The organism is Streptomyces sp. NPDC048483, from assembly GCF_040651455.1.
Classification (GTDB): domain Bacteria; phylum Actinomycetota; class Actinomycetes; order Streptomycetales; family Streptomycetaceae; genus Streptomyces.
Genome location: NZ_JBEZJZ010000015.1, coordinates 1 through 115343 on the forward strand (window position 1 = coordinate 1; position 115343 = coordinate 115343).

Here is a 115343-nt window from a genome sequence, read left to right on the forward strand (position 1 = left end):
CCGCCTTGCGATCGCACGCACCAGACGCCGCGAGGCCCGCCCTCCGGGCGAACGACGGGAGTTTGACGACAGGGCCTAGGCCAGCGGCGGGGTACGCACCGCCAGGATGGCGATGTCGTCGTGGCCGTCGCCGGGGTGGTGGTCGGCCAGGGTCTGGCACAGCTCGTCCAGGGGCAGCTCGGCGTGCGCGATGGCGGTGGCGGCGAGGGTGCTGAGGCTGGTGTCGATGGGGTGGTCGGGGTGTTCCACCAGCCCGTCGGTGAAGAAGATCACGGTGGCGCCGACGGGCACGGAATGGGTGTGGTCGGGCCGGGGCTGGGCGGCGTCGACGCCGAGGGGGAGGCCGGGCTCGGCGTCGAGATACTCCGTCCGGCCGTCCGGTGTGATCAACAGCGGGGGGAGGTGGCCCGCGCTGCTCCAGCGCAGCGTCCAGGCGTCTTCGCCGGGTTCGATGCGAGCCAGGCAGGCGGTGGCGACGGGGTCGTCGGTGATCGCGTGCAGGGTGCGGTCCAGCTGGGTGAGGACGGCGCTGGGCGGGGAGCAGCGGTCGTACAGCAGGGCGCGCAGCATGTTGCGGGTCTGGGCCATGGCGGCTGCCGCCTGCATGTCGTGGCCGACGACGTCGCCGACGACGATGGCGCAGGCGTGGTCGGGCAGCAGCACGGCGTCGTACCAGTCCCCGCCGAGGAGCCCGGGGGTGGTGGCCGGCCGGTAGATCGCGGCCGCGGTGAACGGCCGCAGGTCGGGCAGGTGGGGCAGCAGCAGGCGTTGGAACTGTTCGGCTCCGGCACGGACCTGGTCGAAGAGCCGGGCCTTGTCGATGGCCACACCCGCGGCGCCGGCCAGGGCGAGGACCACGGCCTCGTCCTCGGTGTCGAAGGGCTGCCCGTCGCGCCGGTCGGCCAGATAGAGGTCCCCGTAGATCTCACCGCGCACGCTGATTGCCACCCCGAGCAGCGTGCGCATCGGCGGATGTCCGGGCGGGAAACCGACGGCGTGGGGGTGCGAGGGGATGTCGTCGGCCCGCAGCGGTTCGGGGTGGTGGATCAGATGCCCCAGGAGACCCCGGCCCCGTGGCTGCCCGACACCGGCCATATTGGCCAGCTCCCGCTCGGTCATTCCGACCGTGATGAACGCCGACAGGCCCGTGCGCTCCTCGTCCAGTACGCCCAGGGCGCCGTAGCGGGCGCCGACCAGGTCCATCGCGGTGGCGACGATCTTGCGCAGCACCACGGGAAGCTCCAGCTCGCGGCTGATGGCCAGCACGGCATCCAGCAGCTCCTGCAGCCGTTCGTGGGCCTCGGCCAGGCTGTGGAGCTGCTCGGTGACGCGGTCCCACTCGGCGTCCAGACGCAGCCGCACGTCGGGCGGCAGCGGGTCCTCTGGCTCCATGTGCGGCTCTTTCCTGCCGGCGACGGGCCCGCCGGTGGTCCGGACCGGCCCGGTACGGACACCGCCGGTGCCGGTGACGCAGGTGTCCGCTTCCACCATAAAGAAGGCGATCGCCCGCCGCCGCCCCGGAGAGCGGCACGCGTGGCGGTATCCACGCCGGGCGGTCACGGGACCCGCTCACCGAAGACGACCAGGACCCGCCCAGGTGATCTCGTACTGCCCAGTACCGGCGGATCTTGCACAGGCCGGACCAGGCCGCGCCACAGGTCTCCGAGAAAAATGGAGCCACGCCACAGGTCTGTGAGGAAACCGACTGCGGCTCCTGGAGGACCTCCTGCGGGACCTCGACCTGCGCCCGGGAATGCGCGTGCTCGATCTTGGCCCGGGCAAGGGGGCAACCTCGGTGTTCCTGGCCCGCGAGTACGGCGTGCAGGTGGTCGCGGCGGACTGGTGGATCAGCGCTGAAGAGGCGTCGGACGTCTTCGCCAAGGCCGGCGTCGGCGACACAGTGGAGGCGGTGCGGGCGCAAGCGCATGCCCTGCCGTTCGAGGAGGAGAGCTTCGACGCGCCATCGTGAGCATCGATGCGTTCGACGGCCGGTCGGCCAACCAGCCTCTCCTCGGCATGCTCACCGCGGACGGCGGTGAATCCCTCACCTTCGCGCTGGTGACCGCACACAAAACCGGAGCGCTGCCGGGTGATCCCGCCGGCCAAAGACCCCGGAGGTCCACGGTGAGCGGTCCAAGAGATCAGGCATGCGCTTATTCGCTGGAAGCACCCAGCAGCTGTTGTTAGGTTGAGCCCGCACGCGAGGTGCGTGACGACTGCTGCGACAAGGGAGGTTGATGAATATGGCCCGCCAGACTCTTCATCAGCCTGCCTGTGTCCGGGTCGCGCGAGGACAGTTCCTGCGGCCCGGTCGTCCGAAACGACCAGGAGTGTCGCGTGTCCTCTTTCTCTCTCACCGGTACGGATCTGACCACTGACCGCCTCGTGCTGCGGCCGTGGTCCGTCGACGAACTCGCCGCCGTGGTCAGTGATGCCCGGCGGGCGCACTGGGCGGAGGACTTCCCCGCCGAAGGCGACCGAGTCATCGCCGGAATTCTCACCGAACAGCCCGACGGGCTGAACGAGTACGGCCACCGTCAGATCATCGAGCGGTTCAGCGGTTTGGTGGTCGGCTCCATCGGCCTGTTCTGGCCGCCCACCGACGGCTCCCTCGAGTTCGGATACGGCATTGTCGCGTCCCGACGCGGCCGCGGCTACGCCCCCGAGGCCGGCCGGGCCATCGTGGACTTCGCCCTGACCGCACCGGGCGTGCACACGGTGCGCGCGGAGGTGGAGCTGTCGAACCCGGCCTCGGTCCGCGTCCTCGAAAAGGCCGGACTGGAGCGCTGGAGCGCCGACGCCACCACGGCCCGATTCCGCGCCACGGCACCGAGCCGGCTCTAGCGGTCATTCCAAGGGCCGGTGGCGGGAGCGCATAGGCGCCGCCTCGGCGCCGGTCTCGACGGTGACGGTTCATCCGGCCACCGCCGAGGCCGGCGGCAGGGTGAAGGCGAGCACCAGTCAGCCGGCCGTGCCGCCGGGGCCAGGGCGGCGAAGACACCCGCCCCGATCATCGAGCCGAGCCCGATCGTGACCGCATCGCGCAGGCCCAGGTGCCGCCGTAGTTCCCCGGAGCCGGCGAGCCCGCCGGTCCCCTCACCCCGGCCACCTCACGTCGGCCCCGTCACGTCGCCCAGGACGGCACGTTCGATGCGCTGCCGCACCTGTCCGGTCAGGGCGGCAAGCGGTTCCGAGACGGTGGCGCGCACCGGAACCGGCGACCGGATCTCACGCGCCGTGGCCGGCAGCTCCGCCACGTCCTTCGCCAGACGTTCCCGGGCGTCCTGCAGCCGGCCGGCCGGTGTGCAGCGCACCCCCGCCCGCATCAGCGTCTTCAACAGCGGCATGCTGCCCGCCGGAGGCGGCTCGTCGGCCATGCCGATCACATCGACGCAACCGGGCCGCCGGAACACCTGCTGACGGCCCGGCGCGGTCACTTTCGCCGACGACAGCTTCATCACCGGCCGGCCGTCGTACTCGACCAGCTTGTAGGCCGAGTCCAGATACGGCGCGTCGGCGCTCACCCCGACCCGGGTCCCCACGGCGTAGACATCGATCGGCGCGCCCGCGGACACCAGGTCGGCCACGGCGAATTCGTCCAGGCCGCCGCTCGCGACAATGCGTACCTGGGGAAGTCCCGCGGCATCCAGGATCGCTCGGGTGTGGAAGGCCAGTGCCTTGATGTCGCCGCTGTCCAGGCGGACGGCCGCGCCGTCACCGCGGTCCAGCGCATGCAGCACACGGGCGGCGGCCGCGACGCCGGACTCGGTGTCGTAGGTGTCCACCAGGAACGTGACCGGGTCCGGATGGCACCGGGCGAACGCCAGGAACGCCGCCTCCTCGTTCTCGAACGCCTCGATGTACGAGTGCGCCATGGTGCCGACGGCCGGCACCTGTTCCGCATCGGCGGCGGCGACATTGCTGGTGCCCGCGAAACCGGCCATCGCGGCCAGCCGGGCCGCCTGATATCCCGCGGCCGTCCCGTGGGTGCGGCGCAGCGAGAAGTCCACGACCGGATGCCCCTGCGCGGCGAGGACGCACCGGACGCACTTGGAGGCCACGGCGGTCTGATGGCTGAGGTGGTTGAGCACGACGGTCTCCACGAGCTGCGCCTGCGGCAGCGGTGCGGTGACCTCGAACAGCGGTTCACCGGCCAGCACGACATGGCCCTCGGGTATCGCCCGGACCGTGCCGGTGAACCGGGTGCCCAGAAGCGGCATGAGGTCGTGTACGGGCCGCCCCAGGACCTCGGCGAAGGCGCGCACATCGTCGCGTTCGACGCGGTACCGGGACAGGTAGGCGAGAGCCGACTCCGCGCCGGCCGCCACCAAGAAGCCGCGATGGGGCGGCAGGTCGCGCACGAAACAGCTGAAGGTGGCCTGCTCGGTCATCCGCTCGCGCAGGTAGGAGAGCGCCATCGTCACTTCGTACAGGTCGGTGGTCGTCACATCGGACATGGACCGCTCCTTCCAGGCAGCCGGCCTCCTGCCGCCGTGCTGACCAGCGGCCGGCGGCGGCGCGTGTGCGGCCCCCCTCTCAGGACATCAGGCGTGGATGCGTTGGTCCAGGCGGCCGACCGGCCGGCCGGGTGTTGCGGCTTCGCGGCGGCCCGTACGCATGCCGTAGCTCCGCCCGCCCGGGTGAGCCGTGTCTCACCTGGGCGGTGCCGCTTGTCTATGCAACAAGTTGCATAGAAGGATCGGGGGTATGGCGCTCGACCACGCAATTCTTGTCTCCCTGCTGGAGAAGCCGGGCTCCGGCTACGAGCTGTCCCGGCGGTTCGAGCGGTCCATCGGCTACTTCTGGACCGCCACCCACCAGCAGATCTACCGCGTCCTCAAGCGCATGGAGAGCGACGGCTGGATCGACGTCCGCGACGTGCCGCAGCAGGGCCGCCCGGACAAGAAGGAGTACTCCGTCGCCGCCCCCGGCCGGGCAGCCCTCTCGCAGTGGCTGCACGAGCCGATCGAGCCCGAGAGCGTCCGGCACGACCTCGCGGTGAAGATCCGCGGCGCGGCCTTCGACGATCCGGCCGCGCTGATCCGCGAGGTCGAGCGGCACCGCCAGGCGCACACCGACCGGCTCGCGCACTATCTCGCGGGGGAGCGGCGTGACTTCACCGGTCCCGAGGCCCCCGCAACGCCCGACGCCGGGCGGGAGCTCCAGCACGTCGTGCTGCGCGGCGGCATCGCGTACGAGCGGATGACGCTCGCCTGGCTCGACGACGTACTCGCCACCCTTCACCGGCTCGACCCCGAGCGCTGAAGCCCACTCACCCAACCCCATCCCCACCCGGAAGGCGACTCTCCATGGCCGACCCGCTGCTGTTCAACCCGCGCACCTACGACCCGGCGCACTTCGACCCCGAGACCCGCAGGCTGCTGCGCGCCACCGTCGACTGGTTCGAGGACCGCGGCAAGCGCAAGCTGATCGAGGACTACCGCTCCCGCGCCTGGCTGGCGGACTTCCTCGCGTTCTCCGCCAAGGAAGGGCTGTTCGCGACCTTCCTCACCCCGGCCTCCGCCGCCGACGGGAACGAGGACAAGCGCTGGGACACCGCCCGGATCGCCGCCCTCAACGAGATCTTCGGCTTCTACGGGCTCGACTACTGGTACGCGTGGCAGGTCACCGTCCTCGGCCTCGGCCCGGTCTGGCAGAGCGACAACGCCGCCGCCCGCACCCGCGCGGCCGAACTCCTCTCCCAGGGCGAGGTGTTCGCCTTCGGCCTGTCCGAGAAGGCCCACGGCGCCGACATCTACTCCACCGACATGCTGCTGGAGCCCGACGGCAACGGCGGCTTCCGGGCCAGTGGCTCCAAGTACTACATCGGCAACGGCAACGCCGCCGGGCTGGTCTCCGTCTTCGGCCGCCGCACCGACATCGAAGGCCCGGACGGCTATGTCTTCTTCGCCGCCGAAAGCCGCCACCCGGCGTACCACCTCGTGAAGAACGTCGTCGATTCGTCGAAGTACGTCAGCGAGTTCCGCCTCGACAACTACCCGGTCGGCCCGGACGACGTCCTGCACACCGGCCGCGCCGCCTTCGACGCCGCCCTCAACACCGTCAACGTCGGCAAGTTCAACCTCTGCACCGGCGCGATCGGCATCTGCGAGCACGCGATGTACGAGGCCGTCACCCACGCGCAGAACCGCATCCTCTACGGCCGCCCGGTCACCGCGTTCCCGCATGTGCGCCGCGAGCTGACCGACGCCTACGTCCGCCTCGTCGGAATGAAGGCATTCAGCGACCGCGCCGTCGACTACTTCCGCTCCGCCGGCCCCGACGACCGTCGCTACCTGCTCTTCAACCCGATGACGAAGATGAAGGTGACCACCGAGGGCGAGAAGGTCATCGACCTGATGTGGGACGTGATCGCCGCCAAGGGCTTCGAGAAGGACACCTACTTCGCCCAGGCCGCCACCGAGATCCGCGGGCTGCCGAAGCTGGAGGGCACGGTCCACGTCAACCTCGCCCTGATCCTCAAGTTCATGGGCAACCACCTGCTCAACCCGGCCGAGTACGCGCCCGTCCCCACCCGCCTCGACGCGGCCGACGACGCGTTCCTCTTCCGGCAGGGACCGGCCCGGGGCCTGGGCTCCGTACGCTTCCACGACTGGCGCGCCGCCTACGACGCCTACGCCGAGGTGCCCAACGTCGGCCGCTTCCGGGAGCAGGCGGACGCCCTGTGCGAGCTCGTCACCACCGCCGCACCTGACGAGGAACAGAGCCGCGACCTCGACCTTCTCCTCGCCATCGGCCAGCTGTTCGCGCTGGTCGTCCACGGTCAGCTGATCCTGGAGCAGGCCCGCCTGACCGGCCTGGACGAGGATGTGCTCGACGAGCTCTTCGCCGTCCTCGTGCGCGACTTCTCCGCGCACGCCGTCGAGCTGCACGGCAAGGACTCCGCCACCGAGGATCAGCAGCGCTGGGCGCTGGGCGCGGTCCGCCGCCCGGTCGTCGACGATGCCCGCTCCGCGCGCGTCTGGCAGCGTGTCGAGGCACTGGCCGGGGCGTACGAGATGGCCCCGTGACGACGGGACGACCGGGCCGTCCGTAGACCGGACCGGCAGGCGCAGCCGACCCCTCGGGCGTCGGCTGCGCCTGCACTGGTTTCCCCAGCTCAGAGCGCATCCCACGGCCCCTCGGGCGCCGTCTCGCATCAGCACCGCGCAACGCCACACCGGCCACCGCCCGCCCCGTCCGGAGCCCCCGCCGGGCCGAAGTGTCCGCACCTGCGGGAAAGCGCAGAATGAAGAGAGCCGCTCTGCCGACCGGCGGGCGGCCGAGCCGCTGTGCGCGGTGGGCGGAGGGAAAGCCGGTGCCACCAGATCGGCCGAGCGACGCGGGGGATCGCGGTCCGCTCCGGTCCGAGCCCGGGTCGCTGCTGGAGCATGTGGCCGTTGCCGTGTTCGGCATCGATGGCGACAACCGGATCTGCTACTGGGGCCCCGGCGCACGGAACCTCTTCGGCTACCACGCCACAGAGGCGCTGTCGAAGCCGGGCGCTCTCCTCTTCCCCGCGTCCTGCGGTGACGGCCTTGACACCTGCTCCCGCATGGCCGAGCGAGGCCGGACCCAGGGGTACTGGCGCGGTCGCCTGCACGCCAGGCATCGGGACGGAACGGTTCTCGACTGCGGGTTCCGGGTCTTCCCGGTGACCGGCGTCGGGGGGCACTCGGTGGTCATGGCCCTGTCGAGCCGTGGCGACGAGCTGGACCGGGTGAAGACCAACCTCGCCTTCCTCGACGCCCTCTTCCAGACCTGTCCCATCGGCCTGGTCATGCTCGACGAGGAGCTGCGCTACCTCCACCTCAACCAGGCGCTCGCCGACATGAACGGGCTCCCCATCGAGGACCACATCGGGCGGCGCATCGCGGACATCATGGTCACCTCGGAAGGCGGCGAGTACGAGCGCATGCTGCGCGCCGTCGCCCGGGAGGGCAGGCCCGTCGCCGGGGTGCTGGTGGGGATGCGCACCCGGGGTCATCCGGACCGGGACCGGGTGCTGTCCGTGAGCTTCTTCCCGCTCACCCAGGCAGTCGGCACCCTCCCCGGAGTGGGCGGGCTGGTGGTGGACGTGACCGACCGGGAACAGGCCATCGTCGAGGCAACCGCCAGCCGTCAGCGGTTGGCGCTGCTGGACCGGGCCTCCGGCCTGATCGGCACCACCTTGGACGTGGAGGTCACGGCGCGGGAGCTGGTAGCAGCCGCGGTTCCGGATTTCGCCGACGGGGCCACCGTGGAGCTCGTGGACTGGATGGACGAGCGCGAGGCATTCGACCCTGCGCTGCCGGTGATCACCCGCCGGATCGCCGCCGGCACTGTTCTGCCCCCTCCCGCGACGGAGCTGGTGAGCGGGCTGGACGTCGTGCACTACCCGCCGGGCTCCGCCATCCACCAGATGCTGGGCACCGGCCGTCCGGTCTGCGTGCCGGTGAACCAGGAATTCCTGGCCCGGACCGTGCTGCACGAAAACCGTGCCCGGCTCCTGGCCGACAGCGGTCTGACCCATCTCCTCATCGCCCCGCTCATCGCCCGGGGCACCGTCCAGGGAATCGCCCTCTTCGGCCGGTCCGCGGCCAGAGCATCCTTCACCGAGCAGGACCTCAGCCTGGGCGGCGAGCTCGCCTCCCGTGCCGCGCTGTGCCTGGACAATGCGCGTCTGTACAGCCGCGAGAGAGACATCGGGCTCACGCTCCAACGGGCCCTGCTCCCCAGCTCCCTGGCGACCAGCCCGTACCTGCACATCGCCCACCGCTACCTGCCCGGCAGCCGGGGCACGGAGGTCGGCGGCGACTGGTACGACGTGATTGCCCTGCCCGACCACCAAGTCGGCCTGGTCGTCGGCGACGTCATGGGACACGGCGTAGCGGCCGCTGCGTCAATGGGCAGGCTGCGCATCACCGCCAAGGCGCTGGCCCGCCACTACAAGGAACCGGACGAGCTGCTCACCGAACTCGACCACTGCGCCCAGGACGCCGGCATCGAGTTCGCGACCTGCCTCTACATCCACTACGACCCCACCACCGGACGCACCCGGATCGCCAGCGCCGGCCACCCGCCGCCCCTCGTCCGCCACCCGGACGGCCGGATCGACGTCATCGACGAGGTCCTGGGGGTCCCCCTCGGCGTCGGCGGCTGCCCCTTCCGCACGACGGAGATCCGTCTGCCCGATGGCGCCACCCTCGCCCTGTACACCGACGGCCTCATCGAGGCCCGAGGCCACGACATCGACGAGGGCCTGAACGCCCTCCGCACGGAACTGGGCCGGATCCCGGACTCGTTGGAAGCCGCGGCGGACGGCATCCTCGCCCACCTCGTACCGAGCTCCCTGGCGGACGACACCGTGCTGCTCCTCGCCCGAGTAGGCCGTCGCCAGCCACCGCAACCTTGTCGTTCGCTCCATGGCGACCCTGCTGGTCAGCGCCCTCAACGAGCGGAAAATCACTGGCCGCGCCGCGCACCCGGTCGCTAACCTCGGCACCCGTGAACCACCGGAAGCAAAAGAAGTTCTCCCGTCGTCTCTTCGCGGCAATTCCGGAGGGCGACACCACGTGCGTGAAGGCGCTTCTGCGGGCCGGAGCCGACCCGGAGCGAGCGGACAGCGAGGGCACCACCCCTCTCTATGAGGCATCAGTGAACGGCGAAGCCGCGATTGCCCGCCTGCTCCTGGCGGCCGGGGCCGCTCCGGACACCGAGAGCAGCGGACTCGGCGCGGAAGGCACGCCCCTGTGCGCAGCCGCATGCTGGGGGCACACCGAAGCGGTGCGCGAACTGTTGGCGCACGGCGCCGATCCGAACCTTCGTGAAGATCACGGCACGGGCTGGTCCCCCCTGAGATGGGCGAACCAAGGCCCCCATCCCGAAACCGTCGCTCTGCTCCTCGCAGCGGGAGCCATCCCCCACGACGGAACCACGTAATTCGCCGTTCCCAGGGCCACGCCCGCGAAGTGCTGCCCCGTCACAGGCCGGAGAGCAGATCCGTCGGACGGGAGTCCGGCACACGGGCGGGCTCCCCAGGATCTCCATGGTCCCCACCGTTCCCACGGGGCTCGGAAGCCGTCGCCCGGCGGCGGGCCGGGGCGCCGAGGACGTAGAAGGCCGCTCCTATGGCGAGGAACAGGAGCAGCGGGACGACCTGGCTCAGCGTGTACTGCAGGCGCTGGCCCGCGAAGCTTTCCGGGAGGGAGTCGGCGGCGGAGCCCGCGCTGCCGAACCAGCCGACGCCGAAGCCGGGCCAGATCAGGACGATCACGGTGAAGGCGACCAGGCCGGTTGCGAGGACCGTCACCGCCCAGGCTCCGGCCGCGCCGCCCGGAACGCGGTACGGGCGGGGCGTGCGGGGGTACTTGCGGCGCAGGACGAGCAGCGCCGGGAAGGTGATCACGTAGGAGATGAACGTGGTGCTGATGGCGAGGCCGAGCCCGGCGGCGAAGTACTTCTCGCCGTTGCCGCCGGTGAGGTTGAGGGCGACCACGAGGAGGACGGAGGCGAGCGCCGCGGAGAGGAGGTTGACCCGGACCGGGGTGCCGCAGCGCTCGGAGATCTTGCCCAGCCAGGCCGGTCCGGCACCGTCGGCGCAGGCGACGGCCTGGGCCCGGTGGGCGCCCATGGCCCAGGTGACGCCGCTGGTCAGGACGCCGATGATGAGTCCGGCCGCGGCGATCCCGCCGAGTACGGCGCCGGCGCCGGCGAGGGTGACCGTGCCGTCGGCGGCGATATGCCCGCCGTAGACCGTGAAGACGGCCTTGCAGGCGTCGATGAAGCCGCCGAGGCTGCCGATTTCCTTCGACGGGAGGACGAAGAGGATGCCGAGGATCGGGCCGCCGTAGAGGACGAGGGAGGCGAGTCCGGAGCGGAGGATGGAGAGCGGGATGTCGCGCCGCGGGTTCTTCATCTCCTCGGCGGCGGAGCTGGGGAGTTCGAAGCCGACATAGTTGAAGATGAGGACGGGGACGAGGGCGACGAAGCCGGCGTAGGTGGGGGAGAAGTCGCCGGCGGGGAGCGGGTGCACGCCGTGCTCGATCGCGAAAACGACGACCGAGACGAGGAAGAAGCCCAGCAGGACGATGCGGGCGAGGGCGCCGGCTATGGGTACCCACTTTCCGACCTTCACGGACTGCACGACCGCCAGGGCGCCGACCCAGATGAAGGCGAGCCCGGCGGCGTACTTCCACAGGCCCGGCAGCGGGGTGAAGAACTGCTCCCAGGTGGTCAGGGCGATGATGCAGAGGCTGCCGCCGAGCCACACCGGGTTGGAGAGCCAGTACAGGACCTGGTTCATCCCGGCGGTCAGCCGTCCGAAGGCGAGCCGGGTCCAGACGTACGGCCCGCCCTGTACGGGAAAGGTCGAGCCGAGTTCGGCGACCAGCAGTCCGTAGGGGAGGAAGAAGACCAGGGCCAGGACGGCCATCCAGGTCAGTCCCTGCGGTCCGGCCGCTGCCACCGAACCGATGGTGTCGAGACCGACGAGGGTGCAGATGAGGAAGAACAGCACATCCAGGCGGCGAAGGTCCTTGTGCAGCCGGGAGCGTTGCTCGCCCCATCCTTCGGAGAGGTCCGGGGTGTCGGGGGCGGGGGACGGAAGCGCTTGGGTCATGGATTCGACTCCTCGCAACTGACTGAACGTGCAGTTAGTGGGCGCTACTGTGGGCGTGCCGCCCAGTGGTGTCAAGGGGGCTGCAGGAGTGCCGTGTAGGGTAACGGCGTGGCGAGAGTGCGCTTGAGCGTGGAGGAACGGCGCGAGGAGCTCCTGCGTGCCGCGGTCGGCCAGATCGAGCAGCGCGGCGTCGCGGCGCTCCGGGTCGCCGATGTCGCGGCCGCGCTCGGTGTCAGCAATGCGCTCGTCATCTATCACTTCGCTACGAAAGAGAAGCTTGTCGCGGCGGCCTTCGCGCACGCGGCGGCAGCGGACCTCGCCCATCTGCGCAAGCTCCTCGACCGGCGCGGCAGCGCGGTGAAGCGGCTGCGCGCCGCCATCCGCTGGTACGCCCCCACGGGGCAGGCCAAGGGCTGGAAGCTGTGGATCGAGGGCTGGGCGGCATCGCTGCGGGAGCCGGCGCTGCGCGATGTCGCGCAGGACCTGGACCAGCAGTGGAAGGCGGCACTCACCGAAGTGATCGCCCAGGGCGCGGACGCGGGCGAGTACGTCTGCGAGGACCCGCCGGGCGCCGCATGGCGGCTGACCGCCCTGCTGGACGGGCTGGCCGTGCAGATGACCTCTTACGCGGGGGCGCTGCCGCGTAAGTCGATGCTGGAGTGGGTCGACGACGCCCTCGCCCGCGAACTTGGCCTGGAACGGGCCGAGTTGTCGCGTTGACCTGCGCGGATACGGCGCTGGGCGGTCGTCATCGGCCGTAGACCTGCTTGCCCAGCCACTGGCCGCCGTCCAGGGTGAGACATGCGCCGGTCAGATACGAGGCGCGGTCACCCAGGAGGAAGAGCGAGGCGTCGGCCACCTCTGCGGGGTCGGCGAAGCGGCCCGCCGGGACGGTCGAGAGGACCTGCGCGCGGGCCGCGTCGTCGGCCCACAGGGCGGCGCCGGCGCCCTCGGTCTCCGTCGGGCCGGGGGCGATGCAGTTCAACCGGATGCCGAGCGGGGCGAGTTCGACGGCCAGGGTGCGGGTCATGGCCAGTACGCCCGCCTTCGCGGCGGCCGAGTGCACCGTGCCGGGGTGCCCGTGCCAGGCGTAGGTCGCGATGACGGAGAGGATCGACCCTCCGGTGCCCTGTTCGCGGAGCTGCCGGGCGACGGCACGGGTGCAGTAGAAGGAGCCGTTGAGGACGATGTCGACGACGGCCTTCCAGCCGTTCGGGCTGAGGTCGATACCGGGTGTGACGAAGTTTCCGGCCGCGTTGTTGACGAGGCCGTGGACGGCGCCGAAGCGGGTGACGGCGGCGGCCACGAGCGCGTCGACGGCCGCCGGGTCGCGGACGTCGGTGGGGACGGCGAGGCTCTCGACTGCCTGCTCGCCGAGGAGCGCGACGGTCTTGTTGAGCTTCTCCGGGGTGCGGCCCGCGACGACGACGCGGGCGCCGGCGGCGCCGAGCGCGAGGGCGGTGGCGCGGCCGATGCCGCTGCCGCCACCGGTGATGAGGAAGGTGCGATCGGTGAACAAAGCGATGTCCCTTCGGAGGGCTTGCAGGGCTCGCAGTGGGCCTGCATCGGGGCTGGATCGGGCAGATGGACGGACCGGGCACATGGACGGGCCGGAGGCGGCTTCAGGAGATCCTCGGCGGCCTTCAGGTGCCGAGGACGCCGTGCGCATCGAGTGCGACGGCGCCGCCGGGATGGACGAGCAGCGGATTGACCTCCAGCTCGGACAGTTCGGGGTGCTCGACGGCGGCGCGGACGAGCGCCGTGAGCGCCGCGGTCGCCGCGTCGAGGTCGATGGCGGGAGCACCGCGCCAGCCGGTCAGCAGCGGGGCATGGCGTAGCGACAGCAGGAGTGCGCGGGCGGCGTCGTGGGTGAGCGGGGCCAGGGCGAGGGCGGTGTCGCCGAGGAGCTCGGCGGTGACGCCTCCGATGCCGGCCATGGCGACGGGACCGAACGCCGGGTCGCGCCGTACGCCCGCGATGAGTTCGACCGCATGGGGCGGCCGGGTCATGGACTCGACGGCGTATCCGGCGGCGCCGGTGGCCGACCGCATCCGGGCGAACGCCGTCCGCAGTGCGCCCTCCTCCCGCAGGTCCAGGGCGACACCGCCCGCCTCGGTCTTGTGGGCGAGGCCCATCGCCTTGAGGACCAGGGGATAGCCGATCCGCCGGGCGGACCGGGCCGCCTCGTCGGCGGTGGTGACGAAGGCCGCCTCGGGGAACGCCAGGCCGTACGCACGCAGCAGCGCCCGCGTCGCCTCGTAGCCGCCGTCCAAGACGACGTCCCCGGCCGGATCGGGGAGTTCGACGGCAGGGCGGGATGCCAGTTTCGTCCACCGCAGGGCGTTGGCCAGGGCGGCGGAGGCGTGCTCGATGTGCTCGTGGACGGGGATTCCGTGCTTGCGCAGGACCGTCAGGGCCGGGGTGTCGCGGGCCATGGTGTGGACGACGAGCGGCCGGCCGGAAATGCGGACGGCGTCGGCCATCTCGCGGGCCACGGCGCATTCGCGTTCTGTTTGCGCGGGGTTGGCGGTGGCGTAGTCACCGAAGTAGCCGGTGAGGACGACGGCGTCGGTGCCGCCGCCGAGGAGCAGGGCGCCGGCGACACGGGCGTAGTTGCCGAGGTCGCTCTCGCCCGCACCGGCCAGGTCCACCGGGTTGGCGGGGACGGCGCCGGGTGGCAGATGCGCGGCCAGGGCGTCGGACACCATGGGCGGCAGGGGCGGGACGGTGAGGCCGCGTACGGCGAGTGCGTCGGCGGCGAGCGCGCCTTGGCCGCCGCTGTCGCCCGCGACGGCCACCCGGGGACCCGCGGGCAGGGCGGGGGAGAGCAGGGCGAGGGCGGTGTCGACGAGTTCGCCCGCGCTCTCCAGGAGGAGGGCGCCGGCTTCCCCGCAGGCGGCGGCAACGGTCGCGCGGGCGCTGACCAGAGCGCCGGTGTGGGACGCGGCGGCGCGCCCGGACGCTTCGCTGCGCCCGACGGTCAGCAGCAGCACCGGTTTGCCCGCCTGCCGGGCGGCGGTGAGGGCGCGGAGGAGACGCCTGCCGTCCCGGAAGTCCTCGATGTAGGCGGCGATGATGTGCGTCGGCTCGTGTGTGATGAGCGCTTCGACGGCGTCGGCGGCGTCGATGTCGCGCTGGTTGCCGAGCGAGACGAAGCGCGAGAAGCCCTGCCCTGCGCGGGACAGCAGCCGTCCGATCTCCAGGGCGAGGTTGCCGCTCTGGGAGACCAGGCCGACGCCGCCGGTGGGGAAGTCACCCCAGGACAGCAGCAGTTCACCGCGTGTGTCGACCACACCCATGCAGTTCGGGCCGAGCAGCCGGGCGCCGTGGCCGGTGATCAGGCCGGCGAGTTCGCGTTCCTCGTCCGCCGTGGCGCCGCCGGAGGTGATGACCGTGAAGCAGCGGGCGCCGGCCGCCAGCCCTTCGACGACGATGCGGCGGACCTGGCCGGGCGGGACGGCCACCACCACATGCTCGGCCGGGCCGGGTATCTCCGCGAGACTCGGCAGGAACGGAACACCCCGCAGGCCGCCGCCCCGCCGGTTGACCAAGTGCACGGAGCGGCGGTCACGGCCGGCCAGAGCGCCCGAGGCCAGCCAGTATCCCCACTTCTCCGGATTCTCGGAGGCGCCGATGACGGCGACGGAGCGCGGAGCGAAGAGCGTCTCGAGCGCGCCGCACGGGTCGAGTGCGGCCGGTGCCGACGAGGCCGGTGTCATCTGTGCCATCCGAAACGGTTGGCGATCTCGGGCAGCCGGTCGGCGACGATGGCGTGTGCGGCGGCGCGCGGAGTGCTGCCGTCGGCCTCGGCACGGGCGAGCATCTGGTCGATGAGGGAGCGCATCGAGCGGCGGATATGGGCGAATGCCTCGCCGGCGTCCGGACCGATGTCGCCGAACAGCGTCCACCACCACCAGGCGTTCGTACCGGAGTTGACGACCACGTCGGGCAGCACGGTGACCCCGCGCGCCGCCAGCAGCTCCTCGGCCTCGGGCAGCACCGGCATATTGGCCGCCTCCACGATCCAACGGGCGGTGATGCGTTGCTGATTGGCGGTGTCCACGCAGTACGAGACGGCCGCGGGTACCAGCACCTCGGCGTCGGCCTCCAGCCAGGCCTCACCCGGCAGTTCGGCGTCCCCGGGGCGCAGGGCCGTACGGTCCACCGCCCCGAAGGCGTCGCGGGCGGTGAGCAGCGCCTCGACGTCGAGGCCGTCCGGGTTGGCGACGGTGCCCTTGACGTCGGCGACGGCGACGATCCGCAGTCCCGCGCGGGCGAGGAAACGCGCGGTGGCCCCGCCCATGGTGCCCAGGCCCTGCACGGACACCCGCGTACCGGCGTACGGCACGCCCGCCCGGTCGAGGGCCGCCAGTACGGCTTCCGCGACACCACACCCGCCGGCCAGTTCGTCGAGCCCGATCCCGCCCACCTCGACGGCGAAGGCGTCCGCCAGCCGCTGCCGGGCGGCCTGTTCGTCGTCGAGCAGGGGGTAGACGGCCTGGATGGAGGAGACCAGGCCCGCCTCGGCGGCGGCCCGGTCGACGAGGTCCTGGCTGAGGCCGAGGTCCTCGCCCGTGGTCCAGAAGTTCTCGATGCAGGGGCGCATGGCACGCAGATAGCGGACCAGGACGCCGTACGCTTCGGGGTCGTGCGGATCGCAGTCGATGCCGCCCTTGGCGCCGCCGAGCGGGATATAGCGCGCCTCCGGGTGGTAGTGGAGCGCCTCCTTCATCGTCATCCCCCGGGCGAGCCCGGTGACCTCCTCCAGCGTGCAGCCGGCGCGCATGCGCAGCCCGCCGCTGGACACCCCGCGCACAAGGCGGTCGATGACGAGATAGCCGCGGCGGCCGGTGACGTGATCGGTCCAGGTGGTGGACATCAGGGGAGTTCCGGTCACTGGTCTGCCTCCTCGGGCACGGTGATGACGGTCGGGCCGGGGGTGGTCAGCGCCTTGCGCAGTGCACTGCTGAGCCCGGCCGGTGTGGTGGCCCGGGTGCCGTGGCCGCCGTAGGCACGGGCGAGGGCCGGGAGGTCCACGGACGGCAGGTCGACGCCGGTCGGCCGGTCGCCACGGGCGGCCATCTCGTCGCGGATCTCGCCGTAACCGCCGTTGTCGAAGACGACGACGGGCAGCGGGAGCCGCAACTGGGCCGCCGTGGCGAGCTCCTGGATGCTGAACTGGAGCCCGCCGTCGCCGCTGAGCGCGACGACCTGACGGTCGGGGCAGGCGGCCTTGGCCCCGATGGCGGCCGGGAGCGCGTAGCCGAGGGTGCCGAAGCCGGTGGGGTGGAGGTAGCGGCCGGGCGGGTCGACGGTCAGGTGGGGCAGCGCGCCGTAGTAGCAGCACTGCGCGCTGTCGGAGGTGATCACCGCGTCGGGGGCGAGGACGGCACGGATGGCGGCGAGGAAGGGCAGCCAGCGGGCGTCACGACGGGCGGTCTCCGCGTTGCGGGCCGCGCGGAGGTCCGCGGTGGTCGATGGGCCGTCTTCCGGGGCGGACGACGGGCTGTCCTGCCTTTGTTGCCCGACGGCCGCCAGCAGCCCGCCCAGTACCTCCCGCGCATCCCCGACGAGGGCGATGCCGGCCGGCAGACCCGCGTACATCTGCGCCGGGTCGAGGTCCACCCGGATCAGCGTCCCGTTCAGCCGCGGCGGACCGGACCACAGGTCGGACTCGGCGAGTTCGGTGCCCACGGCCAGGACCACATCGCAGTCCGCCAGCCACTTCTGGACCGACGGGCTGTGCAGTGCCACGCCGAGCGACAGCGGGTGCGATTCGGCCACGACGCCCTTGCCGTTGGCGGAGGTCGTGACCGGTGCCCCCAGCCGTTCGGCCAGCGCCAGGCATGCGGCGGCGGCCTGGCGGGCGCCGCCGCCCAGGACGAGTGCCGGGCGGCGCGCCGCGCTCAGGGCGGCGGCCGCTTCCCGTACGGCGTCCGGCGCGGGCCGGGCGGGCGCGGCGGCCGGGGCGAGGCGCACCGCGCCGACCGGTTCGGCGGTCTCCAACAGGTCCAGCGGGATCTCGATGTGCACCGGCCGGGGCCGCTCCGTACGGAAGAGCGTGAAAGCCCTGGCCACGGCCGATTCGACCTCCGCCACCGACGAGACCCGGTGGCTGACCGCGGCGATATGCCGGAACGCCTCCGTCTGGCTGGGCATTTCGTGCAGCAGACCGATGGCCTGCCGGGGGTGGCGCAGGGGCATGCCGGGGGAGATCACGATCAGCGGCACGCTGTCGGAGTACGCCTGGCCGACGGCGGCGGCGATGTTGAGCAGCGCCGGGCCGGTCGTGGTGATCGCGACGCCGGGGCGGCCGGTCGTGCGGGCGTAACCGTCGGCCGCGTAGCCCGCGCCCTGCTCGTGGCGCGGGGTGATATGCCGCATCCCGTACCGGCCGAGGTGCCGGTAGATCTCCAGGTTGTGGGTGCCGGGGATGCCGAAGGCGAGGTCGGCGCCGTGCGCGGCCAGTGCCCGGACGACGGCCTCGCCCCCTGTGAGGGGCGTCGTCACATGGCCCGTCCTCACTTCGCCCGTCATCACATGCTCCGGGAGATGATCAGGCGCATGATGTCGGAGGTCCCCTCTTCGATCTCCTCCAGTTTCGCGTCGCGCATCCACTGCTCGACCGGGTACTCGCGCGAATAGCCCCAGCCGCCAAGGGTCTGTACGGCGGCCCAGGTGCAGTACGCGGCGGTCTCCGAGGCGGTGAGCTTGGCCATGGCGGCCTCGGCCGTCGCGTCGAGCCCCGCGTCCAGGCGCTTCGCGGCGCGCCAGGTCATCAGCCGGGCCTGCTCGATCCGCGTACGCATGTCCGCCAGCCGGAACGCGACCGCCTGGTGCTCGATGATCGGCTTGCCGAACTGCACGCGGGTCCTGGCGTAATCGCGTGCGTACGCGTACGCGGCCCGCGCCACGCCGGTGGCGGCGGCGCCCAGTACCGCGCGGGAGATGTCGAAGGTCCGCATCAGGCCCCGGAAGCCCTGGCCCTCGTCGCCGAGACGGTTCTCCTCGGGGACGAAGGCGCCGTCGAAGAAGACCTCACGGCAGACGATGGCGCGCTGGCCCATCTTGCGCATCGGCGCGCCGAAGGTCATGCCGTCGGTGTCCTTGTGGAGCAGGAAGGCGCTGACGCCGCGTGACCGCTGACCGGGGTCGGTCTTGGCGAAGACCACATAGAGGTCGGCCTCGCCGGCGTTCGAGATCCAGGCCTTCTGGCCGTTCAGCAGATAGCCGGTGGTGGTTCGGGTGGCGGTGGTCGTGATGGCGGCGGCGTCGGACCCGGCACCGGGTTCGGTGGTGGCCAGCGACGTCATCGGGGTGTCGGGCCCGGCGAGCGGTGTGAGCCAGGTGCGCTTCTGCTCCTCGGTGCCGAGCGCCAGCACGGGGTCGGCGAAGAACCCGTTGGAGCAGAGCAGATTCCCGATCCCGAGGTCCCCGACGCACAGCTCCTCCTGCACCAGGACCTGTGTGAAGACGTCGGTGAACCCGCCCCCGCCGTACTCCTCGGGCAGCATGAACCCGGTGATCCCGACCTTCGCGGCGGCGCGCCAGAGGTCCCAGGGGGTCTCGGTGTCCGCCTCGTCGACCGCGCGGGCCCGCGGCCGGATCTCGTCCCGGGCGAAGGCCCGGGTGAGCTCGACGATGTCGCTCTGCTCGGCGCTGAGCGCGCACAACTCGGTGGGGAGCACGGGCATGGTGCCTCCAGGTGCGGCAGGGGTGCTTGAAACTGAACGCTCATTCAGTATCGAGACCCCTCGCCGAACCTGTCAACGGATCCGAAGACTGAATATTCAGTCAGTAGGGACGGGGGAGGGCTGCGGTCTCCATGACCGCTGGTCTCCGGGCCAAGGGCGGTGAGCAGGCGGCGCCGACCGCTTGATCCGCCACTGCTCGCCACCGAGCAGCGCCACAGCGGCGTGGACGTCCCCGGTGAGTTTGCGGTCGGCGGTGGACGGGGCGAGGGCGGCCTCGGCGGCTCGTCGAAGGCCCGTCAGTTCCGGGGCCCCGAAGGGCGGCAGCCCGCGCATCCGCAGCGCCCGTACGGCAGCCAACAGTTCGCAGGCCAGGACGTAGCGGAAGGCCTCGATGGCCTCCTGGAGCCGCCGGACCGCAGTCGAGGCGAAGCTGGCGTGCTCCTCCACGCCGCGGGAGAGCACCGCGTGGCCGAGCATGCTGGGCTGGGCGGCGCCTCGGAGGTCCGCGAGGGCGGACTGGGCCGCGTACTCGGTGATCATGATTCCGCTGCTGCCGTCCCGGTCCTGGGCGAGGAAGGGTGGCAGACCGGTGAAGTCCGGTTCGGCCAGGACGCCGAGGCGGGCGGTGGAGAGTCCGGCGGTGCCGAGCAGGGCGAGCCGCAGTTGGTCCAGTGCCAGCGCCAAGGAGGCCTGGTGGAATCCGCCGTGGTGGTGGTAGTCCGCCGCGTCAAGGTTGAGCAGCGGGTTCTCGCAGGCGGCGTTGAGTTCTACGTCCAGTACGCGGTCCAGTGCCGCCATGGCGTCGAGGGCGGCGCCGTGGACCTGGGGCAGACAGCGGAAGCCGAAGGGGCCCTGGATCAGTGGGGGTTCCCAGGCCGGCCGGCCCAGGAGTGTGCGCATCTGTGCAGCGGTGCGCAGGGCTCCCCAGTGCGGTCGGCGGGCGTGGACGTCCTCGGCGTAGGGCTCGGCCGACCCTTGGACCGCCGCCAGTGAGAGTGCGGCCACCATCGGCACGCGATCGAGCAGATCACGCAACTCCTGTGCAGCCAGGGCAACTTGACCTATCGTCAGTGCGCCGCTGGACATCAGCGGAAGGGCGTCCCAGTGGGTCAGCTGCAGCGGCTCGGGGGCCGGGCCGGTGCCCTCCTGCCAGGGCAGGTCACCGGCGAGGGCGAGGCCGAGCTCGGCCAGGGCCGAGAGGTCGCCGGTGCCGACCGAGCCGTAGGTGTGCACCGGCGGGACGTGCCCCGAGGTCAGCGCCTGCTCGAGACGGTCGACGACGCCGACGCTGATCGCGGTGCCGGCCCCGAGGAGTTGGTTCAGCCGTACCGCGAGCATGGCCCGCACCTGCTCCGTCGGCACCCGCGGTCCGATCCCGCCGCTGTGGCTGCGCAGCAGCCGCAGACCGTGCCGGCCGGCAAAGTCGTCGGGGACGACGGTGGTGCGGTTGGCGCCGACGCCGGTGTTGTGGCCGTACACCGGACGCAACGCCACTACCTGCTCCGCCACTTGACGGGCTTTCAGCAGCCGGTCGCGGGCCTGCGGGGCGACCACGGCGCGCGCCGTTCCCTTGGCCAGGGCGGTCACCTGGGCTGCCGTCAGTGCGGTGCCGTCGAGGCGTACCGAGTCCCTGGGGCCCATCAGTGGTGCCAGCCTTCCGTCGTCACCGAGTCCTTGGTCTCCGGTGCCCAGACGATGCTGGCCACCGTGCCGAGCAGCAGTACACCTGCCAGCCAGGCCATCGACCAGGTGACGCCGAGGTGGTCCAGGCTGAGGGGGAGGACGAAGGTGCCGATGGCGGAGGCCACCCGGCTGGCGCCGTTGAGGAAGCCCACGCCGGAGGCGCGCAGCGCGGTGGGGTAGAGCTCGGGCGGGTACACCTGCGTGATGTTGGAGGCCCCGGCCATGACGAAGGTGTAGATCACGAAGGGGATCATCATCGCGACGGGCGATGCGTTCGCGAGCACGGCCAGTGCGGCGAGGGAGAGGGTGAGGATGCCGAAGCTGATGATGGTGAACGGACGGCGTCCCATCCGCTGCGTGGGCCACAGGCCGACCACGCCGCCGAGCAGCAGGAACAGATTGAGCAGCAGGTTCTGGGTGTCCGCGTCGGAGACCTGCATCGCGGACAGGATGGTGCCCATGAAGGTGTAGATGGCGAAGTAGGGGAGCACCTGCGCGCTGTAGAAGACCACGCCGAACCAGGTGTTGCGGCGCTGGCCCTTGGCGAACAGCTGCCCGTACCCGGCCGGCTTCCCTTCCCCGCCCGCACCCGTGGGGGCGTCCGCGTCGAGTTCCAGATCGGTGCCGAGGAACTTGCGGGCGATGGCGCGGGCCTCGTCGATCCGTCCCCGGCTGACCAGCCAGCTGGGCGACTCCGGGGTGCCGATGCGCAGCAGGAGGACCAGCGCGGCCGGGAGTGCGGCGCTGGCCAGCAGCCAGTGCGAGGAGGCGTCGCCGAGCGACAGGTAGCTGCCGAGGACGTTCGCGAGGACGTACCCGACGGTCCACAGCACGGTGAGCGAGCCGAGCAGCAGGCCGCGCAGCCGCCGCGGGGCGAACTCGGCCAGCAGCGTCGGGCCGACGGCGTAGTCCGCGCCGAGCCCGAAGCCGATCAGCAGCCGCAGCACGAACAGGGTGAGCGGGTCGTCCGCCCACAGCTGCAGCGCCGAAGCGACGGTGATCAGGGCGAAGTTGTAGATGTAGAGCTTCTGGCGGCCGACGAGATCGCCGACCCAGCCCAGCACGACGCTGCCGAAGAACAGGCCGATCAACGCCGATGCCCCGAGCAGGCCCTGCCACCAGCCGGAGAGGTGCATCGAGACGGTAAGGGCGGGCAGGACCGCCCCGATGATGCCGAGGGCGTAGCCGTCGGAGAAGTTGGCTCCGAACGTGGTCGCCGTGATCCGGAGATGGAAGCCCTTCAGGGGTTCCTTGGTCCGGGGTTCGGCGGTGAGCGTGGCCATGCATGACCTCCCAGAGTGGGGATGCGGCACAGGGGGATGAAGGGAATATTGAATGGATAGTTACAGCCAGGCAATGACTGAATAGCTATTTCTCGCATGCGAGACGCGGGAGCCGGAGGGCGGAGGGGGAGGCCGGTGACGTCACCAAGCAGCGGCTCGAGGCCCGTCCGCGGTGACGCCCCGGCCCGTCGTCGGCACCTGTGCTTCCCGCTAGGCCTCGTGGGCCGTCGTCCTCGCGGACGTCACGATGCGGTGAACCAGGCGGGCACCGGCCCGCGCCGTGCGGTGGTCGATGTCGAGGTGCGGGTTCAGCTCGGCGACGTCGCACACGGCGAGCTTCCGGCTTGCCGCCACCTTGGCGCAGACGCGCTCGATGATCTCCATCGGCACTCCGTAGGCGGCGGGGGCGCTGACACCGGGAGCCGCACCGGCAGGCAGCACATCGAGGTCGATGCTGAGATGGACGACATCACAGCTCGCGAGAAACTCGTCGATGAAGGCGTCGACGCGTTCCAGGCCGAGCAGGCCGCACTCGGTGTCGGGCACATAGCGCACGCCCAGCCGGTCCGCGGTGTGGAACAGCCGCTCCGTGTTGCTCGGCTGACTCACGCCGAGCACCCAGTAGTTCAGCCGCTGTCCGCGGCGCTCCTCGCTCTGCGCCATCTGGAGGAAGGGGGTACCGGAGCTGGGCCGGGCATCGTCACGGAGGTCGAAGTGGGCGTCGAGGTTCAGCACTCCGAGACGGCCGCCGTCGCGCAGTGCGCGGCTTTCGGCCAGCCCGAGATAGCTGCCGTAGGCGACCTCGTGGCCGCCGCCCAGTACCACCACGGGGTGGCCACGGTCGATGAGTGAGGCGATCACCTGGCCCAGCCGGCGATGCCCGTCCTCCAGGTCCCCGTTGCCCACCTCGACGTCGCCGACGTCCAGCGCTCGTACCGCCGCGGGCAGCGCCATCGACGCGAGCGCGGCACGCAGGGCACGCGGCCCGTCCGCCGCGCCCTGACGGCCCTTGTTGCGCCGGACTCCCTCATCGCTGCGGAAGCCGACGAACGCGACATCGCACGGGCCGGCGCTCTCGGCGTCGAGGCCGACCACATGGTGCCAGCGCAGATTGCCCGGCCCGGCTCCGTCGTCCCGGCCCGTCCAGGGCTCAGGCACCCTGTCCACCGCCGTCGTTACGGTCGTCACTTGCCCTCGTCCTCGTTCATCGGGATGCGCACTCCGCGCTCCTGTGCCACGGAGGCGGCGTACTCGTAGCCGGCGTCCACATGGCGGATGACGCCCATACCGGGGTCGTTGGTCAGCACGCGGGACAGCTTCTGCGCGGCAAGTTCGGTGCCATCGGCGATACAGACCTGTCCGGCGTGGATCGAGCGGCCCATCCCCACGCCGCCTCCGTGGTGCAGGGAGACCCAGGACGCACCGGAGGAGGTGTTCACCAGGGCGTTGAGCAGCGGCCAGTCGGCGATGGCGTCGGACCCGTCGAGCATCGACTCCGTCTCGCGGTACGGCGAGGCGACGGAGCCCGAGTCCAGGTGGTCGCGGCCGATGGCGAGCGGCGCGGACAACTCCCCGGACGCGACCATCTCGTTGAACCGCAGACCGGCGCGGTGCCGCTCGCCGTAGCCGAGCCAGCAGATGCGGGCCGGCAGGCCCTCGAAGGCCACCCGCTCGCCGGCCATCGTGATCCAGCGGTGCAGATGCTCGTTCTCCGGGAACAGCTCCAGGATGGCCTTGTCGGTGGCCTCGATGTCCTTGGGGTCGCCGGACAGCGCGGCCCAGCGGAACGGGCCGAGGCCCTCCTCGAACAGCGGGCGGATATGGGCCGGGACAAAGCCGGGGAAGTCGAATGCGCGCTGGTAGCCGGCCTTACGGGCCTCGTCGCGGATGGAATTGCCGTAGTCGAAGACCTCGGCGCCGGCGTCGAGGAAGCCGACCATGGCCTCGACGTGTTGGGCCATGGACGCGCGGGAGCGTTCGGTGAAGTCGGCCGGGTCCTTACGGGCCTGCTCGTGCCACTCCTCCATGCTCACGCCGACGGGGAGGTAGGACAGCGGGTCGTGCGCCGAGGTCTGGTCGGTCACGATATCGATGGGCGCGCCGCGCTCCAGCAGCTTCGGGAACACCTCCGCGGCATTGCCGGTGAGCCCGATGGAGAGGGGCTTGCGGGCGTCCCTGGCCTCGATGGCGAGCTGGAGCGCGTGGTCCAGGTCGTCCGCGGCGACGTCCAGGTAGCGGTGGGCGATACGGCGCTCGATACGGGTCGGGTCGCAGTCGACACAGATCGCCACGCCGTCGTTCATCGTCACGGCGAGCGGCTGGGCGCCGCCCATGCCGCCGAGCCCGGCGGTGAGGGTGATGGTGCCGGCCAGGGTCCCGTTGAACTTCTTGCGGGCGACCGCGCCGAAGGTCTCGTAGGTGCCCTGCAGGATGCCCTGGCTGCCGATGTAGATCCACGAACCGGCGGTCATCTGGCCGTACATGGTCAGCCCCTGGGCCTCCAGGGACCGGAACTCCTCCCAATTGGCCCAGTCGCCCACCAGGTTGGAGTTGGCGAGGAGCACCCGCGGCGCCCACTCGTTGGTGCGCATGACGCCGACCGGCTTACCCGACTGCACGAGCAGGGTCTCGTCGTCCTTGAGCGTCTTGAGCGTGCGGACGATGGCGTCGTAGGCGGCCCAGTTACGGGCGGCTTTGCCGGTGCCGCCGTAGACGACCAGGTCCTGCGGGTGCTCGGCGACCTCGGGGTCGAGATTGTTCATGAGCATCCGCAGAGCGCCCTCCTGCTGCCAGCCGAGGCAGTTCAGTGCGGAGCCGCGGGGGGCGCGGATGCTGCGGGCATCCGGGAAAGTGCTGGTCATGCTGCCTCCTGGGGAATCGGGTCTGCTCGCGTCCCATGACAGGCGACGGAAGGGGCGGCAGCCAGGCGCACCGGCTCGGTTTCTCGGATCCGAGAACGCATTCGGACGGGGCGTGGGGAGAGGGCGTGGGGAGACGGGGAGACGGGGAGACGGGGAGCGCCCGGCCCGGCCGTACCGACGTGGGCGGGGAGCGGGCGTCTGGTGGTCCGCGGTCTCCGTCAGCCGGCCGCTCGCCGGGCGGGGGCACGGCCGGACACCGCGGCCGTCAGCCGCGCCGCGCCCTGTTGCAGCACCTCACGGACATGGTCCGGGTCGTGCCGGCAGTGGTGCCGGTGCCAAGTGCTGCTGAGCGCCGCCACCGGCCGCTCGTTGTGGTCGAAAGCTGCCACGCCGATCGAGCGCAGCCCCTCGGATACCAGCTCGATCTCCTCCGACCAGCCGCGCTCACGGTCCTGCGTCAGCTGGCTCCGCAGCTCGGCCAGCGAGCGCGGGCCCTTGCCGGTACGGGTGATGAGGTCGCCCGGTCGCGGAAACAGCGCCCGTAGCTGCGCCTCCGTGGAATGGGCGAGGATCGCGCAGCCGTTGGCCGTCAGGTGCGCCGGCAGCCGGACACCGATGTCGGTGATGAGAGCAACGTCGGCGTCACCGGACCGCGCCTTGGACGGTCGCTCCTTCAGCAGGTACACCGTCTCCGCGCCGTGCAGGATGCCCAGGTGAACCGTCTGGCCGAGCCGGTTCGCGAGATTGCGCAGGATGGGGCGGGCGCGCCGCTCCAGGGGCTCGTGCCGTAGATAGGCGGAGCCGATCTCGAAGGACGCGACGCCCAGCCCGTACGCCTGCTCCTTCGGGACGTACGTAACGAAGCCGCGATCCACCAGCACAGAGAGGATGTGATAGACGGAGGACCGCGGGATGCCCAGGTCCCGGGCCAGCGCCGCGGCCTGCACCAGACCGGAACGGCCGGCGAGGTGCAGCAGGATGTCCAGCGCCCGGCCGACAGCCGGCGAGGTGCTCGAGATCGTCTCGCGTTCACTCATGGGTCATCCCTGGCAGAGCCGTATATGCAGGAATATACAAGTCGACATTTGATATCCGGCATCCGACATCCGGGGACCGGGATCGGGGATCGGGATCGGGATCGGGGACCGGGATCGGGGATCGGGATCGTCTCAGTCCGTCCCGCAGGGCAGCGCCCGGCACCTGTGCGGCGGCGGGAACGATGGACATGGCGCGAGCGTAGGTCTCGGCCCGGAACCCCGATGCACCCCATCGCCGACGTCTGGGATACGAGACGGATTACCGCCCCCGGGCCTAGCACAAGCGCTCCGACCTGGTGCTTCATGGACCCATGGCAGACATCGCGGCGGGCCCGGCCCGACCGCCGTCATCCCGCAGCGCCGCAGGGACGGGTTCCCACAGCCGTCGCGACGCATCCGCACCACGCCCCGGAGAACCACGCATGGCACCGCAAGATCACAGCGCCGGACCGCAAGATCACAGCGCCGGACCGAACGATGACAGCGCCGGACGGAACGGTGGCACCGCCGGCCCGAATGACGGAATCGCCGGCCCGAACGACGGCACCGGCACCCCGGCGACCGGGACAACCCTCATCACCAACATCGCCACTCTGGTGACCAACGATCCTTCCCTCGGCAACGGCGCCCTCGGACTGATCACCGACGCCGCGCTGGTCATCGACGGCGACGACATCGCCTGGGCCGGCCCCGCCGACCAGGCACCCGCAGCCGACCACCGCTACGACGCACAAGGCCGGGCCGTCATACCGGGCTTCGTCGACTCCCACTCCCACCTGGTCTTCGCCGGTGACCGCACCGAGGAGTTCAACGCCCGTATGTCGGGCCATCCGTACCACGCGGGCGGCATCCGCACCACCGTCGCCGCCACCCGGGCCGCAACCGACGCCGAGTTGCACGCTCGTGTGGACCGCCATCTTCACGAGGCGCTCCGGCAGGGCACCACGACCATGGAAACCAAGTCGGGGTACGGCCTGACCCTCGACGAGGAGGTCCGCGCCCTCGCCATCGCGGCCGACCACACCGACGAGGTGACCTTCCTCGGGGCGCACGTCGTCCCCGAAGAGTTCGCCGACGATCCCGCCGGTTACGTCGACCTCGTCACCGGCCCGATGCTGGAAGCCTGCGCCCCCTACGCCCGCTGGGTGGATGTCTTCTGCGAGCAGGGCGCCTTCGACGGCGACCAGGCCCGCGCCATCCTCGAGGCCGGAGCCGGCCACGGGCTCCTGCCCAGAATCCACGCCAACCAGCTCTCCTACGGCCCCGGCATCCAGCTCGCCGTGGAACTCGGAGCGGCCTCCGCCGACCACTGCACCTACCTCACCGATGCCGACGTCGACGCCCTCGCGCAAGGACGTACCGTCGCCACCCTCCTCCCCGGGGCGGAGTTCTCCACGCGCAGCCCGTATCCCGACGCGCGACGCCTGCTCGACGCGGGCGTCACCGTCGCGCTGTCCCCGGATTGCAACCCCGGATCCTCGTTCACCAGCTCCATGGCGTTCTGCGTGGCGCTGGCCGTACGGGAGATGGGCATGACCCCCGACGAGGCCCTCTGGTCGGCCACGGCCGGCGGCGCGCAGGCGCTGCGCCGCACGGACGTCGGCCGTCTGGCACCCGGGACACGAGCCGATCTCTTCCTCCTGGACGCGCCGTCTCCCGTTCACCTTGCCTATCGCCCCGGGGTGCCGTTGGCCTCTGCCGTCTGGCGGGCGGGCCGACGGGTTGCCGTACGCGCGTGAGCAGCGGGAACCGAGGCGCGACCCCCGTCCCGTACCGCATACCGGCGGACGAGACAGCCGCAGGACGGCTAGCGACCGAAGCCGTAGAAGCCATGGAAGCCGTGGAAGAAGCCGTGGAAGAAGCCGTGGAAGCCAGAGAAAAGGAAGATGCTCAGATGGGTGACAGGGCCGCCAAGGCGGCAACCCGAGCCGCCGACCCGCTGACCACCAGCGTGTACAACAGCGTCCGGCAGCTGCGCGCCGACGCATGGAGCTCGCTGGCGGAACTGACCCGCAGGTCGGCCCTCGCCCCGGGCGCCGACGCGCAACCACAGGCGACGGCCGACCGGCTGGCGGAACTGTTCCGGCTGCTGACACCGATCGAGAACTGCTGGGCCTTTCCCGGCAAGGCCCGTCTCAGCGAGCTCCGCCGGCTCCACCAGGCCGGCGACCGGCACCGGCTGGCGCGGTACACGGACAACCTCAACCGGGCACTGGGCACGGACTCCTACCGAACGGACTCCTCCTACAGAGCAGACTCCTACAGAGCAGACTCCTACAGAGCGGACTCGTACAGAGGGGACTTGTACAGAGCGGACTCCTTCAGAACGGGCTCCTGTGCCGGGAACTCCTCCACCAACGCCTCGCCCCCGTCGGCCAACCCTCAGTACACGGCCGCCGAAGAGCTCCCCGTGAGCGATGCCGCGTCCAAGCCGTACTTCGAGGTCCTGATCGTCGGAGATTTCGAGGAAACCGAAGAGGAAGCGCTGCGCGCACAGTTGCGCAATCAGCGTCGCGCCGATGACGAGTTCCGGTACGACCTCGTCATGGCCCCGAGTTTCGAGGACGCGGTGGTCGCCGCGCTGGTGAACTCCGACGTACAGGCGGTCGTGATCCGCCACCGATTCGGCAACCGCTCACCCCACGACCTGCAGGTGGCGCGGAAATTCTTCGAAGGCACCGCCGCGGAAACCGTCCCCGAAGGGCACCAATTCGAGGAGCGGGCCCAGGCGCTCGGCTCCCGGCTGCTCGAACTACGGCCGGAGCTCGATCTCTATCTGATGACGGAAGGATCGGTGGAGCGGACCGCCGGCGCCCTTGGCCCCGGCTTCACAAGGGTATTCCACGCCCGGGAAGGACTGCTCGACCTTCACCTGTCCATTCTGCACGGTATCGGCGAGCGCTACCGGACGCCGTTCTTCACCGCTCTGCGCGCGCACAGTCAACGGCCGACAGGGGTCTTCCACGCCCTCCCCATTTCCCGCGGCACCTCGGTGGTCACCTCTCACTGGATACCGGAAATGGCCCGCTTCTACGGGCTGAACATCTTCCTCGCCGAGACGTCCGCCACCTCTGGCGGCCTGGATTCGCTACTGGAACCCACCGGCCCGCTACGAGAGGCCCAGGACCTTGCGGCACGGACATTCGGCGCCCGGCAGACGTACTTCGTCACCAATGGCACCTCCACCGCCAACAAGGTCGTCGTCCAGGCCCTTGTCCGTCCGGGCGACATCGTCCTCGTGGATCGCAACTGCCACAAGTCGCACCACTACGGGCTGATGCTCGCCGGCGCCCACGTGGTCTACCTCGACGCCTATCCACTGGATCAGTACGGCATGTACGGCGCCGTGCCGCTGGAGGAAATCAAGCGCAAGCTGCTGATGCTGCGCCGAGAAGGGCTCCTGGACCGCGTCAAGCTTCTCCTCCTCACCAATTGCACCTTCGACGGAATCGTCTATCACCCTGCCCACGTCATGCAGGAATGCCTGGCGCTCAAGCCGGATCTGGCGTTCCTATGGGACGAGGCATGGTTTGCCTTCGCACGCTTCCACCCCGTCTACCGCAGCCGCACCGCGATGGCCGCAGCGCGCGAACTGACCGACCGCTATCGTGATCCGCTCTACGCCGACCGGTACGCCGCACACCGGCAGCAACTCGGGGCGGATCCGGACGACGAGACGCTGCTCAGCCACCAACTGATGCCGGATCCGGAGAAGGTCCGCATCCGCGTGTACGCCACCCAGTCCACGCACAAGACCCTGACGTCGCTGCGCCAGGGCTCGATGATCCACGTCTTCGATCAGGATTTCCGGCACAAGGCGGCGGAGACATTCCGCGAGGCGTATATGACCCATACGTCGACGTCCCCCAATTACCAGATACTCGCTTCCCTCGACCTCGGTCGCCGCCAGGGTGCGCTGGAAGGATTCGAGCTGGTGCAGAAACAGCTCGAACAGGCCGGCGTTCTGCGGGATGCCATCGACCAACACCCGCTTCTGAGCCGTTACTTGCGCTTCCTGACGACCCCCGAGCTGATACCGCCACAGTTCCGTTCCTCCGGAGTGGACCAACCGCTGCGCACCGGGCTGTCGGGAATGGCGGCCGCCTGGGAGGAGGACGAGTTCGTCCTCGACCCGAGTCGGGCGACACTGCACATCGGCCTCACAGGAATCGACGGAGACACCTTCAAGCACGAGTACCTCATGGACCGTTACGGCGTTCAGGTCAACAAGACCACGCGCAATACGCTGCTGTTCATGACCACCATCGGAACCACGCGCAGCGCGGTCGCCTACCTCATCGAGGTGCTGGTCAAAATCGTCGAGGGCGTGGCGGAAAGCGCCGAGGAGATGAGTCTCCCCGAACGCGCCCTGCACCATCGGCGTACCGCCGCCCTCAATGGCAGATCCGCCGCGCTGCCGGACTTCAGCGCGTTCCACGCCGGATTCCGTCCGAGCGCTCATACGCCCGAGGGAGATCTGCGCAAGGCATTCTTCCTGGCGTATGACGACACCCAGTGCGAGTATCTGCCCGCGGAGGAAGTCATCGAACTCATCGCAGACGGCCGCGAAGTCGTCTCGGCCACGTTCGTCACGCCGTACCCTCCCGGCTTTCCCGTACTCGTGCCGGGCCAGGTCATCAACGAAGCGGTGCTGCATTACATGGGGGCACTCGACACCCGCGAGATTCACGGATACCGGCCGGAAACCGGCTATCGGGTCTTCACCGAATCCGCGTTGAAGGAGCTGGCCGGGTAGCCGCTCGCGGGTGGATCCGGTCGCGGTGCCGGCCCGCGCTCCGTACGACGCCGGAGCGCTGTACCAACTAGTATGTACAATCGTGGCCCTTGGGGCGGCGGCTCGACGTCCGCCGTCAATCCAACCGCCCGGAAAGGGAACCGCTGACATGCCTTTCGTCCGCATAGACGCGTGGGGGACCGACAGCGATCGCCTCGACGCACTGGGCCGAGCCGTGCACGACGCCATGGTGGAGACGATCGGCATCCCGCCCGACGACCGGTTCCAGGTCCTGGTCGGTCACGACGGCACCAGCAGCACGCTGCGCTATGACGACTACCTCGGTGTGCACCGCGACAGCGGCATCGTGTACGTCGCGATCACGATGCGCTCCGGGCGCACGCCCGCACAGAAGCAGGCCCTGTACCGGCGGATCGCAGAGCTCGCCCACGAGTACGCGAGCACCGAGCCGCGGAACATGTTCGTCACCCTGACCGAAAACGAGTCGATCGACTGGTCACTGGGCGACGGGGTGGCGCAGTACGCCCTTCCTCCCGACGCGGCCGACCAGCGGCGCGGCGATCGTCGCCGCCGTGTGTGAGGGGGCGTCAGGCGGCGGGAGCGTAGCCGCGCGCGCGGACGAGGTGCTGGGTGAGGCGGGTGAAGGCGCGGGCGGCGGCGCTCTGGTAGGCGCTTTCGCGCCGTAGGAGGGCGACGGTGCGCTGCGGGAGGGGCGGTTCGAGGGGGATGGGGCGGAGGTGGGGGTGGTCGTGGGTGACGGCGTCGGGCAGGACGGTGGCCAGCGGGGTGCGCTGGACGATTTCGGTGAGGGCCTGAAGGGAGTTGGCTTCCACCGCGATGCGGGGGCTGACGCGCTCCTGGGCGAGATAGGCGTCAATGTGACTACGGGTGGCGAAGTCGCCGCTGAGTAGGGCGAGTTGGCGCTGTGCGAGGGCTTGGACGGGCAGCGGCTGGTCGCGGTCGGCGCCCTGTTGGTGGTCGTGGTCGTGGTCGTGGTCGGCGTTGTGTCGCCGGGTGCCGGTGACGAGGCCGAGGGTTTCGGTGAACAGGGCGGTCGCGGCGATGCCGGGCAGGTGGGGGCCGTGGAACGCGATGCCGAGGTCGAGGTCGTCGGCCAGCAGGGCCGACTCGATGCGGTCCTGTGCCATCTCCCGGACGTCCAGGGTGACGCCGGGGTGCCGACTGTGCAGTTCGGCGATCAAGGGGCCGACCAGGTAGGCGGTGAAGGTCGGGGTCACCGCCAGGCGCAGGCTGCCCCGTGAGAGGTCCTGGACATCGGCGACGGCCCGTTCGGCGGCGGCCAGGTCACGCAGAGCGCGGCGGGCGTAGTGCACATAGGTCTCGCCGGCGTCCGTGAGCCGTACGGCGCGGCCGGTACGGTCCAGCAGCTGCACCCCCACACCGCGCTCCAGCTGCTTGATCTGCTGGGACAGCGTGGGCTGGGAGATCCGCAGGTCTTCGGCGGCACGGGTGAAGCTGCCGTGTTCGGCGACGGCAAGCAGATAGCGCAGATGACGCAGTTCCAGAGCGGCCATGGGTCCAACTATAGATGCCATCGATAGGAATCATGGATATTACGTCTTGGACGCTATAGGTACAGGTCATGCATGGTGGAGCCAGTCAACCCGTCCACACGGTTGCTGGTCGGCTTCACGGGCCGACCCCCATCGAAGGGAGTGGTGAGAGTGGTGGCCATGAAAGACCTCGCTGAAGGTGTCCAGCGCTTTCAGCGGGAGGTCTTCCCCGCCAAGGCGGAACTCTTCGTTCACCTCGCCGACAACCACCGGCCGACGACACTGTTCATCGGCTGCTCCGACGCCCGCGTAGTGCCGGAGCTGATCTGCGGCAGCGAACCGGGTGAGCTGTTCGTCGTCCGTACCGCCGGGAACCTCGTCCCCGCCCACACCCCCGGCGCCGACGGGATCGCGGCGAGCATCGAGTACGCCGTCGCCGTACTGGGCGTATCCGACATCGTGGTCTGCGGGCACTCCGCCTGTGGCGCGATGTCCGCCCTGGCCGAGGGCCACGACCTGACGGCCGCACCCGCGGTGGCCGACTGGCTGCGGCACGCGGACGCCTCCCAGGCCCGCGCCGGCAGCACCCACCCCGGCGAGGTGGCGGCGCTCGTCCGCCAGAACGTGCTCGCGCAGCTGGCAAACCTGGTCACTCACCCCTCGGTCGCCCGCGCCCTCGCGACGCACACCCTCACGCTGCACGGCTGGGTCTACGACATCGCCACCGGCACCGTCGAAGAACTCGACCCCGCAACCGGCCGCGGTACCCCTCTCACGGCCTGACCTGCACCCCAAAGAACCTGCCGCTCCCGCCCCTGGCAGTGGACCGGCACACACGAGACAAGGAAGCCCCCATGATGCACGCCCAGTTCGACCCCGCCGCCCGCCAGGCCCTGGCCATCGCCGCCGTCGAGGCCAAGACCCGCAAGGACGTTTCCTGGCAGCAGATCGCCGATGCCGCCGGACTGTCGGTCGCGTTCGTCACCGCCGCCGTCCTCGGCCAGCACGCCCTGCCGGATGAGGCCGCGAAGGCCGTCGCCGCACTCCTGGGCCTGGACGACGACGCGGTGATGCTGCTGCAGACCATTCCGACCCGCGGCTCGATCCCGGGCGGTATCCCGACCGACCCGACGATCTACCGCTTCCACGAGATGCTTCAGGTCTACGGGACCACGCTCAAGGCGCTGGTCCACGAGCAGTTCGGCGACGGCATCATCAGCGCGATCAACTTCAAGCTGGACGTAAAGAAGGTCGCCGACCCGGAGGGCGGCGAGCGCGCCGTCATCACCCTGGACGGCAAGTACCTGCCCACCAAGCCCTTCTGACCCGACCGGCCCCGAAGCCCGGGGCGGGCCGGCGGCCCGGCGCACTACCGGCGACGGCGCCAGAACGGTGTGTCCCAGCGTTGTTCGCGTCGGTACTGAGCGGCCTTGGCACGCAGATACTCGGCGTGGACCGCCGCGATGCGCCGAGCGTAGGCAGGGAGGGCTCCGGTGTCACCGGCCCGGTCGGCGAGGATCGCACGCGCGGCGGCCAGGCCGGTGGCCAGGGCGGTGACGATCCCCCGGGCGGCCAGGGGATCGGTCGCGGTGGCCGCGTCGCCGACTGCTGCCCAGCCCGGTCCGGCCGCAGGACCGGTACGGGCGGAGCCGGCGGCCAGCACCCGCAGCCGCTGGGGTGGGTCCTCCCAATCGGAGATGCGGTCCTGGAGGTGACCGGTGCGCCGCGCCTGGGCCCACCACACGCCCGGATGGAGCAGGTGCAAGCCCGTAAGGAGGTCGGCGTCGGTCATGGCCATCACCACCCGTCCACCGCCGGGCAGCGGGGCGGTGTACCACCACCCCCAGCGAGTGGACTCCACCAGTGACACGCGTTCCGGCGCGGCCGTCCCCGTCCCCGGCGGCGGCAACTGCCCGGCGACCGCGATCAGATGGTCCGAGCGGATCGATGCCGCTCCGACCAGGCGGGCCGGCCGCGCCGACCGGCCCGTGGCGTCGACGAGATAGCCGGCCCGCAGCACGCTGCCGTCACTTGTGGTGATCTGCCAGTGGTCCTGCTGCCACCGGGCGCCGCGGACGCGCCCGGTGTGCCGGCAGACGCCTCCGGCCAGGGCCGCCTCCAGGAGGGCGGCGTCGAACCGGGCCCTGTCCAGGTGCCGGCCCTCGCCGTACGGCCCGAACGGAAAGTCCGCCGCGGTGAGCGCATCCCGGCCCCAGGCGGCGTGGTTGCCGTAGCAGGGAGCGTGCTCATCGGCGGCGAGACGGTCGAGCACTCCGAGTCGTTCGAGCAGGGGGCGGGCGGCGGGAGAAAGGCTCTCGCCGATCCGCCAGCCGGGAGAGCCCACCGGGGCAACGAGGGCGACCTGTGCCCCGGCCCGGACGAGGGGCAGCGCGGCCGCGCACCCGGCGGGGCCGCCACCGGCGATGAGAACGTCGCAGCGCTCGCCCCTTGCGCCGCCGCTCGACCCGTCGCTGCGCACGGCGCCGTTCCTGGCCACGGTCTGCCTACCCGGGTTCGGGAGCGGTCCGCTCCGTCTCCACCAGGACCTCATGGCCGTCCGGACCCGGCCGGGCGACGACGAACCCGAGAGTGCTCCACTTCTCGACCATCTCGTTCATCCCCGCATGCGGGTGCTCACCCTCGCCGACACCGCGGTCCCATTCCCGGAATGCCTCGGTCGCGACCTGAAGGAGCGCGTCGTGCTCCGGTTCGGGAAGGACCTCATCGGGCCGGGCCGCCGGCCACCAGTGGTTCTTGCACGCGTAGAAGTCGGCCTGCCAGGGCAGGGCCATGTACTTGGTGATGTCTCCGGCGACCAGATCCTCGCGCAGCCGGAAGGGCGCGGCCCAGGTGGCCGGGTTATCGGCGATGTATGTCATCTCGATGCCCGGGAAGAATCCCCCGCCATTGCCCGTCTCCAGCGCAGCCCGTACGAGGGCGTGTGGCTGGTCTGCCGGCGCGAGAGCCGCGAAGGGGACGGGGGCGGGCACGCCTGTCCAGTCGGCCAGGAAGTCGCCGACGGCCCAGCGGCGCATCCGCTCGTACTGGCCGGGCAGCAGCGACAGCCAGGTCCGCGGCTCGCCGATCGTCCGATGGCCGTCCTCGCCGTCGGAATCGCCGACCGGATCGCCGCCGTCGCCGGCGAGGACGGGCATGAACTGGCTGTTGGCCTGGTCGATGTCCATCAGGCCGGGTGACGGCCTCCGCAGCTTGTCGAAGACGGCGTTGCGGTGCCTGGCATGCGCATCGTCGTTCGAGGACAGTTCGGCGAGACGGGCCGGGGCAAGGAAGTTCCGCCCGACGCCGTGCCTTCTGCGCGCTCCCTTGTTGACCCATCCGAATCCGACCGGCCGGGCGAGCAACGGGTAGATGTCGCGGGTGAAGGAGACCTTCGACGCCACGGGCAGCCTGCCCGACGCGCGGGCGACCTCCACGGCGACGTCGTACAGGGTGATCAGGCTTGGCGTGTCGGGCGCGTAATCGGGCGGCGCCACCAGGCACCACGCCGGAGTCACCGGCACCTGGCGCATCTGCGGGCCCAGGCCCACGGTCGCGCTGACCGGACCGTCGGAGATGTCGTCGAACCAGAAGTCATTGTTGGCGTAGTGGGCGATCGGGTTGTTCGGCTTGACCGAAGCGGACTTTCCGAAGCCGCCGAGGACGAGGAGCCGGCCGACGTCGTCGGTGCGCAGTTCACCGAGCGGTACGGGGCTGCCCAGGAAGGTCCCGGTGTCGAACCGGGCATCCGTGCCGTCCTGCGATGGACCGGTCACGCTGCGGGGGCCCGGCTGGATGGCCAGGCGTGCGCGCGCGGTGGGATCGGTCGGATCGACGTCCTGGTTACGGCGGTTGGCGTCCGCGGTGGACTCCTTGAAGCGCCCGGTGAAGGTGAACCACTCGCCCTTGGTGTTGGCCAGTTCAGCGGTCCAGGTGAGCTGCGCGTCGGCCGAGGTGAGCTCGCCCAGGACAGTACCGGCCTGGTCATAGGCGTACACGCGGAATCTGGCGGCCTGGCGTTTGATCCGCCCTGCGGTGTCCTTGAAGCCGCCGTCGGGTCGCGGCGGGATGCCGGGAGCCTCCGGACCGATGAAGAAACCGTCGGGGCTGTTGCCCAGCCGGGCGATGCCGATCGTGGGATGGATCTCGCAGCGGACGACGTCATCGAGATTCATGGCTGCTCCCGACAAGAGGGACTCCTGGTTAAGAGGGACTCCCGGCAAGAGGACTGATGTCGATGTTCAGCGGAGGGGAGGGAGCCAGCAGCGGAATTCAGAGCCACATCAAGGCTTGCACAGGGCCTGATTGATCGCATGCAAGATCGAGTCACGCCCGCCGGGCCCCCGCCGTATGGGCACACTGGTTCGAGATGCAGGGCACCCAGGCCGGTCCCATGCTGGAAGCAGGGGTGAAGCCCCGGCAGGGCACGCCCGTTGACCTGGCCGTGGTCGTCCCACCACGACGGTCGGATCCTTGTCCGCGCACTTGCGCCGGGGCCGGTTCGACAGCCGGGCCCACAGGTCGACAGCAGTCCCTTGCGGGTCCGGGCGAAGGGCGGCAAGCGATGCACATGGATCACACAGGGCACATGGACATGAGCCATTCCGGACACGCGGCCGGTACCGGGCCTTCCTCGGCCGACCCACCCAGTCGCCACGGCATGGCGGTGGTGGGAGACGGCACCCCCTTCCTGTCCCACCTGCCGATGCCGCACAGTCCGCACCACTACCAGGCCGTCATACAGGGATCCTTCGGTTCCTTTGACCGGGTGTATCAGGACGACCGCAAGGCGCACCCGGAATCCCGGCTCTATACGTTCAATCCCGAGCCGTTCGTGCTCCCCGAGCTCTTCCCCGGGCCGGCCGGCCAACCGCCCGCCCGCACGTCATTCACCGGGAGTCTCGTCCGCAACCACTTCGAAGAGCCGCCCGCCCATCCCGAGACATCCGTCGAAATCGCCACTGACGTCGTGGTGGACGTCCGCAACGTCGTCTTTCACCACAGGTTCGACCCGCAGACCGAACCGCTCGAGACCCTGACGTACATCCTCTTCGGTCAGGGGCCGGAGCGGCTGTTGGCACACCGGATCATCGGGCCCTTCGTGGACACGCGCCACCAGGAGTTCGATCACCTGCTGTCGGCCGACATCCAGGGTGTTCAGGTCTCCGACGAGCAGCTGCGCCGGGGAGTCGAGGTCACCGTCACCGGCCGCCCCAACGAGCCCGACGCGAAGCTGAAGGAACGGGACAAGGCGGCCGCTGTCGCTGCGGTGAACGGTCAGTCCGTACCGGTGGAGATCGACGTCAAGACCGACATGTATTTCGAGACCGCCGACTTTCAGTGACGCGGCCGCACCGTATCGGCAGGGGCATCGGGGGCATCGGCGGGCATCGGGCGGCATCGGCGGGGTCGTCACCGGACCATGGACAGAGGTGCCCCGTCCGGCCCCGGGCGGCTGGCGCCTCTCCGGTTTCTGCCGCAGCCTGGCCTGGTCAGCGATGGACCGCGATTGACGGTGCGCCGGCCCCACCAACCGGACGCGGACCGGAAGGGTGCCCCCTATGTCGGAGCGATCGCCCATCATCTATCTGCGCGGGTATGCCGGTCCGCCGAGTGGCGTGGACAAACAGGTCGACGACCCGTTCTATGGGCTCAACAGCGGCGCCACCCACATTCGTGTGGGTGGGGAGGGAACCCCGCGCTTTTACCAGTTCGAGGGCCCTTTGCTGCGGCTGATGAATGACGAGGACTACCAGCTCCTGGTGCGCGGTGACCAGCAGGCCTATCTCCACTCACAGGCCGACGGCGAGGTGCCGCACGCGTCCATCTGGGTGCACCGTTTCTATGATTACGCCGCTTCCACCTTCGGTACCTCCGTGACGCAGGCTCCGGAGGAATTCGACCTCGAGAAGGCGGCGGAGCGGCTGTACGACTTCGTCCAGCTCGTCCGTCGGAAGACCGGCGCCCCCAGGGTGCATTTGGTCGCGCATTCCATGGGTGGTCTGCTCGCACGCTGCATGATCCAGAAGGTGTCCCGCACCGCCGATCCGAGCACGGGTGAACCACGGATCCCGGGCAGCGAGCTGGTGGACAAGTTCTTCACCTACGGCACCCCGCACGGCGGTATCGCCTTCGACATCGGCGGCGGCCTCGTCGACTGGGCGATGGAGACCTTCGGGCCCGGTGGATCGGAAATCTTCGCCCCCGACCGCATGTACGTCTATCTGACACCCGGGGCGTCCGACGGCGACGATCCCCCACCCGACTGGCGGCCCCACGACATTCCGGCCGAGGCCTTCGATGTGCGACGGATCTTCTGCCTCGTCGGCACCAATGCGGCCGACTACGGACTCGTGGAGAAGGCGGTCGGACCACGCAGTGACGGGCTCGTCCATATCGACAACGCCTATGTGCGCAACGCGCACCGGGCCTTCGTCCACCGCTCCCACTCGGGCCGCTACGGATTGGTGAATTCCGAAGAGGGCTATCAGAACCTGCGCCGTTTCCTCTTCGGGACCTACCACGTTCGCGCCGACCTGCGCGGCCTCGAGCTGCCCGAGCAGCGCCCCGGCGAATCATGGGTCTGGCAGTCGGATGTGCGGCTGGCCGTCCGGGGCCTGCCGACCGTCATGCATGAACAACGTGCGTCCCATTACTGCCCCGTCCAGCTGAATCAGGAAGTCGCCCAGCACGGCGGCACGGATGGTGACGCCGGCCCTGTTCCCCTGGCCACCGCATTCCTCCTCGACCCGATGCGGGTCCGCGGTTTCCGGGAGGGCCGGCCGCCGCTCCGTTCCCGCTACACGCTGGCATTGCGCGTATTCCATCTCGTCGAGAGACGCGGCCGGTTCTTCTGGGACGACCATCTCGAGCAGGTGGCCGATTGGGAAGACACGCTCATCGTTGACGTCGGCCGGCATGACCATGAATCGGATACGGGTCTGCACATGTGGACCGCGTGGAACTCGGGCGTCCCGGGCAGCATCGACGCCATGGATCCGATCGTCGAGGAGCCCTACCGATTGGCCGAGGACGTCGAGGGCCTGCACGCCGAGATCCCGCTTCCGGAGGTGGTCCGGCCCATTCTTGGCCCCGAGGCCTGTCTCCGTCTCACCGTCAGCCGTTTCGGGTGAAACGAGCGAGGAGGAACGACGTGACGAGGAGGGACGGGGTCAGGACCAACTGTGCAGTGCCGCCTTGTCCTTGAAGTTCCCGAGGTTTGTGTCGATCGGACGATCGGTGTACTGGTGGAACAGCCAAGGATGTCGGATGTCGGGCCGACCAGGCCTGCCGTTGTATTCGGCGATCCACAGGCCGTCCCCGGAGAACGATGTGGTGTCACGGTGCAGCCAGTAGTCCCGATTGCAGTAAAGGATCACCTTGTGGCCCGGAGCGCGCTGCCGCACTTGCTTGAGCCAGCTGTCCTTCCAAGCATTCGAAACGCCCGCGTCCTCCCAGTCGAGGGCGAGAATGTCCCCGGCTGCCAGCTTGATTTTGGAGAGGAAGTAGTCCACCTGGCGTTCAACGGGGCCGGGCCGGGCGAAATGATAGAACCCGGTCACCAGCCCGGCTTCCCGCGCGGTCTTTCGCTGATGGACCCACTTGGGGTTCGTGTAGGTGGTTCCCTCCGTGATTTTGATGAACACGAAGGCGCAGCCGACCGTGTTGTATTTCTCCGCCTGGTAGGACGAAACATCGATCCCTTTGACGCTCATGGTCAGCTCCCGGGCGGGGCGGCGAGGCGCTGGGTGACCCTCTCGCGCATGCCGGCCATCGTGAATCCCTTGGGGTCGATCTTGCCCGGCTGCCACTCCAGGTGGCCGATGACGCTGGCGGCGTGCCAGCCGTGTTCGCGGCAGATCGCGGCCGCCGTCTTCTCGATCGCCTCGAGCTGCACCTCGGGCCAGGGGTCTTTCCCGTCGCCCAGGTTCTCGCACTCGAACCCGTAGAACCTGGCATTGCCGTCGGTATTGGCCTCGTTGTCCTGGGGCAGCGGCTTCTCGTCGATGACCGCCCGCAGCACGTCGTCGTCACCCAGGCCGGCGTGGTTCGCACGACCGTGGCCCACCATGTAGACGACGCCGTCCTTGCCGATGACGCCGTGGCACAGCGGGCCGGGGAGCTGTGGGAATCCGTCGTGGCAGATTTTGACGGTGTTGGCCGTGCCGGAAGTGACGGTGTGGTGGATCATCACCCCGTTCACATTGCTGAACGGGCCTTTGTGGTTGCGGTTGTGGTGACGCCAGTTGTCCGTCTCCTTGACGGCTACGTGCTCGCGACGGAGCGCCCCGAGTAGTTGGTCCGCGGTCATGGGCGCAGTCATGGTGTCCTCCTCGGCGGCGGACGATTCCCCAAACGCAAGCCAGGCCATGCGTGGCGCTACGGAGGATTCCCGTGGGGCCGGGCTACACGCCCACCGTGAAACGAGTTGTTGCGATTGTTTCGGTGGCCCCTTGTTCCTCCGTGCCGGGACAGCCGATCAACGGGTCCCGGCAATTTCCAGGACCGACCAGGGGCCAAATCCATGTTCTCGCTGCGCCTCGACCGTCGCATCTGGATCACCAACAGGACAGCCCTCTCCAGCAAGGTGAGTACGCGGCCCGGCCCTTACGCACACATGTGAACGCTCGCTCAGCTTCCTCCACCGGGCGTCGGCCCCACGATTCGACACCGGTCAAAGACGCGACGCACGATGGAGGAAGGGGGCCCGGGACCGGAGAGGCGCATGATCGCCTCTCCCCGGTCGGAGTATGTGGCTGCCCATCAGGAGATGCGGAGGCGATGAGCCGTAGCACCCGGACGGGATCCGGCACCGTGAACGGTACCCACGCGGGACGGCCACGGCCGCTCGGGGAAATGCCGCACCAGGTACCGTGCGGCCGACTGCGCTCGCCGCGCTCCAGGCGCACGCGCGACCGGCAGATGACGAGCGCGTCGTGCCCCATCGGCGGCCCGCTGCCGGCCGGCGGGGTGTCCCCGATGCCGGAGGGCACCACAGCCCGCATCGTGCTGCTCGGCGGCTTCAGCCTGGTCACGGACGGCGAACTCGCCCGGATCCCCGCCGGAGTCGAGCGTCTGCTCGCCTTCATTGCTCTGCGTCCGGACAAGGTGCCCCGATGCATCGTCGCGGAGAACCTGTGGCCGGACGCGTCCGAGTGCCGTGCGTACGCGTCCTTGCGCTCGGCACTCAGCCGCCTGCGCGGGGCGGGCTGCCGCATACTCGACGTCGGTCCCGCCGAACTTGCCCTCACGGACGGCGTGGGAGTCGATTTCCGCGAACTCAGGTCGCTCGCACGCTTCCTCGTGGACGCCGCCGTGGATTCCACCGAAGCGGCGGAAAGCCCGTACCTGGGTGTCACGGAGATCGACGGCCTGTCCCAGGACCTGCTTCCCGGCTGGTGCGACGAGTGGGCACTGCGCGAGGCGGAAGAGTGGCGGCAACTGCGTCTGCACGCTCTCGAAGCGCTCGCAGTCCGCTTCATCAGGGCGCAGCACTTCGCGCACGCTGTCATGGCGGCCGGTGCGGCCGTGCGCGCCGAGCCCCTGCGGGAGACCGCCCACGCAGCCTTGATCAAGGCGCATCTTGCCGAAGGCAACCAGTCCGAGGCTCTTCGCGCATTCCGGAACTACCGGTCCCTTCTCCATGACGAACTCGGGCTGCGTCCGACGGCATGGCTGCGCGGTCTCGTGGCCGACCTGCGGCCGGTTGCGCCCCGGCGCCGGGACGGGGCGGCACACCGGCACGGGTGGGATGCCGACGGGCATCACGCGGGAGTCACGCCGCGGTGACGGCGGGGGCGTCACGATGGTGGAGAAAGCAGCACCACGCGTACTGACCGGTCCGCAGCAGAACGCGGGCCGATCAACAAGGGCGGCCCGATCCGGCATGAACTACGTCATCAGGCATCCGCAAGGCAAGCTCGTATCACGGAGCACCCCGCTTCTGGTCCGGCCAAGGCGCTATGTCTCCCATGTGGCCGATGCCCTCGAGCAGTTGCTCCGCAGGCTGTTGGTCCGTCTGGCGGCCCGCCGCAAGGTCGCACCGGCTCGACGGTGGCGGATGAAGTGGTCGAGGGTGGCGTTGCTGCAGCGCTTTTCCGTGCTGGCCGTTGTGCTCGTTGTGTTCTGGGTCGGTTCGGCGGTCTACGCGATCGTCACTCATGAGAAGTCCCCGGTCCAAAGATTGTGCAGCGCTACGGGATCGGGATCGGGATCGCCCTGCGCGGTGGTATACGGGTTCCTGTCGCCGTTCCTGAGCCTCGGGCTGGCGACCTTTGTCTTTCTGCTGGTGCAATACGTTTCCGTGCGGCGGCCGCTGACGCAGGCGGCCAAGAAGAACCCGAGCAGCATCGTGCCGACGGCCGGTCCCACCATTACGGACGTGGTCGGGCGCAAAGAGATGTGCTCGGTAATTTCCCGGGCCCTGCGCGACCGGCGCACCAGGCGTCCGTACCTGCTCGTCGGCGGCGTGGGTACCGGGAAGACATCGGTGCTCGTACAACTCACGCAGATGCTGGCCAAGAAGGGCGCGGTCCCCGTCCCGGTCCGCCTGCGGGATGTTGATCTGGAGGGCTCGCATCTGGACTTCCGCGAGCTGGGCATGAAGCGCTTCTGTGAGGCGGTGGACCGTGATGCGCTCTCTCGTCGGCAGAGCGAGAGAGTGTGGCGGCAACTGTGCATGGACGACAGGGTCGTCATCATTGCCGACGGCCTTGAGGAGACGTTCGCCGAGGACGAGAAACAAAAGAAACGGGACCTCCTCATTCGCCATGCGATCCAGCGGGCGGAGCACCAGAAGCTGCCCTTGGTGATTGCCACGCGCCCCCATGCGCCTTTGGAACACACACAGGCCGCCGTGATCGACCTGGAGCCGCTCAGCGAGGAGGCCGCGCTGGAATACCTGGGGGACCACGCGGATTCCGACAGCCATCGCATGGAATGGATTGTGAAAACGGCTGCCGTCTCCGAATCCCCGTTGTATCTGCAGATTGCCCGCCAGTTGCGGGATCACGACCTGTTCAAGCACATGGCCGAGGCCAAGGGCTGGGCGGAACTGGACACGCGCAACGCCGACCGGACCGCTCTGCAGTGGCGCCTGCTGACGACGTGGCGAGAGGCCTTGATCAAAGGGCGCCTCCACGGCGAGATAGCGCTGCCCTGCGATCAACGCACGATCCTCATCGAGGTGGTCTCCGCACTCGCCGCCATCGGACTGCTGCGGGACCGGCTGGAAGTCCGCATCGACGAGCTGATCGAACCGGACCGGGAGGGCGCCGACCCCGCCGCGGCGCAGAGGTCGAGCAGTACTTCCCGCGAGGAACGCGTAACCGGGGAAATACGGGAGCACCTCGCGAAGAATCTCAAGGACCTGTGTCCCAGGGAAACCAGTGAACGCCGCTGCCGTGCCCTCCTGTCGTTGTGTGCCACCGAAGCGGAGAGGCTCGGTCTGGTGGAAACCCGCGCGGAGAAGGTCCGGTTCCAGCACAGTCTTGTTCAGGCGTACCTCGGAGCCGGTTACCTCGACGTCTGCTCGGACGGTCCTCTGAACTTCGCATGCGAGGAGCCCGGACCCGGCCGCGAACTCCTTATCGCGCTCGTCCTGAACTCTCGGGCCGCTCTGAGAGACAGGCAGGATGCCTCGGCTCAGGCCAAGCAGACCGCCGTCGTCCAGAAGCTTCTCGATGTGGCGCAGACACGCACGGACGCCAAAGTGTTCGACATGTATGCCGCCGCCCTCGAAATCGACAGAGCCGCAGGGGCGGCCAAACATCAGGAAATTGCCCGGATCCTCTATGAGAGGTGGGAAGACATCAAGGGAAGCGATCGCCGGACACTGGAAGTTGCGCAACAGGTACTGCTGCAACGATTCGGCGAGGTTCTCCGGGCGATCGGCGAGGCAGAGAACAACGAGCATGACCCCGCACACGGCCGGGTCCCGGCCTACGAATGGCTCATCCGGATCGCTACCCTCGAGCCCTCATACCCTCTCAGGCTCGCTATCGCGCAGGAAATAGGGGCGGGAGGCGACAGGGCCTTCGATGCCCTGCGCACCATGTTCCCGCTGTCCAAGGAATCCGAGGAGAGCGACCCCTGGGTGCAGTACGAGTGGGAATCCAGCAGACAGCTGCAGAGGGACCGGCGGACCCGGGAGATCTTTCTCGGAGTGCGGCCCGACAACGAACAGACTCGCGCGGAGTACGACAAGCGCGTAACGGAGAGCAACGACCACTACAGCGAGATCTGGCGCCGGTTCGTCCTGCGGGCCTGGCTCGTGCCCATGATGGTGGGTTCGGTCGGGGACAAGCACAGGGAACAGGCGAAGGAACGACTCAGTATTTGGCTGCGTCACCTGGAACCGGAGCACTCAGGGTCGGAGCGGGCAGATCTGCCCCGCTCTCTCGAGATCGCCCTTGCCCAAGGCTTCAAGTGCGCTGCCAACCGCAGAAGGCGGCACCCGCACAGCGACGACAAAGCCCGGGAATTCCTCGTCGCACAGGCCGAGAGCATGCTCAGCCATGCGCGCTTCTGGTACTCCCAGATGACGCTCATTCACGCGCTGTGCCTGTGGGAACTGCCGGACCGGGCAGGGACGGCCACCTCACAGGGACCCGGGGGATCCGATGGGGCAGGACCCGACAGCGAGGTGCTGAAAGACGACGGCACGACGCACGAGGACGGGACGACAGCCGACTCCGGCGACCCCGGCCGCACCCACCCGTCGGTGCAGGCCGACCCCACACAGGCGGTGATGCGTTGGCTCGTTTTGGCAGGCAGCAAGCAGGACCCGCGCGCCCTGCAACCCGGCGACCGGACCCGCAAAGGAGACCGGCTGCACCCCTTCGTCGCCGAGGCGGCGAACCTCGCCGTACTCGCCCTGGAGAGCGGGCATCCCGAGCGCTTTCTGTGGATCGACGAGATCGGGGCCATGAACAACATCGGCTCCTCCCCGGTAGAGCCCGGTGCCCACTGCAAGCACAGCCTCTGGATGCCGCCTTCGGTGGGATGGAGCAGCCTGCATCCACGCGCCCAGCAGCTCCTCGCCGACGTACTCCTCCTGCTCAACCTCACGGAATGGACCGGGCGGCCGGCCGAGCTGGAGGAGCGCCTGGAACGCGCGGACCAGACCGTGCTGCCGCCGTGCCTCACCAAGGACCGCGCTCCGCTCCGCCCCCGGCGGACCGTGGGCGTGGCCGAGCACGCACCACCGGGCAGCACATGTCTGCGGGACTGCCCGTTCCAGCTGTGTCCCTACCCGGCCATGGGGCGTCAGCCGCGAGCCGAGCTGCGCGAGACGTTCTGCCGGCAGCAGCAGGCACTGCTGCGCGGGTACCACACGTGGAACCCCCTGTCATGGCTGCAGCGCAAGAGAGCACCGTGGCAAGGAATGACCGCAGCCGAACTCCGGCAATTCTGGGAGGACATGGCGGTCCGGTCGCGGATCCCCTCATGACGACCCGTCACTCGCACGAAGGCAAAGGAGACACCTGCGTGCTGAGAAGCTCGGATCCGCGGCGCGGCAGATGCTGTTCGACGCCGACGGAGCCGGTGCATCGGCCCGCTCGGCCCCCGTCAGAGTGCTGATCCGGGTGACGGATGAGCTCGACGAGCAGCAGCGGCAGCACATCGCCGAGGCCGGCGCCCAGCTTCAGACGGTCGCGGGCGACGTGGCCACGGCACGGATCGCTCCCGGTGACCTCGAGAGGCTGACGGACCTCGACCATGTCGCCCATGTGGAGCTGTCCGAGCCGCTCGGCCCGGAGCGGAACACCCGGACATCCGACACATGAGAGCCGGCGCCCGGTGAGTGGGTCGGCAGTTCCCGGAAGGAAGACTTCTCCGTTCCCGGCACCAGCAAGAAGGTCGTCACCGCAGCCTCGTACATCACCAAGGGTGCCGGCCAGGGGAGCCTGTCCGCGTTCTCCAGCCGCGGTCCCACCCGCGACGGCCGCGACGCGCCGACCGTAGCCGCCCCCGGCCAGGCCATCACCTCGGCGCTGGTAGGGGCCATGGGGACGAACCAGTACCAGTCCAAGTCCGGTACGAGCATGGCCGCGCCCCACTTGACCGGCGTGTGCGCCCTCTTGCTGCAGTCCCGCCCCGCTCTGACCCAGGCCCAACTCGTCCAGCTCCTCGTCGGCTCCGCCCGCCTGGACGCCTTCACCGGCGCCGCGGCGGACCGCAACTGGGGAGCGGGCAAGGCCGATGCGGCGGCGGCAGTCCAGGCCGCGTCGTCCTGACGCCCTGGGCCGTCCTGACATCCTGAACGTCCTGAAGGGTGTCTGCCCGATGGGCTCGTGGCATGGTGCAAGCGCGAAGTTCGTCGAGAGGACAGTCGATGGGTGTGCACAGCCGTACGGAGCGGGACGAAATCGAGGCCGATACAAGGGAGTTCACTCGTCGGCGGTTCCTGGGATACGTGGTGGCGGCCTCCACGCTGACCGTGGCCGCGCAGCTCGGTGAGGAAATCGTGGCCCCGGCCGAGGCGGCGGCAGCGGTGCCGTCGCTTCCCGGGCCCGCCGAGATCTACGACCTCAACGACATGCTCACGCACGCGACGCTGCCGACGTCGAACCTGATCACCCTGCGGATCGACGCCGAGGGAACGGCCTCCTTCGCGCTGCCCCGGGCGGAGGTGGGGCAGGGCATCACCACGTCGAGCGCGATGCTGATCGCGGAAGAGCTGGGACTGCCGCTCGAGAAGGTCCGGGTGACGCTCGCGGACGCCCGGCCCGAGCTGCTGTTCAACCAGCTCACCGGTGGGTCGAACACCACCATCTCCACCTACACACCGATCCGGGTGGCGGCCGCCATCGCGCGTGGCCGGCTCCTGAAGGCCGCGGCACTGGAGCTGGGAGAGGTGGTCGGTTCTCTGACCGCCAAGGCCGGGGTCATCACGTCCGCGGCCGGGAAGAGCCTCACGTACGGCGAGCTGGCCGAGAAGGCCGCGAGCGTGGCCACCACCAAGGTCTCCGTCGCGCTCAAGGAGCCGTCCGAGTTCACGGTCATCGGCGTGGGGCACGGGCGCGTCGACGCACTGGAGGCCGTGACCGGCCGCAAGAAGTTCGCCATGGACCTGCAGGTGCCGGACGCGCTGCCGACGATGGTGTGCCGCGCGCCGACGATCAACGGGACGGTTCGCTCGGTGGCGAACCTGGACGCGGTCCGCGCCATGCCGGGCATCACCGATGTCGTACGGATCTCGACCGGCGTCGCCGTGCGCGGCCGTACCTTCGGCCAGTGCATCGACGCGGTCCGCGCGCTGAAGGTCACGTGGGGCCCGGGAAGCGCCGAGGACGCCACCGACGCCACCGTCCTCCAGAAACTCCGCAAGGCCGAACTCCCGCTCGCCGTACCCCCGTTGAAGCCCGCGACCAAAGCCGTTGACGCCCGCTTCACTTTCCACTTCGCCAGCAACGGTGCTCTGGAGACGAACTGCGCGGTCGCCGACGTACGGAAGGACTCGGCCGAGATCTGGGCAAGTCTCAAGTCACCGATCGTCGCCCAGGAGGAGATCGCCCTCCATCTCGGCCTGCCGCCCTCGGCCGTCAAGGTCCATGTCACCGAGGGCGGCGGCTCCTTCGGCCGCAAGCTCTTCCACGACGCCGCCCGCGAGGCCGCGGAGATCTCGAAGGCCATGGGCAAGCCCGTAAAGCTCATGTGGCACCGCACCGATGACTTCCGCCAGGGCCGCACGCACCCGATGGCCACGTCCCGGGTCCGGGCCACGTACGCGCTCGGGGAAGTCCTCACGTACGAGCAGCGCCACACCTCCGTCGCCACCGACTTCGGTCACGGGCTGGGGGAGATCATCACCTCCCAGGCGGCGCAACTGCCCGTCGGTGACCTGACCTTCGCCGAGACGATCTTCGCGCTCACCCAGCAGAGTCCCTATCACTTCGGGGTCACGACCCAGCTGCTCAACGAGACGGACAAGAGCTTCAACACCGGCTCCATGCGCAACATCTACTCGCCCAACGTCCGCTGCGCGCAGGAACTCGTCGTGGACGAGCTGGCGAAGCGGATCGGCAAGGATCCGTACGCCTTCCGTCGCCGGCTCCTGAAGGAGGAACGCGCCCGCGCCGTCCTCGACAAGGTCGCCGAAGTGGGCAAGTGGGGCCGCGCGATGCCCTCAGGGACCGCGCAGGGGATCGCGATTCACCCCGAGTACCACGCCTTCGTCGCCCTGCTCGCCGAGATCGACTGCCGCCCGGAGACGACCGGCCGCGAGATTCCCGACGCCTACACCGGGCCGCGCGTCACCAAGGTCGTCTGCGCGGTCGATGTCGGCCTCGCCGTCAACCCCAGCGGCCTGGAGGCCCAGATGATGGGCGGCATTGCCGACGGCATCGCGATCACCCTCAGTTCGGGCCTGCACCTCCGGAACGGGCATTTCCTGGAAGGGAGTTGGGACCACTATTTCTACACCCGGCAGTGGAACACCCCGCCGGAGCTGGAGATCATTGTCATGCCCCCGACTACGGGGAAGCCGGGCGGTGCGGGCGAACTGGCGGTGGCCGGCGCCATGGCAGCCGTCGCCTGTGCCTATGGCCGGGCGACGGGCACGATGCCGACGACGTTCCCCGTCAACCACGGCGAACCGCTCGGCTTCGAGCCGCTGCCCACCGTTCCGCCGATCCCCGCCTCGCCGACCGACGGCCTGAGCCGCGCCTACTAGGAGCAACCGTGCCCGAACACACCTTCATCCTCAACGGCAGGTCCGTGACCGTGGACATCGAGGGCGACGTACGGCTCCTGTGGGTGCTCCGGGACGTCCTGGGCGTGACCGGCCCCAAGTACGGTTGCGGGCTCGGCGTCTGTCAGGCCTGCACGAGCCACATCAACGGCAAGGCGTTCAACCCCTGTTCGGTGCCGGTCAAGGACATCAGGCCCGAGGACGAGATCACCACGATCGAGGGTCTCCCCGCCACCGTCGGCAAGGATCTGCATCCCATGCAGGAGGCGTGGCTGGAGCGCGATGTTGCGCAGTGCGGCTACTGCCAGCCCGGGCAGATCATGGCCGCCGTCGCCAAGGTCAAACAGGCCAGGGCGGCCGGCCACGAGATAGGCGACGCCGACCTCGACGAAATCCGCAACATCTGCCGCTGCGGTACATACCACCGCATTCGGGAAGCCATTGTCGCGGGGGCCGCGAAGTTCTAGGCCACCCCGTGGTGCTTTTTCATGCGTTCGTTGGTCAGGCTGTATGCCGTACGCAGGGTTCTTCCGTACGGCGGCAGTGCAGCCTGACCAACACCCGTGTGCGGCGCAGCATTCGACCTCCGGGCCTAGGGGATCCTTCTGTTGGCTGCTAGCGACAAATGTCCCGCGCGATCGGTCCCCGCGATCGCTCTTCCCGTGTGTACGTGACGCGTTCACCCGCCGTCAGGGAAGGCGCCTCCTGGCCCGAATCCCGCAGTTCCGCGTACGGGGCGAGGATATCGGCTCCGTCCTCGTCTGCCCGGATGATGGCTTCCGCTCGTACATCGCTGATTGCCTGTACTGTTCCCGACCTTCGATTGTTCATCTGTACTCCTGGTGCACGTGCTGTGTGTTCTGGTGCCTTTTCCGCACCCGTAAGTTGACCGAGTGTGCGTCAGCGGCTGTGTGGATACCGCCTCGTGGATTAAGATCTCCTCACGCTCAGCCCATTAGCGCCTGCGAGATCCACGTATCCAGCGACGCATGTTGTTCTTCAACCCCTATACCTAACCGTTCCTGGCCGGGAAAAGCGGCGTGCGCCAGGTTTTCCGCTGCACCGTTGCACTCCGGGCGCATAGCGGGAGGAGTAATTCATCCCGCGAGCCCTCCTGTATGGCTCACACGGCGCAGTGGTCGGTGGGCAGTGGCCAGCGGGCAACGGGCGGCAAATGGGTGAGTCGGGGGCAGTCAGAGGCGAGTGCACTCCCTTGGCGCATTGATCGTCGCGATAATCGGGTAATGCGATGTATTGGGCGTCGTATTCGGCGCTGGTGGGCGCTCGGGTGCGGCAGTCGTCCGACCGGGTTGCCGGGCGCCCGTGGGTCATGGCCCCTGTGGGCCGTGGCCGTAAACGCCTCATCCCGCAAGTGATCTGATGGAGACTCCCTGCTGGGGCACCCGCGGCCGGCCGGGCCGGGTGCGGCAGGATGGCAGCTTGCGTCGGGGGTGTCCTGGATGTCTCGGCGCATTCGCAGCCCTAGAGACAAGCAGGTGGCAAGGTGACGATGCGTCATATTCGGTGCTCGGCAGAGGCGCTCCGCCAGACAGCGGGGGGCGGCCGGTGAACCGCGCGCTGACACTCCATGACGTGATCGTCGCCGGGGCCGTGCTGGCCGCCGGTGTCATGGCCGGTCTGCTGTTGCGGGCGGCCTTGCGGTGGCTGGGGAAGCATGCGCGCAGGACGCGGTGGAGCGGGGACGACGTCATCGTGGATGCGTTGCGGTCCGTGGTGCCCTGGGCGGCGATATGCGGCGGCCTGGCGGCGGCCACCGCGATGCTGCCGCTGACGGCGACGGTGGGACGCAACATCAACCGGACGCTCACCGTCCTGTTCATTCTGGTCGTCACGCTCACCGCGGCCCGGGTGATCACCGGGCTGGTGAAGTCCCTGGCCCAGTCCAGATCGGGAGTGGCCGGATCGGCCACGATCTTTGCCAATATCACCCGCATTGTGGTGCTGGCGCTGGGCGTTCTCGTCGTGTTGCAGACCCTGGGCATTTCCATCGCCCCGCTGCTCACCGCCTTGGGTGTGGGGGGCCTTGCGGTGGCCCTGGCGCTGCAGGACACCCTCGCCAACCTCTTCGCAGGGGTGCATGTCCTTGCCTCGAAGACGGTGCAGCCCGGTGACTACATCCGGCTCAGCAGCGGCGAGGAGGGCTATGTCGTCGACATCAACTGGCGTAACACCGTGGTGCGCCAGCTCTCCAACAACTTGGTGATCATCCCCAATGCTCAGCTGGCCGGCACCAACATGACCAACTTCACCCGGCCGGAGCAGCGGCTGTCGATCCTGGTGCAGGTGGGAGTGGGCTACGACAGCGATCTCGAGCACGTCGAGCGGGTCACCACCGAGGTCGTCACCAGCGTGATGAGCGAGGTCAACGGCGCTGTTCCGGACCATGAACCGGCCGTCCGCTTTCACACATTCGGAGATTCCAGGGTCGGCTTCACGGTGATCCTGGGGGTCGGCGAATTCAGCGACCAGTACCGGATCAAGCACGAGTTCATCAAGCGTCTGCACCAGCGGTACCGGGCCGAGGGCATAAGGATTCCCGCCCCGACGCGGACCGTGGCATTGCAGCAGTCCGAAGGGGTCTCGATTCCGCACCAGCGTGGCACCTCGGACCTGGTGCCCTAAGGACGTGGTGGCCTAGGGGCGTGGTGCCCTAGGGGCGTGGTGGCCCTCGCCGGCCGCCACGCCGTGCGGGTTACGGGGTGGACGCCTCCTGGCCCGCGAACGCCTGGGCGACGGCGAGGCTGTCCTCGTAGACGTGATGGTGGGTGATGAGGCCGTTCTCGACGGTGAGATGCAGGGCGAAGCGGGCGCGATAGTCGCGTCCGGTGCGACGGGCGGCCTGACGGATCTCGCCGAGCACGATCGCTTCCTCGCCGTCGATGAGGATGCGTTCGATCTCGGTCGCCGCCCGCTCGGGTATGTGGTGTTCGGCGAGCTCGCGGTAGTGCGCGGCGGCGTCGGCGCGGGTGGACCGGTGGCGGATCCACGGGGTGGCGGCGCGGCCGTGCTCCGCCACCGGCCAGTCCAGCTTCCAGTCGGCCTGCTCCGCGTACATCTCGGCGATGCGCTCGGGGTCGCCCGCGCCGATCCGGCGCAGCACCTCCTGCACCACGGCACGGGTGGTCATGGGTCCGGGCACAGTGGCTCTCTCCTTCGTGAACCCGCGTTGCGCCGAAGGACGCGGGGTGACCGCCATCCTTGCCGCGGCGCCCGCCACCGGCGATTACCTGCCAAGTAATCGCCCGGCCCGGCCGGACGGCTCCACGGGCACCGCCCCGTACCCGGGCGCGCCCGTCGTCATCCGTACACCGTCGACCGGGCGTGTGCGTAGGCCTCCCGGATGCGGCGGCCGGCCGAGCCGTCGGCGGGGACGGGGATCTGTCGGGCCGTGGCGAGCGGCCAGTGCGGGGGCTCGGGAGTGCCTGCCAGCGCCCAGGCGGCCTGGCGGGCCGCGCCGAGGGCGACGTACTCCTCGGGCTCGGGGACGGTGACGGGGGTGCCGAAGATGTCGGCGGCGATCTCGCCGACGATGGGTGCCTTGGCCGCTCCGCCGATGATGAGGACGCGCCGTGCGCTGACGTCCTGGGCACGCAGCCGGTCGAGGGCGTCGGCCATGTTGCACAGCATGCCTTCGACGGCTGCCCGGGCGAGGTTCGGCGGGTGCATGTTCGCCTTGCGCATGCCCATCAGACTGCCCGCGGCCTCCGGGAGGTTGGGGGTGCGCTCGCCGCCCAGATAGGGGAGCAGGACGAGGCCGCCGGCGCCGGGCTCGGCCGCGCGGGCGAGGGCGTCGAGGTCGTCGAGTGCGACGCCGAGCATGCGGGCGGTGGAGCTGAGGACCCGGGCGGCGTTGAGGGTGCACACCAGCGGCAGGAAGCGGCCGGTGGCGTCGGCGAAGCCGGCGACGGCGCCGGTGGGGTCGCCCACGGGGTGCTCGGAGAGGGCGAAGGCGGTGCCGCTGGTTCCCAGGGAGATGACGACGTCGCCCGGCTGGAGGCCCAGGCCCAGGGCCGCGCCCATGTTGTCGCCGGTCCCTGGTGCCACCAAAGCCCCGTGCGGGGTGCGGCCGGCCGCTTCGTACGGGCCGAGTACGCGGGGCAGTTCGGGAGTACGGCCGCCGAAGGCGAGGGCGAGGAGATCGTGGCGGTAGGCGCCCTCGGCCGGTGACCAGTAGCCCGTACCCGAGGCGTCCCCCCGGTCGGTGACCGGCTCGGCGCGCGTACCGGGGCCGCCGCACAACTGCCAGGTCAGCCAGTCGTGCGGCAGCAGCACCCGGTCGGTACGGTCCGCGTGCTGCGGCTCGTGCTCGGCCAGCCAGCGCAGCTTGGCGACGGTGATGGCCGCGACCGGTACGGTGCCGACCGCCCGGGTCCATTTCTCCGGCCCGCCGAGGTCGTCGACGAGATCGGCTGCGGCCTGCGCGGAGCGGGTGTCGTTCCACAGCAGCGCATCGCGCACCGGCTGCCCGGCCGCGTCGAGGGCCACCAAGCCGTGCTGCTGCCCCGCCACCGCAAGGGCATCCACGTGTTCCAGGAGGCCGTTGCCCGCTTCGAGGAGCGCCTGCCACCAGGCTTCGGGGGCCACCTCGGTGCCCTCGGGATGGGTGGCGCGGCCCCGGTGCAGGACCTCCCCGGTGTCGGCGTCGCAGACGACGATCTTGCAGGACTGGGTAGAGGAATCCACCCCGGCAACTGTGGGCATGACGTTGTCGCTTCCGCTTTCGTGCAACGGGACGAGAGGAAAAGGGAGTTCAGGCCTGCGGGCGGAGCTGGATCTTGCGGCCGGAGCCGTCGCGGAACGTCTGGAGGGCGGCGCCGAAGTCGTCCAGACCGAAGCTGTGGGTGATCATCGTGTCGGCGTCGATGACTCCCTTCGCCATCAGGTCCACGGCGCGCCCGAAGCTGTGCAGGACGGCCATCGACCCGACGATGGTGATCTCGTCGTTGTAGACGCGGAACGGCGAGAAGGACGCCTTGGCGGCGGACGGTGCGACGCCGAACTGCTGGAAGGTGCCACCGCGGCGCACCCGGGTCAGGCCGTCCTCGATGACGGGGATGACGCCGGTGCAGTCGATGACGGTCTCCCAGCCCTGCGGCCGGTCCAGGTCCGGGGCGGCGGCTGCTGTGGCGTCCGCGCCGAGCCGTTCGGCGATCTCCAGCCGGTCCTTGTTGATGTCGACGACCGAGAGGGAGGCCGCGCCGGCGGCCTTGGCGAGCTGAAGCATCATCAGGCCCATGGTGCCCGCGCCATAGATGAGGTAGTGGTCGCCCAGGCGGCGCGGCAGGACGTCGAAGCCGCGTACCGCGCACGACAGCGGCTCGATCAGTGTGCCCTGTGCGACATCGACGCTCTCGGGCAGCCGGTAGCAGTTGGCGGCCGGGACCTTGACGTACTCGGCCATCGCACCGTCCACGGTGTCGCCGATCGCGCCCCAGTTCTCACACAGGTTGCCGTGCCCGATCGCGCAGTAGTGGCAGGCGCCGCAGAACAGCGACGGGTCGACGGCGACCTGCTCGCCGGTGCGCAGACCCGTCACGCCCGCCCCCAGCGCGACGATCTCGCCGGTGAACTCGTGCCCGGGAATGATCGGGTACGGCGTGGGCGCGAACTCCCCCTGGACGATGTGCACATCGGTGCCGCAGATGCCCACCGCGGCGGGCGCGACGATGACCTCCCCGGGGCCCGGGGTGGGGTCATCGACGGTGGTGACCTCGTAGTGCTCGGGGGTGTGGATGACGACAGCGCGCATGGAGGTGCCTTTCTCGGGACGCGCATCGAGGATGCGCTCAGGGGATGCGGGGAGCCTGGGCCGGGGCCGACTCAGCTGTGGGGATCGACAGTGCGGACCTCTACGCCGAGGTCCCGGACGGGCTTCAGTTCGCTCTCCGGGGTGTCGGCGTCGGTGACCAGCAGGTCGTAGCCGCTGACATCGCCATAGGGGTAGGTGGCGGTGCGGCCGAACTTGCTGTGGTCGACGGCCAGTACGGCGCGGTCGGCGGCCTGGAGATACGCCTGCTTGTTGTCCGCGTATTCACGGACCGGGTGGAAGAGCCGGCCACCGCTTATGGAGGTGGCGGTGACGAAGGCGACGGCGGCGCGGATGTCCTCCAGCTGACGCCGGGTCTGCGGACCGGCGCAGGACTCGAAGTCCTCGTAGAAACGGTCACCCAGCAGCGTCACCTCGGCCGGCGACGCCGCCAGGAGGTAGGTGATGCGCAGCGAGTTGGTGATCACGCGGATTCCGTCGACGGTGGCGAGCCTGCGGGCGAGCGGGAAGAGCGTGGAACCGCAGTCGATCAGCACCGTGTCACCGGGGGAGACCTCCGCCACGAGCGCGTCCGCGATGGCGGTTTTGACCGCGACATTGGCGTTCTCCCGGAAGCGCAGCGCGCTCTCCATGGCGACATTGGAGAAGGCCGTCGCCACTCCGCGCCCTTTGCGCAGCAGCTGCCGCTCGTGGAGGTTGTCCAGGTCCCGGTGCATGGTCATCACGCTGACGTGCATCCGCTCGGCAAGGTCGGCGATGCGGATCTCGCCCTCCTGAGCGACATGGCGCAGCACCGCCTGGCGGCGCTCCTCCACCTCGGCCTCGGAGCCGCGGCTCGCTCTCATGGTGGGCACCCCCCGTTCGTTTCCGCGGCGGTTTTCCGCCGTGCTCTCTCACCCTAGAACATCACACACTTTATGTGAAGCTCTTGAAATTCTCTGTGAGGTTGTTCAGTCTGATGGCCACGTACGGGCGAACGCCCGGTCCGTCAGAGAGGTCCTCGCCGTGCTGCGCACATCCCAAGAGCGCGATTCATCGCTGCCCCGCCCCGCCGTCCTCGGGATGCCCCGGGCCCTCATATGGGGCTATATCGGTGTCCTGCTCTTCATGATCGGCGACGGCGTGGAGACCAGCTATCTGCCCACGTACTTCAAGACCGACCTCGGCTTCGCGGAGGCGAGCGTCGGCATCATCTTCACGGTGTACGGAATCACCGCCGCGGTGGGCGCCTTCCTGGCAGGCGGGCTCTCCGACCTGTGGGGCCCGCGCCGGGTGATGATGGCCGGTGCCGCCTGCTGGGTGGTCTGCCACGCCCTCATGCTCGCGGTCGCCGTCCCCGCCCAGTCCTACTCGCTGATCCTCTTCACGTACGGCCTGCGCGGCTTCGGATATCCGCTGTTCGCCTACGGATTCATGGTCTGGATCATGGCGGGTGCTCCGGAGCGTCAGCTCGGCAAGGCCCTCGGCTGGTTCTGGTTCTGCTTCACCATGGGCTACCCCGTCATCGGCTCCGCCATGGTCTCGTTCCTCAAGCCCACCATCGGCTTCTACCGCACGCTGTGGGTGTCACTCGCGATGATCGCCGCGGGCACCCTGGTCGTCCTGTTCCTGCTGCGCGAACGCACCGGATTCCAGGGGCTGGCCAAGGGCCGTGAGCATGTCAGCCTGCCGCGTACCTTCATGGGCTGCTTCACCGTCATGTTCGCCAAGCCGCGCGTCGGCATGGGGGCGGTGGTCCGGCTCATCAACACCACCTCGCAGTTCGGCGTGTGGGTCTTCATCCCGCTCTTCCTCATCGATCAGGTCGGCTTCAGCGCCCAGGAGTGGGCCTCGCTGCTGATCGTGATGATGGTCAGCAATCTCGCCTGCGTCGTCACCTTCGGTGCGCTCGGTGACAAGTGGAGCCGGCGCAAGACCGTCGCCTGGCTCGGCGGTGTGGTCTCGGCGATCGCCTGTCTGGCGCTGTACTACGTACCCGAGGCCGCGGGGCACGACTTCCTGTTCGTCGCGATCGCCGCGGGCGCGCTGGGCGTCGGCATGGCCGGATACGTCCCCCTGCCGCCCCTCATGACGTCGCAGGATCCGGAACGCAAGGGCCAGATCATGTCGGCGTACACGCTGGGCGCCGGCGCCAGCATGGCCTTCGGCCCGCTCATCGGCACGGTCTTCATCGGCACGATCGGCATCGGGGGAGTGATGTGGATCTATGCCGCCCTGCATCTGCTCAGCACCGTCCTCGTGCTGTGCATGAAGACACCCGAGACGCCCGCGGCACCCGCCGATCCCGAGCCGGACACAAAATCCGGTGCTCAAGCCGTCGTGCGCCAGGTGGAGCGGCAGGCGGTGTGAGCGTTGACAGCACCCTCGCGGGCGCTTTAATGGAGAAAAGGCACATATGTGACGTGCGTGCTCATTCGAGCAGTAACGCACGGCGCGTCGTCCGTCCAGAGAGGCCAGGGCTGCTATGCGCACACACCACACCGGCCCGGAGTATCTGGTGCAGACGGCCGCGATGGCCCGGCGTTTCTACCTCGAAGGCAAATCCAAGATGGAGATCGCCGAGGAATTCGGCATCAGCCGGTTCAAGGTGGCCCGGACCCTGGAGACCGCCCTCCGCGATGGCCTGATCCGGCTGGAGATCCGCCTGCCCGCCGAACTCGACGCCGATCTTTCCGACGCCCTGCGCACGCGATACGGCTTGCGGCATGCCATCGTCATCGACTCACGACAGGAGGTCCCGGACGACACGGTGCAGGCCACCCGCCGCCTCGGAGCCGTCGCGGCCGACCTGCTCGCCGAGATCGTCACCGAGAACGATGTCCTCGGCCTCGTCTGGGGCCCCGAGATCGAGGCCCTCGGCCTCGGGCTGACCACGCTGGCCCGGTGCACGGTCGTTCAGCTGTGCGGAGCGACCCCGCTGCGCCCCGTGAACAAGACCGCTGTGGAGGCGGTGCGCCGGGCCGCCACCATCTCGAGGGGCGTCGTCTACCCCATCTACGCACCCTTGCTGCTGCCCGATGCGGAGGCGGCCCGGATGCTGCGTGCGCAGCCCGGCGTCGTCGATGCGATCAGCCGCTTCGGCCAGGTGACCAAGGCCGTCGTCACCGTCGGCGGATGGGGGCCCGGCCTCTCCACCATCTACGACGCGCTCAGTGACGCCGAACGGGAGGATTACCGGAGCCGAGGAGTATGCGCCGAAGTCGTCGGCCAATTGCTCGATGCGGAAGGACAGATCATCGTCCCCAAACTCACCGAGCGGGTCATCGCCATCAGCTTTGACGAACTGCGCAAAGTACCCGACGTCATTCTCCTGGCCGACGGCGTCGAACGGGCAGCCGCCGCCTCGGCGGCGGTGAAAACCGGCCTCTTCAGCGGCGTTGTCACGGACGCCGGAGTTGCCGCCAGCCTGCTCTGAAAGCGCGAACCCGCGCGCATTTCGGCCACGGGAAGGGGCGCGTCGGCTCATCCGGGTTGTAGACCTGGTGCGGGCAGTTGCGGGCCGGGCGAAGCAGGCGGGGTGAAAAGGTGCCAGCCGTGAGAGCACGACGTCGCGCACAGGCCGGACGAGGCCGCCCCGGTCGTCTCGTCCGGCAGGCGTCCCTGCCCCTGGCCGTGGTCCTGGCGGCAGGCGGCTGCTATCGGGGCGCCGGCGACGTCGGCAACACCGGCCGCAACACCATCAACGTGCTGATGGTGAACAACCCGCAGATGGTGGATCTGCAGCGGCTCACCGCCGAGCACTTCACCAAGAAGACCGGCATCGAGGTGAACTACACCGTGCTGCCGGAGGACGATCTGCGCGACAAGATGAGCCAGGACTTCTCCAGCCAGGCCGGACAGTACGACGTGGCGAGCCTGAGCAATTACGAGACGCCGATCTATGCCCGTAACGGCTGGCTGACCGAGCTGGGTACCCGTGCCGCCAAGGACCGCGCATTCGACCAGGGCGACATCCTCCCGCCGGTCCGCTCCTCTCTCACTGCCGCCGACGGCAAGGTCTACGCGGAGCCCTTCTACGGCGAATCGTCGTTCCTGATGTACCGCAAGGACCTCCTCAAGGCCGCCGGGCTGACCATGCCCGCCCGGCCCACCTGGCACCAAGTGGCCGACCTGGCAGCCAAGTTGGACGGCCTCCGTAAGGGCATGAAGGGCATCTGCCTGCGCGGCCAGCCCGGCTGGGGCCAGCTGATCGCCCCGCTGACCACCGTCGTCAACACCTTCGGCGGCACCTGGTTCACCAAGGACTGGCAGGCGAAGGTCGACAGCCCTCAGTTCAACCGGGCCACCCGGTTCTATGTCGACCTGGTGCGCAAGCACGGCGAGGCGGGCGCCCCGCAGGCCGGCTACACCGAGTGCCTCAACGACATGCAGCAGGGCAAGGTCGCCATGTGGTACGACGCCACCGCCGGCGCCGGCTCGCTCGAGAGCAGTGAATCCAAGGTCGCCGGGAAGGTCGGCTACGCACCGGCGCCGGTGGAGAAGACGGCCGTCTCGGGCTGGCTCTACACCTGGGCGTGGGGCCTGCAGAAGGCCAGTACGCATCAGGAGGCGGCCTGGAAGTTCATCCGCTGGGCCTCCAGCAAGGAGTACGAGCGGCTGGTGGGCCGCACACGGGGCTGGTCGCAGGTGCCCGGCGGCAAGCGGGCGTCGCTCTATCGCGACCCGGAGTACATCCGGTCCGCCCGGGCCTTCGCCGGCCCGACCGAGCGGGCGATCAGCTCGGCCCGGCCCGACGACCCGGGGGTCCAGCCCCGCCCCGTGCCCGGCATCCAGTTCGTGGACATCCCCGAGTTCTCCGACCTGGGCACCAAGACCAGCCACGAGATCAGCTCGGCCATCGCCGGTAAGCAGAGCGTGGCCGCCGCACTCCGTCACAGCCAGCGACTGGCAGAGGAGGTGGCCCGTGCCTACGCAGGCCACTGACCCAGCGCCGTACGGCCCGAACGGCACGTCCTCCACCCTCGGCCGCGCGGCCCGGGACCGGGCCACGGCGCGGGCCCGCCGCGCGCCCCTCCTGCCCGCCCTGCTCTTCCTCGTCATCGTCACCCAACTCCCTTTCGTGACGACAGTGGCGCTCTCCTTCCTCCGCTGGAACGCCCTTGCACCCCAGAACCGCGGCTTCGCCGGTTTCGCCAACTACCGGGCCGTCTTCACCGACCCCGCGCTGCGGAGCTCGGTAGGGACCACGATCCTGCTGACGGTGACCGTCGTCCTGGTCAGCCTGCTGCTCGGCCTGGTCCTCGCGCTGCTGCTGGACCGCAGCTTCCGCGGCCGCGGCCTGGTCCGCACCCTGCTCATCACGCCCTTCCTGATCGTGCCGGTCGCCGCGGCCCTGCTGTGGAAGCACGCCCTGTTCAATACCTCCTACGGCCTCCTCAACGGCACCCTGACCTGGTTGTGGAGCCTGTTCGGCAGCGACGACCCGCCGCAGCCGGACTGGCTGACCCGCACCCCGCTGGCCGCTGTGGCGGTGTCGCTGATCTGGCAGTGGACGCCGTTCATGATGCTGATCCTGCTGGCCGGGCTGCAGAGCCGGCCAGCCGATGCCGTCGAGGCCGCCCTCGTGGACGGCGCCTCGCCCTTCGACATCTTCCGCTATCTGACCCTGCCGCATCTGCGCCGCTACCTGGAGCTGGCCGCCCTGCTAGGAACCATCTACGTCGTCCAGAACTTCGACGCGGTGTTCACCATCACCTCGGGCGGACTCGGCACGGCCAACCTCCCGTACACCATCTACCAGACCTTCTACCAGGCCCATGACTACGGACTGGCGTCCGCGCAGGGCGTCGTCGTGGTGGTGTGCTCGCTGCTCGTGGCCACCTTCGCGCTCCGCACCGTCTCGTCCCTGCTGCGCGAAGAGGGCGTCCGATGATCCGCATGCCGCGCGCCGCACACCGGCTGCCCGCTGCCGTCCGCCGTCGGCGTCGCCACAACGCCTGCCTCGGCCTGCTGGCCTGGCTGTGCGGGCTGTTCTTCTTCGTCCCCGTCGCCTGGATGGTGCTGACGTCCTTCCACAGCGAGACGGACGCGGCGACCAACCCACCCAGCCTCGGCGCTCCCCTCACCCTGCACGGCTACCGCGAATTCTTCGGCGAGGGCAGCGGCGTCAGCCCCTGGCCTCCGCTCATCAACTCGCTGACCGCGTCGGTGGTCTCCACGCTCCTGGTCCTCGCTCTGGCCGTCCCCGCCGCGTATGCCCTGTCCATCAAGCCGGTACGCAAGTGGCGGGACGTCCTCTTCTTCTTCCTCTCCACGAAGATGCTGCCGCTGGTGGCCGCGCTGCTCCCGATCTACCTCGTCGCGCAGGCCGCGGGAATGCTGGACAACATCTGGCTGCTGGTCATCCTCTACACCTCGATGAACCTGCCGATCGCGGTATGGATGATGCGCTCCTTCCTCGCCGAGATCCCGGTGGAGATCCTCGAGGCCGCCGCGATCGACGGTGCCGGTCTGCGTACGACACTGACCCGGATCGTTGCGCCGGTCGCCATGCCGGGCATCGCCGCGACGGCCCTGATCTCCTTCATCTTCAGCTGGAACGAACTGCTCTTCGCCCGCGTCCTGACCGGCGTCGTCGCCGGCACCGCGCCGGTATTCCTGACCGGCTTCGTCACCAGCCAGGGCCTGTTCCTGGCCAAGGTGTGCGCCGCCGCCACCGTCATCTCCCTTCCCGTGCTCATCGCCGGATTCGCCGCTCAGGACAAACTCGTCCAGGGCCTGTCGCTCGGCGCCGTGAAATGACGCGGCGTTCCGTCGCGGCCCCCTGCCACCCAACGTCGCCCGGCGGAGCGCACACAGTCACGAATACCGGGTGGAAAACGCTCGTGTGAGCACTGTTTGCTCATGTTTGAAAAGCCCTCTCCCAAACCATTGACATCGGTTTTTACGGATCTTTAATGGAAGGGAATTGCATATATGAGCTGTAGGTGCTCAGACGAGCAAACAGCACAATGCGACCGTGCCGATCGCGCACTTGCTTGCTTGAAGGGTTAAGGACATGACTGCTGTGGCTGAACTCGCCATCCCCCGTGATGTCGAACTCGCTTATGTCTCGCTCACGTTGCCGGCAGTCCTGCCCTCCGCCCGGCAAGCGCGGACCTTCACCGCAGAGTCTCTGCGGCTGTGGGGCGAGAACGAAGAATTCATCGAAGCCGCCGTACTGATCGTGTGCGAGCTGGCCACGAACGCCATTTGCCACGGAGCTCGACCGCCGGCCGCCTACGGGCGCGACCGAGGGTCGGATTCCGTGATCACTCTCCGGCTGGCGCGGGAACCCGATGCGCTGCACATCGAGGTGCGCGACGGGTCCGTGATCCTGCCCGTCCCCCGCACGGCCGACCGCGACGAGGACTGCGGACGCGGGATGACGATCATCGCGGCGCTTGCCGAGTCCTGGGCGTGTGGTCTGGACCCCGGCGGCGGCAAGTGGGTCCGCGCGACGCTCTCACCGTGACCGGGTGACCTACATCCGCCGGTCACCCACGGCAACTGGATGATGACATCGAGGGGTAATTCGGCGAGGAAGCGTCACCCCTATCCGAAATACATCCGAAATGCACTCTCCCTGCCCGCATGCAAGTCTGGTAGCGGCCCATAGTCCGAGATCCGCCACAGGAGGCACGATCGTGGGCAAGAAACAGAGCCGACAGAACCGTGGCGCCCGCACCGGCGGCCATGAATACAGTGCCGCCGCTACGGAGGCGAAGGGGCAGACGAAGGTATCGACCCCGCAGGAGACGGAGCACCCGATCTCGAAGCACGTCGCCCATAAGCGGGAGCGGAAGTTCGGCCACAACTGATCTTCGGTGGTCGGCCGCAGCCGGGCCGCGGCGATGGCAACCGGCACAGGGTGCCACCGCAGGGGGCATTGTGCGCTCCGTGCGCTCCGCCAGGCGCCGGGCCGTCACGGGAAATTCACCGCCGGTCCACAGGGAAAGTTCCTTTTCGTACGGACACACAGTGACACACCGTCAGCAGACCTATACTCCCCTGCGTGTCGTCGACAGATGCGGTATCCACGGGTGTGCATCATCAGCTCCGATTCGCAGTGCTCGGTCCGATCCAGATCTGGCGCGGTGACGCGCATCTGGAGATCGGTCCGGTTCGGGAACAGGCCTTGCTGACCGCTTTGCTGCTGCGGCCGGGAATGATGGCCAGTCGGCAGGAGCTGCTCGAGGGGATATGGGGTGCGGAGCAGCCAGGCACGGGCGCCAAGGTGCTTCCGGTCTATGTGCACCGTCTGCGCAGACGTCTGGACGCCGGGGGAGAAAGCCCATCCGACTCCTTGATCGTCACCGACCGCGGCGGATATCGCTTCGTCCCGCGGGACATATGGCTGGACGTGGCGCGATTGCAGGAGATCGCCTGCGAAGCGGGTGCGGCGAGGGACTCCGGCGACCTGGATGCCGCGGTGGGTGTGTGGTCCAAAGCCCTGGAGCTGTTCCGGGGCGAGCCCCTGGCCGGCGTCCCCGGGCCGTTCGCGCAGGGGGAGCGGTTGCGGCTGGCGGAGCGCAGGCTGGCCCTGGTACAGGAAAAGCTGGACTGTCAGCTCCGGCTGGGCCGGCACGCCGAGGCGGTCGGCGAACTGTTCGCGCTGACGGCGACACACCCGTACCACGAGGCGCTGGCCGCCTTGTTGATACGTGCCCTCTATGTCAGCAACCGGCAGGCCGACGCGCTGGACGTCTTCGCCAAGGTGCGCCGTCGTCTGGTGCAGGACCAGGGGGCGGAGCCGGGCGGTGAATTGCGACGGGTGCACGAGGCGGTGCTGCGGGGAGACGAGGCGTTCCTCCTGGGCACCGCCGTACAAAAGCACCCGCCGGCGGCTCAGGAGCCGCCCCCGGCCGCTCGCCAGGAGCGCCGCGTGCGCAATGAACTGCCGGTCGATGTCGGCAACTTCACCGGCCGAGGCCAGGAACTCGAACTGCTCCTGGAGCAGGCCGACGCCGAGGCGGTGACGGTCCGCGCGGTGGACGGCATGGCGGGGGTCGGCAAGACCGCACTGGTGGTGCATGCGGGGCGGGCGCTGCGGGAGCGCTACCCGGACGGCTGCTTGTTCGTGGACCTGCACGGGCACCGCGAGGACCGGGGAACGGCGGGCCGGCAACGCGTGTTGCGCCGGCTGCTGCGGGCGGTCGGCACCGGTGAGGGGGAAGACGCGGAAGGCCTGGACGAGTTGGCCGCCTCCTGGAGGACGGCAACCGCACCCCTTCGCCTGCTCCTGGTGCTCGATGACGCCTCGAGTACCGAGCAGCTGCGGCCGCTGCTGCCCGCCGGCCACGGCAGCATGGTGTTGGTGACCAGCCGTCAGCGACTGACCGGGCTGGACGTCGACCGCAGGGTCTCGCTGATCCCTCTCGCCATGGACGAGGCGGTGGGGCTGCTGACCCGCATTGTGGGCGGCTCGGGGTCCGACCGTGAGCGTGCGGCGGTACGCGAGCTGGCTCGCCTGTGCGATCAACTCCCGCTGGCCCTCCGTATTGCCGGGGCGCGCGTACAGAACCGCCCGCTGTGGGCGGTGGAATCCCTCGCGGCCCGGCTCGCGGACGACGAGCGCCGGCTGGGCGAACTCGCCGCGGAGGACCGGAGCGTGGAAGTGGCGTTCCAGGTCTCGTACGGACAGCTTCCGGCGGCCGAGCAGCGTGCGTTCCGGGCATTGGGCCTGTCGCCGACCGTGAAGCTCGACCGGCTGACGCTGGCCGCCATGCTCGACTGGACGCCGTCCGACGCCGAGCGCGCCCTGGAGAGCCTGGTTGACGCGAGCCTCGTACAGCAAGTGGCCGTCGATCAGTACCGGTTGCACGACCTGGTAGCGGTCTACGCCCGGCGCGTCGCGGCCGGGTACCCCGCCGAGGTCGCGGCGGCCCGTGCCGGCGTGTTCCGGCTGTACGTGCTCGCCGCCCGATGCGCCAGCGACTGGGGCACCTCGGCCTTCCCGACCGGTCCGCAGGGCACCGGGCCCTTCCTCGACTGGGAGGAGGCCACGAGCTGGCTGGACGCGGTGGGCAGTGAGCTGGTCGACGTGATCGGTCACGCGACGACCGCGGGACACCTGGACGATGCCTGTTGGATCGCCGAGGGCCTGGCCGACTACCTCACCCGACAGGGCCGGTTCCATGAGTGCCGTACCGCTCTCGAGAGCCTGCTGCCCTTGGTGGAGCAGGCCACCGACCGGCGGATGGTCCCCCAACTGCGCACGTGTCTGGGCTGGATGTACGGCCTGCAGGGCCGTTACGAGCAGGCCCGCAGCTGGTTGCAGGAAGCCCTGGAGATCAGCCGCCGGGCCGGCGACCTGAGCGAGCAGGTCAGAGCGCTGGGTTCCCTCGGGATGTTCGCCAACTTGGAAGGCCGGACCGCCGAGTCCATGGGATATTTCGCCGAAACAGCAGAACTGGTCATGCAGGTGGACGACGAATGGCTCACCGCTGTGAGCATGGCCACCGTCGGGGACATGCATCTCCAGCTTGGAGAACACGGGAAGGCTCACGACTCCTACACCGAAGTGATCGTCCTGGCCGAGAAGATCGGCAGTCCTCGACTCTGCGGCAAGACGCTGCTCCGCCTCGGGAGTCTCCAGCTGGACATGGGCCGGTACGCGGAGGCTGCCGAGACGCTCGGGAAGGCCGAGAAACTGGCCGAGCGCCTGGGGGACATCCCCTTGTACTCGGCTGTCCTCGGCAGGTTGAGCGCCGCTGAGACGTGCTCGGGCAACCTGGAGGCCGCCGCCGAACTCCGCCGACGGGCACTCGCGGTGTTCAACGAGCAGACCGGTACCGAATCGGAGATGACGATCCGCAATCGGCTGCTCTGGAGCAATGTCGCAGCGGAAGATCTCGCGGGGGCGCGCGACTTCTTCGAGCGGGCCATCGCCCTCCCCGAGACCCACGTCCACCGCGCCGCGGAACTCTCCCGCGTCCTCGACGACCTGCACCGCTGGCGACAGCCGAGCATCGGCGATTTCCCGCGGTAGACGAGCCGGCTCACCGCGAACCCCACACCCACCGGCCCGGCCGAGCGTCGTCGGCCGGGCCGATGGATCCGCCGCCCCCCCCCCCGCAGCGGCGGACGTCGTCAGGTCAGGCGTCCAGCCAGGTGATCCCGTTGCCACCGTCGTTGGCGATGGTCCGGGTCATGGCGTTGCCGTCCTTGGGGTAGTTCCCGTGCTTGGTGAAGTAGCCGAGGATGGACTCGAGCGAGGTCGCGTCGCACACGCCGTCACCGCGGATGCAGAACCGCTCGACCGGAACGCCCGGGAACTCCTCCGGCCCGGCACCGGGGGAGGTGAACCCGAAGGCGCTCACGCCCTTCGGCACGCGCGCCGCGGCACCGGTGCCGGGCTGCATCGGGTCGGCGTAGAGCATGCCGTTGACCTGCGAACGCGGCACCCCGGTCTCGTTGTTGGCGATCTTCTGGAGCACCACGTCCGCGACCTGTGCACCCTGGGAGTAGCCGACGATCGTGAGGCGTGCGTTCGGGTCGCGGCGGTGGGTCTCCTCGGCGGCGGCCAGCAGATTCTTGTACCCCACCTCCACGCTGGCGTCGTAGCTCGGTGCGTTGATGTCCGGGCTGAACTGCTTGCTGCCCGCCCACGGTCCGGCGCTCGCCGGGTAGCAGACCGGAACGACCTGATCGCCCTCGTCCAGGTGCTGGTTGGCGAATCCGTAGCTGGTGGTGCACCCGTCGGCCTCGTCCGCCGCGGCGCCTGTGCCACCCACCTCGAGGTAGTAGTGGTGGACGTCGTCGGCCTGCGCGACGGCGGGTGCGACGACGGCGGGGCCGGCCACCATGGCCGCCGTCATGACGGCGGTCCCCACCGCCCGAGTCAGCCTGCTCATCTTTGCCATTGCCTGGGTCTCCCCCTTGGGTTGAGACGTGCCTGCATCGAACGGCTTTGACGCTAGCCACGGCCGTTGACATTGCGCTGACAAGGCGATGACTGCGCTGGTGGCGAGGCCGTCGGCGCACCGCTCACCGACAAGCCGAGCTGTTGGTTGATTCGGGGTCCTCCGTGATGTTGGCCTTCCGCTTCAAGGCCTGGTGTGTACACCACGTAAAGGATGTGTGTTTGATTCACCCCGCCCCACGAGAGCGTGCAATCTGGCGCATGGCGGGAGTCATTCAAGGGATTCCCGCTGCAGTGCGCCACGCATTGCGACTCATCACTAGAGAAGAAGGACGCTCATCATCATGAGCAACACCTCCCGCATTGAGACCCGTGAGATAGCCGACGACGACCTCGACGGCGTCGCGGGTGGCCTCTCCGTCGGTGGCTCCCTGAACGGCCTGACTGCCACGTTCGCCCCGGGCCCCAATGGCGTGCCCGTCCTGACAGGCGGCTCCGTGAAGTCCCTCAGCGTCACCGTCTCGGACATCCCCCTGGGCCCGATCACCGGCTGAGACACCGCTTTGGCACCATGCTCAGCCACCGGACCCCGGAACCGCCCCGGCCAGTTGTGGGGTTAATTCGGGTTCCTGTGTGACGTCGGCCTTCAAGACCTGATGGTGGTCCTGAAGGCCGACGTTGTCGTATGAGGTGGCTCGCGATGCCCTCGGCGGGGTTCCGCTGCTTACCTGACCGCGGTTCGACCGCCTACTTGGTGAAGCCGATGTGCTCGAAGACCGGTTCGGTCATGCCGAAGGCGCCGATGTTGGCGAGGTCCTTCTTGATCGCCGCGATGTCGGGGCGCTGGTAGAGCGGCAGGACTCCGGCGAGCTGCCACGCCTCGGCGTCGGCCTGGTTCGTCTGCTGGAGCGCGCCGGCCGGGTCGGCGGCGTTGGCGCCGGCCTTGCTGAGGAGGCCGTCCATCTTCTTGCTGCCCACGTTGGCGTCGTTGTTGCCGCCCTTGGCGGTGTAGATGTTGCTGGCTCCGCTCGCGGGGAACGGCGTGCCGAGCAGGGAGTAGGGCGAGATGTCGAAGTCGCCCGGGGTGATGTACTTGTCGAAGAAGTCGTTGACCGGCACCGTCTCGACCTTCAGCTTGACGCCGATCTGCTGGTACATCTGCGTCAGCATCGACCCTTCGTTGGTGGACGCGGGGGTGCCGGACGGGATGACGAACCGCAGCGACAGCTCCTGGCCGCCCTTCTTACGGATCTTGCCGCTGAGCTTCCAGCCCGCTTGGTCCAGCAGCTTCCCGGCCGCCTTCGGGTCGTACGTGCCGAGCTTGCCCGAGTTGTCCCGGTACCCCTTCTGGTTGGCGACCAGCAGGTGGTTGTTCATGGTGGCGGGCTTCCAGCCCAGGCCCTTGAGGTCCGACTTGGCGATCGTGGCGCGGTCGGTGGCCATGAACAGCGCCTTGCGGACCTTCGGGTCCTTCAGCTTGGCGCTCTCGCCGTTGAACGTGATCTGGCGGTAGTTGGGGCCGCCCGCTTCCCGGATCTCACCGGCCGACACCTTGGACGCCTGCTTGTAGGCGGAGGCGTCGCCGCCGATGTCGAAGTAGTCGATCTCACCGTTGGCAAAGGCGCCCGGCATCGAGGCCGGGTCCATGGTGTGGAAGACGATTTTGTCCAGCTTGGGCTTGTCGCCCCACCACTTCGGATCGGCCACCACCGTGACCGTCTTGGCGGACTTGTCGATGCTGCCCAGCTTGAAGGCGTTACCGGTGACCGGGATCTTGTTGACGTAGGCGGTGTTGAAGCTCTTCGCGTCGGAGACGTACTTCGCCGGGTACAGCGGCGTGTTGTTCGCCCCGTTGAACATGGCCTTCCAGTCCGCGAACGGCTTGGCGAAGGTCATGACGGCCTCGTAGTCGTCCTTGCCCTTCTTGACGTCCGCCACCCGTTCGAAGCCGATGGTGGAGGCCACCTTGAACGCCTTGTCGTGACCGTCCATGGCACGGGCGGTGGCCGCGAGGTCCTTCCAGGTGATCGGCGTGCCGTCGGACCACTTCGCCTTGGGGTTCAGATGCCAGGTGACGACCTGCTTGCCCTTGACGGTCCGGGAGTCGGCGTCCAGCAGGAACGCCTTGTTCGGGGTCTGCGCAGCGTGCGCGTCCGAGCGCCACAGGCTCGGCATGAGGGACTTCATCACGTCGGTGACACCGGCTTGCTGGCCGTCGACCTCGGTGATGTTCCACTGGGTGGCGAAAAAGTCGATGGCCCAGTGCATCGTCCCGCCCTGCTTGAGCTTCGCGGGATCCGTCGCCTTGATGTTGACGGCGGTCGACTTCTGCGGGGCCTTCTGCTCCGCGTCGTCGTCCGAGCCGCCGCCGCAGGCGGTCAGTGTCAGCGACGACACGGCGAGGGTCGCGACCAGCGCGAGGGGATAGCGGGTGACCTTCACGAATTCCTCTTCCTGGGTGGGGTGGGCGTATCAGTGCGGTGCCGGCTGGACGACGTCGACTGCCGCCGCGTAGTGGCAGGCCGCCGTGTGGTCCGGGCCGAGGACCGCCGTGGCGGGGTCCTCGGCCCGGCAGCGCGCCTGCTCGCTCTCGTCGAGCCCGGCGTACTTCGGGCAGCGGCCCGCGAACCGGCAGCCGGCCGGCACATCCGCCGGACTGGGCAGGTCGCCGCTGAGCAGAATCCGGCTGCGTTCCCGCTCCTTGCGCGGGTCGGGCAGCGGGACCGCGGACAGCAGCGCCTGGGTGTACGGATGGGAGGGCGCGGCGAAGACGTCGTCGGCCGCGCCGAGCTCCACGATCCGGCCGAGGTACATGACCGCGATGCGGTCGGCGATATGCCGTACGACGGACAGGTCGTGGGCGACGAAGAGGTAGCTCAGCCCGAGGCGGGTCTTCAGCTCGTCGAGGAGGTTGAGGACGCCCGCCTGGATGGAGACGTCGAGGGCGGAGACCGGCTCGTCGAGGATGACCAGCTTGGGTTCCAGCGCGAGGGCGCGGGCGATGGAGATGCGCTGGCGCTGGCCGCCGGAGAACTCCTGCGGGTAGCGGTCGGCGTGCTCGGCCTCCAGGCCGACCATGTCCAGGAGTTCGGGGATCCGCGCGGCGATCCGCGCCTTGTCCCAGCCATGTGTCTTCAGCGGCTCGGCGAGGATGTCGCCGACCGGCATCCGGGCGTCGAGCGCCGCCATCGGATCCTGGAAGACGATCTGCATATCGCGGCGGAGGCCCTTGCGGTCCGCCCGGCTCAGGCCGCGGATGTCCTTGCCGAAGACGGTGACGGTGCCGGCCTGGCCGCTGGGCAGATCGAGGATCTCCAGCAGGGTGGTGGTCTTGCCGCAGCCGGACTCGCCGACCAGGCCGAGCGTCTCGCCCTCGCGGATGTCGAAGCTGATGCCGTCCACCGCCCGGACGGTGCCGACCGTGCGCTTGACGAGCGCGCCCTTGGTGAGCGGGAAGTGCTTGACGAGCCCGTCGAGTTCGAGGACGGTGGCGCGCTCCGCACGCGGCAGCCGCTCGATCGCCCCGGCCTCCGGCAGGACCGGCAACGGATAGACCGCGTCGCGGTCGAGCCCGGCGCCGATCTCGTGCGCGCGGTGGCAGGCGGTGAGTGGGGTCTCCCCTGCTCGAACGGAGCGGAGAGCTGGGGGAACAGCGGCGCCCTCAACCACCCTCAACTCCGGTTCCAGCGTGTGGCATTGGTCGATCGCAATGGGGCAGCGCGGTGCGAAGGGGCAGCCGGGCGCCAGGTCGACCATCTTGGGCGGGTTCCCGTCGATGGGCGTCAGGGCACGGCGCGCGGTGCCTTCCGTCCGAGCCTCGTCCAGCCGGGGAATCGAGCCGAGCAGGCCGATGGTGTACGGCATCCGCGGCGCGTAGTACACCTCGTCCACCGGGCCCGCCTCGACCGGCCGGCCCGCGTACATGACCTGCACCCGGTCGGCGAAGCCGGCGATGACCCCGAGGTCATGGGTGATCATGACGATGGCGGCTCCGGTGACCTCCTGGGCGGTCTTGAGCACCTCCAGGACCTGGGCCTGGATGGTCACATCGAGGGCGGTGGTGGGCTCGTCGGCGATGATGACCTTGGGGTCGTTGGCGATGGCCATGGCGATCATCGCGCGCTGGCGCATCCCGCCGGAGAACTCGTGCGGGAACGCGTCCACCCGGCGCTTCGCATCGGGGATACCGACCACCTCGAGGAGTTCGACGGCCCGTTTGCGGGCGACCGCCTTGTCCAGCGACTGGTGGACCTGGATGGCCTCGATGATCTGGTCGCCGACGGAGTAGACGGGGGTCAGGGCGGACAGCGGGTCCTGAAAGACCATGCCGATGTCCTTGCCGCGGATCTTCGACAGGGCGGCGTCGCCGAGGCCGAGGAGCTCGCGCCCGGCGAGCGTGACGGACCCGGTGACCTCGGCGCTCTCGGGGAGCAGCCCGAGGACGGCCATGGAGGAGACGGACTTGCCGGAGCCGGACTCGCCGACGATGCCGAGGACCTCGCCGGGCCGGACGGCGTAGGAGACGCCGCGTACGGCCTGCACCGTGCCCGCCTCGCTCGGGAAGGAGACCGTCAGATCGCTGACGGCGAGGACGGGCTGCGTCGCGTCGACAGCCGCGGTGGGCTGGGCCGGGCTGGTCTCGGTCACCGTCGGGGGTCCTTCCTGGGGCGCGCGGTGCGCGGGGTGCTGGTGCGGGGTGTGGGCGGCGCGCTTCACGAGGCGGCGCCCTGACTGCCGGCGGTGGCCGTGGTCTGCGCCGGTACGGCCGCGGCCGGCCGCCCAGTCGTCGGCCGCTTCTTCTTACGGCGCGAACGCGCCTTCGCGCCGGACGCGTTGGGGTCGAGCGCGTCGCGCAGACCGTCGCCGATGAAGGAGATGGAGACGCCGATCAGCACCAGACAGCCGGCCGGGAAGAAGAACAGCCACGGGTAGGTGGTGGCGTTGGTGGTGTTGTCGGCGATGACCGTACCGAGGGAGACATCGGGCGCCTGCACACCGAAGCCGAAGTACGACAGGCTGCTTTCGCCGATGACCGCCGCGCCGACCTGGATCACCGTGTCGATGATCAGCATCGAGGCCATGCTGGGCAGGATGTGCCGGAAGATGATGACCGGTGCGGGGACGCCCATGTACTTGGCGGCCTTGACGAACTCCCGGTCCTTGAGCGTGAAGGTCATGGACCGTACGACGCGGCCGGTGACCATCCAGCTGAAGGCGCCGAGCAGGACCACGAAGATCAGCCAGGTGGAGCCGCGGAACGCGGGCGACAGGACGGCGATGATCAGGAACGAGGGCATCACCAGCAGCAGGTCGACGATCCACATCAGCACCCGGTCGGTCCAGCCGCCGAAGTACGCGGCGAAGGCGCCGACGGTGGCGGCCAGGAAGGTGGAGATGACACCGACCAGCAGGCCGATGATCAGGGACTTCTGCAGACCGCGCATGGTGAGCGAGAAGAGGTCGACACCGCCCTGCGTGGTGCCCCACCAGTGGTCCCCGGAGGGGCTGGCGAGGAAGTTCAGGTAGTCGTGCTGCTGGTAGTCCCACTTGGTGAGGAACGGGCCGCCGTACGCGCCGAGGAACAGCAGCACGAGGAGGAACAGCCCGAACAGGGCAAGGCGGTTCCGGGCGAAGCGGCGGACGGTCAGCCGCAGCCGTGAGGTACGGGCCTTGGCGGGGCGGCCTTCGGCCTCACCGGCAGGGACGGGGCCGGGGGCGGGTTCGGTGGCGGGGGGCAGCTGGACGCTCATCGCGCGCTCTCCTGAGGTGCGGTGGGTGGGGTTCGGTCGGCGGCGGGGCGGGTCAGCGGACCCGTACGCGCGGATCGAGCGCCGCGTACAGCAGGTCGGACAGCAGTCCGGCGATCAGCACCAGGACGGCGGTGAACAGCCCCACTGCGGCAACCGAGTTGACGTCCTGTTTGTTGATCGAGTCGACGAGCAGCTCGCCCATGCCGTGCCAGCCGAAGGTCTTCTCGGTGAAGGTCGCCCCGGTGAAGAGCAGCACGATGTTGTAGACCAGCAGCGGCACCACGGGCAGGATCGCGGTCCGCAGACCGTGTTTGACCAGGGCCTTCCGCCGGCGCAGTCCCTTGGCGCGGGCCGTGCGCAGGAAGTCGCTGCCGAGGACGTCGAGCATGGTGGAGCGCTGATAGCGGCTGTAGAGCGCGACCTGCAGGATGATCAGGGTGAGCGCCGGGAGCAGCATGTGCTGGGCACGGTTGACGAGGGCGTCGAAGTTCCACTGCCCCGCGTACTGCGGGTCGTACTCGCCGAGCACCTTGATCGTCTGCGAGCCGTCGTTGAGTGCGGTGGCACCGATCTTCAGCGCGACGCCGATCACGAACACGGGCATGGCCAGCACAAAGAACGAGGCCAGAGTGGTGAACCGGTCGAAGAGCCGGTACTGCCGAATGGCCCCGAACGCGCCGAGGGCCACACCGCCCAGGGAGCCTACGAGGGTGGCGATCAGCAGCAGCCTGGTGGAGACGCCCACCCGTCGGTCGACGTCGTCATTGACGCTGTCGCCGTCGATGGTCTTGCCGAGGTCTCCGTGGACGACGCCGTCCGCCCAGTGCCCGAACCGGGTCAGGATCGGGGTGTCCGGGTTCATGTTGTAGTCGTTGAGCGTCTTGGTGATGGACGACGCGGGCAGCGGTGGGTTGCGGCCCTCGAACTTGGCGCGGGGGTTGAGACTGAGCCCCGCCAGGAAGTACGTGAGTGACGCCGCGACGACCACGAGGACCAGATAATTCGCCAATCGGCGCAGCAGATACCGGCCCATGTTTCGATGCCTCTCCCTCTTGCGCACCGCATCAGCGCGTGACGGCTGTGGTGGGGGCGGTGCTGTTCGAGCGACATCTTCAAGCGATGAGACCTGATTGTCGATCACGGGGTGTCCGCGGAGCGATCATGCCAACTCCGCGAGTGGGCAGGGGCATTACGGACAACGGCCGGTGAACGCATGGGTCAGGGTGCGTCTTTGCCTGTCATTCGCAGGCTTGATCGCTCCCGAAGGGTGATGCCCGCTATTCGGACGCTCCTCTCGAACATCGCGACGCGCAACGCAAATTGAACAAAACTTTACATACGCGGAGCATCGGCATGCGGTAAAGAACGGGTGGCTTCCTTGCCGTCGTGGCCTCGATGCCGGCCGGCGAACCGGATCGGCCGGGCGGTGAACTCACCACGGCGTTACGCGACCGTGCCACCCGCCTGGACGACCTGTCCTCGCCCGACGCGCACCCTGTACGCAAGAACGCATCACCGCGGTGCGTATCCCTGCAGGAAAGCCCGAACGCCCGACTCGATGATCGCGTTCTCCGCCTCCTTCGAGAGCGGCAACGCCCCGTGGAAGCTCTGCTCGTTGATCTCGGCCACTGTGAGCAGCAGCAAGTGGCGGGCCGCCCGCGCCGGATCGTCCGTCGCGAGCAGCCCGTCGGCGGCCAGCCGCTCGAACCGCTCGGCCACCGCGTCGGACGCCCGCTGCGGTCCGCTCTGCCGCCAGGCCGTGAGGAACTCCTCCGGGACATGGGCGCTTTCGACCCGCATCTGCCGGACGACCGCGAAATGGTCGGCGAATTGGCGCTGCGGGGCGACCCAGGCCCGTACGAACTCGATGAGGTCCTGCTCCAGGTCGGCCGCGGTCACCTTGTGCAGCCGTCGGTCGATCGCGTCGAGACGCGCCTCGACGACCGACTCCGATCCCTCGACCACCACGGCCCGGAAGAGCTGGACCTTGCCACCGGGGAAGTGGTTGTAGATCGTGCGGGTGGAGACCACGGCCTCCTTGGCGATCGAGTCGATCGTTGTGCGCGTATAGCCGTCACGCCCGAAGGCCTTGCGCGCGCCCTGCAGGATGGCCGCCCGCTTCTCCGCCATGCCCTGCCTCATCGGTGACTTCCCTCTCTGCGCTGCTGCCCTGGTCAAGGTGCCCGCCCGAAGAAAAAGTACAACGAGCATTGCATCGACTGCCATACACGTTGTACTTTACTTGACGGGACGAACCATGCGAATACCGGGGTTGGGGAACCAGCAGACAGCCGTTATCGCTGAGAATGATCACGATTTGGGTCGACCGGGAGATCCGCTGCGGCTGTAGCCGGTGCGAAGAGGACGCTGATCCGGATGGAGTCACCTCGTCAGCCTCCCGGTGTCGGCCGGGTTGATCTCTGGTTGACCTCAACCCTGAGAGAGGCTGTGTACTGGCATCAGCCCAAGAAAGGAAGAACTTGCCCACCAAGACACTGCAGATTCCCACCACGGACGGCCAGGCCGACGCATTCGCCGCCTTCCCCGACCGTGGCGAGCGGCACCCGGGCGTGCTGCTGTACCCGGACGCCTTCGGCGTGCGGCCCGTGCTGCGGGAGATGGCCCGCGAACTGGCCGAGCACGGGTACTACGTGCTCGTCCCCAACCTCTACTACCGGCACGGCCCGGCCCCGGTGATCGAACTTCCCGAGCACATCGGAGAAGAGGCCCGGCCCGCGGTCATCGGTCGGCTGATGCCCTTGATCGAGGCGCACACCACCGAACGGGTCCTGCGTGACGCCGACGCCTACCTCAGGTTTCTCACCGCCCAGCCCGAGGTCAGCGCCGGACCGGTCGCCGCGATCGGCTACTGCATGGGTGCCCCCTTGGCGGTGCGCACCGCAGCGGCCCACCCCGACCAGGTGGCCGCCGTCGCCGGATTCCACCCCGGCTTCCTGGTCACCGACGCGCCCGACAGCCCGCACCGCCTCGTCCCCAAGCTCACCGCCCAGGTCCACCTCGGCCTCGCCGAAGGCGACCTGTCGCCCGAGGCCATCAGCGAGCTCAACCAGGCCCTGGATGCCGCAGGTGTCGGCTACACCACCGAGATCTACCCCGGCACCATCCACGGCTTCACCATGGCCGACACCGACGCCTTCAACCCCTCCGCACTGCAGCGCCACTGGGACCGCCTGCTCCCCCTCCTCGACCGCACCCTGGCCGACAGCTGAGGCCGACCGGGGTACCTGCATCAGCACCGAGAACGGATCCAGCGCATCGTCGATCGCGGACGTCTCCAGGTGCCGCACCACCGACGTCAGCAGCGCGGTCCGCGGTGTCGCCCGGGGTAGCGGGTGGGATGCAGCTGTCGTCCTCACTCCCTAGACTCGTATACGGGAATGCCCGCCGACCATCAGCACCTCAGCGACGCATCGCTACCGAGGCTCCTGACGTGGAGGCATTCATGACCACACCACGGGATATGTTGATCATGTCCTTGGACAGGACGTCCGGCCACCCTCCGGAGCGGGGCGACCTGTCGCTTGCGCTCGCGGGAGCCGAGCTGATCGACCTCCTGGGTGCGCAGGCGATCAGCCTGGACGGCGATCGCATCGTGCCGGGCTACCGGCCGGCAATCGCCGATCACCTCTTGGACGAGGCCGCATCAGCGCTTGTCCGACAGGCCCCGTACGAGTCGGTGGACGACTGGCTGTGGCGCAGAGGCCGGGACCTGTCCACGGCCTACTTCGCCGCCCTCGAGGCGGACGGGCAGCTCACCCGGCAACGCGAAGGACGGCTGCCCTTCAGCCCCCGTCGGCTGGTGCTGGCCGATTCGCCCGCTCGCCGTCTGGCGGTGGACCGCTGGACATCGGATGAGCCCGTACTCGCCGCCTTTGCGGAGGCCCTCGGGATCCGCGACGAGCGGACGGGGGACGATCCGAGCGTGGTCGACGACGAGGTGGCGACCGTGCTCGCGGTCGTCAATGACGCGTTGAGACACCTGGAGTTCGAACGGCAGCGGCGAGCCATCCACGATGCGGCCTTCGACAACATCTGGCGAGGCGAATGACGACCGCACCCACGCCGGCGAGGGCGGTCCAGCCCTCCCGCGCGGCACCGAGGAGGAGGCACGCGCGCTTGCCGGGCCCGTGACGTCGCGTCACCGGACGAGGGACCCGACCGCGCGTCACGGAGCCCGGGCAACACGGCCGACCCGCGCACCGGTGCTCACTTCTCCAGCAGGCCCAACTCCCGCAGCCCGTAGTGGCGGATGCCGTCGGTGCGCAACCCGGCCGCGCCGCCGTGGAACACCCAGAAGCCGCCGCGCCGGTAGGCCGGGCCGGTGAACGTGGCGCCGGTCAGCAGGTCGGCGCAGCCGTCCCGCTCGGCGTCGAGGAGCTGCAGGGTTCCGCCGAACTCGGTCCTGGCGGCCGCACCCGGGAGGTTCTTGTCGTGGTGCGAGATGCGTTGCACGGAGCGCATCCGGGCGCCGTCCTTCGTCACCGTGATCTCCGATACCAGGATCTTCTGCGTGGTGCGGTACTCGCCGGTCCCGAGGGTGGACACGGCCTCGGCCCGTCCGTCGCCGGTGAGGTCGCCGGTGACCATGGACGCGCCGACGTGGTCGAGGTGCAGGCTCCGGATTCCGGGGCGGAATCCGTCCGGGCCGCCGCGCAGCATGGGCCGGCAGCCGCCCTTCGGGCCCGGGCCGGGGAGCAGGGTGTCCGGGTAGCCGTCCGCGTCGTAGTCCGTGCCGGTCGCGACGTTGGCGCTGGACGTCCCGGGGGGTGAATCGGCCTCCACCATGCCGCCCTCGGCGGTGCCGCGGAACCAGCGCAGAGGGTGGTAGGTGCCGCCCTCGTTGTCGTCCTCCGGGTCGTCCGTCTCGGTGGCGAGCAGCAGATCGGTACGGCCGTCGGCGTCGATGTCGGCAGGCTGCAGCGAGGAGTAGTAGCTGAGGTCGGGCGCGGCGCCCCGCACGGTGACGGTACGGGTCGAGGCGGGGCGGCCGTGGGAGCCGAACGGCCCGTAGAGGATCTGGCCGATCGAGCCCGGTGCCTTGCCGGCGACGGGGGCGAGTACATCGGCCCGGTCGTCGCCATTGAAGTCGCCGATCGCGGTGGGTGCGGACTCGGTGTGTGCGGAGCCCGCCGGATAGGGGACGGTGGTCGGCTCGGCGCTCAGCCCGTTCGGGCCGCCCCGGAAGAGCACCATCGATGCGGTGTACTTGTCGACGTACTCGTTCTTCGGTACCCGCTGCTCGGCGAGCACGTCCGTATAGCCGTCGGCGTCCAGGTCGGCCGTGTACGTGGCGGCGAATCCCTCCTTCCACTTGCCGCCGGAGCCCGGCGGGACCACGCCGTCGGCCAGCGGGCGGCCGGTGGGGCGTAGTCCGCCCTTGCCGCCCATGAAGACCACGAGCGGGCCGATGCCGCCCGGGCTCAGTACGACGGGTGCGGTCCCGTCTGCGGTGTCCGGGTCGCCGAGAACCAGATCCACCGCATCGGGGTAGCTGTCGTTGTTGAAGTCCGCCGGGCGGTCCCAACCCTTCGCGTGCGGGGAGGCGTCTGCGGCGCCGGAGGGGCATCCGGCGCCGACATGCCGGGTATCGCCTTCGGTTCCGCAGGCGGAGACAGCAAGCGCGAGCGCGGCCGACACGGCTGCCGCTCTGATGGATCTCATGCGGGCCGATTATGCGTCATGTCCCGGTCATACGGAGGCCGCCCTCCGGATTCATGCGGTCCTCGCCCCTGGGCCCGGGTGCCCCTGATGGATGAAGGCGGCCCAGATCGGCAGGCGGTCGAGCCCCGGCCGCCGCATCTCGCGCAGCAACTCGCCGGTCAGTGAGCCCGGATTCTCGCGGTGCGGGTCGAGCATCCACATCTGCGCGGCCCTGAGCGCATCGACGGGACTGCGCCCCTCGGCCGCCACGTAGTGATGGAACACCGCCATCAGCAGCGCCGACGCGCTGTCCAGGGTGGTCCACCGCGATCCGACCACGTCGCGCGCACCGCCCGCGATGAACGCCGTCGTCAGGGTCAGCGCCTCGTCGTGGTCACGGGTGCTCAAATCGGTCTGGCAGGCACTCAGGACCACCAACGGACCGTCCGCAGCAGGTGGTTCACCGACCGGCCGGTCAAGCAGCCGGGTCACGGTCAGCATTCCCAGGTCCGGCTTGGCCCCCGGACCTCCCTCCTCGGCGGGCAGTTCGTCGGTGCGGCCGGGAAACGCAAGATGCAGGGCCGACAGTGTCGGGCGTACCCCGGCCGATCCGTGCGAGGCCACATGCAGCAGCGACGGCGCGTTGGCGAGGAGGGTGAGGAGTTCGTCGGGCGTCCCGGCGGCCTCCGGCTCCGTGGACGGCTCGAAGAACTCCCCGCACATCCGCGCCCGCGGATAGAAGGACTCACGCAGGGCCATGACCTCGCCCTCGGCATGCGTCAGATCCATCCGCGGATCCGCCACCAGGACCGGGGCGGCGGCCGGGTCACGCCGTGCGCGCTTGACCGTGCGCAGGAACTGGCTGCCGGACGCCGCGTAACTGATGACCATGGCCTGACAGGCGTACTCGTGGGGGTCCTCTTCCGGGAGGCGCGCGGCATGCCAGGGGACGATGCCGAGGCGGCCGCAGGGCACCAGGACGATCCTGGGCGGGCCAGGGCGGTCCTCGCGTCGGTTCTCGCGTCGGTTCTCGTCGGCTGCGAGGCGCTCCGTGACGCCCGTGAGCACGGTGGAGAGCGCGGCCGGGAACGCCCAGTCGCACAGCGCCGAAAGGGCTTCCTCCCAGGCCCGTTCGGCGGCGTCGTCGTGCATGGTGTCGGCGCGTGCGGCGGCCGCGTCGAGGTAGCGTTCCAGAGGCCCGCTCTCGGTCTCGGCCAGGAGCGGCAGCGGGCCGACGCCGATCCCGATGTTCGGGCCCACGACGACCGCCATGCCGGGGTACTCGCCCTCGCCGGGGACCAGATAGACGAGCGCGTCCGCTTCGCCTTCGGCGACCCCGTCCGCGAGCTCACTCATCGTGGGCGTGGTGAACAGTCCGTCCCGTTGCCGGTAACCGAGGGCTTCCAGGGCCTGGCGGCGCAGGGTGCTCGGCAGTTCGCCGGGGAGCCCGTCGGATGCTCCGGCGTCGGATACGCCGGAGGCCCGCCACGCTTCGGCGAGCTCGTGGTGCCCGCGCGCCTCCAGGAGTTCGGGTACGGCCTGCGAGGTGGATGCCGCCTGCAGCACCAAGGCCCGGCCCAGCTCCAGGGCGGCGACGGCCTCCGCCGCCCGGCCGTGCGAGCCGGCCCAGAGGGCGGCCTTTATGCCGCGGGCGGCGCCGGAGCGGGCGGCCAACAGGCCATGTTCGGAGCCCAGTTGCAGGGAGACGTCGGCGGCGAGCGCGACCAGGGCCTCGATCGCGGTGGCCGTGGCGGCGGCCTGGTCCGCGGCGTCCTCGGTGTGATGCCAGCGGGCCCGGTACCCCTCCGCCAGCTTCCACAGGGCCTCGGCGGCGAACTGCGGCGCCCGCCCCTGACGAACGTCGTCGCAGATGAGCTCCAACTCGGCGATGGCGGGGGCGAGGTCCGCCGGGTCGCGGGTGAGGCCGTACCGCATGACCAAGGGCAGTGCGGAGGCCCAGCGGTCGTTCGTCGGGGTGCCCGGGGGCGGGGGGACGTGGCCCGGGATCAGGGTCGGGTCGTCGGCGAGGAAGGCGCGGACGGCGTCGAGCTGGGTCGAGAGCGATGCGAGCTGCTTCTTGGCGGGCGCGGGACCGTGCTCCGCGGCCGCCAGGGCCGCTTCCAGGTGCGCCAGGCCCCGCCGCAGCATGTCCTTGTCGAGGGAGAGCTTGCCGAGCGCGGTGCGGGCCTGGCCGAGGGCCAGCAGGACATGGAAGCGGAACGCGTGGCCTTGCGGGGTGGCCTCTTCGAGAGATCCGAGTTCGTCCACGAGGGCGCCGAGCGCGTCCGCGTCCTCCACCTCGTGGGCCTCACGCACCTGGCTCATCAGGGTGAAGATGCGGGCCATGACGGGGAATCCGTCGGCTCCGGGAATCGAGGAGCCCGAGAGCCGGTCGAAATGGTCGGCGATCGTCTTCGTGAGGGCGCGGGCCGCCGACTGGTCCTGGAGACTGCCGCCGACGCCCTGGCTCACATGCAACAGGAGGCCGATCAGGCTCTCGACAGCCGAGGTTGTCTCCTGGCCGGGCGGCAGCAGCTCGTGCGCGGCGCGCAGTTGCCCGAGGAGCCGGTTGAGCGCGTCCGGATCGCCGCTCTGGATGGCCTCCGTGAAGCCGAAGGTTGTGGGGAGGACGGCGTTCATGGCAAGTGTGAGGGCATCGACGTCGTCGGAAGCTGGAGCTGGAGCTGGAGCCGGCGTCGGGGGCGGAGCCGGCGTCGGGGTCGGCGTCGGGGTCGGCGCCTTGCCCTGGCGCGGGCCGGTCGGCCCCGCGCCCGTGGCGGTGCCGGACAGCCCCGACATCAGGCCCATCATCTGCCGCATCTGGTCCGCGTACGGAAAACCTGCGGGCATCATGCCCATCAACTTCTCCACGTCGGGGAAGTCGATCCCCGAGGGAGCCGAGAGCAGTCTGCTCATCTGCTGCAGCTGCCCGAGGAGCTCCGGTGACAGCGGCAGTTCCGTCACCTCGGCCATGAACGTCTGGATCTCGGCCGCGGTGGCAGTCGTCCCCTCGGGCCCCAGCCGCGCGGTCCAGTCGAAGAGGGCGGAGAAGTCGGGTGCCGGCCCGGCCTGCTCCCGCATCTGCCGCAGGGGCATCACATGCGCCAACAGGAACAGCGCCGCCCAGCGCCGGTCCTCCACGGTCGCCGTCGCCCCGGTAGCTGTCCCCGGGTCCCGCGCGTCCCGCAGCAGCCCCTGAGCCCGTTCCTGGTCCTCCGGCGCACCGCCCCCGGCGAGATACCGCATGGTGAGCACACCCCCGAGCCGCACGGTCACCGAACTCCACAGCGCCGGGTCATGGTGCAGCAGATCCGCCAGTGAAGTGAGTTCGGCCACCGACTTGTCGTACGCGTACGGGAGTGACACCCCTGCCCCCACGACCGGAAACAACCGCTCGGCCCGCTCTGTCGCGTCCGCCACCCACGCGCGCAGCCCCTGAACGCCACCGCTCTCCTCGTCGCTCATACGCCCCTCGCCCCGTTGTCCATCCCTGAGATCTCAACAGCCGCAGACACACGCCATGATGACGAGCGCTCAGCTCTTCTGTGACCCGATTCCTGTCGCTTACCGCTCCACGCCCGGAATCCGCCCCGGACGCGCCCAGATCGGGCCCGTATCTCCCGATGCCGATGCCGATGCCGATGCCGCAGCCGGTCGAGGCCGGTCGGCCCCGGAGGCCGGAGCGACCGCAGCGGTTTACCATGTCCTGGTCAAATGATCACGGGGGAACGGGGGAGAGCAGTTGGCTTTCTTCACCCTCGCAGCCGAGGCATCGCCGCATCCGGTCGGCACTCTCGACTCAAAGCCACAACTGCAAAGGGACGTCATGCGTTTCCATCGAATACTTGCCACTGTCGGCACCGTTGTCGCCCTGGCATCGGTTTCCGCCTGCGGGAGCTTGCCCTCCGCGGATTCGCCCGAGGAAGCCGGCGGCTTCCTCAAGGCCACGCTCAGCTGCGAGAGCATCGACCTCGCCTCGCCCCGCGAGGTGCAGCAGCTCGCGGCAGCGGGGGGCCCGAAGGGCATCACTGGCGGCGGCGAGTGCGAGAACCCGGCCGGCGGCAGCAGTGACGCCGACTTCTACACGGTCGAGGACATGGAGGCGTTCCAGACCGCCGTCAAGGCGGACGAGGACGCACAGGACGACCTCATGATCGGCGACGACTTCGCCGTCGATCCGGGCGATGACGACCAGCGGCGAAAGCTCCTCCAGGCCGGGCTGCGGTTCCTCAACTGCACCCCGGGATTCCAGGCACCGGTGGGCAGGACCGCGGACGACGGCGAGGTCGACGGCTGCTTCACCACCGACTACTCGGAGGACCTCGACTGATACCCGTCGACGGATCCGCGCGGCTGCCGGCTGCGCGGATCCATGGCACCCGAGCCCGTACGCAGCCGCGGCGCTCAGCCAGGCATCGGCGGTACCTGGATGAGCGGCCGCGGCATCCGCGCACACCGGGGGAGTGGACAGACGAGAACTGGCCGAGTTCCTGCGCAGCAGACGGGAGCGGATCACTCCCCCGCCGTAGGACTGCCCGCCGGGCCGCGGCGGCGTACCCCTGGGCTCCTCGACCTGCTGCACCGGCTGCCACAGGCCGCCGCGATCGTGCTGTCCGCGACCTACGAGGTCATCGCCTGGAACGAGCTGGCGGCCGCCCTGATGGAGGACTTCTCCGCCCTGTCACGACGCGATCGCCACCTCGTGCGCCGCGTCTTCCTCGGGCCGGGCACGCAGGGACGTCGGCTGTACGGCGCGTCGGACGCGGACGCGTTCGCCCGTACCGCGGCCCAGCATCTGCGCGCCGTCGCCGCCCGCTACCCCGGCGATCCCGAGGTGACCCGTCTGGTGAACGAACTTCTCACCGGCAGCGAGGAGTTCGCCCGGCTGTGGGCCTCTCACGACGTGTGTGCCGAGCCCACCCTGTGCAAGACCCTCCAGCACCCGCTGGTCGGTCCCGTCACCGTCAACTGCGGCGTCCTCGACATCACCGACCGGGACCAGCAGGTCGTGAACTACACCGCCGACCCCGGCTCCCCGTCCGAGGAGGCGCTGCGGCTGCTGTCGGTCATGGGCACACCGCGCATCGACGTGCCGGGCTGAGCCGGACCCGTCCGGGAACGGCGACCGTTGCCATGATCCTGATCACGAAAGCGCCGGTCACAGCTAATTCGGTGTTCGCCCGCCCTCCTGCACGTGACAATCAAGGCCTACTACCAGGAGGAACACATGAGCCAGGCGTACCTGACTCTCCACGAGCTGCTGCCGCCGCACGAGCTGACGGCCGCCCTCGACGCCGGGCACGTCACCCGCAAGCGGCACCCCGAACTCCCGCTCTCCCTCTACACGTACACGAGGACGTGTCAGTACGAGCGCGTGTGGAACCGGGTGACCATGCGCTGCCGTGGCCTGGTCGCCGACGACGCCACCGGCGAGATCGTCGGGCTTCCGCTGCCCAAGTTCTTCAACGTCGGTGAGCACGAAGCCGGGCAGCCGTACGCGCCCACCCTCCCGGACGAGCCGTTCGAGGTGTACGACAAGGTCGACGGCAGCCTCGCGGTGGTCTTCCACTACGCCGACCGGTGGCGGGTCGCGTCCAAGGGATCGTTCATCAGCACCCAGGCGACGTGGGCCCAGCGTCTGCTGGACGGCAAGGACACCTCCGCCCTGGTGCCCGGAATCACCTATCTCGCCGAGATCCTGTACCCGCAGAACCGTATCGTCGTCGACTACGGAGACCGCCGGGACCTGGTGCTCCTTGCCGCCATCGCCAGGGACGGCACGGAGATACCCCTGGCCGACGCCGCGGCCGGCTGGCAGGGCATCGGCTCGGTCGTCACCGTCTGGCCCGCCATGCCGCTCGCCGAACTGCTCGCCCTGGCCGAGTCCAACCAACTGCCCGGCGGCCGGGCCGCCACCGGCACGGACGCGGAGGGCTTTGTGCTGCGCTTCGCCTCGGGCGTACGGGCGAAGGCCAAGCTCGCCGAATACATACGCCTGCACAAGGTGCTCACCGGCGTGACCGAGCGGGACATCTGGCGCGGCCACGGCATCCAGCGCTTCGCCGGGCTGCCCGCCAAGCGTGTGGCCCAGGCACTGGGCTGCTCGGCGGCGGACATGGCGGCGTCCGGTGGTAAGCCCCTCGACACGCTGCTGGAGCAGGTGCCCGACGAGTTCGACACCTGGGTGCGCGACGTGATCGCGCGGATCGAGAAGGACGTGGCCGACCGCGAGCGCGCGATCGACGAGGCCTATGCGTCCCTCGCGCCTCTCGCCGGTGACCGGGGCGCCTTCGCCCGCGCCGCGAATGCGCTGCCCGACGCCGCCGTCCGCCCCGCCATGTTCCAGCGCCTGGACGGGCGTCCCACCGAACTCATGACGTACCGTTCCGTCCGGCCGGAAGCGGCCGACCCCTTCACGACCGACGAGGAGAACTGACCGTGCCCGTAGTACACGTCATGACGGGGCTGCCGGCCTCGGGAAAGACGACCGCCGCGCGCAAGCTGCAGGCGGAGTCCGAGGGCCGGATGCGCCGGGTGAACCTCGACGACCTGCGGACCATGCTCGACATCCCGGCGCCCGAGCGCCGGTCGTACGCGCATGAGCAGACCGTGCTGGCGATCCAGGACGCGGCCGTGCGGGCGGCCGTGGACGGCGGCTTCGACGTCGTCGTGGACAACACGCATCTGACGCCCCACATCCCCAAGCGACTGAAGGCCGCGGTGGCCGGACAGGCCGCCTTCGTCGTGCACGACTTCACCGATGTACCGGTGGAGGAGTGCATACGGCGCGACGCCGAGCGGGACAGAACGGCCGGTGAGGAGATCATCCGGCTCCTGGCCGACAAGCACGCGAAGGCCAGGCAGGGCGGCTGGCGGCTCACCGCGGAGTGGTTCAACGACGAGCCCGCGGTCGAGGAGTACGTCGCCGACCCGGCCCTTCCGGCCGCGGTGATGTGCGACATCGACGGCACCCTCGCCATCAGGGGCGACCGGGGCCCCTACGACTTCAGCCGCTGCGGCGAGGACCTGCTCAATGTGTCGGTGCGGGATGCTCTGCGCTCGTTCCGGAGCGCCGACGGCGACGTCCTCGTCCTCTTGTCGGGGCGTGGGGAGGAGCACCGCGAGCGGACCGAGGAGTGGTTGCAGCGCCACGAGGTCCCGTACGACGAACTGTGGATGCGCGCCGCCGGTGACGGCCGCCGTGACGACGTCGTGAAGGCCGAACTCTTCGACCGCCATGTCCGTCACCGCTTCGCGGTACGCGTCTCCCTCGACGACCGCGACCGCGTGGTCGCCGTCTGGCGCCGTATGGGCCTGCCCACCTGGCAGGTCAATTACGGCAACTTCTAGCGGGGGGTGCGGGAGAGGGGGACACGGCGGCCGCGCCGGACGGGCGTGTCCGTCTCGGCGCCCTCGGCCCACAGTGAGCGCACATGGCCGAGGTGGCGCGCCATGCACTTCTCGGCCGCCTTGGCGTCGCCCGCCACCATCAGGTCGAGGAGCTCGATGTGCTCCTCGGCCGAGGGGATCAGCTGGTCGCGCTCGTCCAGGCCGGTCAGGCCGTACAGGCGCGAACGCTTGCGCAGGTCGCCGACGGTCTCCACCAGCCGGTCGTTGCCGCCGAGGGCGAGGAGGGACAGGTGGAACTGCCGGTCCGCCTCCAGGTAACCGATGAGGTCGTGGTCGCGGGCGGCGCGCACGATCTCCTCGGCGACCGGGCGCAGCGCCTCCAGGTCCGTGCGCGAGGCGGTCCGGGTGATCCGGCCGACCATGGGGACCTCGATGAGGGTGCGGATTTCCGTGTACTGGTCGAGGTCGCGCTCGTTGACCTCGGTGACCCTGAAGCCCTTGTTGCGGACGGGCTCGACCAGGCCTTCGCGGGCCAGGTCGAGCATCGCCTCGCGCACCGGTGTCGCGGAGATGCCGAAGTCCTCCGCGAGGCCGGGCGCCGAGTAGACCTCGCCGGGCCTGAGTTCACCCGAGATGAGCTCGGCGCGCAGATGGTGGGCAACCTGGTCGCGCAGGCGCTCCCTGGTGGTGTTGAGGTTGCGGCGCTTGGGGTGGCCCATGGTTGTGGTGTTCCCTTCGTGCCCGTCCCTCGTGGCCGAGCGGATCACCAGCGTACAATGTCACGTTGTTTTCACAGGTGGCTATGGGTGTGCCGCACTGGATGCCGTGCAAAGTGAACGCCGCTGTGGGGACGGCTTGTTGGACAGGCCCGTTGGAGGGGTGGTCCGCTGGATCGGTCCGTTGGATCGGTCCGTTGGACCGGTCTGCTGGACCGGCCGCCGTTGGCCCGTCACAGGAGAAAACCCGCAGGGAACGGGTCGTCGGGGTCGAGCATGTACTGGGCGGTGCCCGTGATCCAGGCGCGCCCGGTGATCCGCGGTACGACGGCCGGTACCCCGCCGACCTCTGTCTCGGCGACGAGGCGGCCGGTGAACTCCGTACCGATGAAGGACTCGTTGACGAAATCGCGGTGCAGCGGCAGGGCGCCCCGGGCATGCAGCTGCGCCATGCGTGCGGACGTGCCGGTGCCGCACGGCGAACGGTCGAACCAGCCCGGGTGGATGGCCATGGCGTGCCGTGAGCGGTGCGCGTCGGAGCCGGGGGCGGCGAGGTAGACGTGTTTGACGCCGCGGATCTCCGGCCGGTCCGGGTGGACGGGCCGGTCCGCCGACGCGTTGACCGCGTCCATGACGGCGAGCCCGGCGGCGAGCAGGTCGTCCTTGCGGGACCGGTCGAACGGCAGCCCCAGGGCATCGAGTTCGACGATGGCGTAGAAGTTTCCGCCGAAGGCGAGGTCGTACGTCACCGTGCCGTGCCCCGGCACCTCCACCTTGCGGTCGAGGCCGACACAGAAGGCGGGCACGTTGGTGAGCATGGCCGCCTTCGCCCTGCCGTCCTCGACCTGCACCTCGACGCTGATCAGGCCCGCGGGCGCGTCGAGGCGGACGGTGGTGACGGGCTCGGTGACCGGGACCATGCCGGTTTCCACCAGGACGGTGGCCACTCCGAGGGTGCCGTGCCCGCACATCGGCAGCACGCCGGAGACCTCGATGTAGAGGACTCCGTAGTCGGCGTCGGGGCGGGTCGGAGGCTGCAGGATGGCGCCGCTCATGGCGGCGTGCCCGCGCGGCTCGTACATGAGCAGGGTGCGCAGATGGTCCAGGTGCGCGATGAAGTGCAGCCGGCGTTCGGCCATGGTGGTGCCGGGGATCACTCCGACGCCGCCGGTGATGACCCGGGTGGGCATGCCCTCGGTGTGCGAGTCCACGGCGTGGAAGACATGACGGGTGCGCATGGGTGTCCTCCGTTGGTCAGCGGTGTCCTGCGGCGACGGCCTTCTCCGTGGCGGCCCGCACCGCGGCCCCGGCCTCGGCCGGGAGGGGGAGGCGCGGCTGCCGGGTGGGGCCGCCGGGGCGCCCGACGATGTCCATGGACAGCTTGATCGCTTGGACGAACTCGGTCCGGGAATCCCACCGCAGCAACGAGTGGAGGGACCTGTACAGCGGCAGGGCGGTGCCCAGGTCCCGGGCGACGGCGGCGCGGTAGAGCTCTGCGCAGGCGGCGGGGAAGGCGTTGGGATAACCGGCGACCCAGCCGACGGCGCCGGCCAGCGCGAGCTCCATCAGTACGTCGTCCGCCCCGGCCAACACATCGAGTTCAGGGGCGAGTTCGGCGATCTCGTAGGCGCGGCGCACATCGCCGCTGAACTCCTTCACCGCCACGATGCTGCCCTCGCCGTGGAGCCGGGCGAGCAGAGCCGGGGTGAGGTCGACCTTGGTGTCGATGGGGTTGTTGTAGGCGACGACCGGCAGTCCGGCCTTGGCGACCTCGGCGTAGTGGGCGCGCACGGCCCGCTCGTCGGCGCGGTAGGCGTTGGGCGGTAGCAACAGGACGCTGCCGGCACCCTCTTCGGCGGCCTGGTCGGCCCAGCGGCGGGACGCGGCGCTGCCGTACGCGGCCACTCCGGCCATGACCCGCGCGCCGTCGCCCGCTGCCGCGACGGCGATACGGACCACGCGGGCGCGTTCGTCGTCGGTCAGCGTCTGGTACTCGCCCAGAGACCCGTTGGGCACGACGCCGTCGCAGCCGTTGGCGAGGAGCCAGCGGACGTGCTCGGCGTAGGCGTCGTCATCGAGGGAGAGGTCGGCGCGCAGCGGCAGCGCGGTGGCGACCATGATGCCGCGCCAGGGGCGGTCGGGGCTCCAGGCGCCGGTGGGAGGGACGGAGTCGGTCATGAAGGCAACCCTTCTATGATGTGTGACATTTTATTGAGGGTGGCGCGGGTACCTGCAAGGGGCCGAACGAGCGGCCACGTAGGGCGGGAGGGGGCATCCGGGCACGGCGAGCCGGGGCGCGTGTCAGCCTCCGCCTTCGCCCGCGGCCGCCGGATGACCGGTACCGGTCGAACCGTGATCCGGACCGGTGGCGGCCACTTCGGGACCGGCCGTACCGCCGAGCGCGGCGAGTGTCCCCAGCGGGACCGGTACGGCCAGCGGGCGGCGCTCCGGGGACGGTGGCGGTTCCGTCGCCGCCGCGGCCAGGCAGGCAACGGCCGTCCCGCACATCCGGCCCTGGCACCAGCCCATACCCGCCCGGCTCATCAGCTTCACGGTCCGGGCGTCCCGGGCGCCGTACCCCGCGATCGTCTCGCGGATGCGGCCCGCGGTGACCTCCTCACAGCGGCACACCTCCGTCGCGTCGTCGAGCCACTGGGGCCACTCCGGACCCGGTGCGTGTGCGGCGGCCATGGCGTCCGCGAAGGCCCGCATCCGGTCGCGCCGGCGCCGCAGTTCCCGCACCCGGCCGCCTCCGGTGAGCGCCGGCCGCGCCAGCAGCCGGGCGGCCACCGCGATGGCTGACAACTCCCCCTCGATTCGGGCAAGTTGAACGCCTCCAATGCCGCCGGTCTCGCCCGCCGCCCAGATTCCCGGCACCGAGGTCTCCTGAAGGGCGTCACGTTCGAGGGCGTACGTCCCGTCCCGGGTGCGCCGGGCCGCGCAGCCGAGCGTGGTGGCCAGCTCGATCTGCGGGACCAGGCCGTGGCCGATCGCCAGCGCATCGCAGGCGATCCGGCGGCCCGACCCCCGCACGGGCCGCCAGTTGCCGTCGAGCCGCGAGACGGTGACGGCCTCCACCCGGTCGGTGCCCTGCACCCGGGTCACCGCGCTGCGCGTGCGCAGCCGCACCCCGTGCCGCAACAGTGCCGCACCATGGACCGCGGCCTCCGCCAGCTTGTGGGGATGGGCGGCGAGGGTGCGCGGGTGACGGGCGTACCTCAGGTAGCCGGACGCCTCGATCACCGCCGGGACGCGGGTGCCCGCGGCGGCGAGCGAGGCGGCGACGGCGAGCAGCAGCGGGCCGCTGCCCGCCACCACCACCCGCCTGCCGGGCAGCGCCAGCCCGGACTTCAGCATCGCCTGTGCGCCCCCGGCGCCTACGACACCCGGCAGCGTCCAGCCGGGGAAGGGCAGCTGACGCTCGTACGCACCGGTCGCCAGCAGCACCGCGCGGGCCCGCACCCGGGCCGGCCGCTTCCCGTCGCCGTCCGCGCCGGTGACCGCGTGCACCGCCCACAGGTCCGCCTTGCCCGTTGCGTCCTTGGTGTCCGCTGCGTCGTCGGCGTCGGCCGCGTCCTTGGCGGACGCCCGCTCGACCGTCCACACGTGGTGCCCGGCCAGATGCGTGACGGAGCTCTCCGCCAGGCGGCGACGCAGTTCGGCGAACGCGGACCAGTCATGGTGCAGCGCCTCCGGCCGCACGGCCCCGAGGGCCGGGTCCGGGTGGCGGTAGAACTGGCCGCCCGGCTGTGCGGCACTGTCCAACAGGGCGACGGACAGGCCGAGTTCGGACGCCGTGACGGCACCAGCGAGTCCCGCGGCGCCCGCGCCGATCACCGCAAGGTCGTACTCCGGGTCATCAGACGCCGAGTTCGGCATGACCGTGCCCCTCCTGGGTGGTGACCCTGTCGCCGGGCCGCGCCGGAACCAGACAAGCCCTTCTGTTCGGCCGGGAGTTGATGGTGGCCAGGCAGTCGAAGCACTGTCCGATGCCGCAGAACGCACCGCGCGGACGTCCACCGACGCGGGTGGTGCGCCAGGCCAGGATGCCGGCGGCCCACAACGCCGCGGCGACGGACTGGCCGGGCAGTGCGGTGAGGGGACGCCCGTCGAAGGTGATCTCGAACGCGGCGCCGGGCGCCGCGCCGACGAGGTCGAGGGGGCTGCGGTCACGCGCCATGACACGGCTCCTTTCGGGGGAGGGGTTCAGGAGGGTTCAGCGGGAGTCGGCAGGAGTCAGCAGGAGAGGCCAGGGCCGCCGCCCGTCCCGGAGCCGAACCGGTCCGGCCTGAACGGCCGGATATCCAGGGGTAGTTGATGACCCACGACGCTATCGGCGACGATCCTCCCCGTCGCCGGGGCGAGGCCGATCCCGGCGCCCTCGTGGCCGCACGCGTGGAACAGCCCCGGCCTGCGCGGGTCGGGGCCGATCGCGGGCAGATGGTCGGGGAGATACGGGCGGAAGCCTGCGTAGCTCCGCATGGCCCGCACCGTGGCGAGGACCGGGAAGAGCCGCACCGCCTGTTCGGCGAGGCGGCGCAGCGCCTCCATCGACAGGGAACGGTCGAAGCCGACCCGTTCCCGGCTCGCACCGATCAGAACCGGGCCTGCCGGGGTGCCCTCGATGACGGCAGAGGTCTGCAGGGCCGCCGAGCCGCTGGCGACATCGGCGACGTAGTCGGCCGCGTACACCTTGCGCCGCACCACGCGCGGCAGCGGCTCGGTGACCAGGACGAAGCCGCGCCGGGGCCGCACTGGTAGCGCCACGCCCGCGATCCGCGCGACCTCGCCGCCCCAGGTCCCCGCCGCATTCACCACATGACGGGCGTGCACCTCGCCCGCCGGTGTCCGTACGCCGCGCACCCGCCCGTCCGCGCCGGTGAGGAGCCCGGTGACCTCCTCGCCGAGCCGCAGCCGCACCCGGTCACCGCCCGCGCGCAGCAGGTGGGCGGCGGCCAGCGCGGGCTGCACCTGCGCATCCTGCGGATAGTGCACGCCGCTCGCGAGGCCGGGTGCCAGGTGTGGCTCCAGGTCCGTGAGCCGGTCGCCCGGCACCTCCTCGGCCCGGACCCCGGCCCGCGCCTGCCGCCCCGCAAAGTCCCGCAGCGCCGCCGCGCCCCCCTCTCCGGAGGCGACGACGAGGCCGCCCTTTGCCTCGTACTCGATCCCCGGCGGCAGCACCTCCGCCAGCTCCCGCCACAACTCCGTGGAGAAGAGAGCAAGGTCGAGCTCGGGCCCCGGCTCCTTGTCCGAGACGAGCAGATTGCCTTCGCCGGCCCCTGTGGTCCCACCGGCGACGGGGCCACGGTCGATCACGGTGACGGAGAGCCCGGAGCGGGCCGCGTAGTAGGCGCAGGCAGCGCCGACGACGCCCGCTCCGACAACGATGAGATCCGGAGAGTTTCCCATGGGCACCCGAGTAATATTTCACATTGCACATACGTTGCCAAGAGGACTTGCATTCCTCCTGAGGTGACATCAACTTCACCTCAAGCGGCCGGAATTGATGCTTGCACGTGTCTCCGCAAGCCAACCTCGCAAACCGACTGCAGGGGGGTTGTCAGTGCAATATCACATTACTACGTTACGCATCACATGGTGCGGCATCTGCACTCCTGAGTGCCGCCCGCCCGCAGCAGGGCAGTGGGAGCTGTGGACAGCGCTGCCCTGCGCACCCTTCACCTGACACCCCCCCACACAGGAGTCCTGAGTGTTCGCTTCGAGAACCCTGCGCAGGTCCCTGCTCACCGTCGCGACCGCGGTGACGCTCTGCGTCACGGCCGTCGGGACCGGTCATACGGCCGTCCCCGCCCCGGCCCCGTACGCGCCGTCCGCGGCGACACGTCCGGTTGCCGGATCCGGCACGGCGGACGCCGCACCGAACCGCTTCGACAGGGTCGACCGCCGGGCCAAGGCGCCCACGCCATCGGCCCGCGCGATACCGGCCCCCGGCGGCCTCACGGACGGCCGCATCCCCGGCGCGCGTACGCCGAAGCCGAAGGCGAAGACCGCAACGCCGCACGCCACGATCAACAAAGCCGCTGTGCCGTGCACCCTGGATGGCGTCACGGGGCTGTCACCGGAAGAGTTCGCCGACTTCCTCGCCGACCCCGCGGTCACCTCCGACGACTGTTTGCGGACCCTCATCTGGACCTGGGACCGGCGCCTGGCCCCCGTCATGACGGACGAGCACGTCCAGGCCGTCTCCCGCCGCATCACCCAGCTCGCCGCCGACCACGATGGCAAGAACGGCACCCATCTCCTGGAGATGTTCACCTACCTCCACGCGGTCGCGTTCCACGACTTCTCGCACGACGAGATAGACATCACCGACCCGCCGACCGTGGAGGCCATGCGCCAGGCCGTCGACGCCTTCGGCTCGGCCGCCCGCACCTTCGACGTCACCCGCAGCAACGCCGAATCCCTCCGCGAGGCCCTGAACGCGGCGAGCTCTCCGGGCCTTCGTCAGCACCAACTACCGCTGATCAAACGGGTGTTGGAGACCATGGACGCGGACCATCCGGACACCGCCCGGGATTCCTCCTGGGGCGGGGCCGCGCTCGCCGGCCTCTCCCTCAACTATCTGGGCGTCTACCCCGGCAATCAGGACGCCGCCTTCCACGCCGCCGTCGTGGCCGACCCCTCCTACCGGGCCGCCTTCAAAGCCTTCGCCGGCTACACCCATCTCAAGGACACGGACAACGCCTGGGTGGTGCGCGACGCGGTCGGCGAGTACGGGCGCCTCGGACAGGTCGACGCACTCCACGACGAGATCGTCGACGGACTCGGCCCGCTGCTGGACACCGCGGCCGCCAACTTCGGTGAGTACAGCGCCCCTTGGGCGAAGGTGGCCACCTGGCTGGTCGAGTTCGACGCCTGCGCGCCGTACCAGGTCTGCCGCGAGGACATCGAGAAGCACCTCTTCCCCCACACCTACACGTACGGCAAGGAGGAGACGGACGGCATCACGGTCCGCACCGCCCTCGACCGTGACACCGTCGACCAGCTCTACTACGCCAGCAAGCAGGTCAAGGCGCAGTTCCACCGCGTGGTCGGAACCCAGGAACCTCTGGCGGGCGACACCAACTCCACCCTCCATATCGTCCTCTATGCCTCCCGGGCCGACTACGAGAACCTCCAGCCGCTTCTGACCGGCCTGGACACCAACAACGGCGGCATGTACATCGAGCAGGGCGCGACGTTCTACACGTATCAGCGCCGCGTGCCGCAGGACTCCACCCTGACGCTGGAGGAGCTGTTCCGCCACGAGTACACCCACTACCTCAACGGCCGCTGGGCGGTACCGGGCCTCTTCGGCGAGGGGCCGTGGTACGAGGGCGACCGGACCACGGCGATGGACGAGGGCACCGCGGAGTTCTTCGACGGCGCCACCCGCGACGACGGCATCAAGGTCCGCAAGTCCCTGGTCAAGGGCATCATCGACGACACCGCGAACGGCGGCCCGCGGATGACCGTGGACCAGCTGCTGCATGCCACCTACGACGGCGACGGCTTCCGCTTCTACAACTACGCGGGCACGCTCTTCGAGTTCCTGTGGGCGCAACACCCCGCCCTGCTCCAGGAGATGTACCGGAATCTGCGGGCCGACGACCCGGCGGCCTTCGACGCCTGGCGCGACCGGCTCGGCAAGGACGCGGACCTGCAGCGGGCGTATGGCGCCTTCCTGGACGAGCAGATCGCGCACGTGGACGACCTGTTCGTGCCCGACACCGCCTACGTCCCCGTCGGCGAACTCCACGACAGCACGGCCGACCAGGTGCGCGCCTCCCTCGCGGGGGCCACCGGCATCACACCCGACTGCGGCCCCGCCGGCTCACCGGACCGTCCGCGGTTCACCTGCACCGGCCGCATCACGGCGAACCTGACCGACGCCGGGAGCGCCGACGCCGTCTTCAAGGACATGTCCGAGACCGTCGACGGCTCTTTGCTGGACCGGACCACGGACGGCGACAACAATTTCACCGACATGAACTGCTCGTTCGGCAAGGTGGACATCGCATCCGACGGCCATACGGGCACGGCGGACTTCGGCTGCGAAGGCCCGCTGCGCGGCGGAAGCCGAAGGTGACGTCCGGCTCCGGCCCCCCTCCGGTGCCCGGACGGATGGCGATCCGGCCCGGAACCGGCCCGTAGGACGCGGCACGGCACCGGTGAACCACACCTGGCAGCCCAGCCTGTCGCGGTCCTCGCACCGCCCCGCGCCGGTTCACAGAGTCCCGGCGCGGGGCGTGCTGCCGAACGGCCGCCCCGGGCCGGGTTCAGGCGTTCAGCGTGGTGCCCCCCGCTTCGGCTGCCAGGACCCCCCAAAACCCCGTGGCCTCGTCCATCAAGATCGCCATAGCCTCGATGCGGAGCAGCCCCCCATGCGGGTCTGACAGCCGACCGGGCACCCGCAGCACCGGGAGCCCCCGAAGAAAGGTGAAGAGATTGAAGATCGTGGTTGACGACCTCTCCGGCCCTGAGATCGCGCGGTTCCTCCAGGATCACGTCCAGCAGATGCAGTCCATCACGCCGGTGGAGAGCAAGCACGCCCTCGATCTCGACGGCCTTCGGAAGCCGGACGTCACGTTCTGGTCGGTCTCGGACGGTGACACTCTGGTCGGCTGCGGCGCGATCAAAAAGCTGGACGCGGGGCACGCGGAGCTGAAGTCGATGCGTACGCAGCCGACGCGGAAGAGGAGCGGGATCGCCTCCCTGCTGCTGGAACACATCATCGCCGAGGCGAAGGATATGGGCTTCACCCGGCTGAGCCTGGAGACCGGCGCGACCGAGTTCTTCCTGCCTGCCCGGAAGCTGTACGAGAAGTTCGGGTTCCACCAGTGTGATCCGTTCGCGGACTACCGGCCCGATCAGAACAGCACGTTCATGACAAGGGCGCTCTGACACCGACGCCCTCTCCTCGCGGGAGGCCAAGTGACCGAATATGCAGGGCTCGTTCGAGCGGCTACCGCACACTGACCCGCCAGTCGCCCCAGCGCACGCTCATCAAATGACAGTTGGCCCCGCATCTGCCCAATTCCCCTGACAATGCGGCTGGTGATGCGGAAGAGTCGACGGTCAGAATCCACGTCGGAAACCACATCGATCCACGTCGATCCATGTCGATCCACGTCCGGATGGAACACGTCCTGCGCCCTGTAGCCGACACAGCCTGACGCCCACGGGGGAACCTTTGCGCACTCACCTGGCTCTCAGTGAACTTGCCGGAACCGCATCGGAGATGACCAAGTTCACCGATGTGATACCCCCGTGGGCACTCCGCATGATCCTGGTCTGGGTCCTCGTCGGCGTCGCGTTGGCCGGCGTCAGCCCGAGACGTGAGCGGCAGCAGCTGATGGGGTTGATGCTTCGTACGGTGATCCCGCTGCTGGTGTTTCTGAGCGCCGCAGCAGTGCCGTGGGCGGTAGGTACGGAATTCCCTGCGTGGTGGGACAGGTGGTGGACATACGTCCTGCCGGTGATCTCTCTGCTCTTCGGTCTGGTGTTGTGGCTTCCACTGCACGGTGCGCGGCTCGGCTGGCGCGGGAAGTGGGATTTCCCGTATCCCCTCGCCACGCCCTCCGACGTCACGGCGGACGGGGCCAAGGAATCGCCGACTCATACGCCGGCTTCCGTCGACGGCCGACAGCTCGCCGTCCCGCGGTATGCCGGGGTGCAGCTATTGGGGTGGCTGATCCTCCTGCTCGGGTTGGCCGTCGCACTTGGCGCGATGAAGGTGATGGCGACCCCGCTCTCCTATCCCCGGTGGCTGGCCTCGAATGCGTTTCTGCTGCTCGTATCGGGCGGGTTCATTTACCTTCATGGCCGGAATACTCTGCGGTTCGCCGGTACTCGCCGGTCCCGCAGCTTTCCGTCCCTGCCCGCGCGGGAGAACGCCTGGGTGGGAATGTTGCTGTGGGTGGCCGCCTGGCTGTGCTGCCTCGCCGGGCTGGCCCTGACGCTCGGCGCAATGACCGCCATGGTGGATGGTGCGCACTATCCGGCAGGGGCGACCTTCATCGCCTTCCCGCTGATGCTGATCGGCGGTGGCATTTTCACGCAGGGAAGGAAAGCATTCCTTCGGTCGCGCCGGCACCGGGCCCGCATCATTCCCTCCCCACGGATGCTCCAGCCAGGCTCCTACGTCCTTTATCTGCGGTCATTCGAGGACGATCAGGCGCGTACGGCATTGCACCAGCACGCCTTGCCGGGTGCGGTGGGCGGGATCCTTGGTTTCGCCCTGTCCGGGCGCTCAGCGGAGGAGCACATCGCTGATGCCTTACGACCGGTGGGGCCACTGATCGCCGTCGGCGCGCCCGGTGAACGGCTGCCGCATGTGGGGGCGGTGCGCATGTATCTGCCGAAGGAGCAGTGGCGGGAACCCGTACGCCAGCTCATGCGCCGGTCCCGACTGACCGTGCTCACCTTGGGGCGGAGCGAAGGGACGATGTGGGAACTCGCCGAGGCAATGCGCCTGCTGCCGCCGCAACGGCTGTTGCTCGTCATCCCCTCGATGGGCAGGCAGGAGTACGAACACATCCGTCGGGCGACCGACGCGGCTCTGCGCCCCCGCACGTCCGCGGCGCCCGAGGGTGTCGTCGCGTCCGGCATTCCCGGGTCCAGGTTGCCGGAATGCCCCAAGTGGCTCGAGCACGCCGATCGTTCCAGCGAACCGGTGCAAGGCCTCATCCACTTCTCATCCGACTGGGCACCCACCCTGACCCCCGTCATGGGAACGTCCAACGAAGGCCGGTGGAACCTCTTCAGCGCCCTGCTGCCCGGCCTGGACAAGACATTCACCCCGCTCGCCGACTACGAGAAGCAAGCCGGCCGCCACTGCGGCTGATCCGTCAGCAATGAAGCACTCCTGCCCCCATACCCCTGGCACCCAAGTCATGTCGGCTCAGCCGAAGGCTAAGGCGCCGCTGCCCAGCAGATAGGCCGCCGCGAAGATCCACGGCACCCACTGCTCGACGTGGGTGAGCGGAAGATACCGTCGCCAGTCCTTCCCCTCACCCAGGGCGGCCCACTCGCCTCTGGAATACGCGTACGCCGGAAGCCGCTCCTCCAGCGCGCCGATGACGGCAAACTTCGCTGCGTTCAGCTGCCGGTAGGAGCGGATGAGCGCGAACCATGCCGAGCACTGCGTCAGCAGGATCAGCAGCCCAGCCACGAGCAGCCACACCGGCATCCGCCCGGTGTGGCCGCTCCCAAGACCGACGAAGCCTGCGCCGATCAAACTGTTGAGGGAGAGGAAAAAGGTGTTCGTCAGGCTGCGCCGGGCGCTGATCCGGTCGGCCATCTCCACGCAGAGTTTGTACTGTTCGAGCACGCTGTTGCGGTACAGCTCGGCTTCGTAGGGAGTCTGCCGGCGAGGGGAAATGGCGTCGTTCCACATGGACGCTGAGACGTCTGAGGGATCCGTCATGGAGACATCCTGTTCAAGACGTCAAGATCAGGGGCCATTTCCTTCCCATTGCAGCGGACTTCTTGTCGGCCGGACTTCCTGCCGGCCTGTGTGTGCCGCCCTCCGTAACAGCTCACCGGCGTCCGGTACGCCTTCTCCCTGCCCGCTCTGCCCCGAACCTGCGACCGGCGCCCTGGCTGCGTGTGGAGGTTCCGCACACGCCATGGAAGGATCCGTATCCATGTACGAGCAATCCTTCCCGCAGCAGCCGAACAACCAGCAACCACAGCACCCGTATCAGCAGCAGCCATATCAGCAGGGCCCGCCGCCCCCGCAGCAGTACGGTCAGCAGTACGGGCAGCCGCAGGGGCAGCCGTACCAGCAGCAACCGCAGCACCCGTATCAGCAGCAGCCGTATCAGCAGGGCCCGCCGCCCCCGCACCTGACAGCGGTGGCTCCGCGTATCCCCGAACCTGCCAATGACATGCGCCGCATCGGCGCGGTCACTCTCGACGGCTTGCTGACCCTGACCGTCATCTTCGGCGGCTTCCGCGCCCTCTCGGGATCCGATCTGCCGTTCCTGAAAGAACTGCTCATCGTCGTCGGCAGCGGCCTCGGTTTTGCGTTTCTCAATCATGTGATCCTGGCCCGGATCTCCGGTGCGAGCATCGGCAAGTTCGCCGCCCGCACCCGGGTGATCTACGAGAAGACCGGCACCCGCCCCGGCCTGCCCCGGCTCTTCCGCCGTTGGCTGGGCGGCTACCTCTACATCGCGATCTGGCTCATCGCCGCGCTCATGGACTCGGCGGACGAGGGTCCGGACGACTTCTGCGGCGTCCGCCTGGTCCGCTACCGCGACCTGCGGGCGGCCGCCCAGATGCAGGGCCGGTAGCGACGACGGAGGAGGCGAGCAAGTGCGTCCCCGACGGCTCCCGCCCATTGCCGGGTTCCGCCCGGTCCGAGGGCGGGTGCCGGGGGTACGTGGGTCGCCGTAGTCAGTGACATCACCCCTGTTGCAGTGGCGTCGCAGCACCGCGCCCAGTGAGCCGGCAATCCGACCGCGCTGGACGTCCTGCCGGGACAAGCGCAAGCGCCGTCACCGCAACACGTCGCCACGTTGGCATTCCCGCTGCCACCTGAGGCGTTTCCTTCGGGTCAGCGTGCTGAGCGTGGGGCCGGCATCACGCACGTCGTCCGTCGAGCCGTACGGGACTACCTGTTCGGTGCAGAGGTGGCGGCCGCGGCGCAACTCCCTTCTTGTACGGGCGGTGCTGCTGCGGCATCTGCCTCCGGTTTTGACCCAGTGGCCTCAGCGGCCCGCCTTCCCCACGCGGTGCCGAGAAGAATCAGCGCTGCTCCGGCGTAGCCGGGCGCTCCCAGTTGGTCCCCGCCGAGGGCGACGCCGATCACAGCAGCCCAGAGCGGTTCCGTACCCAGCAGCAGGCTGACACGGGACGGGTTGGTGCGGCGCACGGCCCACAGCTGGGCGAAGAATGCGAACAGCGTGCACAGCAGTCCCAGGTAGAGGAGGTCCAGCCACTGGCCCGCCTCCAGGGCGGAGGCCACGCGCAGGGGCGGGGTTCCCGCACATGTGGAGAGCGCTGCGAAGCAGATGACGGCGGTGGACAGTTGGACGAAGGTGAGAGCGCCGTCATCAGCGCTCTTGATCGAGGCGAGCCGGTGTGTGGTGAGCACATTGGCGGTCCGGGCGAGGGCCGCGAGGAGCATGAGCAGGTCGCCGATGGAGGGTGGGGTGAACCCGCTGCCCTGGGTGAGGAGCACTATTCCCAGCACTGAGCCGGCGGCAGCCATGAGAAACGATCCGGTGGGCCGCGTGCGGCACAGCGCTGCCTCGGCCAAGGGGGTGAAGACCATCGTCAGGCTGATGATGAGGCCGGCGTTCGTCGCCGAGGTGTGTACGACGCCGTAGGTCTCCAGGAGGAAGACGCAGGTGAGGATCAGGCCGATGACGATTCCGCCGCGCACCTCGGCCGCCGTGAGCCGTCGGATGGCGCGGAGGCGGAGAAGCCCGAGTACGGCAACGGCCATGAGGAAACGCAGGAGCAGCATGGCGAGGACGGTCGACGGGCCCGTGATGCTTTTGGTGGCCAGATAGCTGGAGCCCCAGGTGATGGCGACTGCCAGCACGGGTACGTCGGTCAGCCAACTGCGGTGTGATGAGGGCGCACGTGTCATGGGGTTCCCAACGATGACCGGACGGCTTTCCGGACGGTGGAACCACGTCGTTGTAGCCCGCTGACGCCGAAGATCAACTCGACGGAGTTCACCGTACCGGTGCGTGCCCATGACACAAGGTGCCCTATGTCACACCATCCTCGGCCGAGACGTATTTGCGTATCAGCAATGCGTCAACTCGACAGCATGCAAGTTGAGTTACGCCATGCCGACCCGTGGCTGGATGAGTGGGGCATTCGCCCAGTGGAACCGGGGACAGGGCTAGTACGGGGGCGATGTTCGGCCGGGGGGCGGCGTCCGCGCGTCGGCACGTCCGGGAACGGCCGGCTCGCGGGGCAGTACTGGCCGGAAAAGCGTTTGACGCCCGTCGGCCTCCGGCGATCGGATGGCGCCCTATGAGCACAGGGCAGATGCAGATGCATCCCGGTCTCCACCCCATCGACGGCGACCTCGTACGGCGGCTGATCGCCGGGCAGTTCCCGCAGTGGGCGGGCCTGGCGGTGGAGGGGTTCCCGTCCGGCGGCACGGTCAATGCCATGTACCGGCTGGGCGAGGACATGGTCGTACGGCTGCCGCTGGTGAAGGGCGGAGCCGCGGACGTATCGATGGAGCAGGAGTGGCTGCCCCGCCTCACAACCCGGCTGCCCACGGCCATCCCCGAGGTGCTCGGGGCGGGGGAGCCCGCCGAGGGGTATCCGTGGCCGTGGTCGGTGTACCGGTGGCTGGCGGGGGAGAACCCCGAGGCGGGGGCGCTGAGCGAGCCCGTGCTGCTGGCCGAAGATCTGGCCGAGTTCGTGGCGGCGATGCGGCGCCTCACCCTGCCGGGGGCGCCGGAGGCGCACCGCGGAGGGCCGGTTGCCTCGCTCGACGCGTCGACCCGGGCGGCGATCGAGGAACTGCGCGGGATCCCGGAGGAGAGCATCGACTGCGATGCCGCGGCCGCTGTATGGGAGGACGCGCTGCGGGCCCCGGGCTGGGACGGGCCGCCGGTGTGGCTGCATGCCGATCTGATGCCGGGCAATCTGCTGGTGGAGGGTGGCCGGCTGACCTCGGTGATCGACTTCGGGTGTATGGGGGTGGGGGATCCGGCGTGCGATCTGTTCCCCGCGTGGAATCTGCTGCCGGACGAGGCAAGGGAGGTCTTCCGCGAGGCGCTCGGTGTGGACGACGCGACCTGGAACCGCGGTCGGGGGCGGACGCTCTCGCAGGCGCTGATCGCGCTGCCGTACTACCGGAGGACGAACCCGGCAATGGCGCACAACGCCCGGCACGTGATCGGGGCGGTGCTGGGGGAGGGCTGACGCCGCTTGTCCTGGTACTACGGCCCGGAGCGGTTGGGGGGGACCGCCGTAACTGCGGCTGTAGTACCCGGCCGTTCGGCGGGTGGCGGTGGCAGAGCAACCGGATGCCTCTCGGGATCGGTTGTCGCCCCACCGCCACCCCGCCTGCCGGGACAGGGGATCGGACCGGACAGTCCGACGAGATCAGACCGCCGGGGCCGGGTAGGTCGGGTACTCCACCCCGGAGACGTACTGGACGACGCGGATGACCTGGCAGGAGTAGCCGAACTCGTTGTCGTACCAGAGGTAGAGGATCGCGTTGTCGCCCTCGACCTTGGTGGCGCCGGCGTCGACGATCGAGGCGTGGCGCGAGCCGATGAAGTCGTTCGAGACCGCGTCGGGGGCGCTGGTGAAGTCGATCTGGCGCTTGAGCGGCGAGGTCAGCGACACGTTGCGGAGGTAGTCGAGGACCTCCTCGCGGTTGGTCTCCCGCGCGAGCTGCAGGTTGAGGATCGCGATCGAGACGTCCGGCACCGGGACGCGGATCGAGCTGCCGGTGATCTTCGCCTTGAGGTCGGGCAGGGCCTTGGCGACGGCGGAGGCGGCACCGGTCTCGGTGATCACCATGTTGAGCGGCGCCGAGCGGCCGCGACGGTCGGCCTTGTGGTAATTGTCCAGCAGGTTCTGGTCGTTGGTGAACGAGTGGACGGTCTCCACGTGGCCGCGCAGGACGCCGTACTCGTCCTCCATCGCCTTCAGCGGCGGGACGATCGCGTTGGTGGTGCAGGAGGCGCAGGACAGGATCTGCTCGTCCGGCTTGATCATGTCGTGGTTGACGCCGTGCACGATGTTGGGGACGTCGCCCTTGCCCGGCGCGGTCAGGACGACCTTGTCGATACCGGGGCGCAGGTGCTTCGAAAGGCCCTCGCGGTCGCGCCACTTGCCGGTGTTGTCGATGAGGATGGCGTCCTTGATGCCGTACGCCGTGTAGTCGACCTCGGACGGGTCGTTGGCGTAGATCACCTTGATCGCGTTGCCGTTGGCGATGATCGTGCTGTTCGCCTCGTCGACGGTGATCGTGCCCTGGAACTGGCCGTGGATGGAGTCACGGCGCAGCAGCGAGGCGCGCTTGACGATGTCCTGCTCGCCGCCCTGACGGACGACGACGGCACGCAGCCGCAGTCCGTTGCCGGAGCCGGCCTTCTCGATGAGCAGGCGGGCGACGAGGCGGCCGATGCGGCCGAAGCCGTAGAGGACGACGTCGCGCCCCTCGCGGCACTCGATCTTGTTGGCACCCGTGGCACCGGCGACGGCCTCGGCGGTGAACTCCGCCACCGAGAGACCGCGGTCGTCGCTCTTGTACGTCGCGGCGAGCATGCCGATGTCGATCTGGGACGGGCCGAGATCGAGCGTGGTGAGGGCCTGCAGGAACGGCAACGTCTCGGTGACCGAGAGTTCCTCGCCGGCAATCTGCCGGGCGAAGCGGTGGGTCTTGAGGATGCTGACGACCGACTTGTTCACCAAGGAGCGGCTGTGCAGCAGGACTGTGACGTCCTGCTCCCGGTGCAGCTTCCCGATGATCGGGATCATCGACTCCGCGATCTCCTCGCGGGTTTTCCAGTTGGTGAACGAGTCCTCGTTGACAGTCACAGGATTATCTTTCGAGCTAGGCGGTGCTCATATGCTAGCCCACTGCCCATTTGATCATTCAATCGGTGCCACCTGAGTGGGACGTGGTGATCGAATCCATGGTCACACCGGGACGGGAATGAGCCGCTGCGTGGGGGGAGAGGCTTCGAGCTTGTGGTGATTTGTTCCGATATGCACCTGCGTGATCTCCGTCGGTGCTTGGTGCCGGCGTGATCTGCGTCTACCTCTACCGGATCTGATCTACCGGATCTGCGTCTACCGGATCTGATCTACCGGCTCGGCGGACCGTTGCTGGGGCGGGGGTGCCCGCGCCCCGGTCGCCCGCGGTCGCCTGGCCGGAGGCGGTCGGAGGCGGCCGAGCGCTCCGCCTCGCCGCGCGGGGGACCGTGGAGGGGGACGCCCTTGCTCACCGCGCCGCCACCCGCTACCAGGCCGGACTCGGCCTCACCGCATCGCTGCTGATGTGGGCGTGACAGGTGAGTGACGACGGTTTTCAGATGGAGGGCGCGTCCGCCAGCCAGGAGGCCACGGCCTCGGTGATGGGCTGGTCGGTGTCGAGCTGGACGAAGCCGAACTGGCCGCCCTGGTTGCACTCCAGGAACCACCAGGTCCGGTCGGTGTCCTCGGCGAAGTCGAAGGCTCCGTAGGAGAGTTGAGCGGTGCGCATATAGGCCTCCACGGCGAGCCTGATGCGGTCGGGCACCTCGGTCGGTTCCCACATGCCGTGCTCGGTGAAGCGGCTGTCCACCTCTTCGGGGTCGGATTTCCTGCGCGCGGCGAACAGCTGCCCGCCGACGCAAGTGAGCCGGATATCGGCCTGCTTGGAGATATGCCGTTGGAACAGGGTCGGGGCGGCCGCAACCCCGGAGAAGTCCACGTCCGGGCTGATGCGGGTGGTCGGCAGCACCATCGGTGGATCCGTGGGGTGCCCGCCGGACACCGATTTCACCACGATGTCCTGATACGAGACGGCGAACCGACGGGCGACCGACGGGAACGAAGTGATCACCGTGGGGGGTACGGCGAAACCCGCGTGATGGGCGGTGCGGAATTGCCAGGGCTTGCAGCGTGCTTGTGCGGCCGCGACGGGGTGGTTCATCCAGCGTGCGGGGGTGCAGGTGAGCATGCCGTATAAGGCGTGCTCGGCCTCGGCCGTAAGCCATGCGGACTGTTCCGGGGCGTGTGCTGCGGGAGTGCCGGGGCGGCGGACCCATACCGACCGCAGACTGCTCAGGCTCACCACGCGTTCACCCGCCTTGAGGTATCCCTCGAAGTCGCCCTTGACGTACTCCGCCGACAGGGAGACCTCCCCGGGCAAATCGGCAGGGTCGAGGCGGACGAGCGGGACGCCGAGTTCGTGCAGCCTCGACACCACCATGTCCGCCGTCAAGTCCTCCTCGCAGGTGAGGATCAGGACGGTCATGGGAGATCAGTCGTCGAAGTGGGTCTTGGAACCGGCTGTGGAGGCGGTGGAGCCGGTTGCCAGCAGTACCGCCCGACTGCACGAGGCCGGGCGGCCGTCGGGAAGAACATTCAATTGCCGGGTGGGGTCGTAGGCGTACGGAGTGGTGGACGGCGACTGCACCACCGGACGGGCGTAGCTCAGCGCGAAGGGTTGCATACCTTCTCCTTCAGGGCTCGGATGCCTCAACATCCGGTGGTACTGGGCGGGAACATCTGGTGTTCCCTGACTAGTCTCTACGAATAAGGCGACGAAAATGATCGAATGATGGCTATTTTTGCTCGCTTCTGCCGACTTTCTTGACGACATCATCGTGAGTGCGTAGCGAGCGTGTGGAGGGTCGCTTGGCATCCCGCATGGTCGTCACTTCACCGACGCAGCCGGGCGGGTGGCAGTTGCGGCCGGGCTTCGACTCGCGCCGTAATCCGGCCATCAGGGGTTCGCCCAGTGGCGTCGCGATGTGAGAGGGGCATCGGCGCCGGTTGGTTCCCTGAGCCGGGAAAGCCGCTGCGTAGCCGGGCGTTCGCCTTCGGTGGCAGCGCTTGTCCATGAGGCTGAAGGGCAGTTGGCGGCCAGGGTGGTGGGGAATGTTCGCGGGGGAGGGCGGCGCCGTGTGGCTGCGATCAGGTCCGGGCACTCACTGCGCAGGGTTCATGATCATGAGATTCTGAGGATCGGGGAAAGGCACGAAGCCGGCCTTGGCGTAGACCTCGTGGGCGTCGAGCGTGGACAGGAGCACGCGCTTGAGTTTGTACGGGGCCAGGTGGTCACGGATGGCAGTTGCCAGCCAGGTGCCTAGGCCTATGCCGCGGTGTGTGGGGTCGACATAGACATCGCAGAGCCACGCGAAGGTCGTCAAGTCGGTGACGACGCGTGCGTAAGCAGCCTGAGTTCCGTTGGCGTCGTAGAGGCCGAAGCTGAGAGACACGCGAAGGGACTCCTCGACCGTTTCGCGGCTGCGGCCAAGGGCTCAGAACGCATCGGTCGAAAGCCAGTGGTGCACCGAGTCGATGTCGAGGCGGTCCGGATCGGTGTCGATCTCGTAGCCGTCTTCTCTGCGGGCAATCATGATCACGAGGGTAGTTCCGGGCATTGCCGCGGAGCCATCACATAAGAGGGCCCACCGCCCGGCGAAGGCGGCGGGGCGTCTTGAGAGTCTGGAGATCCTGGACAGCGTTTCGAGGAACCTGGCGGACCGTCACGTGTCCGAATCTGGTGGTGTGAACTGAGCGCCCATGGTGGAGCACAGTTGGGCCAGGATGGTCTCGAACTGTTGAAGCAGCTCGGACGGATACTGCGAAAGGACGGCGTCCTGACGTCCGTTGACAGGTCCGAAGAACTCGTCGGCGAGTTCCTTGACCTGCTTGCTGCTGTGCAGGGTAACGATCCGCCGGTCGGTGTGTTCGCGGGTGCGGGTGACATACCCGGCCTGCTCGAGGCGGTTCAGCAGCGCGGTCATGGCCCCCGACGAGAGCGAGATGCGCCTGCTGAGCAGGGCGGGTGACAGCGGGAGGCCCCGCTGCTCGGCGGAGGCGATCTCCAGCAGAGCGAACGCGTCGGTGGAGTGCACGCCTATCTGGACGGCGAAGCGGCGGCCCAGTTCGGTGAAGCGCGCACCGTAGGCCCTGAGCCCTTCCGCCAGCCGCTCACGCTGCGCCGCGACGCCGTCGGGTACCGGTTCCTCCACTGGGCCCTCCGTTTTGGCTCGCCGTCGACGATTCACGTTGGCGGCACACATTGACAACCTGCCGCCGGCCAGCCTACCTTCCCCGTGGAATTACTTCACCATGAAGTTTCTTTGCCGTGGAGTCACTTCGGCGAACACGTCAGTGACATCACGTCAGTGAACACGTAAGTGGGGGGTGTGCAGGGACGGCCTGTTTCTGCTCCTGCCCTCACCTGATGCCCCGCCGCTGCTCCCTACCGCAGGAGTCCCGATGCCGAACGCTCCCCACCTCGACGACATCGACCCGTTCGCCCCAACACGTCGCGCTATCACCGAACCCGATCCGGTCCACGCCGCCTTACGTGCCGCCGGCCCCCTCGTCCAGGTGAACGCCCCTGCTGGAGGACCGGCATGGATCGTGACGGACGAAGCCTTGGCGCGCGTGGTGCTCGCCGACCGCCGGATCGCCAAAGACCCCGCGTTCGCGCCTCCCGGCTGGGACCGGCACACCGCCGGACTCGAGCAGACCGCCGCCGAGCAGCCGTCCCTCACCACCCTCGACGGCCCCGAACACGCCGACCTGCGACGCGCCCATGCACCGCTCCTCAACGCCAAACGGATCCGCGAGCAGTCCGATCGGATCCATGCGATCGCCCGGACGTTACTCACCGAGCTGGCCGCCGATGGCACGAACGTCGACTTGATGGCCGGATTCACCACCCGCTATCCGCTCACCGTCCTGCTCGATCTGCTCGGCATTCCTCTCGATCACGTCGACCAAGCAGCCGATGCCTGCAGGCAGATGTTCAGCGCTGAGCCCGGCGAGCGGGGCAGGGCGATCGCCGCACTCTCGGAACTCGCCGCCTCGGGGCTCGGCGACGGCAGCCAGGGACTGGCCGCCGAGTTGCGTGACCGGGCTCCCGTGGGCACCACCCGAGACCAATTGCAGTACCACCTGTTCGCGCTGATCTTCGCCGGACAGCTCACCACGGACGCCGCTCTCGGCATCCTGATCGCCCGCACCCTCGTGGACGGCCCGCACCGAAGCCGGGTGGACGAAGGGGAAACCGGCGAACTGGTCCGCGAGACGCTGCGGCTGTACCCACCCGCCCCGTTCAGCCTCTGGCGGTTCACCACCACCGAGATCGCACTCGCCGGGACATGCCTTCCCGCCCGCGCACCCGTACTCGTCGACATCCAGGGAATCAACACCGACCCCGCCCGCTCACCCGGACCAGACCTGGCCTTCGGAGCCGGTCCGCACTTCTGCATCGGCGCCCAGCTCGCACAGCTCGAACTGCGCGCGGTGACCACGGTGCTGCGCACCGACTTTCCCGACGCCCGTCTCGCCGTCCCCTTCACCGAGCTACAGCAGATCAGCATCGGCGGCCTGCAAGGAAGCCGACTGACCACCCTCCCCGTCACGCTGCGCGGCTGACGGCTCGCCACCACCGCGGCCTCCGTGGAGAGACGACCCAAGCGCCCTTCAGGCAGCGGAATTCGCCTTCGGGGTGTGTGGAGCGTGGATCTTCGATGCCTTCATCCCCGAGGCGTACCGACCTCACCCGGATCCCAGGATGCGCTGCCGTCGGCAGGCGGCGGACGCGCGGAACTGGTTGATGTTCCTCGGCGCCCATCTGGAACACCGTTTGCGAGGGACGACCGACCTGGGCTGGTGGCACCTGCGGTACGCCACCCCGCTGCCTCTCGTCGGCCTCGTATTCGGTCTCTTGAGCGGCTTGGCCGGCGGGCTCGTCGGAGGGACTACGGCCAGCCTCATGTCCGGACTGGGCCCGGGAGTTCCGTCGGGGATCGTCAACGGCCTCGGCACCGGACTGGCGGCCGGGCTTACGGCCGTGCTCGCAGGGCGAAGCGAACCGGCGCAGAAGCTGCACTGGTCCCCGGTCGGCATCGCCTGCGGCCTCGCCGTGGGGCCAGGGCCGACGGCCTCGCTGGTTGCCGGGCTCGCCGCCGGGATCACCGTCGGCCTCGTCACCGGGGCCGTCAGCACCCTCATCGCCGGCAAGCCGCAGTTCAAGGCCGTGGGCGATCTCGCAGAGACCGCTGCCGGAAAGCTGACGCTCCACGTCATCCGGGACGAGCTCTCCAGCGTCATGAAGCAGCGCGCGGCCGACAATCCCACCTGCACTACCTCGACGGCTGCGAACTCTATGCGAGGCCCGCTTCGCCGAGCTGCCGCTGCCCGACCTTCCGGAGACTGGCCTGTTGCGTTATCACCTACCGCTGCGCCGGAGCCCTGTGTCAGCTGTTGTCAGCGGATGCGGCGCGAAGGAAGTTCCCGAGGATCTCGTTGAAGGCATCCGGTCGTTCCATGTTGGGGTAGTGAGCGGTGGCTGCGACGGTCGTCGCGCGGCCGCCTGCCACGGTGCGTACGAGACGTTCGGCCATGTCGATGTGGTCGTCCGAGTCGATACCGCCGTTGATGGCCAGCACCGGGACCGTCATCTTCGCCGCGCGCTCCCAGGTGTCGGTCACGGGCACCATGTGCATGGGCTCGGTGCCGGTGTGTTTGGCGACGGTCCGCCAGGTCATCTCCCGCAGCCTGCACACGACATCCTGGTCGACGTCGTCGAGCGTGCGGCGCGGTCCTGCCGCGAACTGGGTGAATGCCTCGACCCAGCTCTCGGCGTCACCCGCCGCCAGCGCACGGGCCTGCTCGGCCTGGATCTCGTGGACCCAGGGATCCTGGAATTCGGGTTCGCTGGTGCCGACGCCGCTGACGACCAACGCGCTTACCAGATCGAGGTGTTCGAGCGCGGTATCGACGGCGATGCCGCCGCCCATCGACACCCCGACGAGGATCGCGGGACCGACGTCGAGGTGACGCAGCAGCGCCGCGACGTCGTCGGTGTGACGGAACGGTTTGCTTGCGTTGGAGGATCCGCCGTGTCCGCGGGCATCCGGTGCGATCACCCGGTAGTGAGGCGCGAAGGCCGGTATCTGGTCGTCCCACATGCTGTGGTCCAGGAAGCCGCCGTGCAGCAGCACCAGCGGCTGTCCCGCCCCGGCGTCGCGGTAGGCGAGGTGGCCGTCCGCCGTATCTAACGAAGACATGTCAGAAGCGTCAGTCATGACAACCAAGGTGCCATATTCTTCGGTGTTGACAATGAAGGTGTCATCCTTGCCGGGTGACTGATGCTGACACGCCCCTCGCGCCCGACGACCTCGCCCACCGCCTCACGGAAGTGTTCGCTCTGGTCGGCCCGTTGTACCGACGCGTGCACCGCAAGGTGGAACAAGCAGCGCCCATCGAGGGGCTCTCCGTCGGCGTGCGTGCCGTCCTGGACCTGCTCCTCGAACGCGGGCCCATGACCGTCCCGCAGATGGGCCGCGCACAGGCGCTGAGCCGACAATTCGTGCAGCGCATGGTCAACGACGCCACAGCCCGGCAGCTGGTCGAGATCACCCCCAACCCCGCCCACCAGCGGTCCTCGCTGATCCGGCTGACCGGCGACGGCAGGGCGGCCATCACCGCGGTAACCACCCATGAGCAGGCCCTGCTGCGCCAGGTCGGCGGCGATCTGACCGACGCCGACCTGACCGCATGCGTGCATGTGCTCACGCAGATGCTCGAACTCTTCGGCGACGTCGATGTGAACTGACTTTCCTGCTGCATGCCCGTAGGGCGTCGGTTCACCTTCGTCCCCACGGGGATGATCCCTCGCGCATATCGCGTGGACGGTCTGGTGGGCCGGCGGTCTGGTGGTCTGGTGTCCCGGCTCCTTGCTGCCGCCCGGTCTGGGACCTCACGCCGTGACGGTGCCTGGTGCCGAGTTCAGGACATCCCACTTGGCCAGCATGTCCGATCCGGATCCGGAGCCGGTGAGCGTGACCTTGCCGGAGTGGACCGTATCCAGCTCCTCGACCTGCTTGCCGTACCACTCGATGGCGGTCAGCGTGAACTGTGGCGTGGCCGTGCCCGCGTCGCCCGCGGAGCGGGGGCGGTGGAACACCATGCCCAGCCGAGCCGTCCCCTCGATGCAGCGGACCACGCACACCGCCACCTCGTCCGCCGCTCCGCGAGTACCCGGTGTCACGGACTCGAGGGAAATGATGCTCAGGGTCGTCTTCTCCATCACGTCATCCTCCACGTCAGTGGGCCTCCGGGCGAGGCGCGCGATCTGTGGGGATGGTCCTCTGTTCGCCGGCAGGACGGCATTCGGATGTACGGGGCGCGGCCGAACCCCGCGCCCCGGGCCCGCCGGGTGGAGGTGACGGCCGCCGCCGAGCAGTGGCTCGCGGAGGGCGGCCGGCTGCGGCGGGACCTGGAACCGCCTCCCGCGCGCCGTCGGAGCGCCCGTGGGTCGGGCGCTCCGACGGTGGATCTGCTGTGCGGGCTGTCACCGCACCGAGGTCATGGGCCGGCCAGAAGCACCTCCAGTGCCACCGCTGTATCCGGGTGGCGAGCGGACAGTGCCGCGCCCGACGGGGCAGGGCCCGCCGCTTCCCACGTCCCGTCGCAGCCCAGCAGACCCGCCACCGCGTCGCATGTCGCGGGGTGGGCGGCCAGCAACACGCCACCGCTGCCGCCGCCCGCGCGACGTACCGGCGGGACGGCTCCCGCGTCCGGCCGGTCCCGCCACGGCGGTACCCACTCGTCGAGCGCCGCGAGCCTGCCGGGGAAGATCCGCCCGGCCTCGCGGATCAGCAGCGGAGCCAGCTCGGCGCCGCCGGACCGCAGGGTGCTGATCAGGGTCGGCAGCCACGGCAGGAGCACCGGATCCGGCAGTCGTGCGAAGGCGTTCGACACCGCTTCCACGACGAAGTCGGCCAGCTGCGGCACCGGCTCCAGCGCGTGCAGGAATCCGCTGAGGTAGCGCGGATAGGCGGGCACGACGAGGGGGTTGGCAAGGAGGTCGTCGCACCGCGTGCGAAGGTCCGCACGGGAGAGCCGCCCGAGCTGCACCTCGGCCGCCCACAGCAGCGCCACCTTGGACGGCTCCTGCGGATGCGACTGCGCGAACGCCAGCTCCAGCTGGGTCCGGTCGCAGCCGAGCGACAGCGCCAGACTCTCCATGCTGAACAAGAAGCCCAGCATCGCGGCGACCTGGCGGACGGTCGCGTCCTCGTCGGTGAACGCCGTCGGCAGCAGAGTGCAGTAGTGCGCGTAACCGGTCTTGACGAAGGACTCGATCCACGACGGCAGCACCGGCTCGCTGGTGCGGTAGTACGCCAGCAGCCTACGCACCCGGCGCAGCACCTCCGGTGCGCCGTCGACGCTGCGTTCGGTCGCCAGGACCTCCAGGGCGCGGGTGCCCAGTTCGTCGGCGAGGCGGCGGCTGCGCAGATACAGCGTCGCGTCCTCGACGGCCTGAAGAACCGTCGCCGTGGTCGCCTGCGGACCGTACGCCGTGCGACGGAGGCGCTGCTCCAGGACCTGCTCGATGCTGACGCCCTCGTAGCCGAGCTCGATGAGCGCCCTCTGGTGGGTGCCCAGCGCAAGGTCCCACGACTCCTGGATCGGCCGCTCGCCGAGCCGACGTTCACCCATGATCGGCCGCGCGGCGCCCGACGGCATCAGATGGCGCAGCATCCACAGCACGTCGGAGCACTGGGCCAGTTCCGGCCGCGAAGCCATGTCCAGCAAGGCCCGCTGCACGCCGCGCTGCTGAAGCTTCAGGCCCAGCGGCGCCAGCCGGTCGTGCACATCGCGCGCCAGCGGCGGCAGCGCGTCGTAGCCGACTTGGCCGACCCGGTCGCCGCCCATCATGATCTCCACGAGACGGCGCACATCGCGCCGGCCCGGCACGGTGTCCTTCTCTATGCAGGTGATCGCCGCGTCCTGGAAGTCGTACGGCGTGGGCTTGGCCCGATCGCGCATCCCGGCCAGCAGGATCGACGTCTCGAACACGGCGATGGCATCGGCGGTGGAGGCGAGGTAGCCGTTGCGGCGCGCGGCGCGCACAATCTCCACCGACCAGCCGAGCAGTTCGGCCTCGTCCAGACGGTCGAGGACGGGTGGGCGCTGCAGGAAACCGGAGAGCTTGTCCGCGGGTGTGTCCGTCGCCGCGGGCACGGCCGGTGCCGCGGCTTTCCTGGGTTTCGTTGCCTTCTTCGCACCCGCCTGCCCCGCGAGCCGGAACGGCTGCACCCGTGTGCGCCGGATGTTCTTCGCCCACTGGGTCGCGGCGATCGACACCGAGCCGGCGGCGAGGCCGAACTGCGCCTCGATCGCCGCGTGGCTGGACGGGATCAGGCCGTGCTGCCACGTGCTCGCACTGGGCGGGCTGATCTCAAAGGTGTCGGTGCCCTGGACGCCGAACTCCGCGACACGGCTGGCCGCGTGGAACGCACCGCAGACGTACAGGCAGTCCGCGGGATCGGTGCCGGACGCGGTGAGGTGCGCACGCATCCTGGTCCACATGTAGCGCTCGCGGTCCTCATCGACGCGTACCCGCTCCTGCTCCCCGGGTGCAAGACGCCGGAACAGGCTGCCGATCAGGAGCATGACCTGCCGGTAGGTGTCGTGGTCGCTGTCGCCGAGGGGCAGCTCGACGTACTGGTGCCACCACTCCGACCAGTGCCGCACCCGGCCGTGGTGCAGCAGGTGCTCCTCCAGTTCGGCGAAGCGCGGCCGCAGATTGCCGATCTCCACGCCGACCGCGTCGCCGTGCAGCGCGGCCTCCGCCTCGGCCGGCGGCGCGTCCGGATCGGCGGGCTCGGCGGCTTGCGTTTCGCGCGCCTGCCACTGGAACACATGGTCCGAGGAGCGGTCCACGAGGACCAGCTCGACGCCCGGCGTGTCCAGCGCATAGGCGATCGCCTGGTACTCGGCCGACGCCTCGGTGATCGGTGCGACGACCGACAGCGGCGCCCACTCGGCCGGGAAGCCCTCGACCTCGCTGGCGAACGCCTGCACCGCCACCGGGAGCCTGCAGTTGCGCAGCTCGGACAGGAGCGGCGCCATGTCTTCGCACAGTTCCAGGTAGACGACCTTCGGCTGCTTCTCGCGCAGCCGCCGCGCCATCGCGATCGCCGAGGCCGGCGAGTGGTGGCAGACGGGGAAGATCTCCAGCGGTTCGCGCACCGCACGGTCGACGTCGTCGACGATGCCGAGGAGGATGCCCTCCAGGGCGTCGGGCCCGTCGGCGAACGCCGTGGCGGCCTCCTGCAACTGCGTGCGCAGCGCTTCGAAGGCCGTCCCCTCGGGTACGGGGCTCATGACAGGGTGGCGATCGCGTCGCGGCCGCCCTCCAAGAACTCCGGCCAGGACCCGCCCTCTTCCTTGCTGCGCGGCTCGACAACGCCGTGCAGGTACTTGTTGAGGATGGCCAGGTCCTCCGGCTCGCGTCGCGCCAGCGATCCGACGAGCGAGGAGGCGAGGGTGCCGGCCGTCAGCGCGCGCTCACCGAAGAAGTTGCTGTGCAGGATCGCGTCCTCGAGCACGCCGATCTGCTCGGCGGTCGACAGCGCGGACTCCAGTTTCTCGTCGTCGCTGCCTGCTGCGGCGGCGGAGGCGCGCAGATCGGCGAAGCTCTGCAGCAGCACGTCCAGCAGCGTCGGCGGCACATCCAGCTCGATCTGGTGACGGCGCAGCAGCTCCTCGGTGCGGAAGCGGACGATCTCCGCCTCGCTCTTCTTGTTGGTCACCACCGGGATGCGGACGAAGTTGAAGCGGCGCTTGAGCGCGGACGACAGGTCGTTGACGCCCCGGTCGCGGCTGTTGGCCGTGGCGATGACCGAGAAGCCGGGCTTGGCGAAGACGATGTTGTCGCTGTCCAGCTCCGGGACCGAGATGTACTTCTCCGACAGGATCGAGATCAGCGCGTCCTGGACGTCACTGGTGGAGCGGGTGAGCTCCTCGAAGCGGCCGATTGCGCCGGACTCCATCGCGGTCATGATCGGCGAGGGGATCATCGACTGCCGCGACTGGCCCTTGGCGATCACCATGGACACGTTCCAGGAGTACTTGATGTGGTCCTCGGTGGTGCCGGCCGTGCCCTGGACCACCAGTGTGGAGTTGCGGGAGATCGCGGCGGACAGCAGTTCGGCGAGCCAGCTCTTGCCGGTTCCCGGGTCACCGATCAGCAGCAGGCCGCGGTCGGAGGCCAGCGTGACGATGGAACGCTCGACGAAACTGCGGTCGCCGAACCACTTCTGCGAGATCTCCCGGTCGAGGCCATCGGAGCGCTCGGATCCCAGGACGAACAGGCGGACCATCTTCGGCGACAGGCGCCAGGAGAACGGCTTGGGGCCGTCGTCGACCGACTCCAGCCAGTCCAGCTCCTCGGCGTACTTGATCTCGGCAGGGGCGCGCAACAGGTCGGACATATCAGGGCCTTTCTAGGCGAGGAACGTCTTGAGTTCGTGGACAAGCTTGCGGATGTGGCCGGAGAGCACCGGCGTGCCGAGGTCCTTGAAGCGCTCCCGGAACCACGGGTTGACGCTGGCTCGGCCGGAGCTGGTCACCGAGCCGACCGGGATGAACTTGGCGCCCGAGCGGTGAATGGCGGCCATGCTTTCGAACAGTGGCTCGGTCTGCCATTCGTAGAAGTCCGAGATCCACACCACGACGGTGTTGCGGGGCTCGGCGATCTTCGGCTGGGCCAGTGCCATGGCGACCGTGCCGTCGGTGCCGCCGCCGAGGTTGGTGCGCAGCAGGGTCTCGAAGGGGTCGTGCACCCACGGCGTGAGGTCGAGCGCCTGTGTGTCGTAGGCGATCAGGTGGACGTCGACCTTGGGCAGGCCTGCGAAGATCGAGGCCAGGATGGTGCAGTTGACCATCGAGTCGACCATGGAGCCCGACTGGTCGACGACCACGATCAGTCGCTGAGGCGTCGTCTTGCGTGCGGTGTGCCGGTAGAAGAGCCGGTCGACATAGAGCCGTTCCTCTTCGGGGCTCCAGTTGGTGAGGTTCTTCCAGATCGTGCGGTCGATGTCCAGGTTGCGGAACACCCGCTTGGGCGGCACCGAGCGGTCCAGGGCGCCGACCGTGGCCTTTTCCACCTGGGTGCGCAGCACCTCGGCGACCTCGTCGACGAACCGGCGGATCAGGGCCTTGGCGTTGGCCAGTGCCACGCCGGACAGGTTGTTCTTGTCGCGCAGCAGCTGCTCGATCAGCGACATGCTCGGGGTGAGCTGCGCGGCGAGCTTGGGGTCGGCGAGCACCTCGCGAAGATGCATCCGCTTGACGAGGTCGGCTTCGAGGGCACCGAGCTCCGGGCCGATCGCCGGAATCAACCGGCTGAGGTCGGGTGTCGTACCGCCGCCGCCGGAGCCGGTCGGGCTGACGCCGGATCCCGCGGCGCCTCCTGCGGGGCGGCCGCCGCGCAGCTCCCCGGGACGGCAGCCGAGCGCGCGCTCCAGCCAGCCCGCGTCGGACTGCCAGCGGGCGAGCTGCCCGGCGGTGACCGTGCCGGAGCCGGAGGCGAAGACGTTGAGCAACACCTTCGACACCAGTGCCGCGCGCCGCACCTCGGCGGCACGGTCACGGCCGC

At 69.5% G+C, this 115343-nt stretch carries 88 protein-coding genes and 5 pseudogenes (1 of these 93 running past the window's edge); 45 read left to right on the forward strand and 48 right to left on the reverse strand.

The genetic code is table 11. The features are described from left to right. Nucleotides 1–75: 75 nt before the first annotated feature. Nucleotides 76–1392 (reverse strand): GAF domain-containing SpoIIE family protein phosphatase, encoded by a 1317-nt coding sequence (locus tag AB0D04_RS10835; RefSeq protein WP_362701752.1) that lies wholly within the window; start codon nucleotides 1390–1392, stop codon nucleotides 76–78. A gap of 349 nt (nucleotides 1393–1741) precedes the next feature. Between AB0D04_RS10835 and AB0D04_RS10840 the strand changes: the two are divergent. Together AB0D04_RS10840 and AB0D04_RS10845 are read left to right on the forward strand one after the other, a co-directional pair. Continuing rightward, nucleotides 1742–1983: pseudogene (locus AB0D04_RS10840) on the forward strand (methyltransferase domain-containing protein); the annotation flags it as partial. Nucleotides 1984–2337: 354 nt separating this feature from the next. Next, nucleotides 2338–2844: a GNAT family N-acetyltransferase gene (locus AB0D04_RS10845; protein WP_362701754.1), complete on the forward strand. Its 507-nt coding sequence runs from the start codon at nucleotides 2338–2340 to the stop codon at nucleotides 2842–2844. Between the two features lie 266 nt (nucleotides 2845–3110). On the opposite strand, the gene AB0D04_RS10850 is transcribed toward AB0D04_RS10845, so the two are convergent. Further along, entirely contained in the window at nucleotides 3111–4457 is a 1347-nt protein-coding gene (locus AB0D04_RS10850; protein ID WP_362701755.1) for a nicotinate phosphoribosyltransferase, read from the reverse strand. A gap of 250 nt (nucleotides 4458–4707) precedes the next feature. Between AB0D04_RS10850 and AB0D04_RS10855 the strand changes: the two genes are divergently transcribed. The 4 genes from AB0D04_RS10855 to AB0D04_RS10870 all read left to right on the forward strand — a co-directional run bounded on the left by AB0D04_RS10855 (nucleotide 4708) and on the right by AB0D04_RS10870 (nucleotide 9921). Next, on the forward strand, nucleotides 4708–5265 hold the full coding sequence (locus AB0D04_RS10855) for a PadR family transcriptional regulator (protein WP_362701756.1): 558 nt from the start codon (nucleotides 4708–4710) through the stop codon (nucleotides 5263–5265). 44 nt (nucleotides 5266–5309) lie between these two features. Further along, complete coding sequence (locus AB0D04_RS10860; protein WP_362701757.1) at nucleotides 5310–7031, forward strand: acyl-CoA dehydrogenase family protein; 1722 nt, start codon at nucleotides 5310–5312, stop codon at nucleotides 7029–7031. 287 nt (nucleotides 7032–7318) lie between these two features. After that, nucleotides 7319–9475, forward strand: a complete 2157-nt coding sequence (locus tag AB0D04_RS10865; protein WP_362701758.1) for a SpoIIE family protein phosphatase — start codon at nucleotides 7319–7321, stop codon at nucleotides 9473–9475. A gap of 11 nt (nucleotides 9476–9486) precedes the next feature. Continuing rightward, entirely contained in the window at nucleotides 9487–9921 is a 435-nt protein-coding gene (locus tag AB0D04_RS10870; RefSeq protein WP_362701759.1) for an ankyrin repeat domain-containing protein, read from the forward strand. A 40-nt stretch (nucleotides 9922–9961) separates the two neighbouring features. Here the strand turns inward: AB0D04_RS10870 and AB0D04_RS10875 are convergent, their stop codons facing one another. Next, a complete protein-coding gene (locus tag AB0D04_RS10875; protein WP_362701760.1) occupies nucleotides 9962–11599 on the reverse strand; it encodes an APC family permease in 1638 nt (545 codons plus the stop codon). Nucleotides 11600–11707: 108 nt separating this feature from the next. Between AB0D04_RS10875 and AB0D04_RS10880 the strand changes: the two genes are divergently transcribed. Beyond that, entirely contained in the window at nucleotides 11708–12319 is a 612-nt protein-coding gene (locus AB0D04_RS10880; protein ID WP_362701761.1) for a TetR/AcrR family transcriptional regulator, read from the forward strand. 28 nt (nucleotides 12320–12347) lie between these two features. Here the strand turns inward: AB0D04_RS10880 and AB0D04_RS10885 are convergent, their stop codons facing one another. From AB0D04_RS10885 to AB0D04_RS10930, 10 genes are all read right to left on the reverse strand, one after another. Then, the gene (locus AB0D04_RS10885) at nucleotides 12348–13118 is read right to left on the reverse strand and encodes an SDR family oxidoreductase (protein WP_362701763.1); all 771 of its coding nucleotides are present in this window, start codon (nucleotides 13116–13118) and stop codon (nucleotides 12348–12350) included. 124 nt (nucleotides 13119–13242) lie between these two features. Beyond that, complete coding sequence (locus AB0D04_RS10890) at nucleotides 13243–15327, reverse strand: acetate--CoA ligase family protein (RefSeq protein ID WP_362701764.1); 2085 nt, start codon at nucleotides 15325–15327, stop codon at nucleotides 13243–13245. After that, complete coding sequence (locus AB0D04_RS10895; RefSeq protein WP_362701872.1) at nucleotides 15315–16478, reverse strand: Glu/Leu/Phe/Val dehydrogenase dimerization domain-containing protein; 1164 nt, start codon at nucleotides 16476–16478, stop codon at nucleotides 15315–15317. The genes AB0D04_RS10890 and AB0D04_RS10895 overlap by 13 nt, the downstream gene beginning before the upstream one ends. A 14-nt stretch (nucleotides 16479–16492) precedes the next feature. Continuing rightward, nucleotides 16493–18109, reverse strand: coding sequence for a 5-guanidino-2-oxopentanoate decarboxylase (locus AB0D04_RS10900; protein ID WP_362701765.1), 1617 nt, complete (start codon nucleotides 18107–18109; stop codon nucleotides 16493–16495). 26 nt (nucleotides 18110–18135) lie between these two features. After that, a complete protein-coding gene (locus AB0D04_RS10905) occupies nucleotides 18136–19293 on the reverse strand; it encodes an acyl-CoA dehydrogenase family protein (RefSeq protein ID WP_362701767.1) in 1158 nt (385 codons plus the stop codon). Nucleotides 19294–19389: 96 nt separating this feature from the next. Next, on the reverse strand, nucleotides 19390–20934 hold the full coding sequence (locus AB0D04_RS10910; protein ID WP_362701769.1) for an aromatic amino acid ammonia-lyase: 1545 nt from the start codon (nucleotides 20932–20934) through the stop codon (nucleotides 19390–19392). After that, the gene (locus AB0D04_RS10915) at nucleotides 20934–22259 is read right to left on the reverse strand and encodes an MFS transporter (RefSeq protein WP_362701770.1); all 1326 of its coding nucleotides are present in this window, start codon (nucleotides 22257–22259) and stop codon (nucleotides 20934–20936) included. Before AB0D04_RS10915 ends, AB0D04_RS10910 begins: the two co-directional genes overlap by 1 nt. A gap of 210 nt (nucleotides 22260–22469) precedes the next feature. Then, the gene (hutG, locus tag AB0D04_RS10920; protein ID WP_362701771.1) at nucleotides 22470–23447 is read right to left on the reverse strand and encodes a formimidoylglutamase; all 978 of its coding nucleotides are present in this window, start codon (nucleotides 23445–23447) and stop codon (nucleotides 22470–22472) included. After that, nucleotides 23444–25120 (reverse strand): urocanate hydratase, encoded by a 1677-nt coding sequence (hutU, locus tag AB0D04_RS10925; protein WP_362701773.1) that lies wholly within the window; start codon nucleotides 25118–25120, stop codon nucleotides 23444–23446. Before hutU ends, hutG begins: the two co-directional genes overlap by 4 nt. A 218-nt stretch (nucleotides 25121–25338) precedes the next feature. Then, on the reverse strand, nucleotides 25339–26157 hold the full coding sequence (locus AB0D04_RS10930) for an IclR family transcriptional regulator (protein WP_362701774.1): 819 nt from the start codon (nucleotides 26155–26157) through the stop codon (nucleotides 25339–25341). 422 nt (nucleotides 26158–26579) lie between these two features. Here AB0D04_RS10930 and hutI point away from each other — a divergent pair, with 422 nt between their 5' ends. The 3 genes from hutI to AB0D04_RS10945 all read left to right on the forward strand — a co-directional run bounded on the left by hutI (nucleotide 26580) and on the right by AB0D04_RS10945 (nucleotide 31493). Further along, on the forward strand, nucleotides 26580–27896 hold the full coding sequence (gene hutI / locus AB0D04_RS10935) for an imidazolonepropionase (RefSeq protein WP_362701775.1): 1317 nt from the start codon (nucleotides 26580–26582) through the stop codon (nucleotides 27894–27896). 155 nt (nucleotides 27897–28051) lie between these two features. After that, nucleotides 28052–30913, forward strand: coding sequence for a beta-eliminating lyase-related protein (locus AB0D04_RS10940; RefSeq protein WP_362701777.1), 2862 nt, complete (start codon nucleotides 28052–28054; stop codon nucleotides 30911–30913). 148 nt (nucleotides 30914–31061) lie between these two features. Further along, nucleotides 31062–31493, forward strand: coding sequence for a tautomerase family protein (locus AB0D04_RS10945; protein WP_362701778.1), 432 nt, complete (start codon nucleotides 31062–31064; stop codon nucleotides 31491–31493). Nucleotides 31494–31500: 7 nt separating this feature from the next. Here the strand turns inward: AB0D04_RS10945 and cynR are convergent, their stop codons facing one another. Continuing rightward, nucleotides 31501–32448, reverse strand: coding sequence for a transcriptional regulator CynR (gene cynR, locus AB0D04_RS10950; RefSeq protein ID WP_362701779.1), 948 nt, complete (start codon nucleotides 32446–32448; stop codon nucleotides 31501–31503). A gap of 159 nt (nucleotides 32449–32607) precedes the next feature. Between cynR and AB0D04_RS10955 the strand changes: the two genes are divergently transcribed. Next, nucleotides 32608–33210 carry a carbonic anhydrase gene (locus tag AB0D04_RS10955; protein ID WP_362701780.1) on the forward strand — a complete coding sequence of 201 codons (603 nt, stop codon included), beginning with the start codon at nucleotides 32608–32610 and terminating at the stop codon, nucleotides 33208–33210. Nucleotides 33211–33281: 71 nt separating this feature from the next. Beyond that, nucleotides 33282–33752: a cyanase gene (gene cynS / locus AB0D04_RS10960; RefSeq protein ID WP_362701781.1), complete on the forward strand. Its 471-nt coding sequence runs from the start codon at nucleotides 33282–33284 to the stop codon at nucleotides 33750–33752. Between the two features lie 44 nt (nucleotides 33753–33796). Here cynS and AB0D04_RS10965 read toward each other — a convergent pair whose 3' ends face one another. Continuing rightward, complete coding sequence (locus tag AB0D04_RS10965; RefSeq protein WP_362701783.1) at nucleotides 33797–34906, reverse strand: tryptophan 7-halogenase; 1110 nt, start codon at nucleotides 34904–34906, stop codon at nucleotides 33797–33799. 25 nt (nucleotides 34907–34931) lie between these two features. Beyond that, complete coding sequence (locus AB0D04_RS10970; protein ID WP_362701785.1) at nucleotides 34932–36599, reverse strand: LodA/GoxA family CTQ-dependent oxidase; 1668 nt, start codon at nucleotides 36597–36599, stop codon at nucleotides 34932–34934. A 413-nt stretch (nucleotides 36600–37012) separates the two neighbouring features. Here AB0D04_RS10970 and AB0D04_RS10975 point away from each other — a divergent pair, with 413 nt between their 5' ends. Continuing rightward, nucleotides 37013–37768, forward strand: a complete 756-nt coding sequence (locus AB0D04_RS10975) for a hypothetical protein (protein WP_362701786.1) — start codon at nucleotides 37013–37015, stop codon at nucleotides 37766–37768. 217 nt (nucleotides 37769–37985) lie between these two features. Then, nucleotides 37986–39557 carry a hypothetical protein gene (locus AB0D04_RS10980; protein WP_362701788.1) on the forward strand — a complete coding sequence of 524 codons (1572 nt, stop codon included), beginning with the start codon at nucleotides 37986–37988 and terminating at the stop codon, nucleotides 39555–39557. Between the two features lie 39 nt (nucleotides 39558–39596). On the opposite strand, the gene AB0D04_RS10985 is transcribed toward AB0D04_RS10980, so the two are convergent. Beyond that, a complete protein-coding gene (locus AB0D04_RS10985; RefSeq protein ID WP_362701789.1) occupies nucleotides 39597–40139 on the reverse strand; it encodes a glycoside hydrolase family 25 protein in 543 nt (180 codons plus the stop codon). Nucleotides 40140–40141: 2 nt separating this feature from the next. Next, entirely contained in the window at nucleotides 40142–40747 is a 606-nt protein-coding gene (locus AB0D04_RS10990) for a peptidoglycan recognition family protein (RefSeq protein WP_362701791.1), read from the reverse strand. A gap of 599 nt (nucleotides 40748–41346) precedes the next feature. On the opposite strand from AB0D04_RS10990, the gene AB0D04_RS10995 reads away from it, so the two are divergent. The 7 genes and pseudogenes from AB0D04_RS10995 (at nucleotide 41347) to AB0D04_RS11025 (ending at nucleotide 51760) form a co-directional block, all read left to right on the forward strand. Then, complete coding sequence (locus tag AB0D04_RS10995) at nucleotides 41347–42213, forward strand: BTAD domain-containing putative transcriptional regulator (protein WP_362701792.1); 867 nt, start codon at nucleotides 41347–41349, stop codon at nucleotides 42211–42213. A gap of 97 nt (nucleotides 42214–42310) precedes the next feature. Continuing rightward, nucleotides 42311–45874 carry an NACHT domain-containing protein gene (locus AB0D04_RS11000; protein WP_362701794.1) on the forward strand — a complete coding sequence of 1188 codons (3564 nt, stop codon included), beginning with the start codon at nucleotides 42311–42313 and terminating at the stop codon, nucleotides 45872–45874. Nucleotides 45875–45944: 70 nt separating this feature from the next. Beyond that, nucleotides 45945–46211 (forward strand): hypothetical protein, encoded by a 267-nt coding sequence (locus AB0D04_RS11005; protein WP_362701796.1) that lies wholly within the window; start codon nucleotides 45945–45947, stop codon nucleotides 46209–46211. Between the two features lie 48 nt (nucleotides 46212–46259). After that, nucleotides 46260–46661 (forward strand): annotated as a pseudogene (locus tag AB0D04_RS11010) (S8 family serine peptidase); the annotation flags it as partial. Between the two features lie 98 nt (nucleotides 46662–46759). Beyond that, the gene (locus tag AB0D04_RS11015; protein ID WP_362701797.1) at nucleotides 46760–49099 is read left to right on the forward strand and encodes a molybdopterin cofactor-binding domain-containing protein; all 2340 of its coding nucleotides are present in this window, start codon (nucleotides 46760–46762) and stop codon (nucleotides 49097–49099) included. A gap of 8 nt (nucleotides 49100–49107) precedes the next feature. Next, nucleotides 49108–49584, forward strand: coding sequence for a (2Fe-2S)-binding protein (locus AB0D04_RS11020; RefSeq protein WP_362701798.1), 477 nt, complete (start codon nucleotides 49108–49110; stop codon nucleotides 49582–49584). A 1099-nt stretch (nucleotides 49585–50683) separates the two neighbouring features. After that, complete coding sequence (locus AB0D04_RS11025; RefSeq protein ID WP_362701799.1) at nucleotides 50684–51760, forward strand: mechanosensitive ion channel family protein; 1077 nt, start codon at nucleotides 50684–50686, stop codon at nucleotides 51758–51760. A 70-nt stretch (nucleotides 51761–51830) separates the two neighbouring features. On the opposite strand, the gene AB0D04_RS11030 is transcribed toward AB0D04_RS11025, so the two are convergent. The 4 genes from AB0D04_RS11030 to AB0D04_RS11045 all read right to left on the reverse strand — a co-directional run bounded on the left by AB0D04_RS11030 (nucleotide 51831) and on the right by AB0D04_RS11045 (nucleotide 55750). Then, nucleotides 51831–52265, reverse strand: coding sequence for a nuclear transport factor 2 family protein (locus tag AB0D04_RS11030; RefSeq protein WP_362701800.1), 435 nt, complete (start codon nucleotides 52263–52265; stop codon nucleotides 51831–51833). A gap of 170 nt (nucleotides 52266–52435) precedes the next feature. Beyond that, entirely contained in the window at nucleotides 52436–53839 is a 1404-nt protein-coding gene (gene xylB, locus AB0D04_RS11035) for a xylulokinase (RefSeq protein WP_362701802.1), read from the reverse strand. A gap of 49 nt (nucleotides 53840–53888) precedes the next feature. Next, the gene (locus tag AB0D04_RS11040; protein WP_362701803.1) at nucleotides 53889–54887 is read right to left on the reverse strand and encodes a zinc-dependent alcohol dehydrogenase family protein; all 999 of its coding nucleotides are present in this window, start codon (nucleotides 54885–54887) and stop codon (nucleotides 53889–53891) included. 71 nt (nucleotides 54888–54958) lie between these two features. After that, a complete protein-coding gene (locus tag AB0D04_RS11045; protein WP_362701804.1) occupies nucleotides 54959–55750 on the reverse strand; it encodes a DeoR/GlpR family DNA-binding transcription regulator in 792 nt (263 codons plus the stop codon). A gap of 160 nt (nucleotides 55751–55910) precedes the next feature. Between AB0D04_RS11045 and AB0D04_RS11050 the strand changes: the two genes are divergently transcribed. The 8 genes from AB0D04_RS11050 (at nucleotide 55911) to AB0D04_RS11085 (ending at nucleotide 65874) form a co-directional block, all read left to right on the forward strand. Next, the gene (locus AB0D04_RS11050; RefSeq protein ID WP_362701805.1) at nucleotides 55911–57254 is read left to right on the forward strand and encodes an MFS transporter; all 1344 of its coding nucleotides are present in this window, start codon (nucleotides 55911–55913) and stop codon (nucleotides 57252–57254) included. A gap of 115 nt (nucleotides 57255–57369) precedes the next feature. Further along, nucleotides 57370–58320 (forward strand): sugar-binding domain-containing protein, encoded by a 951-nt coding sequence (locus AB0D04_RS11055; RefSeq protein ID WP_362701807.1) that lies wholly within the window; start codon nucleotides 57370–57372, stop codon nucleotides 58318–58320. A 191-nt stretch (nucleotides 58321–58511) separates the two neighbouring features. Further along, nucleotides 58512–59828, forward strand: coding sequence for a sugar ABC transporter substrate-binding protein (locus AB0D04_RS11060; RefSeq protein WP_362701873.1), 1317 nt, complete (start codon nucleotides 58512–58514; stop codon nucleotides 59826–59828). A 91-nt stretch (nucleotides 59829–59919) separates the two neighbouring features. Further along, on the forward strand, nucleotides 59920–60777 hold the full coding sequence (locus AB0D04_RS11065; RefSeq protein ID WP_362701874.1) for a sugar ABC transporter permease: 858 nt from the start codon (nucleotides 59920–59922) through the stop codon (nucleotides 60775–60777). 5 nt (nucleotides 60778–60782) lie between these two features. Further along, nucleotides 60783–61646, forward strand: a complete 864-nt coding sequence (locus AB0D04_RS11070; protein ID WP_362701875.1) for a carbohydrate ABC transporter permease — start codon at nucleotides 60783–60785, stop codon at nucleotides 61644–61646. 256 nt (nucleotides 61647–61902) lie between these two features. Further along, nucleotides 61903–62358, forward strand: coding sequence for an ATP-binding protein (locus AB0D04_RS11075; protein WP_362701809.1), 456 nt, complete (start codon nucleotides 61903–61905; stop codon nucleotides 62356–62358). Nucleotides 62359–62530: 172 nt separating this feature from the next. Further along, nucleotides 62531–62704, forward strand: a complete 174-nt coding sequence (locus tag AB0D04_RS11080; protein WP_362701810.1) for a hypothetical protein — start codon at nucleotides 62531–62533, stop codon at nucleotides 62702–62704. 194 nt (nucleotides 62705–62898) lie between these two features. Further along, nucleotides 62899–65874, forward strand: coding sequence for a BTAD domain-containing putative transcriptional regulator (locus tag AB0D04_RS11085; protein WP_362701812.1), 2976 nt, complete (start codon nucleotides 62899–62901; stop codon nucleotides 65872–65874). A gap of 106 nt (nucleotides 65875–65980) precedes the next feature. Here the strand turns inward: AB0D04_RS11085 and AB0D04_RS11090 are convergent, their stop codons facing one another. Beyond that, a complete protein-coding gene (locus tag AB0D04_RS11090) occupies nucleotides 65981–66739 on the reverse strand; it encodes a PE-PPE domain-containing protein (RefSeq protein WP_362701813.1) in 759 nt (252 codons plus the stop codon). Nucleotides 66740–67091: 352 nt separating this feature from the next. Here AB0D04_RS11090 and AB0D04_RS11095 point away from each other — a divergent pair, with 352 nt between their 5' ends. Continuing rightward, the gene (locus tag AB0D04_RS11095; protein ID WP_362701814.1) at nucleotides 67092–67301 is read left to right on the forward strand and encodes a hypothetical protein; all 210 of its coding nucleotides are present in this window, start codon (nucleotides 67092–67094) and stop codon (nucleotides 67299–67301) included. 193 nt (nucleotides 67302–67494) lie between these two features. Here AB0D04_RS11095 and AB0D04_RS11100 read toward each other — a convergent pair whose 3' ends face one another. The 5 genes from AB0D04_RS11100 to AB0D04_RS11120 all read right to left on the reverse strand — a co-directional run bounded on the left by AB0D04_RS11100 (nucleotide 67495) and on the right by AB0D04_RS11120 (nucleotide 74639). Then, nucleotides 67495–69189 (reverse strand): ABC transporter family substrate-binding protein, encoded by a 1695-nt coding sequence (locus AB0D04_RS11100; protein ID WP_362701815.1) that lies wholly within the window; start codon nucleotides 69187–69189, stop codon nucleotides 67495–67497. A 30-nt stretch (nucleotides 69190–69219) separates the two neighbouring features. Next, complete coding sequence (locus tag AB0D04_RS11105) at nucleotides 69220–71394, reverse strand: ABC transporter ATP-binding protein (protein ID WP_362701817.1); 2175 nt, start codon at nucleotides 71392–71394, stop codon at nucleotides 69220–69222. Nucleotides 71395–71459: 65 nt separating this feature from the next. Further along, a complete protein-coding gene (locus tag AB0D04_RS11110; RefSeq protein WP_362701819.1) occupies nucleotides 71460–72497 on the reverse strand; it encodes an ABC transporter permease in 1038 nt (345 codons plus the stop codon). Between the two features lie 52 nt (nucleotides 72498–72549). Beyond that, nucleotides 72550–73530: an ABC transporter permease gene (locus AB0D04_RS11115; protein ID WP_362701820.1), complete on the reverse strand. Its 981-nt coding sequence runs from the start codon at nucleotides 73528–73530 to the stop codon at nucleotides 72550–72552. A 479-nt stretch (nucleotides 73531–74009) separates the two neighbouring features. Beyond that, on the reverse strand, nucleotides 74010–74639 hold the full coding sequence (locus AB0D04_RS11120) for a TetR/AcrR family transcriptional regulator (protein ID WP_362701821.1): 630 nt from the start codon (nucleotides 74637–74639) through the stop codon (nucleotides 74010–74012). Nucleotides 74640–74977: 338 nt separating this feature from the next. On the opposite strand from AB0D04_RS11120, the gene AB0D04_RS11125 reads away from it, so the two are divergent. Together AB0D04_RS11125 and AB0D04_RS11130 are read left to right on the forward strand one after the other, a co-directional pair. After that, a complete protein-coding gene (locus tag AB0D04_RS11125; RefSeq protein ID WP_362701823.1) occupies nucleotides 74978–75727 on the forward strand; it encodes a dienelactone hydrolase family protein in 750 nt (249 codons plus the stop codon). A gap of 233 nt (nucleotides 75728–75960) precedes the next feature. After that, nucleotides 75961–76566 carry a GPP34 family phosphoprotein gene (locus AB0D04_RS11130; RefSeq protein WP_362701824.1) on the forward strand — a complete coding sequence of 202 codons (606 nt, stop codon included), beginning with the start codon at nucleotides 75961–75963 and terminating at the stop codon, nucleotides 76564–76566. Nucleotides 76567–76724: 158 nt separating this feature from the next. Here the strand turns inward: AB0D04_RS11130 and AB0D04_RS11135 are convergent, their stop codons facing one another. Together AB0D04_RS11135 and AB0D04_RS11140 are read right to left on the reverse strand one after the other, a co-directional pair. Then, on the reverse strand, nucleotides 76725–78179 hold the full coding sequence (locus tag AB0D04_RS11135; RefSeq protein ID WP_362701826.1) for a VCBS repeat-containing protein: 1455 nt from the start codon (nucleotides 78177–78179) through the stop codon (nucleotides 76725–76727). 51 nt (nucleotides 78180–78230) lie between these two features. Beyond that, a complete protein-coding gene (locus AB0D04_RS11140; RefSeq protein ID WP_362701827.1) occupies nucleotides 78231–81623 on the reverse strand; it encodes a CHAT domain-containing protein in 3393 nt (1130 codons plus the stop codon). Nucleotides 81624–82056: 433 nt separating this feature from the next. On the opposite strand from AB0D04_RS11140, the gene AB0D04_RS11145 reads away from it, so the two are divergent. The 4 genes and pseudogenes from AB0D04_RS11145 (at nucleotide 82057) to AB0D04_RS11160 (ending at nucleotide 85508) form a co-directional block, all read left to right on the forward strand. Next, a complete protein-coding gene (locus AB0D04_RS11145; protein ID WP_362701829.1) occupies nucleotides 82057–82488 on the forward strand; it encodes a hypothetical protein in 432 nt (143 codons plus the stop codon). A gap of 133 nt (nucleotides 82489–82621) precedes the next feature. After that, nucleotides 82622–83259 (forward strand): annotated as a pseudogene (locus tag AB0D04_RS11150) (transcriptional regulator). Nucleotides 83260–83385: 126 nt separating this feature from the next. Further along, nucleotides 83386–84594, forward strand: a complete 1209-nt coding sequence (locus AB0D04_RS11155; RefSeq protein ID WP_362701830.1) for an RNA ligase — start codon at nucleotides 83386–83388, stop codon at nucleotides 84592–84594. A gap of 2 nt (nucleotides 84595–84596) precedes the next feature. Further along, nucleotides 84597–85508, forward strand: a complete 912-nt coding sequence (locus tag AB0D04_RS11160) for an AAA family ATPase (protein WP_362701832.1) — start codon at nucleotides 84597–84599, stop codon at nucleotides 85506–85508. Here the strand turns inward: AB0D04_RS11160 and AB0D04_RS11165 are convergent. From AB0D04_RS11165 to AB0D04_RS11190, 6 genes are all read right to left on the reverse strand, one after another. After that, nucleotides 85505–86227 (reverse strand): GntR family transcriptional regulator, encoded by a 723-nt coding sequence (locus tag AB0D04_RS11165; protein WP_362701833.1) that lies wholly within the window; start codon nucleotides 86225–86227, stop codon nucleotides 85505–85507. The two genes, AB0D04_RS11160 and AB0D04_RS11165, sit on opposite strands and share 4 nt — an antisense overlap. 230 nt (nucleotides 86228–86457) lie before the next feature. Beyond that, nucleotides 86458–87462 carry a proline racemase family protein gene (locus AB0D04_RS11170; protein WP_362701835.1) on the reverse strand — a complete coding sequence of 335 codons (1005 nt, stop codon included), beginning with the start codon at nucleotides 87460–87462 and terminating at the stop codon, nucleotides 86458–86460. Between the two features lie 16 nt (nucleotides 87463–87478). Next, nucleotides 87479–88402, reverse strand: a complete 924-nt coding sequence (locus AB0D04_RS11175) for a dihydrodipicolinate synthase family protein (protein WP_362701836.1) — start codon at nucleotides 88400–88402, stop codon at nucleotides 87479–87481. Nucleotides 88403–88525: 123 nt separating this feature from the next. Beyond that, entirely contained in the window at nucleotides 88526–90103 is a 1578-nt protein-coding gene (locus AB0D04_RS11180) for an NAD(P)/FAD-dependent oxidoreductase (protein ID WP_362701837.1), read from the reverse strand. Next, nucleotides 90084–90404, reverse strand: a complete 321-nt coding sequence (locus AB0D04_RS11185) for a (2Fe-2S)-binding protein (protein WP_362701839.1) — start codon at nucleotides 90402–90404, stop codon at nucleotides 90084–90086. The genes AB0D04_RS11180 and AB0D04_RS11185 overlap by 20 nt, the downstream gene beginning before the upstream one ends. Nucleotides 90405–90460: 56 nt before the next feature. Beyond that, complete coding sequence (locus AB0D04_RS11190) at nucleotides 90461–91633, reverse strand: FAD-binding oxidoreductase (RefSeq protein WP_362701841.1); 1173 nt, start codon at nucleotides 91631–91633, stop codon at nucleotides 90461–90463. A gap of 301 nt (nucleotides 91634–91934) precedes the next feature. Here AB0D04_RS11190 and AB0D04_RS11195 point away from each other — a divergent pair, with 301 nt between their 5' ends. From AB0D04_RS11195 to AB0D04_RS11205, 3 genes are all read left to right on the forward strand, one after another. Further along, nucleotides 91935–94313 carry a collagenase gene (locus AB0D04_RS11195; protein ID WP_362701842.1) on the forward strand — a complete coding sequence of 793 codons (2379 nt, stop codon included), beginning with the start codon at nucleotides 91935–91937 and terminating at the stop codon, nucleotides 94311–94313. Between the two features lie 359 nt (nucleotides 94314–94672). Then, entirely contained in the window at nucleotides 94673–95128 is a 456-nt protein-coding gene (locus AB0D04_RS11200) for a GNAT family N-acetyltransferase (protein WP_362701844.1), read from the forward strand. Between the two features lie 337 nt (nucleotides 95129–95465). Then, nucleotides 95466–97070 (forward strand): hypothetical protein, encoded by a 1605-nt coding sequence (locus AB0D04_RS11205; RefSeq protein WP_362701846.1) that lies wholly within the window; start codon nucleotides 95466–95468, stop codon nucleotides 97068–97070. 57 nt (nucleotides 97071–97127) lie between these two features. Here AB0D04_RS11205 and AB0D04_RS11210 read toward each other — a convergent pair whose 3' ends face one another. Then, nucleotides 97128–97652, reverse strand: coding sequence for a hypothetical protein (locus AB0D04_RS11210; protein WP_362701847.1), 525 nt, complete (start codon nucleotides 97650–97652; stop codon nucleotides 97128–97130). 220 nt (nucleotides 97653–97872) lie between these two features. Between AB0D04_RS11210 and AB0D04_RS11215 the strand changes: the two genes are divergently transcribed. Beyond that, the gene (locus AB0D04_RS11215) at nucleotides 97873–98523 is read left to right on the forward strand and encodes an RDD family protein (RefSeq protein WP_362701849.1); all 651 of its coding nucleotides are present in this window, start codon (nucleotides 97873–97875) and stop codon (nucleotides 98521–98523) included. A 320-nt stretch (nucleotides 98524–98843) separates the two neighbouring features. On the opposite strand, the gene AB0D04_RS11220 is transcribed toward AB0D04_RS11215, so the two are convergent. Next, nucleotides 98844–99827 carry a DMT family transporter gene (locus AB0D04_RS11220; protein WP_362701851.1) on the reverse strand — a complete coding sequence of 328 codons (984 nt, stop codon included), beginning with the start codon at nucleotides 99825–99827 and terminating at the stop codon, nucleotides 98844–98846. Nucleotides 99828–100222: 395 nt separating this feature from the next. Here AB0D04_RS11220 and AB0D04_RS11225 point away from each other — a divergent pair, with 395 nt between their 5' ends. Continuing rightward, complete coding sequence (locus AB0D04_RS11225; protein WP_362701852.1) at nucleotides 100223–101128, forward strand: aminoglycoside phosphotransferase family protein; 906 nt, start codon at nucleotides 100223–100225, stop codon at nucleotides 101126–101128. A 183-nt stretch (nucleotides 101129–101311) separates the two neighbouring features. Here the strand turns inward: AB0D04_RS11225 and AB0D04_RS11230 are convergent, their stop codons facing one another. Beyond that, nucleotides 101312–102757, reverse strand: coding sequence for a glyceraldehyde-3-phosphate dehydrogenase (locus AB0D04_RS11230; protein ID WP_362701853.1), 1446 nt, complete (start codon nucleotides 102755–102757; stop codon nucleotides 101312–101314). Nucleotides 102758–103059: 302 nt separating this feature from the next. Between AB0D04_RS11230 and AB0D04_RS11235 the strand changes: the two genes are divergently transcribed. Next, nucleotides 103060–103230: a hypothetical protein gene (locus AB0D04_RS11235; RefSeq protein ID WP_362701854.1), complete on the forward strand. Its 171-nt coding sequence runs from the start codon at nucleotides 103060–103062 to the stop codon at nucleotides 103228–103230. Nucleotides 103231–103250: 20 nt separating this feature from the next. On the opposite strand, the gene tgmB is transcribed toward AB0D04_RS11235, so the two are convergent. From tgmB to AB0D04_RS11255, 4 genes and pseudogenes are all read right to left on the reverse strand, one after another. Beyond that, nucleotides 103251–104180, reverse strand: a complete 930-nt coding sequence (gene tgmB, locus AB0D04_RS11240) for an ATP-grasp ribosomal peptide maturase (protein ID WP_362701855.1) — start codon at nucleotides 104178–104180, stop codon at nucleotides 103251–103253. A 6-nt stretch (nucleotides 104181–104186) separates the two neighbouring features. Next, on the reverse strand, nucleotides 104187–104378 hold the full coding sequence (gene tgmA, locus AB0D04_RS11245; RefSeq protein ID WP_362701856.1) for a putative ATP-grasp-modified RiPP: 192 nt from the start codon (nucleotides 104376–104378) through the stop codon (nucleotides 104187–104189). 478 nt (nucleotides 104379–104856) lie between these two features. After that, nucleotides 104857–105288: pseudogene (locus AB0D04_RS11250) on the reverse strand (GNAT family N-acetyltransferase). 129 nt (nucleotides 105289–105417) lie between these two features. Continuing rightward, on the reverse strand, nucleotides 105418–105906 hold the full coding sequence (locus AB0D04_RS11255) for a MarR family transcriptional regulator (protein ID WP_362701858.1): 489 nt from the start codon (nucleotides 105904–105906) through the stop codon (nucleotides 105418–105420). 250 nt (nucleotides 105907–106156) lie between these two features. On the opposite strand from AB0D04_RS11255, the gene AB0D04_RS11260 reads away from it, so the two are divergent. Together AB0D04_RS11260 and AB0D04_RS11265 are read left to right on the forward strand one after the other, a co-directional pair. Further along, entirely contained in the window at nucleotides 106157–107323 is a 1167-nt protein-coding gene (locus AB0D04_RS11260; RefSeq protein ID WP_362701860.1) for a cytochrome P450, read from the forward strand. Nucleotides 107324–107906: 583 nt separating this feature from the next. Beyond that, a pseudogene (locus AB0D04_RS11265) lies at nucleotides 107907–108093 on the forward strand (lipase); the annotation flags it as partial. A gap of 54 nt (nucleotides 108094–108147) precedes the next feature. Here the strand turns inward: AB0D04_RS11265 and AB0D04_RS11270 are convergent. After that, a complete protein-coding gene (locus AB0D04_RS11270; RefSeq protein ID WP_362701862.1) occupies nucleotides 108148–108978 on the reverse strand; it encodes an alpha/beta hydrolase in 831 nt (276 codons plus the stop codon). A 56-nt stretch (nucleotides 108979–109034) separates the two neighbouring features. Between AB0D04_RS11270 and AB0D04_RS11275 the strand changes: the two genes are divergently transcribed. After that, nucleotides 109035–109508, forward strand: coding sequence for a MarR family winged helix-turn-helix transcriptional regulator (locus AB0D04_RS11275; protein ID WP_362701863.1), 474 nt, complete (start codon nucleotides 109035–109037; stop codon nucleotides 109506–109508). 144 nt (nucleotides 109509–109652) lie between these two features. Here the strand turns inward: AB0D04_RS11275 and AB0D04_RS11280 are convergent, their stop codons facing one another. The 4 genes from AB0D04_RS11280 to AB0D04_RS11295 all read right to left on the reverse strand — a co-directional run. Then, nucleotides 109653–109982, reverse strand: coding sequence for a hypothetical protein (locus AB0D04_RS11280; RefSeq protein WP_362701865.1), 330 nt, complete (start codon nucleotides 109980–109982; stop codon nucleotides 109653–109655). A gap of 278 nt (nucleotides 109983–110260) precedes the next feature. Next, on the reverse strand, nucleotides 110261–113068 hold the full coding sequence (locus AB0D04_RS11285) for a hypothetical protein (RefSeq protein ID WP_362701867.1): 2808 nt from the start codon (nucleotides 113066–113068) through the stop codon (nucleotides 110261–110263). Continuing rightward, nucleotides 113065–114177, reverse strand: coding sequence for an AAA family ATPase (locus tag AB0D04_RS11290; protein ID WP_362701869.1), 1113 nt, complete (start codon nucleotides 114175–114177; stop codon nucleotides 113065–113067). Before AB0D04_RS11290 ends, AB0D04_RS11285 begins: the two co-directional genes overlap by 4 nt. 12 nt (nucleotides 114178–114189) lie before the next feature. Further along, nucleotides 114190–115343, reverse strand: the 3' portion of a protein-coding gene (locus AB0D04_RS11295; protein WP_362701871.1) for a VWA domain-containing protein. 331 nt of this gene lie beyond the right edge of the window; the window shows 1154 of its 1485 coding nt (coding positions 332–1485); the start codon falls outside the window, past its right edge; the stop codon is at nucleotides 114190–114192.

Coding starts and splice junctions, on each gene's coding strand:
- AB0D04_RS11110 (WP_362701819.1), bottom strand. CDS start 72,497: ATGAGCGTCCAGCTGCCCCCCGCCACCGAACCCGCCCCCGGCCCCGTC.
- AB0D04_RS11090 (WP_362701813.1), bottom strand. CDS start 66,739: ATGAGCAGGCTGACTCGGGCGGTGGGGACCGCCGTCATGACGGCGGCC.
- AB0D04_RS11225 (WP_362701852.1), top strand. CDS start 100,223: ATGAGCACAGGGCAGATGCAGATGCATCCCGGTCTCCACCCCATCGAC.
- AB0D04_RS11135 (WP_362701826.1), bottom strand. CDS start 78,179: ATGAGATCCATCAGAGCGGCAGCCGTGTCGGCCGCGCTCGCGCTTGCT.
- hutU (WP_362701773.1), bottom strand. CDS start 25,120: ATGACCAGCACTTTCCCGGATGCCCGCAGCATCCGCGCCCCCCGCGGC.
- AB0D04_RS10975 (WP_362701786.1), top strand. CDS start 37,013: ATGGACATGAGCCATTCCGGACACGCGGCCGGTACCGGGCCTTCCTCG.
- AB0D04_RS10895 (WP_362701872.1), bottom strand. CDS start 16,478: ATGTCCACCACCTGGACCGATCACGTCACCGGCCGCCGCGGCTATCTC.
- AB0D04_RS11220 (WP_362701851.1), bottom strand. CDS start 99,827: ATGACACGTGCGCCCTCATCACACCGCAGTTGGCTGACCGACGTACCC.
- AB0D04_RS10875 (WP_362701760.1), bottom strand. CDS start 11,599: ATGACCCAAGCGCTTCCGTCCCCCGCCCCCGACACCCCGGACCTCTCC.
- AB0D04_RS11215 (WP_362701849.1), top strand. CDS start 97,873: ATGTACGAGCAATCCTTCCCGCAGCAGCCGAACAACCAGCAACCACAG.
- AB0D04_RS10915 (WP_362701770.1), bottom strand. CDS start 22,259: ATGGCCACGCTCACCGCCGAACCCCGGACCAAGGAACCCCTGAAGGGC.
- AB0D04_RS11140 (WP_362701827.1), bottom strand. CDS start 81,623: ATGAGCGACGAGGAGAGCGGTGGCGTTCAGGGGCTGCGCGCGTGGGTG.
- AB0D04_RS11015 (WP_362701797.1), top strand. CDS start 46,760: ATGGGTGTGCACAGCCGTACGGAGCGGGACGAAATCGAGGCCGATACA.
- AB0D04_RS11030 (WP_362701800.1), bottom strand. CDS start 52,265: ATGACCACCCGTGCCGTGGTGCAGGAGGTGCTGCGCCGGATCGGCGCG.
- AB0D04_RS11115 (WP_362701820.1), bottom strand. CDS start 73,530: ATGGGCCGGTATCTGCTGCGCCGATTGGCGAATTATCTGGTCCTCGTG.
- AB0D04_RS11175 (WP_362701836.1), bottom strand. CDS start 88,402: ATGACCGACTCCGTCCCTCCCACCGGCGCCTGGAGCCCCGACCGCCCC.
- AB0D04_RS11270 (WP_362701862.1), bottom strand. CDS start 108,978: ATGACTGACGCTTCTGACATGTCTTCGTTAGATACGGCGGACGGCCAC.
- AB0D04_RS10860 (WP_362701757.1), top strand. CDS start 5,310: ATGGCCGACCCGCTGCTGTTCAACCCGCGCACCTACGACCCGGCGCAC.
- AB0D04_RS10980 (WP_362701788.1), top strand. CDS start 37,986: ATGTCGGAGCGATCGCCCATCATCTATCTGCGCGGGTATGCCGGTCCG.
- AB0D04_RS10910 (WP_362701769.1), bottom strand. CDS start 20,934: ATGGGCCCCAGGGACTCGGTACGCCTCGACGGCACCGCACTGACGGCA.
- AB0D04_RS11285 (WP_362701867.1), bottom strand. CDS start 113,068: ATGAGCCCCGTACCCGAGGGGACGGCCTTCGAAGCGCTGCGCACGCAG.
- AB0D04_RS10940 (WP_362701777.1), top strand. CDS start 28,052: ATGGGTGACAGGGCCGCCAAGGCGGCAACCCGAGCCGCCGACCCGCTG.
- AB0D04_RS10930 (WP_362701774.1), bottom strand. CDS start 26,157: ATGAGTGAACGCGAGACGATCTCGAGCACCTCGCCGGCTGTCGGCCGG.
- AB0D04_RS11165 (WP_362701833.1), bottom strand. CDS start 86,227: ATGGGCCACCCCAAGCGCCGCAACCTCAACACCACCAGGGAGCGCCTG.
- AB0D04_RS11130 (WP_362701824.1), top strand. CDS start 75,961: ATGACCACACCACGGGATATGTTGATCATGTCCTTGGACAGGACGTCC.
- AB0D04_RS10990 (WP_362701791.1), bottom strand. CDS start 40,747: ATGACTGCGCCCATGACCGCGGACCAACTACTCGGGGCGCTCCGTCGC.
- AB0D04_RS11095 (WP_362701814.1), top strand. CDS start 67,092: ATGAGCAACACCTCCCGCATTGAGACCCGTGAGATAGCCGACGACGAC.
- AB0D04_RS11260 (WP_362701860.1), top strand. CDS start 106,157: ATGCCGAACGCTCCCCACCTCGACGACATCGACCCGTTCGCCCCAACA.
- AB0D04_RS11210 (WP_362701847.1), bottom strand. CDS start 97,652: ATGACGGATCCCTCAGACGTCTCAGCGTCCATGTGGAACGACGCCATT.
- AB0D04_RS10955 (WP_362701780.1), top strand. CDS start 32,608: ATGAAAGACCTCGCTGAAGGTGTCCAGCGCTTTCAGCGGGAGGTCTTC.
- cynR (WP_362701779.1), bottom strand. CDS start 32,448: ATGGCCGCTCTGGAACTGCGTCATCTGCGCTATCTGCTTGCCGTCGCC.
- AB0D04_RS10835 (WP_362701752.1), bottom strand. CDS start 1,392: ATGGAGCCAGAGGACCCGCTGCCGCCCGACGTGCGGCTGCGTCTGGAC.
- AB0D04_RS10890 (WP_362701764.1), bottom strand. CDS start 15,327: ATGGCACAGATGACACCGGCCTCGTCGGCACCGGCCGCACTCGACCCG.
- tgmB (WP_362701855.1), bottom strand. CDS start 104,180: ATGACCGTCCTGATCCTCACCTGCGAGGAGGACTTGACGGCGGACATG.
- AB0D04_RS10970 (WP_362701785.1), bottom strand. CDS start 36,599: ATGAATCTCGATGACGTCGTCCGCTGCGAGATCCATCCCACGATCGGC.
- AB0D04_RS10985 (WP_362701789.1), bottom strand. CDS start 40,139: ATGAGCGTCAAAGGGATCGATGTTTCGTCCTACCAGGCGGAGAAATAC.
- hutI (WP_362701775.1), top strand. CDS start 26,580: ATGGCACCGCAAGATCACAGCGCCGGACCGCAAGATCACAGCGCCGGA.
- AB0D04_RS10945 (WP_362701778.1), top strand. CDS start 31,062: ATGCCTTTCGTCCGCATAGACGCGTGGGGGACCGACAGCGATCGCCTC.
- AB0D04_RS11180 (WP_362701837.1), bottom strand. CDS start 90,103: ATGCCGAACTCGGCGTCTGATGACCCGGAGTACGACCTTGCGGTGATC.
- AB0D04_RS11190 (WP_362701841.1), bottom strand. CDS start 91,633: ATGGGAAACTCTCCGGATCTCATCGTTGTCGGAGCGGGCGTCGTCGGC.
- AB0D04_RS10905 (WP_362701767.1), bottom strand. CDS start 19,293: ATGCCCGTGCTCCCCACCGAGTTGTGCGCGCTCAGCGCCGAGCAGAGC.
- cynS (WP_362701781.1), top strand. CDS start 33,282: ATGATGCACGCCCAGTTCGACCCCGCCGCCCGCCAGGCCCTGGCCATC.
- AB0D04_RS11005 (WP_362701796.1), top strand. CDS start 45,945: ATGCTGTTCGACGCCGACGGAGCCGGTGCATCGGCCCGCTCGGCCCCC.
- AB0D04_RS11280 (WP_362701865.1), bottom strand. CDS start 109,982: ATGGAGAAGACGACCCTGAGCATCATTTCCCTCGAGTCCGTGACACCG.
- AB0D04_RS10850 (WP_362701755.1), bottom strand. CDS start 4,457: ATGTCCGATGTGACGACCACCGACCTGTACGAAGTGACGATGGCGCTC.
- AB0D04_RS11000 (WP_362701794.1), top strand. CDS start 42,311: ATGAACTACGTCATCAGGCATCCGCAAGGCAAGCTCGTATCACGGAGC.
- AB0D04_RS10855 (WP_362701756.1), top strand. CDS start 4,708: ATGGCGCTCGACCACGCAATTCTTGTCTCCCTGCTGGAGAAGCCGGGC.
- AB0D04_RS11040 (WP_362701803.1), bottom strand. CDS start 54,887: ATGCGCGCTGTCGTCATCCACACCCCCGAGCACTACGAGGTCACCACC.
- AB0D04_RS11045 (WP_362701804.1), bottom strand. CDS start 55,750: ATGAGAGCGAGCCGCGGCTCCGAGGCCGAGGTGGAGGAGCGCCGCCAG.
- tgmA (WP_362701856.1), bottom strand. CDS start 104,378: ATGCAACCCTTCGCGCTGAGCTACGCCCGTCCGGTGGTGCAGTCGCCG.
- AB0D04_RS11290 (WP_362701869.1), bottom strand. CDS start 114,177: ATGTCCGACCTGTTGCGCGCCCCTGCCGAGATCAAGTACGCCGAGGAG.
- AB0D04_RS11205 (WP_362701846.1), top strand. CDS start 95,466: ATGACCAAGTTCACCGATGTGATACCCCCGTGGGCACTCCGCATGATC.
- AB0D04_RS11120 (WP_362701821.1), bottom strand. CDS start 74,639: ATGAGGCAGGGCATGGCGGAGAAGCGGGCGGCCATCCTGCAGGGCGCG.
- AB0D04_RS11075 (WP_362701809.1), top strand. CDS start 61,903: ATGACTGCTGTGGCTGAACTCGCCATCCCCCGTGATGTCGAACTCGCT.
- xylB (WP_362701802.1), bottom strand. CDS start 53,839: ATGCCCACAGTTGCCGGGGTGGATTCCTCTACCCAGTCCTGCAAGATC.
- AB0D04_RS10995 (WP_362701792.1), top strand. CDS start 41,347: ATGACGAGCGCGTCGTGCCCCATCGGCGGCCCGCTGCCGGCCGGCGGG.
- AB0D04_RS11070 (WP_362701875.1), top strand. CDS start 60,783: ATGCCGCGCGCCGCACACCGGCTGCCCGCTGCCGTCCGCCGTCGGCGT.
- AB0D04_RS11185 (WP_362701839.1), bottom strand. CDS start 90,404: ATGGCGCGTGACCGCAGCCCCCTCGACCTCGTCGGCGCGGCGCCCGGC.
- AB0D04_RS11055 (WP_362701807.1), top strand. CDS start 57,370: ATGCGCACACACCACACCGGCCCGGAGTATCTGGTGCAGACGGCCGCG.
- AB0D04_RS11170 (WP_362701835.1), bottom strand. CDS start 87,462: ATGCGCACCCGTCATGTCTTCCACGCCGTGGACTCGCACACCGAGGGC.
- AB0D04_RS11155 (WP_362701830.1), top strand. CDS start 83,386: ATGAGCCAGGCGTACCTGACTCTCCACGAGCTGCTGCCGCCGCACGAG.